A 95,742-nucleotide genomic window follows, 5' to 3' on the forward strand; every position below is an offset into this window, starting at 1 on the left:
GTGGGAGTCGAAGTACTCGAGGACTCCCCGCCACACCCCGTAGATGGACCGGTGGGCCTCGTCGACGATGACGAGGTCGAACGTCTCCGGGGGCAGGGCCGGGTTGTAGGCGACGGTGACGGGGGTGTCGGGGACGTAGTCGTCGAGGCCGGGATCGTCGACGGCCGTGACTTCCTCGTTCCTCAATGCCTTGAAGACGCGCTGGATGGTGGAGACGACGACGCTGGAGGAGCCGAGCATCCCGGCGGAGGAGAGCTTGTCGACGCCGTAGATCTCGGTGAAGCGGCGTCCGTCGCCGGGGGTGCGGTAGTTCTGGAACTCGGCGAGGGTCTGCTCGGCGAGGTTGTTCCGGTCGACCAGGAAGAGGATGCGCTGGAACCCGCCGTAGCGCAGGAGCCGGTAGGCGGCGGTGACGGCGGTGAAGGTCTTGCCGGCGCCGGTGGCCATTTGCACCAGCGACCGGTCGTACCGCTGGCCGGCGAGACTGCTCTCGATCCCGGAGATGGCCGTGATCTGGGCGGGACGCAGCAGCGTGGTGTCGAGTTCGGGCATGCGGCGGACCTTGGCACGCCAAGTGGCTTGGTCCGGCTCCGCGTTCGCGTCACGAAGGATCTTCGCCAGCGTGCTCGGCTTGGGGAAGTTGAAGAGCCGTCGAGCCCGAGCGTCCGGGTCATAGCCGTTCGTGAAGTGCGTCTCGGTGCCACTGGCCTCGAAGACAAACGGAAGCCGCCGCTCGGTGGTCACTGCGCGCAAGCGCACGTCGGCCGGCAGTCCCTCGGCGTACATGCCGGACTGCCACTCCACCCCCGAGAGGGCGGTGCCCTCGGACTTTGCCTCGATGACGCCGACCGCCTTCTTGTCGACGTACAAGACGTAGTCGGCGCGGCCGTGGCCGGCCTTCATGACGACCTCGCGGCAGGCGATGCCCTGGGCAGCGAAGAGGTTGAGGTTCTTCTTGTCCTGAACGGACCAGCCGGCGTCGGTCAGCTGACGGTCGATGATGACCCGTGCGCGCTGCTCTGCTGCGAGCCTCGCTTCGGCGTCGGGTTCCCCCATGGGCGTCACCTTAGCCACCGTGTCGCGGCCACATCGGACATTTCAGTTCCACATGGGCGGCGCGACCATCAAGGTCGGGTGGCCCACCTCATGAGCCTTCTGCAGGTGTCATGCGGACTCCATCAGGATGGACGCCAGACTTGCCCGAAGGCTGCGGCACCAGCTCGATCCGCCAGAGGGCGCGCATCACGGCGCGCCTAGTGTCAAGGTCGAGTCCGTCCCAGGCGACGTGGAGGTCGGGCACGCCCTGCATTACCGACAGCGCCCTTGCGTGTGTAGCGGCAACTGAGGCACGGTCCGCTTCCTCCAACCGCGCCCTCACCGTCCGGGTCCCTGCCAGGAACTGCTCGCGGGTGACCACCCCTTCGGCATAGTCCACCGCCAACGCCTCCAACCGGCCCCGCAACAGGTCCGTGTCTCGAGCGGGCGTCACTACCTGCTCCTGCGCCGACAGGGGGCGGACACCTTCACGCTCCAGGTACGCCAGTGTCACCTCGGTGACGTACTCCTCGAGCAGCGCCTTCGAGCGGATCACGTGACCTCGGGGGCATCGGTACACCAGCCGACGAGCCCGACCTGCCCCACCTGTGGTGGAGACGCGGCATGCTCGCCCGCAGTCGGCTCGGGCGCAGAACGTGATCCCAGACAGCAGGTGACGTGGCGCGTTCCCGGGGGTGGTCCTGCGTGCCGGGTCCGTCAGGATGGCTCGAACCGTCTCCCATGTCTCCCGGTCCACCACCCCGGGCCACTCAGACTCCCCCACGATCGCTCCCTTGTGGGTTGCCAGGCCGGCGAACCGCGGCGATAGGAGGACGGTCCTCAAGTGGGACGTCGTCCATGGCCTTCCTGTGCTCGACGTGGAGCCGGCTGCCGTCAACTGGCGCGTTACCTCGGCCAACGACAGCCCGGCGAGGAGGCGCTCGTAGGCGGCACGCAGATGACAAGCCTCAGCATCCCGGATAGTTCGTCCATCCGGCTCGTAGGCGTACGGTCGCATCCCGCCCGAGAACCTGCCCTCTCGAGCACGACGCTCTGCCGCCGCCGCCACGCGCTCTGACTTCACCTCCGACTCGTACATGGCCACTGAGCCGAGCAGGCGCGCATTGAGCCGGTCCGCGGCGGTGGACAGGTTGACCTTCGCCGCCTTCACCGTGACTACCTCGACGTTGTTCCGCTCCAACATGTCGACCAGGTCCTCGAGGTCCCGGAGCCGTCGATACAGCCTGTCGGGGTGCCACGCCAGCACGACGTCCACCTGGTTCTCCCGAATGGCGTCCAGAAGCGCCTCGTAGCCCGGCCGGGTCGTGTTCACGAACCTCAACTGGGACGTGGACCAGCGACGCTGCTTGGCCGAGATGTCGTTGTCCACAAACTCCTCGACCACCTCCCAGCCCCGATCGGCGGCCAACTTTCTGGTGTCTTCAAGTTGCCGCGTGACCCCCGCTTGAGCTCCCGACCTGTCTTGGGAGATGCGAGCGTAGATCGCCGCCCTGTTTCGCTGCCCGTCCACATCGCCATGATAGGTGTCTCAACCGACAGCCCGTCTTGCCGGCCTGGGTGCCACCGGCGACGAGGACGTTGAGCCCGCTCGCGACGGCGGCGTCGAGGAACGTGGCCGCCTGCCGGGTCAGGGTGCCGAGGCGGACGAGGTCGTCGAGGTGGTCGGCCTTGACGACGAACTTGCGGACGTTGACCTGCCAGTGCGTGCGCGTGATGTCGGGGATGACGACGTGCAGGCGCGAGCCGTCGGGCAGCGTGGCGTCGACGAAGGGGCTCGAGAGGTCGACGCGACGGCCGCTCGTCTTGAGCATCCGCTCGACGAGGTCGCGGACGTCCTCGGCGGTGAGGATCGTGGGGGTCAGCTCGGCGACGCCGCCTCGGGCGACGAACACCTTGCTCGGCTCGTTGATCCAGATCTCCTCGACCGTGGGGTCGTCGAAGTACTGCTGGAGCGGGCCGTAGCCGGCGACGACGGCGAGGATGGAGTGGACGGCCAGACGCTGGTCGCCCAGGGTCGGCAGGCCGCCGTGGAGCGAGCGCTGGTCGTAGTCCTGCACGGCGTCCTCGACGAGCCGCCGGACCGCCGCCGTGTCGCTGGCCGGGTCGAGGCCGGTGCGGCGGATGAGCTCGCGCACCTCGCCCTCGACATGGCGCACCGCCTCGTGTGTCGACATCGTTCCCCTGACTCGTCGTGGACCCGGCCATCCTGCCGGGCCACCGCCGTTGTGGCTCGTCCAACCTAGGCCAAACGCGCTCGAACCATCGCAAACGATCCACAGGGACGCAACCGACGACGTTCGACGGCACGCCGCGCGGACCCTACGGGTTCCGCCGACCCGGCGTCCGGCGTCGTCCACAGCTGTGGGCGCCCGCCGCCGCCGCCCGCGCGGAACGGGTCGAATGGCGGGGCCGCGTGCGCCCGCCCGGGCCGTCCGCGAGCTCACCCGTCACACGAGGAGAACCCCGTGCAGCTGCGCCTCACCGTCGTCGACCGCGACCGCCCCTCCCGCGGCCCGGTCGACGTCGTCGTCGAGGCACCCGCCGGGTCGACGCTCGCCGAGCTGCGTGGGCCACTGGCCACGGCGAGCGGCGCAGCGACGACGTGGGTCGAGGCGGGCGGCCGGACGCTCCCCGACGCCGCGGTGGTGGGCGAGCCGCCGCTGCTGCACGGAGCGGTCCTCGGGCTGTCTGACAAGGCCGTACTGCCGGCCGAGCCCGGTGCCGCCCCCTCGCCGGCCGCCGTCCGGCTCTGCGTCGTCGGGGGTGTCGACGCCGGGCGCACCGTCGCCGTCGGCCGCGGCGAGCACGTCGTCGGCCGCGCGGCGTCCTCGGGCGTGCGCCTCGACGACCGTGGCATCTCCCGCGCCCACGCCGTGCTCGACGTGCGCGGCGACGGCCTCACGGTGCGCGACCTCTCGCCGACCAACGGGTCGACGGTCAACGGCCGGACGGTGCCGCCCGAGGGCACGCGCCTCGGCCCCGGTGACCGGCTGCGCATCGGCTCCACCGTGCTGGCCCTCGCCGACAGCCCGGCCCGGCCCGGCCACCACACCGTCGCGGGCGGACGGGTCCGCTTCCACCGTTCGCCCCGGCTCGTGCCGGGCCACGCCGGGCGCACCGTGTCCTTCCCCGAACCACCGAGGCGCCCGGACCACGCACGGGCCCCGCTCGTCGCGGCCGGCGTGCCGCTCGTGGCGTCGGTCGTGCTGGCCTGGGCCCTGTCCTCGCCCACGCTCCTGCTCTTCGCCCTCCTGTCCCCCGTCCTGCTCCTCGCGCAGTGGTGGGGCGACCGGCGGTCCGGACGCTCGTCCTACCGTCGGCAGGTGCAGGACCACCGCGCGGCCACGGTGCTGGCCGAGCAACGGCTGCGCGACCTGGCTGCGGAGGACGAGGCCGAGCGCCGCGCGGCGCACCCCGGGCCGGCCCGGCTGCTCGACGTCGTCACCGCGCGGGCTGCCGACCTCTGGTGCCGGCGCCCGGGCGACCCCGACCACCTGGCGCTGCGGCTGGGCCTCGCCGACCAGCCCGCAGCCGTCACGTGCTCCGGCACGCCGCACGAACCTCCGGTGCTGGACCAGGTGCCGGCTGTCGTCGACCTCGACGCCACGCGGGTCGTCGGCCTGGCCGGCCCGGCGCCCGAGGTCCGCTCGGTGACCGGGTCGATGCTCGCCCAGGCGTGCACGTGGCACACGCCGCAGGATCTCGACGTCGTCGTCGTGACGGCCCCCGACGCGGCCGACGCGTGGTCGTGGTGCGGGCTGCTGCCGCACGTCGCACGGTATGCGGCTGCCGGCGCCGGGAGCGGCACCGACGCCGCCTCAGCCGCCGCGACCGTCGCGGCGCTCGTGGACGAGGTCGCCCGCCGGCACGAGACGGGTGAGGGGCCCGCGCGGGTCCGTCGAACCGGGACGGCCGGGTCGACGCGGACGCCCGGGACCGACGACCGGCGTCCGCGCGTCGACACCCTCGTCGTGCTCGACGGCGCGAGCGCCCTGCGCGAGCTGCCCGGGGTCGCCGACCTCCTCCGGGACGGCCCCGACGTCGGCCTCGCCTTCCTCGCCCTCGACCGCACGACCGAGGCGCTCCCGGCCGAGGCGGTCGCCCTGGTGACGCTGGACCGCACCGGCGCGGCCACCCTCCGCCGCGGTGGCACGCTGACCGGCGGCGTCGTCCCCGACCTGCCCTCCACCGGCTGGCTCGACGCCTTCGCCCGGTCCCTCGCCCCGCTCACCGACGCGACGCCCCGCACCGGCACGGCCGCGCTCCCCTCGCGCGTCTCCTTCCGCGACCTCCACCGCCTCGCCGGCCTCGACCCGACTTCGGCGACCGACGTCGCAGCGGCGTGGGGCACCTCCGACGGCCGCCCCGTCGCCCGCGTCGGGGCGACCGCGGACGGGCCGTGGCTGCTCGACCTGGCGGCCGCCGGCCCCCACGCCCTCGTCGGGGGCACCACGGGCTCAGGCAAGTCCGAGCTGCTCCAGTCGCTCGTGGCCGGGCTCGCCGTGGCCTCACGCCCCGACGACGTCTCGGTCCTGCTCGTCGACTACAAGGGCGGCGCCGCATTCGGGGAGTGCGCCCGGCTGCCGCACGTGCTGGGGGTCGTCACGGACCTCGACGAGGACCTGACCCGGCGTGCCCTGACGTCGTTGCGCGCCGAGCTGCGACGCCGGGAGAGGGTGCTGGCCGCCGTCGGCGCGAAGGACTGGGACGACCACCGCGCCCGGACCGCCAGCCTGGGGGGCGCCGGGTCCGCAGCCGCCGCCGAGGGGGCCGAGCGGCTCGCCTGCCTCGTCATCGTCGTGGACGAGTTCAAGGCGCTGGCCGACGACCTGCCCGAGTTCGTCGACGGACTGGTCCGGATCGCGGCCGTGGGGCGCTCGCTCGGGGTGCACGTCGTGCTGGCGACGCAGCGGCCCGGCGGCATCGTCAGCGCCGACATGCGGGCCAACGTCTCGCTCCGGCTCTGCCTGCGGGTGCGTGAGCGCTCGGACAGCGTCGACGTCATCGACGCGCCGGACGCCGCGACCGTCCCCGACTCCCTCCCCGGCCGCGGGTTCGTGCGCGGCGCGGACCAGCGGCTCCTCGCGCTGCAGACCGCCTGGGCCGGCGGTCCCGTGCTCCCCGATGAGGAGCCGGGCGGCATAGCCGTCCACCGCCTCGACGGCGGGACGTCCGCCGCGCCCGGCCACCCCGCCCCGGGAGCCGGAGCCGGTACACCCCGCCCGGCCACCACCGAGCTGGCCGCGGTCGTCACCGCGGTCCGGGCTGCGGCCGACGCGGAGGGCATCACCCCGCCGGCCTCCCCCTGGCTGCCCGAGCTGCCCACGACGCTGCCCTCCACCAGCTTGGCCGGGGCCGATGCGACCGACGTCGACGGCGGGGTGGTCGTGGGCCTGGCCGACGTCCCGGACGAGCAGTCGCGCCGCCCGTGGGTCTGGGACCCCGACGCCGACGGCACGCTCGGTGTCGCGGGCGGTCCTCGCTCGGGGCGCACGACGACGCTGCTGCGGCTCGTCGAGGCCCTCACGGCGGCCCGCGACCCCCGGCGTCTGCACGTGCACGCCGTCGAGGGGGTGGCCGGGCCCCTGACCTGCCTGGCCGCCCTGCCGCACGTCGGCTCGGTCACGTCCGCGGCCGACCCCCACCTCGTGCGGCGGGTGCTCGCCCGCCTTGCCGCCGAGCTCGACGCACCCGTGTCCGGACGCACGACGCTCCTGCTCGTCGACGGCCTCGAGGCGGTCGAGGACGCCCTCGCCGACGTCGACCACGGTGCCGGCCTCGACGACCTGCACCGCATCGTCCGCGACGGCTCGGCGCGCGGCATCGCGGTCGCCGTCACGGGGGGCCGTGGGGTGCTGTCGGGCCGGATCGCGGGACTGCTCGCCCGTCGGCTCGTGCTCCACGTGCCCGACCCCCTCGACCTGACGCTCGCCGGTGTCGACCCCGCTCGAGCAGGGCGACGCCGTCCCCCGGGACGGGCCGTCGACCCGGCGAGCGGGCTCGACGTGCAGGTGGCGCTGCCCGGTGACGTCGCGCCGGCGCGAACCGGCGTCGAGACGGGAGCGGCCCCGGACGACCACGGGGCGAACACGGTCGACCTGCCGTGGACCGTCCGGCCGCTGCCCGGCATCGTGAGGACCTGCGACCTCGGGTTCGGCGACCTCGGTCCCGGCACCGGGAACCCGATGCTCGTGGGCCTGGGCATCGGCGGTGACGCCGCACGCCCCGTCCACCTCGACCTGCGCAGCATGCCCCGACGCCTCCTCGTCGCCGGGCCGGCGCGCAGCGGGCGGTCGTCGGCGCTCGCCGTCGTCGCCCGTGGCCTGGTGGCCGCCGGCCGCCCCGTCGTCGTGCTCGCCACCCCGCGCTCCCCCGTGCCCGGCCAGCTCGACGACTCCGGCTGCGCCGTCCTCGGCCCGGGCGACCGCGACGCGTTCATCTCCGCACGGCGTGCCGACCCCGACCTCTGCGTCGTCGTCGACGACCTCGAGCGGTTCGACGGCACCCCGCTCGGCGACGCGCTGCTCGAGGCCTGCGGGCTGCTCGACGCGACCGACGGCGTCGTCGTCGGGTCGGCCGACCTCGCGCGGGCCGCCGCGGCCTTCCGCGGGCTCGTGCCCGAGCTGGCCCGCGACGGCCACGGTCTCCTGCTCGGCGCCGGCTCGCCGGTCGACGGCGACCTGCTCGGTGCCCGGCTCCAGGGCCCGTTCGAGCGACGCGCCGGGCGCGGCCACCTCGTCCGCGACGGGGAGGCGACCCCGCTCCAGGTCGTGCGCCCCGAGCCGTGCTCCGTCGCCCCCTGACGGCGCGCGGCGGACGCCGCCCACGCGACCGCCCCGGTTCTGCCACGCTCTGACCCACGCCCCGTCCGCCGACGAGATGACGCGAGGAGACGCCATGCCACGCGGTGCCCGAGAGATCACGCTGCGCTTCCTCGCCGCCCCGACCGACGCCGGGTACTCCGGCACCGTCGGCGGCGGCCGGGTGCTCGAGTGGATCGACAAGGCCGGCTACGCCGCGGCGGCCGGCTGGAGCGGCACCTACAGCGTCACCGCCTACGTCGGCAACGTCCGGTTCACCCGCCCCGTCGAGGTCGGCGACCTCGTCGAGGCCACCGCGCGCATCGTGCACACCGGCACCTCGAGCATGCACATCCACGTCGCCGTCTCGGCCGGCAACCCGCGCGAGGGCGACCTGCACCCCACCACCGAGTGCCTCATGATCTTCGTGGCCGTCGACGCCGACGGGAAGCCGACGCCGGTGCCCGTCTGGGAGCCGCAGACCGACGCCGAGCGCGACCAGCAGGCGGCCGCCGTCGCGCGGATCGGGCTGCGCGCCGACATCGCCGAGGCGATGAAGGCCCAGACCTACAGCGACGCCGGCACCGCGCCCCGCGCCGTGCTGCGCTTCCTCGCCGCGCCGACCGACGTCAACTGGGGCGGCAAGGTGCACGGCGGCATCGTCATGCGCTGGATCGACGAGGCCGCACACGTCCTCGCCACCCGGTGGACGGGTAGCGCGGCCAACGTCGCCGTCTACGCCGGCGGCGTCCGGTTCTACCGGCCGCTGCGCATCGGCCACCTCGTCGAGGTCGAGGCACGGCTGCTGCTCACCGGCACGTCGAGCATGCACATCAGCGTGCACGTGCGCTCCGGCGACCCGGCCACGGGCGACCTCGCCCTGACGACGCACTCCCTCATCGTCTTCGTCCCCCTCGACGCCGACGGGCGGGCCCTGCCGGCCCGGCCCTGGCACCCGGTCAGCGACGAGGACGCCGCGTTGCGCGACCACGCCCTCGAGTTGATGGAGCTGCGCAACCGGGTCGCGGAGGAGCGCCACATCCCCTGAGGCACAAGGCGGCCCACGCCTTTCACGCCTCGCCGGCTGCGACCTTCTCGACCGAGTCGACCACGACCGACACGTCCGGCAGGGCCGCGACCTCGGCGGCCAGCGCACGCGCCACTTCTCGGTAGCCGTCACCCGCGAGCACCTGCCCCACGGCCTCACCCAACCCGCCGAGCTCCGCGCCACCACCGAGCAGCCCGACCCCCGCACCCACCGCCTGGACGCGTTCGGCGTTGAGCCGCTGGTCGCTCGCGAAGAGCGGGACGACCACCTGGGGCACGCCGGCCACGAGCGCCGACATCGTCGTGCCGAACCCGCCGTGCCCGACGCAGACGGCCGCGTGCGGCATCACCTCGTCCTGCGGCCACCACTGCGCCACATGGGAGTTCGCCGGCCAAGGACGCAGTGCCTCGGGATCCATCCCGGTTCCCGTCGTCAGCAGCACCCGCACCGGCGCCTCGGCGAGGGCGGCGAGCGCCGCGCCGTACACGTGCCCGAGGTGCCCGAGGTTGCCGGCGACCGAGCCGAACGTCACGTAGACGAGCGGATCCCCGGGGTCGCCCCACGCCGCGGGCAGCGCACCGGCCCGTGCCGTCCCCGCGACCCGGTAGCGCACGACCGGCAGCCCCGCCGCGTCGTCGCCGTCGAGCCCGGGCGGCACCGACGTGTAGGTCGTCTCGGCGGCCGAGGCCGCACCGAGCGTCCCCTGGTCGAGCCCGGCGATGGCGTCGAGCTCGGCGAGCGGCTCGGCGAGCAGCGGCGCCGCCCAGCGCTGCATGCGCGCCACGCCGATGGACACCTGGGCGTGCGGCACGCCGGCCTCCTCGGCAGCCGCCAGGGAGCCGAGCTCGATCGGTTCGCGGACGACGACGTCGGGCCGCCACGTGGCCACGACCCTCCGCAGCCCCGGTAGCGCGTGCTGGGCGTCGAGTCGGCCGAAGACGTCGCGCACGACGCGCCGGTTCGCCTCCTCCTCGGGCAGCCCCGGCAGCTCGCGGAACACCGCCTCGAGGAGCGGCCCGGGCACGTCGTCGAACGGCTCGTGGGCCAGGCCCGCACGCGCCACGTCGGCGGCGAACGACGCGGGGGCCGCGACACGCACGTCGTGCCCGGCCGCCGCGCACGCCCGCGCCACCGGGACGAGCGGGCCGAAGTGGCCGGCACCCGCGGTCGTCGAGAAGAGGACGCGCACCCGACCAGCGTGGCACGCGCCCCGCGTCCCCGGCGCCGATCGGCCCCACCGGGCGGACACCGCGTGTTCACCCGATGGCCACGCCGACAGCACCCGGCCCCTCCCCCGGCCGCCCTAGCGTCGCTCCCGACCCGACCCGCGCGCGGTCCGAGCGACCGACGCGACGCGCGGGCGAGGACGACTCACACCCTTTCGCCGAAGGAGCACCTCGAGTGACGCCCCAGCTTCTCCCCCTCGTCTCGACGCCCCGGCACGGCTCGCGCAGCCGCATGACGTGCCACTTCCGCTGCAACGACGCCTGCGACGCCCCCGTGCCCAACGAGTCGGGCAACCCCGCGATGCGCGACCTCGTCGAGGGCGCCCTCGCCCGGCGCTCGGTCCTCAAGGGCAGCGCCCTCGGGGCCGGCGCGCTCGTGCTCGCCGGCCTCACCGCCGGGGCCGCCGCACCCGCCGCCGCGTCGGGCGGCCCCGCCCCCGCCGGCCACGGCCGCCCCACCGGGGACGTCGGCCGCGCCGCCTTCACCCCGGTCGCGCCGAACAACGCCGACGCCGTGACCAACGCCCCCGAGTACACGCAGAACGTCGTCATCCGCTGGGGCGACCCGGTCGAGTCCGACGCGCCGCGCTTCGACGTGCACGCCCAGACGCCCGAGGCCCAGGCCCGCCAGTTCGGCTACAACAACGACTACGTCGGCGTGCTGCCCCTCGACGGCCGGCGCGCCCTGCTCGTCACCAACCACGAGTACACCGACGAGAACCTCATGTTCCCGACCGGCGAGTACGACGACGCCACGGTCAAGAAGATCGCCATGGCCGCGCACGGCATGGCCGTCGTGACGATCGAGCGCGGCCGGGCCGAGGGATCGTGGGTGCGCGCGGACCACCGCCGCGCCAAGCACAACCGCCGCATCACCGTGCACACGGAGTTCGCCCTCCACGGCCCGGCCGCCGGGCACGAGCTGCTCCGCACCGCCGCCGACCCGACCGGCACCCGCGTGCACGGCACGTTCGGCAACTGCGCCGGCGGCACGACCCCGTGGGGCACCGTGCTGTCGGGCGAGGAGAACTTCAACGGCTACTTCGACGCGTCCGGCCCGGTCGACCCGGCCAACGCCACCTCGTTCAAGCGCTACGGCCTGGCCACCGCCGCGGTGACCAACCGCGGTTGGTCGAGCGTCGACGAGCGCTTCGACCTCGCCAAGCACCCGCACGAGGCCTACCGCTTCGGCTGGGTCGTCGAGGTCGACCCCTTCGAGCCCGACTCGACGCCGGTCAAGCAGACGATGCTCGGCCGGTTCAAGCACGAGGGCGCCAACGTCACGATCAGCGACTCGGGCCACGCCGTCGCGTACATGGGCGACGACGAGCGCGGCGACTACATCTACAAGTTCGTCTCGGCCGACCGGTTCCGCGAGGGCCCCTCGCGCGCCGCCCGACGCCACAACAAGACGCTGCTCACCCGCGGCACCCTCTACGTGGCCCGGTTCACCGGCGACGGCGCGGCCGACGGCGTCCACGACGGCACCGGCGAGTGGATCGCCCTCACCACGCACGAGCGCTCGTTCGTGCCGGGCATGAGCGTCGGCGACGTCCTCGTGCACACGCGCCTGGCCGCCGACACCGTCGGCCCGACGAAGATGGACCGCCCCGAGGACATCGAGCCCAACCCGGTCAACGGGAAGATCTACTGCGCGCTGACGAACAACAGCAACCGCGGCACGAGCTACCCGACCGACGAGGCCAACCCGCTCGCCTCGAGCATGGTGCGCGCCTCGCTCGGCGCACCCCTGACGAGCAAGTCGGGCAACCGCAACGGCTACGTCCTCGAGGTCACCGAGAACCGCGGCGACCACACGGGCACCGGCTTCACGTGGGACCTCTTCCTCGTCTGTGGCGACCCCGAGGCGCCCGAGACGTACTTCGCCGGCTACGACAAGAGCAAGGTCAGCCCGATCAGCTGCCCCGACAACGTCGCCTTCGACGGCGTCGGCAACCTGTGGATCTCCACCGACGGCAACGTGCTCGGCTCCCACGACGGCCTGTTCCGCGTGCCGGTCGCGGGCCCCGACCGCGGCCGCGTCGAGCAGTTCCTCACGGTCCCGGTCGGCGCCGAGACGTGCGGCCCGCTCGTCACGCAGGACCAGCGTTCGGTCTTCATCGCCGTGCAGCACCCCGGCGAGACCGACGGCGCGACGTTCGAGAAGCCCTCGAGCACGTGGCCGCACACCGACGGCTTCCCGCGTCCGGCGGTCGTCGTCTCCTACCGCAGGTGAGCGCCCGCTCCCGGCGCCGCACCTTCGGGTAGCACGCAGGCCCGGCACCCTGTGGGGTGCCGGGCCTGTCGGCGTGCCGCGAGCCTCAGGCGGTGAAGGTCAGCCCGTTCCAGCCGGTGCCGACGCGGTACACGTCGCCGGAGGAGAAGGCGCCGTCGCCGGTCATCTCGTAGCTGATCAGCGTGCCGTCCTTGAGCCGGGCGAAGAACATCGGCCGGCCGTAGGTGACCTCGGTGACGGCGAGGCCGGTGAACGAGCTCCACCCCGAACCGATCTGGCGTCGGGCGAGGAAGCCGCCGGTGCCGTTGCCCGGGTAGAGCCACAGGCGGCCCGAGCTGTCGCGGGCGACGAGGTCGGCGCGGTTGTCGAAGTCGACGTCGCCCGTGCCGAGCAGCGCGGTCATGCCGCCCCAGCCGGTGCCGAGGGAGACGCGGGCGCCGAGGGTGCCGCGGCCGGTGCCCGGGTAGAGCCACAGGCGGCCCGAGCCGTCACGGGCCACGAGGTCGGCCTTGTCGTCGCCGTTCCAGTCGCCCGGCGCGACGAGGGTGTAGCCGTTCCAGCCGGTGCCGAGCGCGGTGCGCGCGGCGAAGCCGCCGGCCGCCTTGCCCCGGTAGAGCCAGAGCGCGCCCTTGGCGTCGCGACCGACGAGGTCGGCCTGGTCGTCGCCGTTGAGGTCGCCCGCGGCGAGGATCGCCGTGAAGCCGCCCCAGCCGGCACCGATCTTGGTGCGCGTCGTCAGCGTGACGCCGACGTTGCGGTAGGCCCAGAGGTTGCCGCTCGCGTCGCGACCGATGACGTCGTGGTGGGCCTCGGAGACGAAGTCCGAGGTGCCCTTGCTCTGCGGCTGCCGGACGTCCCAGCCGGCGACGGTCGTCGACACGCGCGCCGCGCCGAACGAGGTGATGGTGTCGGTGCCACCGGCGACGGGCTGCGCGACGTAGATGCCGGCCGTGTACTGGCTCGGGTCGGCGGTGTCGGGGGTGTCGCGCTCGATGAAGAGGGTGCCGTCGGGGCTGAACCGGGGCTGGTAGAAGTAGTCGGTGGTCGACGTGCGGATGTCGGTGACGGCGCCGCTCGGGACCCGCTTGCGCAGGGCGTTGGTCGTGCCGTCGGACCACGCGAACCAGATCGAGCCGTCGGCGCCGATCTCCGGGGTGTAGCCGCCCGCGGTCCCGCTGATCGGGGTCACGGTCGAGCACGTCGTGCACACGAGGCCGAGGCCCTCGGTCGGGACGCCGTAGGTCGTGACGACGAGCGTCGTGCCGTCGGCCCGCCAGACCGGCTCGGCGATCCGCGTCGAGGTGGTCAGGGTGCGCACCGTGTGCGCGCCGAAGACGTCGACGAACCCGAGGCCCTGGGCCTTGCCGGCCGAGTCGTACCGGGCGAACGCGAGGGTCTGCCCGTCGGGCGAGAAGGCCGGGTCGGCCGGGAAGGCCGACGTGCCGAGGTCGACGGTGAAGACGACGGCACCCGTGGACGCCTTGCGGACCTCGAGGACCGCGCGACGCGTCGTGTCGTCGATGATGCGCGTGGCGGCGACGAGGCGACCGTCGGTCGAGAACGCCGGGGAGACGAACTCCGCGGAGGAGACGCGGTCCCCGAGGCTGTACCGGCTCTGCTGGAAGAGGCCACCGGCTCCGGCGACGACGCCGTCGGCGTCGCCCCAGCCGTCCTCGGTCCACGTGCCGAACCAGCTGGAGTCGACGCAGTCGAGCAGGGTCGTCGCGCCGTTCTTGGCGATGACCCGGTACTGGTAGCCGACCCGCTGGTTGACGCCGCGGTCGGTGACGACGCCGGAGGCGCCGCTCACCGTGGCCACGGTGCGCCACGTGCCGCCGTCGCGCTGGCGCATCAGCGTCATCGAGGTGGCGCCCGAGAAGGCGAGGTGGACGATCGAACGCTCGGCGAGGACGTTCGGGTCGACGACGCCGTCGGCGCAGTCGGTCGAGGTGGCGGTGCTCGTCGACCCGGCGGCGAGCCGGACGCCGGACGGACCGGACGTCGCGACGCGACCCTGGGACGTGCCGGACCCGTCGAGCGGGGCCTGCGTCTCGTCGGGCGAGGAGGTGGTGGCCCGGCGGGCGCGGGAGGAGACCTCACCGCTCGTGGCCGCCTGGCCGGAGACGACCTGGCCGGTGCGGGACCGGAGGGCGTCGAGGTCGGTGCGGGCGCCGGACGGCAGAGCCGTCGCGGGGGCCGCGAGCGCGAGGGGCGCGAGCGTGGCCGCTGCGATCCCGAGGGCGAGGGCACGGGCCCCCGACAGGTGACGAGCCAAGGTGGAGCTGCCTTTTCTTCCGTGCGTGACCGCCCTGCGGCGGCAGGGCTCGCGCGAACCCTAGCCCGTGGCGGTGTCCGGAATTCCGGGAATGACCGCCCGATTCGTTGCAGGTTCATGCAAGCGACGGCGGGACCCCGTCAGCGCCTGGTCGGCAGGTGCGTGCGGGGCGCCATCCGGGGGCCGCGGCGCGGCCGGTGGTGGCCGGCGAGCCCGAGCAGGTGCTGCACCCGGTACCGGTGACCCCGGTAGGGCTCGAGCAGCTCCTCGAGCCCGGCGTCGTCGACCGGGGTGCCGGTCAGCGCCCAACCGATGTCCTTGGCCACGTGGTAGTCGCCGAACGACACCGCGTCGGCATCCCCGAGCGCCCGCTGGGCCGTCTCGGCGTAGGTCCAGACACCGACGCCGGGCAGCGCGCGCAGCCGCCGGCGCGCCTCGTCGAGGGACAGGCGCGTCGCCTCCTCGAGCCGTCCGGCGTAGCCGGCCGCCCGCACCACGGTGCGCGACCGCGCGCCGTCGACCGACGCCTGGAGCCAGGCCCACGAGGGCACGGCCGCCCAGCCGGCGGCCGTCGGCGGCGCCTGCAGCCGCGGGAACGGCCCGGGAGCGGGCGAGCCGAACCGTCGCACCAGCATCCGGTAGCCGCTGAAGGCCTCCTGGCCGGTGACCTTCTGCTCGATGACCGCCGGGGCGAGCGCGTCGAACACGAGCCCGGAACGGGGTACCCGCCAGTGCCCGAACCGCCGCCACGCCTCGGCCACGGGCGGGTGGACCGGTTCGAAGCCGTCGGGGTCGTCGTCGGCCCCGAGCAGGGCGGGCACCGACGCCAGCAGCCACTCGGCCCCCTGGCCCCACGCGCTGGCGTGCACCTCCCCCGTGCCGGGGACGCACGCGAGGTGCAGCGTGCCGACCCCCTCCGGGGTCTGCGAGACGCGCGCCGTCGACCCGTCGGGCCCCCACCACGACGTCGGGTCGCCGGCACCCCGCCGGAAGACGCCGAGCTGCGCACGGAGGGCGATCTGCCGGTCCGTGCGCCAGAGGCGGGTGAGCGGTTCCGGCACGCACACCATCCTCGCCTACACTCGGCACCGTCGCCGAGGCGCCGCGACCGGCGCGTGCGACAGCAGCTCACACTGCCCTGCCGATGCCCCCGGCGGCTGCCCGTCCAGCCCCGGCCCACAGGAAGAGGACCGATGGCCCGCGAGACGAGCCGAGACCGCCGCGAACGCGTCGCCGCCATGCAGGCGGCCCAGAAGCGGGCCGAACGCCGCCGACTCCTGGTCCTCATCGGGGCCTGCGTCGCCGTCATCGCGATCATCGGCGCCGCCGTGGCGTGGGCCGTCGTCGGCGAGCAGAACAAGAAGAACGCCGCGCTCGACGCCATCTCCGGCGACGTCGCATCGGCCCAGTGCGACCCGGTCACCAACGACCCCGCGACCGGCTCGAGCGAGCACATCGGCCCCGGCACCAACCAGCCGACCCTGACCCACGTCGACTACACGACGATCCCGCCCTCGAGCGGCAAGCACCTCGCCGCCCCGGCCGTCGACAAGCGACGCGTGTACACCACCGCCGACGTGCCCGCCGTCGAGACGCTCGTGCACAACCTCGAGCACGGCTACACGATCCTCTGGTACGACCCCTCGATCGAGAAGACCCAGGCCGCCAGCTTCGAGGCGCTCGCGACGCGCATCAACGCGATGAAGGAGTCGGCGAACAAGTTCCTCGTCGTGCCGTGGGACACCAAGCGCGGCGCGTTCCCCGCCGGCAAGAAGTACGCCCTGTCGCACTGGTCGGCCGACGTCGACCAGTCCACCGGCCAGGTCAAGAGCCAGATGGGCCACCGCCAGCTGTGCGGCGGGCTCAACACCAGCGTCGTCGAGACGTTCGTCAAGCAGCACCCCTGGAGCTCGGCGCCCGAGCCCGGCGCCGCCTGACGCGTCCCGCGCGTCCCACACACCCCGACCCGGCCCGACGCGTCCCACGCGTCGGGCCGGGTTAGTGTGCGAGGCATGGCGATGAACGGCGAGTACGTCCCTAGCCCCAGCGACTGGGTGCGCAAGCAGGTCGAGGAGATCGAGCGCACCGGCACCACCGACTCCGTGCACATCATGAACCTGCCCGTCGTGCTGCTGACGATGCGCGGCGCCAAGAGCGGGAAGGTGCGCAAGGTGCCGCTCATGCGGGTCGAGCACGACGGCGTCTTCGCGGCCGTGGCGAGCAAGGGCGGCGCGCCGGAGCACCCCAAGTGGTACCGCAACCTGCAGAAGCACCCGGACATCGACCTGCAGGCCGGCACCGAGACGTGGCCGGTGCGGGCCCGCGAGCTCTCGGGCGAGGAGCGCGAGCAGTGGTGGGAGCGCTGCGTCGCCGCCTACCCGCCCTACGCCGAGTACCAGACGAAGACCGCCCGGCTCATCCCGGTCTTCGTCCTGGAGCCGCGCGCCGCCTGAGCCGTCACGCCGCGGCGGCGAGCCTGGCCGTGCGCCGGGCGGCCGCCGGCGTGCCCGGCGTCGGCCAGTACCGCGCGACGAGTCCCTGCTGGGCGAACGTCCACGCGTTCGTCAGCACCCAGTAGAGGAGCACGCCGGCGGGCACGAACGCCGCAGCCGCGAGCACCCCGACCGCGCCGAGCCACGGGAGGGCCTGCTGGACGCGTCCTACCGCTTCGGGCACGTCGGTGAGGTCGGCGTTCGGCAGGGTGAACCAGCGCTGCGTCGCGAGGCTGAGGCCGGCCGCGAGGACCGCGAGCCCGACGAGGACGAGCCCGGGGGCGCCGGCCCCGAGGGCCGGCCCGAGGCGCGTCGTCAGGTGCAGCCCGTAGACGGAGGCCGCCGACGCGGACGCGACGAGCCCGGCGTCGAGCGCCCCGACGGCGTGGCCGTTCGCGAGGTCGGCGACGACGCGGTAGAGGGCGTAGACGAGGGGCAGCTGCAGCAGGGCCGGGGCCAGCGACCACGACGAGACGCCGTGCTCGGCGTGGATCCGGCGGTGCTCCTCGCGCATGGCCCGGAGCCGCTCGAGGTCGCGGGTGCCCTCGTAGCGGCGGCGCAGCGCGCGCAGGGCCGGGGTGGCCCGGGCCCGCGCGTGCGCGGCCCGCACGCCGTGGACGGTGAGCGGTAGCAGGGCGGTGCGCACGGCGACGACGAGCAGGCCGACGGCCACGAGCCAGGCGCCGGGCGAGCCCGGGGCCAGGCCGAGCGCGGACGCGGCGGAGTGGGCCGATGTGAGGACGGCGGCGACGGCGGAGACGACGGGTGAGAGCAGGTCGGGCACGGCAGGGCTCCTTCCCGGTCCGGGACGGACCGGTGGACGGGGTGGGGTCGGCTGGGCCGACGCGTGCCGGTGGCGACGCGTCGGGTCAGCGACCGCCCGGGGCCCGGGGCCGGCGGGGCCGGCGGGAGACCTCGACCGTGCACCAGAACGGTGTCGGGGCCTCGACGCGCTCGGCCGGCGTGCCGCGTGGGGCCGCCCGCAGCGTGCGGGCGCCGACGGCGAGGCGGGTCGTGGCGAGGGTCAGGGCCAGCAGGGCCCCCGCGCTCGCGGTGGCGGCCACGCCGAGGGCGACCGCCTGGGCGGGGTGCAGCCCCGGACCGGCGAGGACGAGGAACCAGACGGCCAGCGTGACCGCCAGCGCGAGAGCCGCGAGGAACACGCCGCCGGCCGACGCGCGGGAGACGCGGGAGACGCGGGAGACGCTGGAGACGCGGGAGACGCACGAGACGCGGGTGGTCCGGTCGTGGCCGGGCATGTCCCTCCTCCGGTCGGGTCGTGGTCCTTCCCCCGGAAGACGCCCGGGCCGGCCGGAGAGTTCCCGCGCTCAGACGGTGAGGTCCTCCTCGTGCGACACGGCCTCGCGCCGCGCGCTGACGAGGTGGTGGGACTTGGCGTAGAGCCAGCCGCCGAGGGCGACGAGGACGTCGACGATCGTCACGATGAAGCGCGACATGATGGCGACGGCCGCGGCGGCCGGTGTCGGCATGGCCGTGGACAGGATGAGCGTCAGCAGGCCCTCGCGGGCGCCGAGCCCGGCCGGCAGCACGATGGTCAGCATGCCGAGCGACACCGACAGGGCGTAGCCGGTGACCGCGGCGACGGTGAGGTTGTCGTGCCCGGCGCCGTCGGCGACCGCTCGCGCCAGCAGCAGGGTGTGGACGCCGAAGAAGAGCCAGACGCCGATGAACGTCGCCACGGCGCGCAGCACGGCGCCGGTGGACAGGTCGTGCTCGAGCGGCGGCCGACGCAGCAGTCGCAGCCCCCACGCGATGAGCGCGTTGAGCAGCCGCGGCACGCAGAGGACGACGAGCAGGGGCAGTGCGAGCAGCAGCCACCAGTCGAAGCCCCCGGACGACCCGTTGAGCAGGAACGACGCCGCCGGCAGGCCGACGAGGAACCCGGTGAGCAGGGCGAAGCCGAGCGCGAGCAGGCCGGTGACGGCGGTGCGCCGCCGCGGCACCTTGAGGTTGGCCGCGATGTCGGCCTGCACGAGCACCGACCACAGCGAGCCGGGCAGGTACTTGCCGAGCTGGCCGACGAAGTAGACGCCCGAGGCCGGCGCGAGGTGCAGGTCGGAGCCGAGGTCGCGCAGGATGGTGCGCCAGCCGAGCATCGTCAGCCACGTGCCGATCGCGGCGGCCAGCGTGGACCACGCGAACGTCGGGAGCGAGATCTTGTCGAGGTGCACGGAGACGTCGGACCAGTTGCGGGCGACGGCGTAGACGACGGCGGCGAGCGTGACCACAGCGATGGCCACGCGCAGGACGGTGAGGAGCTTCTTCCGGGTCATGTCCGGGCCATCATCGCAGCGGAACCTGCGTGCCCGTGCACATCCGGCTCACGGGCACCTCACAGCCGGGCTCCCCGACCGGCGCTCACCGGCGCCTCAGCGTGAGCCGGACGAGCCCGTAGGCCGCGTCGGCCGACCGGGCCCGGGCCGCGGCCTCGCGCATCCGGGCCGTCACGTCGCCGTCGAGGTCACCGACGAGGACGAAGCCGAGGTCGTGGGCCCGCGCGATGACGCCGCGCACGTCGGCGGGGCCGACCGTGCCCTCGACGCCGGCCGGGCCGAGCGGCACCGTGACGACGAGCAGGCCGCCCGAGCGCAGCGCCCAGGAGGCCTGCTCGAGCACGTGGTCGACGTCGTCGGCGTCGCACCCTCGCGGGTGGATCCGCACGATGACGTCGAGCGAGCCGGTGTCGACGTCGAGCGCGGCGACGCTCGGGTGGCTGCCGGTGAAGTCGATCTCGACGGGCGCGAACCCGACGGCCCGGGCCCACCGCGACAGCAGCGAGCGGCTGCCGGTCTCGTCGACGACGACCGCGCTGCGGCGTCCGTCGTCGCGGACCCGCAGGACGGCGGCGAGGGTGCCGAGCGCGGCCCACGCCGACACGGCGTCGCGCGACCACGGCAGCCCGAGGTCGCGGGCCAGCCCCCGGGCGTCCTCGGCCTCGTCGGGGTCGCCGAGGACGTCGGTCGACAGCACCCACTCGGGCAGGTCGGTGGCGGCGAGGCGTACCGGGTCGCGCCGCCCGCCGAGCACCCGGCCGACCGACCGACCGACCGACCGGCGGGCCGCGTCGGCGAGGTCGGTGGCGTTGCGTACGCCAGCGGCCGCGAGCCCCGACGCGACGCGCGCGGCCCGCTCCCCCGGCCCCGACGCGTCCGGCCCGGGCGAGCCCACCGCCTGGCCCGACGCGTCGTCGTCCTCGTCGGAGTCGTCGTCGTCCGCCCAGGTGTCGTCGAACGCCCCTGCGGCAGAGACGGACTCGTCGACCGACAGCGCCTCGACGGTGCCGAGGTAGTGCGCCCACGGGGCCGAGAGGTCGGGCGTCTTGACGCCCTCGGCGAGCCGGCGCCGGACCTCCGGGTCGCCGAGCCGGCGCAGCGCACCGGCGAGCGCCCGCTCGTCCTCGGGTGGCACGAGCAGCCCGTTGACGCCGTCGTCGACCTGCTGGGAGAAGGGCGCGATGTCGGAGGCGAGCACCGGCAGCCCGTGCGCGTGGCCGAGGACGACGTTCTGCGACGCCGTCGCCGAGCGGTAGGGCAGCGCGAGCACGTCGTGGTCGGCGAGCAGCGAGGCGAGGGCGTCGGCCGGCACGTAGCCGTCGCGGATCTCGACGCGTCCGGCGAGGGCCGGGTCGGAGGCGAGCCGGCCGATGACACCGCGGTTGGCGCCCCAGATCTCGCCGGCGATCGTCAGGGTGACGTCGGGCACCGAGCGCATCGCCCGCAGGAGCACGTCGATGCCCTTGTACTCGCGGACCAGCCCGAGGGCGAGCAGCCGGGTGGGGCCGCCGCGCGCGCCGCGGCTGATCGGGTCGCCGCCCGGCAGGTGCGGCGGCAGCTCGGCCACCGAGACGCGTCGGGCACCGAGGTCGTGGGCGACGCGGGCCTGCTCGGTGCCGTGCACGAGCGTCGAGTCGACGCGGGAGAACAGCAGCGACATGAGCGCGGCGTCGCCGGGGTGCGACTCGTGCGGCAGGACGTTGTGGCACACGACGACCGACTGCGGGCGCGGACCGGGCAGCCCCGGCACCGCGCCGGCGGCCCGCAGCAGCGCCAGGTGCGCGGGCACGACGGGCGGCATGACGTGCACGACGAGGATCGCGTCGACGTCGCGCAGCCGGCGCCCGACGCGCACCCAGGTGTCGGGCCGGGCCCAGCTGAGCGCGCGCACGGTCCGCGGGAACGGCGGCACCTCGGGCACCCCGGCGGGGACCGTGCCCTCGGCGCGGCGCAGCCGGGAGGGGTAGAGGTGCGACCACGACACGAGCGTCACCTCGTGGCCGGCGTCGGTGAGGTGGTGCGCGAGCATCGTCGTGTGCGCGGCGACGCCACCCTTGTGCGGGTGCGTCGGCCCGACGACGGCGATCCGCAGCGCGGCCGACCCCGGCCCCGGTGCCTCGACCCGTGTGCTGTGCGAGAGCGCGTCGGTCATGGTGGTCAGACTCTCGCTCCGGGGGTGCGGGCGGCAACGCGCCGCGCGGGCGCCGGGGCCGCGCGTGTCGGAGCACCCGCCCACCCGCTCTACGCTGGGCCTGTGCAGAACGAGGACGTGTGGCTGGTGGTGCCGCTCTACGACGAGGCCACGGTCATCGGCGACGTCGTGCGCGAGGCCCGGCTCACCTTCCCCAAGGTCGTCTGCGTCGACGACGGCTCCCACGACCGCTCCGCCGACCTCGCCGAGCAGGCCGGGGCCGCCGTCGTGCGCCACCCGGTCAACCTCGGCCAGGGCGCGGCCCTGCAGACCGGCTTCGCCTACGCGCTCGCCGACCCGGCGATGCGCTACGTCGTCACCTACGACGCCGACGGCCAGCACCAGGTGCACGACGTCGAGGTGATGCTCGGCCGGGCCCGCGGCGGCGCCGACCGCGACCCGGTGCGCGTCGTGTTCGGCTCGCGCTTCCTCGACGAGCGCACCGAGGCCTCGGCCATGAAGCGCCTCGTCCTGCGCGCCGCCGTCGCATACACCAACCTCACCACCGGCACGCGCCTCACCGACGCCCACAACGGGCTGCGCGTCCTGCACCGCGACGTCGTGGAGCGCCTCGACATCACCCAGAACCGGATGGCCCACGCGAGCGAGCTCGTGGCCCAGATCGGGTCGATGCGCTTCGAGGGCCGTCAGGTCGAGTACGCGGAGGAGCCCGTGCACATCCTCTACACCGACTACAGCCGGGCCAAGGGCCAGTCGCTGTGGAACGCGGTCAACATCCTGGCGGAGCTGATCTGGCGATGAAGCAGCTGCTCTTCCAGGTCCTGCTCATCGTCGGCGTCGTCACGGTGGCCTGGCGCCTGCTCGCCGGTTCCGGACAACGCACCCAGGCGCTGCGCCGCATCGGGCTGCTCGCCTTCCTGCTGCTCGCCGTCGGCAGCATCCTGCGGCCGGGCACGCTGACCGAGGTCGCGAAGTTCTTCGGCATCGGCCGCGGCGCCGACCTCGTCTTCTACTGCCTCGTCATCGCCTTCCTCGGGTTCGTCGTCACGACCTTCAAGCGGTTCCGGGCCATGGAGACGCGCTACACGCGCCTGGCCCGCCGGATCGCACTCGACGAGGCGCGGCCGGCGGCCGCCCACGCCGAGCAGGTCACCCGGGGGCCCGTCGACGCGCGGGTCGACGCGTCGGCGGCCGCGCCCGTGGGGGCCCCTGTGGACGCGCGGCTGGACACCCCCGACGCGGCACCCGTGGCAGACGCCGCGGCCGCGTCCACCGCAAACCCTGCGACACTGTCGGTCACGCCCCCGTCCCCGAGCACGAGAGCAGCCGATGCCGACTGATCCCAGCCGTCGGCGTCCGCGCGACGACGACGCCTACGTCGTCGACACGCGACGCCGCGTCAAGCGACCCGACGGTGGCCCCCTGCCGGGCGCGTCCTCCGCCAACCCCGCCGACCCCGGCGACCACGGCGCACCGGCCGGCCACGCGGACGACGACTTCGTCGTCGACACCCGCGGGCGCCGCCCCTCGACCCCGGCGGCCCCGCGCGAGCGAGGCCCCCGCGAGCCCGGCCGCCGCGTCCGCAAGGGCCGTGCGGTCCTGCTCGTCGTCGGGCTGCTCGTGCTGGCCTGGGTCGCCTTCCTCGTCTGGGTGCCGGTGCAGGCGTGGAACAGCGTGGCCCGGGTCGACAACATCCCCTCGGGCGAGCGCCCCGTCGACACGTCGGGGTACAACTACCTGCTCGTCGGCTCCGACAGCCGCGCGGGGCTGACCAAGGCGCAGAAGAAGAAGTACGCCACCGGCAACGCCGAGGGCCAGCGCACCGACACGATCATGCTCGTGCACGTCTCCGACAGCGGCGGCAAGCCGGTCATGGTGTCGCTGCCCCGCGACTCCTACGTGCCGATCCCGGGCCACGGCTCGAACAAGATCAACGCCGCGTTCGCCATCGGCGGCCCCAAGCTGCTCACCGAGACCGTGGAGAACGTCACCGGCGTGCACGTCGACGGCTACCTCGAGATCGGGTTCGGCGGCTTCGCCAACCTCGTCGACGCCGTCGACGGCGTCACGCTCTGCGTGCCGCGCGACATGAAGGACAAGAAGGCCGGCATCGACCTCAAGAAGGGCTGCCAGAACCTCGACGGCGGCAACGCCCTCGGCTACGTGCGCTCGCGCTATGAGGACCCCATGGGCGACATCGGCCGTGCAGCCCGCCAGCGCCAGTTCCTCGGCGCCCTCATGAAGAAGGTCGCGACGCCCGCCACCGTCCTCATCCCGTGGCGGTACAAGCAGACGGCCGACGCCTCGGCCGCGGGCCTGGCCGTCGGCGAGCAGACCGGCCTCATGGACGCCTACCGCGTGCTCCAGGCGATGCGTGCCGTGAGCGCCGACCAGGGCCTGTCGCTCAGCGTCCCCACCGCCGACCTCGCCTACCGCACGCCGGGCGGCTCGCTCGCCGTCAAGTGGGACACCGAGAAGGCCAAGGCGCTCTTCAAGGCCCTCAAGGACGACGAGCCCCTGACCGAGCCCCCGCCGGGCACGACGGTCCAGGGCGCGACGAACAGCTGAGGACCCACCCGTGACGACCCACACCGCCGCCCCGGTGCTGCCCGCGGAGGTGCTCGCCCGCCTCTTCGCGGCCGACGCGACCCGACCGCGCCTCACCTGGTACGACGACGAGCCGGGACCCACCGCCGGCGAGCGGATCGAGCTGTCCGCCCGGGTGCTGACCAACTGGGTCGCCAAGGCCGCCAACCTCCTGCAGGACGACCTGTCCGCCGAGCCCGGCACCACGGTGGGGCTCGACCTGCCGACGCACTGGCGCGCCGTCTACTGGGCGCTCGCGGCGTGGTCGGTCGGGGCGGAGGTCGTCGTCGGCGAGGCCGCGACGGGCGCCGACGTGCTCGTGACGGCCGACCCGCACGCGGCGGCCGCCCACGGCGGCGACGCCGTGCTCGTGTCGCTGCCGGCGCTGGCTCGCAGCCACCCGCAGGCCGCCGAGGCCCCCTCGGCCGTCGACGAGGCGCGCGAGCTGGCCACGCACGGCGACGTCTTCGTGCCGCTCGCCGACCCCGAGCCCTCCGACGTCGCGCTCGCCACGGCGGCGGGCTCGCTCACCTACGGCGAGGTCGTCGTGCCCGACGACGCGTGGGGTGGGCAGCCGCGGGTGGCGCTGCGGGGCCCGCTCGACACCGTCCTGCGCGGCTGCCTCGCAGCATGGGTCGTCGACGGCTCGGTCGTGCTGGAGCGCGGACCCGCCGGGGCGGGCACCTCCGCGCGGCACGCGTCCGAGGGCGTCACGGTCGAGGCGACCGCCTGAGCCTCAGGCCGACAACCGGTCGAAGAGCGTCCACGTGCGGGAGGCGACGACACCGGTGCTGGCCAGGCCGGCCCGCGCCTGCACGGCCTTGACCGCCTCACGGGTGGCGAGGTCGAAGACCCCCGTGGCCGGCACGCCGAGGAGCCGCTGGACGGCGAGGACCTGGGCGCCCTGGTCACCGACGCGCAGCACGGTGGACCGGCTGCCGACGAACGGGAAGTCGCGGGCCTCGAGCACGTCCCACAGCTCGGGGGTGACGACGCCGGACTGCTCGAGGGCGTGCGAGCGCTGGAGCGCGGCGACGCGGTCGCGGGTCACCGTCCCGAAGACACCGTCGACCGGTACGCCGCCGAGGGCGCGCTGGAGCACCCGGACGACGGCACCCCGCGAGCCGAGCCCGAGGGTGAGGTCCTTGTAGGCCGTGTAGGCCGTCCCGACCTCGACGCGGGCGACACCGGCATGGGGGCGGGGCCCGGCGGCGTGGGTCGTCATGGTGGTCCTCCTCGGTCTCGTGAGCACCATTCATTCACTCGGGTCACACCCATCACAACCGGTTCCGCCGAATTACAGGTCTGGAATTCGTCGCGCACCCGGGCCGGCGGCGGCCGCGGCGAGCCCACGACGGCGCGCACGGCGCACGTGTGCCGGGACCACCCGGACGGCCCGTCGTGTGGGTCGACCCCACGGCCGCGCAGGCCTCCGCCGCGGATAGAGTCCGACCCATGGACAAAGTCGTCTCCACCCCACAGGAGGCCATCGCCGGGATCAGCGACGGAATGTCGCTCTCGGTCGGCGGTTTCGGCCTCTGCGGCATCCCCTCCGTGCTCATCGCAGCGATCCACGACGCCGGCCACACCGACCTCGAGGCCGTCTCGAACAACTGCGGCGTCGACGACTGGGGCCTCGGCATCCTGCTGCGCGACAAGCGCATCCGCCGGATGGTCAGCTCCTACGTCGGCGAGAACAAGGAGTTCGAGCGGCAGTACCTGTCCGGCGAGCTCGAGGTCGAGCTGACCCCGCAGGGCACCCTCGCCGAGCGCCTCCGCGCGGGCGGCTCCGGCATCGCGGCGTTCTTCACGATGACCGGCGTCGGCACGCAGATCGCCGAGGGCGGGCTGCCGTGGCGCTACGACGACGCCGGCAACGTGGCCCTCGCCTCGCCGCCGAAGCAGACCCAGGACTTCGAGTGGATGGGTGAGACGAAGACGTTCGTCCTCGAGCAGGCGATCACCACCGACTTCGGCCTCGTGCGCGCGGCCAAGGGCGACCGGCACGGCAACCTCGTCTTCCACGAGTCGGCCCGCAACTTCAACCCGTTGTGCGCCATGGCCGGCCGCGTCACCGTCGCCGAGGTCGAGGAGCTCGTCGAGCCGGGCGAGCTCGACCCCGACCAGGTCCACCTGCCGGGCATCTTCGTCCAGCGCGTCCTGCCGCTCACGGCCGAGCAGGCCGCCGCCAAGCGCATCGAGCGGCGCACCGTGCGCCAGCGCCCGCAGGACGCGTCGGCGGGAGCCGCCGCCGGCAGCGAGACGCCCGCGACCGAGAGCAAGGAGGCCTGAGATGGCCCTGACCCGTGAGCAGATGGCGGCCCGCGCCGCGGCCGAGCTGTCCGACGGCGCCTACGTCAACCTCGGCATCGGCCTGCCGACGCTCGTGCCGAACTACGTGCCCGACGACGTCGAGATCGTGCTCCAGTCGGAGAACGGCATCCTCGGCGTCGGCGCCTACCCGTTCGACGGCGAGGAGGACGCCGACCTCATCAACGCCGGCAAGGAGACCGTCACCCTGCGCAAGGGCGCGGCCTTCTTCGACTCGGCCACGAGCTTCGGGATGATCCGCGGCGGCAAGGTCGACGCGGCGATCCTCGGGGCGATGCAGGTCAGCGAGGGCGGCGACATCGCCAACTGGATGATCCCCGGGAAGATGGTCAAGGGCATGGGCGGGGCGATGGACCTCGTGCACGGCGCCAAGAAGGTCATCGTCCTCATGGAGCACAACGCCAAGGACGGCTCCTACAAGATCGTCCGGGACTGCTCGCTGCCCTACACCGGCCGCGGCGTCGTCCAGCGCATCATCACCGACCTCGCGGTCCTCGACGTCACCGCGTCGGGGCTCGTGCTGCGCGAGCTCGCCCCCGGCGTCAGCGAGGAGGAGGTCCGCGACCGCACCGAGCCCGAGCTCACGGTCGACCTCCAGCCCGCCCCGACGCGCGGCTGACCGACCCGCACCACAGACGCACCACAGACGCACCACGCCGACGGCGCGGCCCCCTCCCGGGGTGCCGCGCCGTCGGCGTCCCACCCCTCGGGCGGGCCCAACGGGCCTTTACCAAACCCGGACGAAGCAGCGGTCACGGGATGATAACGATCAACCCTCCCGGATGTGGTGAATGGGACAAATGGGACTGAATGGGAGTTGCTGCCCATCCTCCAGGAGCCCCGCGATGCGCCTTGTCCCCACCACCGTCGCCGTGACCGTGCTCACCGCCACCTTCGTCGTCGCACCGACGATGTCGTCCGGTGCCCGACCCCGGCCGGTCGCGCCCACCGTGCACGAGGTCGCGATCCCCGCGGTCGCGGCCTCGGGCCCCACCGCTCGCGCGCGCACGGCCGACGCGGCCCGCGGCGGCCCGGTCGTGGCGGCCACCCGCGTCGACGGCGTCGACTTCGACGTCGCGGGCGTCACCTTCGACCGCACCCCGCCGGCCGGCACCACGGTCGAGGTGCGCACCCACGACGCGTCGGGCTGGAGCAGCTGGGTCGCCCTCGACATGGAGGAGGACGACGCGCCCGACCCCGCCTCGGCCGACGCCCGGCACGCCCGGCCCGGCACCGCGCCGGTCGCGGCCGCCGGCTCCGACGCGGCCGACATCCGCGTCACGACCCCCGACGGGTCGGTGCCGCCCGGGATGCGCGCGAGCCTCGTCGACGGCGGCGACTCCCCCGCCGACGCCGCGATCGACCCGCCCGCCGGCTCGGCCGTCGCGGCCGTGACGCGGCCGACGATCATCAGCCGCGCCCAGTGGGGCGCCGACGAGAGCATCCGCACCTGCGACGGCGAGCGCCTCAGCGGCTTCAAGGCCGTGGTCGTGCACCACACCGTCAACTCGAACACGTACTCGGCCGACCAGGTGCCGGCCCTGCTGCGCTCGATGTACGCCTTCCACGTCAAGAGCCGCGGCTGGTGCGACCTCGGCTACCAGATCCTCGTCGACCGGTTCGGCCGCGCCTACGAGGGCCGTAAGGGCAGCACGGCCGCCTTCGTCATGGGCGCCCAGGCCGGCGGTTTCAACGCCGAGACCACCGGCATCTCGGTCATCGGCGACTTCACCTCGCAGCCGATGAGCTCGGCCGCCAAGTCGATGGTGACGCGCGTCGCGGCCTGGGAGGCCGACCGCTCGCTCTTCGACCCCTCGACCTCGGTCGTGCTCACCTCGGCCGGTGGCACCCGCTACAAGGCGGGCGTGCGCGTCACGAAGCCGCGGCTCGTCGGCCACCGCGACCTCAGCCTCACCAGCTGCCCCGGCGACCAGGCCTACCCGCAGGTGGCCTCGATCCGCAGCGGTGCCGGCTCGATCTGGCGCGCCGGGCAGTGGTCGGTGCAGAAGCCGAGGACGGTGGCGGAGACGTACACGCGCCCGGCCTCGGGCTCCTTCGTCCTGTCCGGGCGCGGCTACGGCCACGGCGTCGGGCTGTCGCAGTGGGGCGCCTACGGCGCGGCCACGCGCGGCCTGACCTGGCAGCAGACGCTCGGCTTCTACTACCCCGGCACCACCCGCACCGCGCAGGGCAACCCGTCGCTGCGCGTCCTGCTCCAGAGCGTCGGCACCGGCGCCACCGAGCTGGTGACCCAGAGCGGCACCCAGGTGTCCAACGGCAGCAAGACCTCGGGCCTGTCGACGGCCTACCGGTGGCGCGTCGTGCCCGAGGGAAGCGCCGTGTCGCTGCAGGCCTTCTACAACGGCCGGTGGAACGCGGTGAGCGGCTGGACGCGCTCCGCCGCCCCGCTGACGCTGAGCCGCCCGTCCACCGGCACCGTGCGCATCGTCCTGCCCGGTGGCACGCAACGTGAGTTCCGGGGCACCGTGCGTGTCGTCCCGGTGTCGGGCCGTGCCTACCCGGTCAACGTCGTGCCCACCGAGTCCTACCTGCGCGGGGTCGTGCCGAACGAGATGCCCGCCAGCTGGCCGGCCCAGGCCCTCGCAGCCCAGGCCGTCGCGGCCCGCACCTACGCCGCCTACGGACGCTCGACCGCGGGCACCCGGTCCTACGACACGTGCGACACGACGTGCCAGGCCTACCGCGGGGTCGCGGACTACTCCGCCCAGGGCGTCCGCAGCCGGACCAACGAGGACAGCCGCACCACCTCGGCCGTCGGCACGACCTCGGGCGTCGTCGTCGCCTACGGCGGCAAACCCGCTCTGGCCCAGTACTCCTCGTCCAACGGCGGGCGCACGGTCCGCGGCAGCGCGCCCTACCTCGTGGCCGAGTCCGACCCGTACGACGGAGCCGTCGCCTCGGCCTCCAACCCGAACTCGTGGGAGACGACGCTCACCGCCGCCGCCGTCGAGTCGCGCTACCCGAGCATCGGCACGCTGCGCAGCATCGCGGTCGGCACCCGCACCGGCGGGGGCGGCACGGGCACCTTCGGCGGACGCGTCGGCACCGTCACGCTCACCGGGTCGTCCGCGACGACCACGGTCAGCGGTGACGCGTTCCGCTCGGCCCTCGGTCTGCGCAGCACGTGGTGGGCGGTCTCCTCCCCCGCCCCGCGCTCGGCGGCCTACTCGCCGCGCGACGTCACCGGCGACGGCCTCGGCGACGTCATCATCCCGTCCGGCTCGGTCCTCAAGACCCTGTCCTACACCGGCTCGATGTCCTTCGCCGTCAGGCAGATCCTCGGCGGCGGCTTCTCCGGGATGCGCGGCGCCACCGCGGTCGGACCCTTCGACAACGACAGCCTCGGCGACGTCGTGGCCATCGATGCCTCCGGCACGGCGTGGCTCTACCGGGGCCTCGGCTCGAGCGGCCTCAACGCCGGTCGGGTCCTGCTGGCCCGGGGCTGGGGACACGTGACGATGGTCGTGCCCACCGGCGACTGGAACGGCGACGGCTACACCGACTTCGCCACCCGCATGAGCGACGGCCGGCTCATCCTGCGCACCGGCGACGGCACCGGCCGGATCACCTCGAGCCCGACGATCGGCACCGGCTGGAACGGCCTGAGCCAGGTGACGAGCGGCGAGTACGACGGCGACGGCAGGCGCGACCTCGTCGCCGTCCGGGCCGCCGACGGCGCGCTCGTGCTCTACGGCGGCAACGGCACCGGCGGGTTCAAGCCCGGTCGGGTCATCGGCTCCTCCGGCTGGACCGCGATGAGCGCGGTCCGCGGCATCGGCGACATCACCGGCGACGGCCGCGACGACCTGCTGACGCGGCGCAAGAGCGACGGCGCGCTGCTCGTCTACCGCGTCGTCGGGGCGGCCCGGCTCACGACGCCGCTGTCCGCGGGCTCGTCGTCCTCGACGCTCACCTGGGGGCAGTGAGGGCCGGCCCTGGGCCCGCCGCCGCTCGGGGGCGGCGGTGGGCTCAGAGGCTGGAGATGTGCTCGATGAGACCGGTCGTCGACACCGACGGCGTGCGCGGCAGGTAGACGACCTCGCAGACGTCGCCGACCCAGTCGAACTTGCCCGTCCAGTCGTCGCCCATGACGAGCACGTCGGCGCCGTGCTGGACGATGTAGTCGCGCTTGAGCTCGAGGGACTCCTCGACGAACACCTCGTCGACGACGCGCAGCGCCGAGACGATCTCGAGGCGCTCGTCCTGGGTGAAGACCGGCGGGCGGCCCTTCTTGGCGATGTTGAGCGCGTCGGCCGACACCCCGACGACGAGCCGGTCCCCGAGGGCAGCGGCCCGCTGCAGCACGCGGACGTGCCCGACGTGGAAGACGTCGAAGGTCCCGAAGGTGATGACGGTCCGGTTGCTCACGGTGCTCCTCTGGCGGTCCGACCCGCGGTGGGGCCCTGGCGGGTCAGGCTACTAGCCGGGCCCGGCCCCGCCGAAACGGCGGGAGGGCCGGCGGGCTACAGCGCGGCCCGCGACGCGTGCGCGGCCTGCGCGAGGGTGGTCTGCGCGAGCCCCGAGCCGTCGCTGACGGGGCCGCCCTCGACGACGGCTCCGGCCAGGCCGGCCGCGGTCAGGGGTGCGAGCACGACGCCTTCCGGGCGCGGCGCGGTGTCGCTCGCGACGACGCGCGCGCCCGCGGCGAGGGCCTCCCGGACGATGACGGAGTCGCCGTCCCAGCTCGTCGGCCGCAGGAAGGTGCCGACGCGCGAGAGCACGGCGCTGACCTCCGCGGGAGGGGTGTCGAACGCGACGGTGAGCCACGGCTCACCCGCCGCCCGGTCGCGCAGGGCCTGCACGGCCTCGGTGTCGTTGCCGTACGCGAGGACCGTCAGGGTCGCGTCGGGCCAGGTCCGGCGGACCTGCTCGACGGCCTCGACGCCCAGGTCGGCGTTGTAGTGCGCGAGCCCGGCGTTCGTGGCGAGCGCGAGCGCGTGGGGGTCGCGCGAGTTCGGGCTCGGCACCGGCGCCGCCGACGCGTCGAACGGCGTGACGACCGTGACGCGGGAGCGCAGCCGGTCGGGCAGGATCGCGCCGATCTCGTCGTTGACGGCCCAGATCTCGTCGTAGGCGTGCAGCGCGAGGACGAGCGCCCGGCGCCGCCACCAGGGCATGCGGGCCACCTGGCCGCTCGTCGAGCCGGAGTGGAGCACGAGGACCGTGCGCCCGCGCAGCAGCGCGAACGCCGGCGCGAGCACCATGGCCCGCCAGAGGCGCGTCAGGTGCAGCAGGTGCAGGCCGCGGCGCCGCAGCCCGGGCAGCGCCCAAAGCGCCCGCGCGGCCGAGCCGGTGTCGACGTAGACGACCTCGACGCCCTCGCCCCTCAGCGTCGCGCTCAGCTGGTGGTGGCTCGTGTGGACGCCGCCGACCTCGCCGTGCTCCTGGGCCCACTGGAAGACGGGTCGGTCGGTCCCCGGGTGCCGCGCCATCAGCCGTCCTCAGTCGAGCCGCGAGCTGGACAGGACGCCGAGCAGGTGGCCACCGGCCGTCACCACGACCAGCGGCACCATGACGACGACGAGCACCTGGGTGCCGAGGAGGTCACCGTGCACCGCGTCGACGACGGCGGCCACGAGCGCGAGGATCGAGGCCTCGACGGCGACGAACGCCCGGAAGATCGGCAGGTAGTCGAAGGCGCGACGCAGCGCGGCCATCCCCGACGCCTTGGGGCGGGCCGTCGTGGCGACGTCCTCGAGCGGCGGCCGGCCGGTCTTGGCGCGGGCCACGTGGACGAGGTCGGTGAAGGCCTTGTTGAGCAGGACGCCGATCGCGACGAGCAGGCCCAGGACGGTCCAGCCGCCGACGTCGCCGGGGGCCGAGAGGCTCCAACCGTCGGCGCGCAGGCCGATGGCCACCGGGATCGAGGCCTCGGTGACGTAGTGGCCGATCCGGTCGAGGTAGATGCCGGCCGGCGAGAAGCGCTGGCGCCACCGGGCGACCTCGCCGTCGGAGCAGTCGAGCAGGATCTGCAGCTGCATCGCGACGACCGCCACGACCGGGCCCCAGATGCCGCCGAACGGGATGGCGAACGCGCCGGCCACGCCGACGACGATCATGAGCCACGTGACGCCGTTCGGCGTGATGTGGGTCGGCAGCAGCCACCGCGTCGCGTAGATCGACAGGTGGCGGATGTAGAGGGCCCCGGCCCAGTGCTCGGCGTTGTACCGGGCGATGTGCTCGGGCGGCTGGGCGACGGCCTTGAGCTGCTCGATGCTCGGCCGGTCGTCGGTCGGGTCGTGGGCGAGGGTCATGACCGACCATCCTGCCGTGTGCCGCGGAGGTGCCGGCGCCAGGCCCGGGCGGACTCGCCGCCGAAGAGCACCGCGAGCACGACCGCGCCGGCCAGCAGGAGCGGGGCCGGGTGGGCGCTCAGGCCGCCGACGAGGCCGAGGAGCACGACCCGTCCCTCGACGCCGAGCGTGGCCCGCACGAGCGCCCGCGGGCTGCCCGAGCCGGTCTCGCGCAGCCGGTAGACGTTGTCGTAGAGGTGCCAGCACACGACGGCGAGCCAGGCGTACGCGGCGGCCCGGGCGGTGGGGTCCGCGCCGGCGGCGAGCAGCAGTGCGGCCGTCTCGACGGCGACGAGGAGGGCCGGCACCTGCCAGGCGAACCGGCCGCGGCCGGTGGGCCGGGGCAGCACCGCGAGGTCGGTGAGGTGCGCCAGCGTGCCGTCGGGCCGGTCGGGACGGAAGCCGTCGCGACGCGTCAGGGCCCGGAGCAGGCGCCCGGACTGCGTCCAGGCCAGGGCCACGACCGAGGCGATGCCGAGCACCCAGAGCAGCACGGCCGGGCGGTGCAGGAGCAGCCCGAGGGACATGAGCAGGTAGCGCTCGGCGATGGGCAGGTGCAGCACCTGCTTGGCGTCGCGGGCCACCCGGGCCCGGCCCGCCGGGGGCGCGGCGACGCTCGTGGGAGCGGTGTCCGGGCCGCCGTCGCGGTGGTCCTCGAAGGGGTGGGGCGCGCGCTCCACGGTGCCCGACGCCCGCTGGCGCGTCGAGTAGGCGAAGTCCTCGACGTGCCGGACCGCCAGCACGGCGAGCACGAGCACGGCCAGCCACCAGAGGTCCTCGCCCCGGCGGGCCGCGACCCACGCGACCGCGGCGACCATGGTGAACTCCTTGACGCGGTCGCTCACGGCATCGAGCCAGCCGCCGAGGGCGCTGTAGCGCCGGGTGAACCGGGCGAGCTCGCCGTCGACGCAGTCGACGACGAGCGAGGCCTGCAGCAGCACGGCCGCGAGCAGCCACGTCCACCAGGAGTCGACGGCGGTCAGGGCGCAGGCCGCGAGCCCCAGCGCGAGGCTGGCACCCGTGACGACGTTCGGGGACCAGCCGTGCCGCAGGCCCACGGCGGTGAGGCGCCGCGACAGCGGACGGATCGCGTGCGTCGAGAAGACGCCGTCGTTGCCGCGCGAGGCCGCCCGGAGCCGCTGCTGCCATGCGCTCCCCGGCGCTCCCCGGCGCAGCTCGTGCCCGCGCTCGACGGTGACGTGCGCGAGCGGCACGGCCACGACGTCCACCCGGGCCGCGCGCACGACGGCCACGACCGCGAGGTCGAAGGCCGAGGCCCCCGGCTCGGCGGCGGCCGGGCTCGCGGCGGCATCGGTGAGGGCCTCGGCGACGGCGGCACGGTCGGCGGCTGCGACCCGCAGGACGCCCGCCGCGAAGGCGGACGGTGCCGACACGGCGTGGACGGCGGACCCGGCCGACACGACGAGCCTCGTGTGACGGTCGACCCGGACCGGCCGGAACCCGCCCGCGGCCGGCACGGGCGCGGGCTCCGCCGGCTCCCCGACGCCCGCCTCCCCCGCACCCCGCAGGTCGGTCAGGGGCGCGTCGACGGTGGGCAGCAGGGTGGCGTCGCGGGGCGCGTCGAGGACGTCGAGCAGCGCGACCGGGCTGACGCGCACGTCGGAGGCCGCGAGCACCAGCGGCCGGCCGTCCGAGGCCGCGGCCACCGCGGCGACGGCGGCCAGGACCTCCGGCACGGCCTGCCTCGGGGCGTCGGGACGGGCCGGGGACAGGCCGAGCTGCCCGAGCGTCTCGAGCAGGTCGGAGGCGGGGTCGACCCCGAGGACGAGGGTGTCGGCACCGGCCGAGCGGCCGGCCACCGAGCGGGCACGAGCGTCGCCGACGAGGGGGCGCTCGTCGAGCCTCACGTGCCGGCGTCCGCGTCGGCGTTGTACTGCTCGAGGACCTCCTCGACGGGGCCGTCGCCGATGAGCTCGCCGTGCTGGAGGTAGAGGCCGCGCTCGGCGAACCGCTTGAGGTCGTGCTCGCTGTGGGAGACGAGGAAGAGCGTCTTGCCGCCGGAGAGCATGTTCTCCATGCGCTCGTAGCACTTCTCGCGGAAGGCCCGGTCGCCGACGGCGAGGACCTCGTCGACGAGGACGACCGGCTGGTCGAGCGTCGTGATGAGCGAGAAGGCGATGCGCACCTGCATGCCGGAGGAGAAGTGCCGGAAGGGCATGTCCATGCCCGCCTGCACCTGCGGCCCGGCGAAGTCGACGATCTCGTCGTAGCGCTCGTCGATCTGGCTCTTGGTCAGGCCGTGCAGGCCAGCCGCGAGGTAGACGTTCTCGCGGGCGGTCAGCTCGCCGAGGAACCCGCCGGTCAGCTCGATGAGCGGCGCGACGCGTCCCCGGACCTTGGCGTAGCCGGAGTCGGGCAGCATGACGCCGGCGATCATCCGCAGCAGCGTGCTCTTGCCCGAGCCGTTGCCACCGATGAGGCCGACCGCCTCGCCCTGGGCGACGTCGAAGGAGATGTTGCGCAGGGCCCAGAACGTCTCGTTCGTCGCGCCGGTCTGGCCCTTGAAGACGAGCTCGCGCAGCGACATGCGTCGCTTGCGGGAGCGGAAGAACTCGATGCCGAGGTCGCGGACCTCGATGACGGGCTTGGCCATCAGATCTCCTTCAGCACGGCCGGCTCCATGCGCCGGAAGACGACGGCGCCGACGAGCAGGAGCAGGACGGTCATGACGCACGCCGAGGCGACGGACAGCAGGTTCATCTCGCCCCGGAAGAACCCGGAGCGGAACAGCTCGAGGATGCCGCTCATCGGGTTGATCGCGAGGATGTCGCGCAGCGTCTTCGGGGCCATGTCGGCGCTGTAGAGCACCGGCGTCGCGTAGAACCCGAGGCGCAGCGCGATGCGCACCACGCGGGCCATGTCGCTGACGAGGACGGTGACCGGCGCGAGGATCATCCCGATGCCGACCGAGAGCAGGAAGGTCAGCACGAGCGACACCGGCGCGAAGACGATCGTCCAGTGCAGGTGCGTCTGCCCGGTGATGATGTAGAAGATCGTGAAGGCGACGATGACCGGCAGGCTGAGGACGAACTCCACCCCCTTGGCCATGACGACGCGCACGACCCACAGCTCGCGGGGCAGGTTGGCCGAGCGGACCAGCCGTGACTCCGCGAGCAGGGCCCGGGAGGTCTCCGACATGTTCTGGGCGAACCACTGCCAGAGGAACAGGCCCGTGATGAGGTGCAGGAAGAAGGGCTGGTTGCCGGTCTTGCGGGCCTGGAAGATCAGGGTGAAGACGACGAAGTACACGAGCGCCATGAGCAGCGGGTCGAGGATCGTCCACAGCCACCCGAGCCAGCTACCGGCGTAGCGGACGCGTAGGTCACGTTCGACGAGGGTGCGGAGCACCTGCCGGTTGGCCATGAGGCCGCGGAACTGGGACACGCCGATCATGCGCGCAGCTCACCTTCTCCTTCGTGCGTTCGGGTCGTTCGTCGCGGGGCGGTGGCCCCTTCCGGGTCGTCACGGCAGGCGCCGCGGCGGTGTCGACGACGGGGTCTCACCCGTCCGATCCTCGCCGCAGTCTAGGGGTGCGCGCCGTGGGGTGCTCTCAGGCGTGGGCCAGCCTCGACTCGATGAGCTCGGTCGAGGCCGCCACGAACCGCGCCGTGGCAGCGCCCGGAGCGGTGTCGCCGAAGTAGTGCTCCACGACCGCGGCACGGGCCTCGTCCGGTTGCCCGACGGCCGCGTCGAGCACCGCGACGATGCCCCCGGCGTCGGCGGCGGGGACGAGCGGGACGCTCGTGTTGAGGCGCGTCGGCTCCACCTCGGCGCTCGGCGAGCTCGGCCGCGTCAGCACGAGCGGCTTGCCGGTGGCGAGCCAGTCGAGGGCCACGGCCGACACGTCGGTGATGCACGCGTCGAGCGCGGTGAGGTGCCAGCCGAAGGCGGTGCGGGTGTCGACGAGGTGGTGCGCGGTCGGGTCGGCGGCGTTGGCCTGCTCGACGAGCGCCGCGAGCCGGGCGGACGCCGCGCCGTAGGAGCGCTGGAACGCGCCGGAGCGCGGGTGGGGCCGGTAGACGACGCGGAAACGCGGGTCGGCGAGCAGCGCGGTGAGCATGGCTTCGCCGTGGGTCGCGATCGACCCGTAGGCCATGCTCGGGCGGTCCCCCTCCCACGTCGGGGCGTAGAGCACGGTGGTGCGGCCGTCGGCCGGCAGGTGCGGCGCGGGGTAGGTCGTGTCGTTCTGGGGGCGGCCGATCTCGACGGCGCGCGCCGCGACGTCGAAGTCGACGAGGGCGCCGGTGAGCCGCTCGGCGGCCGCCCGGCCCGCGATGAAGACGCGGTCGTAGGCCTTGAGCTGGTTGCTCGCCATGTACGACTTGTCGCTCTCGCCGTGGCTGACGAAGACGTGCGCCGGCGTCGCGAAGCGCAGCATCTGGAAGTTGCGGACGTTCTGGTTGACGTAGAGGACGAGACCGATCTCGTGGTGGGCCATGAACGACTCGATCTCGGTGACCCGCGGCGCGTGCAGCACCGGCAGCGGGCACTCCTCGAGCAGCATGAGGGTCGTCTCGGGCATCCGCGAGATGACGACGACCGGCTGGGTCCTGGCCAGCTCCTGCAGCGGCGCGTACCACTGGCGGATCTGGTAGAGGTTGACCGGCTCGTCGGAGAAGTAGACGGCGACGCGGAACGGGGCGTCCGCGCCCGGCGCCAGGCCCTCGCGGGTCAGGCGGGTGGCGAGGCGGCGCTTGGCCACCTGTCGCTTGAGGGCGTCCCGGGCGAGGGCGGCCGCCTCCTTGGCGTTGTCCATCACGGTGTCGGTGTCCTTCGTGGCAGGGGCGGGCTCAGCGCGTCAGGCGTCGCGGGCTCGTCAGGAACCCTATGCCCCACGCCCAGTGCATCGTCGCGAGCACGACGGGCAGGGTGGCGCGGGTGCGGGCGGACTCGCCGCCGGAGATGGCCAGGCCCCCCGCCGTGACGCCGGCGACGTAGGCGGCGGGGACGACCCAGGCCGGGGCCCAGAAGAAGCCGAGGACGGTCGCCGCGGTGGTGACGCCGACCATCGTCGGCGGCGCGAGGTAGCGCGGGTTGATCGTGCCCTCGTGGTGGCGGGCGACGACGCGCCGCCAGCGTCCGTAGTGGAAGTACTGCTTGGCGAGCGCCGACACCGACGCGCGGGGCCGGTAGGTGACCTTGAGCTCGGGGGTGAACCACACGCGACCACCCGTCTCGCGGATCCGGTGGTTCATCTCCCAGTCCTGGGCGCGGGAGAAGTGCGGGTCGTAGCCCCCGACGCGCTCGAGGGCCGCCCGCCGGAAGACGCCGAGGTAGACGGTGTCGGCCTCGCCGGCCTCCCCGCCGGTGTGGAAGCGGGAGGCTCCGACGCCGAGCGGGCTGCGCATCGCGCACGCGACGGCGCGCTCGAAGTCGGTGGTGCCGCGGGCGTCCATGATGCCGCCGACGTTGTCGGCGTCGACCCGCTGCAGCTCGGCGACGGCGCGGGAGACGTAGTCGTCGGGGATCTCGGCGTGCCCGTCGACGCGCACGATGACCTCGCCGCTCGACGCCCCGATCGCGGCGTTGAGGCCGTCGGGGGTGCGTCCGCTCGGGTTGCGCACGAGGCGCACCCGGGGGTCCTCGGCGGCGAGCGCGTCGGCGACCTCGTCGGTGCGGTCGGTCGAGGGGCCGAGGGCGAGGACGACCTCGATCGGACCGGTGTAGTCCTGGGTCAGGATCATGGCGACCGCGTCGCGCAGGTGCCGCTCCTCGTTGAGCAGCGGCATGATGACGCTGACCGGCGGGGTCAGCTGCGTCGACGCGTCCACGCTGGCGGGTCCTGTCCTCTGGTCGTCCGGCCGGGAGGTCGTCCCGGCGCCCGTGCTGCGCCCGCGTCCCCCGTCGCGAGCGGCGACCAGACTACTGGAGGGTCACCGGGGCCCTCGACCGCGGTGACGGCGTGTGCGTCACCCATGCCCGAGGCGGGGCGCCGCCCTCGCGAGGTGAGGCGGCGCCCGCCACCTCGGGCCCCCGGTGACGTGCCGCAGCGCCGCGGACACGAAGCACGCTGCTCGACCTCGCGTCCAGGGGTGACGCGGGCCGCGGCCACGGCCCGGGGTGCCCCCGGCGCTGCACGACCCACGATAGAGCGTGGTCGCGAGATCATCAAGCAGTTCGACCATCACGTCACTTGCCGGTCCACCTGGTCGATGATCGAGCCGTCCCTCGCTAGGTTGGTCCCATGACGTCGACCCGAACGCGGGACCGCGCCGCGGCCACCGCCGCGGCCACCGCCGCGCTCCGCGAGCTGATCCTCGCCGGCGAGCACTACCGTCTCGCCGCCGCGGCCCACCTCGACCTCACCGTCAACGAGAGCCGCGCCGTCAGCTACCTGCTGGCCCGGGGCTCGCTCGGCCAGACCGAGCTGGCCCAGGCGCTGGGGCTTACGACGAGCTCGACGACGACCCTCGTCGACCGGCTCGAGCGACGCGGCCTCATCGAGCGGGTCCCGGACCAGGCCGACCGGCGGCGCAGCACCGTGCGCATCCCCGAGTCGGGCCTGCAGCAGGTCGGGCACGTACGCGACTGGATGCCGCACACCTTCGACGCCCTCGACCCCTCGACCCTCCCCGAGGTGACCGAGGTGCTCACGACCATCGCCGACGCGCTGCGCAGCGTCGCCGCCGAGATCCACGCCACCGAGCCGAGCACGCGGGGCACGCGCCGGCGGCACTGACGGCCGCGACGCGTCAGGCCGGCACACGCGTCAGGTCGGCTGACGCGTCCGGCTCAGCGGACGCGTCCGGCGACCCACCCGCTCGTCCAGATCCGGACCAGCTCGACGCGCTTTCCCGGCTTGGGGGCGTGCCACACCCTGCCCGAGCCGGCGTAGATGCCGACGTGGTAGGCCCGGCCCGAGCGCATGAAGAAGATGAGGTCCCCGGGGCGCACGCTCGAGCGCGCGACGCGGACCGTGTCGAGCCGCTGGGCGTTCGCGGTCCGGGGCAGGTCCTGGGCCAGGCGCGCGTCGTACACGTAGTGCACGAGCCCCGAGCAGTCGAAGGCCGAGGGTCCGGCGGCGCCCCAGCGGTAGGGCTTGCCCTTCTGCGCGGCGGCAACCCGCACGGCGCGGGTGCCGAGGGGGACGGCCACCGTCGAGGCCAGCTCGAGCCGGACGTCGACGCGGTCGCGGTCCTGGGCGGCGTCGGCGGCGCTGGCCCACGTGGCCGTGTCGGCAGCCCCGGACGTCGTCCCGGCGTGGCGCGCGGTCGAGGCCGACGGGCCGGCGACGGCGCCGACGGCAGCGACCGCGAGGAGCGGGGCGAGCAGCAGCCCGGCACCCGGGCGGAGGCCACGGAGACGGGGCCGACGGAGCCGACGGGGCCGATGGGGCCGGCGCGCAGGGACGTGCGTGATGGCAGGCATGGCGAGTTCCCTTCCCACGCCTGCGAGGTGAGCTGTCGGGTTCGGGCGGAAGATGCCCGGCCGCGCATGGCGGCTTCACCCCAAGTCCGGCCAAGGGGCCGGACGCGAGTGGGTCCCCCGTTCCTGTCCGGTGAGGTATGAAGGCGCGCCGCCGGCGGACAGGACTCGGCGAACCGGGGCGCCGCCCCGACGTCGTGCCGAGGCGTCATGTCACCCGGTCCGGGATCCTGGGCCCCGCGTCGTGGCGGGCCTGCCGGCCGGGTTCCGGACCAGCGTAGGTCGGGGTGTCCGCCCTGTCCGCGTTTCGGCGGAATGCGTCAGCGAGGCGGGGTGACGCGTCCGACGAGCCAGCGCAGCTCGCTGCGGTGCTGCAGGCCGAGCTTGGACAGCACCGAGGCCATGTGCGTCTTGACCGTGGCGGGCCCGATCCCGAGGGCCCGCGCGACCCCCGCGTTGCCCGGGTCGCCCTCCGGCGAGGTGACGAGCTCGACGACCGCCCGCTCGCGCGGCGACAGCCCCTCGAGGGGGTCGATCGCCTCGGCGGCGGAGCGGTCGCCGGCGTCGGGGTCGCTGCCGGCCTGGTGCCCGAGGCGGGTCACGAGGGAGGCCTGCACCTGGAAGCACCGGCGCGCCAGGGCGGCGAGGCGGTCCTGGACGGCCGGGTCGGAGGGGTCCTGCACGAGCAGGTGCCGGACCCCTTCGACCTCGGCGGCCATCTCGGTCAGGGCGGTCGCCGTCTGGTTGACGCTCATGAGGACGCCCGCACGGCCGGAGTCCTGGAGCTCGGGGTAGACGAGGGGCAGGTTGAGGCGGCGTCCCGGCCGAGCCGCGAGCACGCGGTCCAGGACGAGCCCGGCCAGCCACTCCAGAGCTGTGACGACCTCGTCGCCCAGCGACCCCGGCGTGTCCGAGAGCGCCCCCAGCACCCCGACGACGCCGTCCTCGCCGAGCATCGGCACCACGACGGCGTCGGCGGACAGCTCGTCGTCACCGAAGCGCATGCCGCGGTTGAGCAGGGCGCCGTCGTCGTCGCGGTACCGGTAGGGCCGCTGCGAGGCGAGGACCCAGGCCACCACCCCGCCGGGACCGTACGTCAGGGTCCCGGTCTCCTCGTAGGAGCCGTTGCTGAACATGTACGGGTAGGAGATGCGCCGGTCCCGCGGCTGCAGGAGCCCCACGTAGAAGTCGTCGACCGGCGCCAGCGAGCACGCCGCCACCCGGCACGCGTCGTAGACGGTGAACACGTCGCCGCGCCCGGCCTCGCGGATCATCTGGTCCGCGTGGCGCAGCGCGCGGACCGCGGCATCGGACAGCGCCATGACCGCTCCTCCCCCTGGGCCGGGCGACCCGCGGGCGGCCGGCGACCGATCGTCGTCGTGGGCCGCCACGCTAGCGGGCGGACGGGAGCGCCGTGACCGGTTCGGGTGCATATGGGTCCGCCCCGGGACGACCTCCGGCTCACCCGGCGGCGGATCCCGCTCGTCCGCGTCGGAGGGCATCCTGTCCGGGGCCGGTCGCGGACGGCCGGTCGACCGTACGGCTCCAGGGGTCCGTGCGGGCAACCGGCCGGTCCGCGCCGGTGGGGAGGGGACCCTGCGAGGTCAGGGCGCAGGTCGCCCGGTCCCCGGCTGACGTGGAGGGACGTCGGGGACCGGGCCGGCAGCGTCCGCGGGGCTGGACCCGGTGGGCGCTCAGCCCTTGAGCAGCTGGCGCGCCATGACGATGCGCTGGACCTGGTTGGTGCCCTCGTAGATCTGGGTGATCTTGGCGTCGCGCATCATCCGCTCGAGCGGGAAGTCGCGCGTGTAGCCGGCGCCGCCGAGCAGCTGGACGGCGTCCGTCGTCACCTTCATCGCGACGTCGGAGGCGTAGCACTTGGCGGCCGCGCCGAAGAAGGAGAGGTCCTTGTCGCCGCGCTCGCTCTTGGCGGCCGCGACGTAGACCATCTGGCGGGCGGCCTCGAGCTCCATCGCCATGTCGGCGAGCATGAACTGGATGCCCTGGAAGTCGGCGATGTGCTTGCCGAACTGCTTGCGCTCCTTGACGTAGGCCAGGGCCTGGTCGAGGGCGCCCTGGGCGATGCCGACGGCCTGCGCGCCGATGGTGACGCGCGTGTGGTCGAGGGTGCGCAGCGCGATCTTGAGGCCGTCGCCGACCTGCCCGACGACGCGGTCGCCGGGGATCCGGACGTTGTCGAAGTGCAGCTCGCGCGTCGGGCTGCCCTTGATGCCGAGCTTGCGCTCCTTCTCCCCGAAGGTGAAGCCCTCGTCGGACTTCTCGACGACGAACGCCGTGACGTTGCCGCCGCGCGGGCCGTCGGGGTCGGTGACGGCAAGCACCGTGTAGTACTCGGAGACACCGGCGTTGGTGATCCACGACTTCTGTCCGGACAGGACCCAGCCGTCGCCGTCCTGCCGCGCGCGGCACTTCATCGACGCGGTGTCGGAGCCGGCCTCGCGCTCGGACAGCCCGTAGGAGAAGGTCGTCCGGCCCTGTGCGAGCGGCGGGAGGTAGCGCTGCTTGACGTCGTCGCTGCCGTCGAGGATGAGCGGCAGGGAGCCGAGCTTGTTGACGGCCGGGATGAGCGAGGCCGACGCGTCGACGCGGGCGACCTCCTCGATGACGATGCACGTGGCGAGCGCGTCGGCGCCCATGCCGTCGTACTCCTCGGGCACGTGGGGGGCGAAGAAGTCGGACGCGACGAGGGCGTCGTGCGCCTCCTGCGGGTAGCGCGCCTCCTCGTCGACCGCGGCGGCGTACGGGGCGATCTTGTCCTCGGCGATCGCCCGGATCGCCTCCCGGAGGGCCTCGTGGTCCTCGCTGGTCCGGAACAGGTCGAAGTCGGCATTCGTGCTCACGGCGCAGATCCTACTCGCGGGTTCGGTTTAGTAGGACGTCCTAGTGATCGACGACACGGCGGCGCGGCGCCCGGTGCTCCGCCCCCGTCCCCGAGGCGTGCATCTGCGACATTCCACCCCACGCGCCGCGAGGCCGCCCTACGCTCGCGACTCGTGACACCGAACAGGGGAAGAAGGGTCGTCGCGTCGGCACTGACCGCTGCCGTCGCCGCAGCGTCGCTGGCCTCGTGCACGAGCGGGTCGCCGTCACCGGACGCTGCGCGCACAGCCGGACCGGTCATGACGCCGGTGCAGCCGAGCCCACGGGCCTCGGCGCCTGACACGGACGCCGCAGCGCCACCGACGTCAACCGGCACCACGGCCACCAGCGCCACCACGCCCACCACCGACGCGGTGGCTCGCTGGTCGCTGGCACAGGCCGGCCTCAAGGCTGCGCACGGCGCCCGGTACACCGTCGTCGGGAGCGTCGACGTCGGCGGCAACCGGGTCACCTACACCCGTCACTTCACCGTTGACGCCGATGCCCACCGGCTCGCGGTGCGGGCCACCCTGCGCGGCAACGCCCGCGCCGGGGACCTCGACCTCGTCGTCACCCCGCAGGGTGCCTTCGCCAGGATCTCCGGCGGCTCCGGCTCGTGGCGCCGCGCGTCGGACGTAGACCTGGCCCGCGCGGGCGTCGGCCGCGCTGCGGAGGAGATCAGTGCCCTGCCCGTGCCACTCACGACGTTCGTCGCCGCGAGCGACGTGGGCTTCGGCGAGATCTCGGGCAACGTCGACGCCAAGGAGGGACTGCGGGCCCTCGGCCTCGGGACCTTGGTGGCCGACGGGCAGGAGCTCAGCACGGAGCTGTCCGGGGAGCTCTACACGACCGTGAGCCTGGACGGCGCGGGCAACGTCGAGAAGGCACGGATCACCGGTCGGGACAGCACGGGGTGGGGGATGACGACGGTCTACGGCGGGTCGAAGGAGCTCCCGGAACAGCAGCTCCAGGCGCTGTTCTCCCTCATCGACGTCAGCATCACGATCCAGTCGGTGGACCGGCCCGTCGCCATCACGGTGCCGAGGCCGTCCGAGATCCGGGGCTAGCGCGCCGGGCACCGCCACAACTGCGCCACGGCGCACTTTCCGCGCCGGTACGACGTCGGAACACCGCCACAACTGCGCCACGGCGCACTTCTCGTCGGTCCGGGGCGCGTCCACGATGAGGACACGCGCTCCCGCCTCGCGGACACGCGTCCGTACACTCGCCGGCAGGTCATGAGTGTCAGCGTCAAGCCCCGGCTCGCTGACCGGCAACCCTCCCACCGCGGCGGGGTGCCCCGGGTGAGGACCTGGCCCGCCGCCACCCGGCGCGCGGGCAAGCGCGGAGAGATCCTCTCCCGCACCGACCCGTCGGTGCGCCGGACCCGTCCCCTCGGGCACCCCGGTCACCGACCGAGGACAACGAGGAGAACGACCCATGACCGAGCCGAAGTGGTCCTTCGAGACCCAGCAGATCCACGCCGGGCAGTCCGCCGACAGCGCCACCGGGGCACGCGCCCTGCCGATCTACCAGACGACCAGCTACGTCTTCAACGACACCGACCACGCGGCGAACCTGTTCGGGCTCAAGGAGTTCGGCAACATCTACACCCGCCTCATGAACCCGACGACCGACGTCGTCGAGCAGCGCATCGCCGCGCTCGAGGGCGGTGTCGGCGCGCTGCTCGTCGCGTCCGGCCAGGCCGCCGAGACCCTCGCCGTGCTCAACATCGCCGAGGCGGGCGACCACGTCGTCGTCTCCCCCAGCCTCTACGGTGGCACGTTCAACCTCTTCAAGCACACCCTGCCGAAGTTCGGCATCGAGGTCGGCTTCGTCGAGGACCCGACCTCGATCGACTCGTGGCGCGCGGCGATCCGCCCGAACACCAAGCTGCTCTTCGGCGAGACCATCGCCAACCCGAAGAGCGAGATCCTCGACATCGAGGCGGTCGCGGCCCTCGCCCACGAGCACGGCGTGCCGCTCGTCGTCGACAACACGGTCGCGACGCCCTACCTCATCCGGCCGATCGAGTGGGGCGCCGACGTCGTCGTCCACTCGGCGACGAAGTACCTCGGCGGCCACGGCACGTCGATCGCCGGCGTCATCGTCGACGCGGGCCGGTTCGACTTCGGCGCGGACCCGGAGAAGTTCCCCAACTACAACACGCCCGAGGAGAGCTACCACGGGCTCGTCTTCGCACGGGACCTCGGCGTCGGCAGCCCGCTCGGCGCCAACCTCGCCTTCATCCTCAAGGCGCGGGTGCAGCTGCTGCGCGACCTCGGCCCGGCGGCCTCGCCGTTCAACGCGTTCCTCATCGCCCAGGGCCTCGAGACCCTGTCGCTGCGCATCGAGCGCCACGTCGAGAACGCCCACAAGGTCGCCGCGTACCTCCAGGGCCACGACCAGGTCGAGCGCGTCGTGTGGGCGTCGTTGCCGGACAGCCCGTTCCACGCCCTCGCCGAGAAGTACACGCCCCGTGGCGCCGGAGCGGTGCTGTCGTTCGAGATCGTCGGCGGGCTCGAGGCGGGCAAGAAGTTCGTCGAGGCGCTCTCGCTGCACAGCCACGTCGCCAACATCGGCGACGTCCGCTCGCTCGTCATCCACCCGGCGTCGACGACGCACTCCCAGGGCCCCGACGCGGACCGCCTGGCCGCCGGCGTGACGCCGGGCCTCGTGCGCCTGTCCGTCGGCATCGAGCACGTCGACGACATCCTCGCCGACCTCGAGCAGGGGTTCGCGGCCGCCAAGGCCTGAGCCGGGCCAAAGCCCGGGGGTGGCGGGTCGGCGGGGCTGACACCATGTCGCCATGCCGATCCGCTACCCCGCTCCCCTCCGCCCCGGCGACCGGATCGGCGTCACGTCGCCGAGCTCGGGCGTCCCGGACGCCCTCTGGGGCCGGTTCTCCCACGCGGTGCAGTGCCTCCGGGACCGCGGCTTCGACGTCGTCGTGGGCGAGCTCAACCAGGCGCCGAGCCACGTGAGCGGACCGCGCGAGGCCCGCGCCGCCGAGCTCATGTCGATGCTGCTCGACCCGATGATCAGGGCGGTCGTCCCGCCGTGGGGCGGGGAGACCGGCATCGACCTGCTCGACCTGCTCGACCTCGAGGCCGTCGCGGCCGCCGAGCCGACGTGGTGCGTCGGCTTCTCCGACACCTCGACGTGGCTGACGCCGCTCACCCTCACGACGGGCCTGGCGACGATCCACGGCCAGAACCTCATGGACACCCCATACGTGCTGCCGGACGGCATCCGGCACTGGGTCGACGTCGCTGCGGCATCCGCCGGCGACGAGCTGGTGCAGCGCTCCCCCGGACGGTTCCGCTCCGGCGGCTGGGACGACTACGCCGGAAACCCGACCGTCTCGCGGATGACCCTCGAGGGCCGCGGCACGTGGACCCGCATCGACCCCGGGCACGAGGGCGATGCAGCGAGCTTCTCCGGGCGCCTCGTCGGCGGCTGCGTCGAGACGATCGGCTTCCTCGCCGGCGGCAGCCTCGGCGACGCCAACGCCTTCGCGGCACGGCACGCCCCGGACGGGCTCGTCGTGCTGCTCGACATCGCCGAGTGGGCCTCGTACGACATCTGCCGCGCGCTGCACGCGATGCGCCTGCGCGGCTTCTTCGACGCGGCCAACGGCGTCCTCGTGTCACGTACCAACGCGCCGGAGCCGAACGGGTTCACCCAGCACGACGCCGTCCGAGACGCCCTCGGCATGCTCGGCCTGCCGATCGTGGCCGACGTCGAGTGCGGCCACGTCGCCCCGTTCCTCGCCCTCGTGCAGGGCGCCACGACGAGCATCGTCCACGACCCGACGTCGGGGACGCACACGGTCACGCAGCGCCTGGAATGACGCCGCGCGGGTTTAGCACAGGTTGGTGCAATTAGCACCCTGAGCCGGGTCCACGGTGTTAGTTTCCTTCACGTTGCCTGACGGCCGGGGAGGGTCGTCGGACGCGTCACATGTCGCTGCGCGCACTCGAGCGACGCCACAGGGAGCTCACTTTCACATGCCACGCCTCGCCGACCACCTGCCACACAACCTCAAGGTCCGACTGCTGAGGCGGGTCCCCCGGGCGTGGTGGCTCCGCGTCCGCCCGCTCGTGCACGGCACGACCGACGTCCAGCGGCGGTACCGGGACCGACGGGCCACCCGCGCCCTCGCCTCCGTGCCGCACCGCCTGCGCGGCGGCGCTGTCACGGTGTCCAACGGCGAGGAGAACTGGCTCGCCCACCCGACCACGACCTTCTCGTCCGTGCGGGTCCTCGCCGACAACCTCGCGCTCGTCGCGGACGCCCTCGAGACCCACGGCGTCGAGCACGTCGTGCTCGAGTCGGAGACCAACCGCCGGCGCCTCGTCGTCGTACCGTCCGACGCCGCCCACGACGCCCGCGTCGCCCTCGAGAGCGAGCTGGCCCCGAGCGGCGCGTACGCGGCCCCGGTCTCGGGCGGCCGCGTCGTGCGCCCCCGGATCATCGGGCACCGGGCCATCCCCGGGGCCGCGTCGCACCTGCGGGTGTTCCGCGCGCTCTGCACGCCCGACCGCCAGTTCCTCAGCGGCAGCGACCTGGGCTGCGACGTGCAGTTCTGGGAGGAGACGAGCCAGGACGGCCCGCTCGCGCTCGGCAGCCAGCCCGTGCCGGCCGGCACGTGGGTCGCGCCCCGCCGCAACCACTGGATCGACGTCGTCGAGCCGGAGAACCAGGCGGTCGCGCTGCGCGAGGTGGACGGTCGCACCCGCCCGACGCTGGCCCGGGTCAGCCACCCGACCCTGGACTCCGTGCGCACGCCCATCGACGTCGTCTACACGTGGGTCGACGGCTCGGACCCCACCTGGGAGGAGCGGTACGCCCGGACCCTCCGGGAGGTCAAGGGAGCCGGCGCCGTCAACCGCCTCGCCACGAACTCCTCGCGCTTCCTGTCCCGGGACGAGCTGCGCTACTCGCTGCGGTCCCTCGAGATGTACGCCGGGTGGGTCAACCACGTCTACGTCGTGACCGACGCCCAGGTGCCGTCCTGGCTCGACGCGAGCCACCCCAAGATCACCGTGGTCGACCACCGCGACATCTTCACCGACCACGACAGCCTCCCGACCTTCAACTCCCACGCCATCGAGTCGCAGCTGCACCACATCGACGGGCTGTCCGAGCACTTCCTCTACCTCAACGACGACGTCTTCTTCGGGCGGTCGGTGGAGCCGAGCCGCTTCGTGCGCAGCAACGGCCTGACGAACTTCTTCCCGTCCACGGCCAAGATCAACCTCGGCGGCCCGGCCCCCGAGGACTGGCCGGTGATGGCCGCCGGCAAGCGCAACCGCGACCTCGTCCTGTCGGCCTTCGGGCACCAGGTCACGAACAAGATGAAGCACGTCCCCCACGCGATGCGCCGCTCCGTGCTCGAGGAGATCGAGCAGACCTTCGCGGAGGACCACGGCCGCACCTCGCGGGCGCAGTTCAGGAGCGACTCCGACATCGCCATCCCGTCGTCGCTGGCGCACTACTACGGCTACTTCACCGGCCGTGCGGTGCCGGGGTCGATCGCCTACTTCTACGCCGACATCGCCCGCCCGGACACGCCCGCCCGCCTCGAGGGCCTGCTGCGCAAGCGCAACTTCGACGTCTTCTGCCTCAACGACCACGACTCCACGGGGATCGACCCCGGCACCCAGGCACGGATGATCCGCACCTTCCTGCAGCAGTACTTCCCGCTGCCCTCCTCGTTCGAGCGCGCGCCGCACGGTGACGAGGCATGAGCGTCCCGGACGCCGCGAACGACCTCACCGTCATCGTCCCGATCTACGACGTCGAGAGCTACCTGCCCGAGTGCCTCGCCTCGATCGAGGCGCAGGAGGACTTCGCCGAGCTCGAGGTGGTCCTCGTCGACGACGGCAGCACGGACGCGTCGGGCGACATCGCGGAGCGGTTCGCGCAGCTGCACGGGAACGTGCGACTCATCCAGCAGCCGAACGCCGGCCTCGGCGCCGCGCGCAACGCGGGCCTCGACGCGTCGACGCGGACGTTCGTCGCCTTCTGCGACTCCGACGACGTCCTCCCGCCGGGCGCCACGGCGGCGCTGCGCGCCCTGGTCGCCGACGACGTCGACGTCGTCGTCGGCAACATGCAGACGTTCCCGCAGGCCACGACCTGGCCCTGGCAGGCGGAGCTGAGGGCGGAGCCCCGGCACGTCGACAGCTTGGCCGAGGCCCCGGCGCTGGTGCACAGCGCGAGCGCCTGCAACAAGGTCTTCCGTCGCAGCCACCTGCAGGCGCACGGGCTGCGGTTCGGCGAGGGGGTGCACTTCGAGGACGTCTACGTCACCCTCCCGGCGCTGCTGTGGTCCCGGGGTACCGTCCTGACGCGGACGGTGGTCTACCGCTACCGCAAGCGCGAGGTCAGCGGCTCGATCATGGACTCGCTCTTCTCGAACCCGCAGAACTTCGAGGACCACCTGCTCGTCGAGGAGATGCTGGCGCGCCTGCTGCCCGCCCTCGACGACGGCAGCGCGGCCGCGCTCCGGTCCTTCATGGTCCGCAGCTTCCAGGGCTTCCTCCTGCGGGCACCCGACATGCTCGAGGGGCCGGCGCTGCGCGACTTCTTCGACCGGGCGGTGTCGGTCTACCGCGACTTCCCGACCGACGCCGTCACCGGGGCGGCGCTCAACGCCCGGCACCGCATCCCGTACGGCGCCGTCATGAAGCAGGACTACGAGCTGTTCTCCCGGCGCGCGGCGCACGCCACGCAGGTGCGCGCCCAGGACGGGCGGCTCGTGCTGGACCGCTACGAGGACCTCGATGAGGTCATGGGTCTCGACACCGTCCACGCCTGGCTGGAGTCGGTGACCGTGCGCCACGGCAAGGAGCTCGTGGTGACCGGGCGGCTCAACGTGCCGGGCCTCGACCTCAGCGCCACCTCCACCCTCGAGCTCGGGCTGCGCGTCCGTGGCAGCGGCGTCACCGTCCCGGCACGCGTCGTCGAGCGCGCCGACGTCGCGGCGCGCGCCCCCGAGCTGCGCCACAGCGGGTTCGAGGCCGTCGTGCCACTCGCCCGTCTCAAGGAGGGCCAGCACCACGTCCGCCTCGTCTTCTACACGCCCACCGGCCAGGCCTCGACCCGCACCAAGCCGAGCCAGGGCTACCTGCGCTCGGCGCGCCACCACCGCCGGGCCGGGCTGAGCATCGTCCCGCGCGTCGACCGCTGGGACAACTGCCAGCTGTCCGTGCGCCGGGCCGGCACCCTCGCCGAGCGCCGCCGCCTGAGCCGGAGCCTGCTGCGCGAGGACCTCGCGGCCTTCCGCGCCCGGGCCCCGTTCGGCGCGGAGCGGCTGCGACGCGCCCTGTCGCGACCGTTCATGCGGCACAAGGAGATCTGGCTGCTCGGCGAGCGGCGCGACACGACCCAGGACAACTCCGTGGCGTTGTTCCGCTACGTCCGCCGGCACCACCCGCAGTTGCCGGTCTACTACGTGCTCGACCGCGACGCGCCGGGCTTCGCCGAGCTGTCGCGGCTCGGCAACGTCGTGGCGCACAGCAGCCGACGGCACCGCTGGCTCATGCTGCACGCGTCGGTCCTCGTCAACTCCTACGACATCGACGCCTACATGCTCCCGGACGGCTGGTCGCGCGAGCAGTACCAGCGCCACCTGGCCTGGCGCGTCGGCAGCCGGCGGGTCTTCCTTCAGCACGGCGTCATCTACAACGACGTGTCCCACGCCTTGCACCGGGGCATCACCGGGTTCGACCTCTTCTGCACCTCCTCCGAGGCCGAGGCCGACTTCGTCCGCGAGCGGATGGACTACACCCACCAGGTGGTGACCACGGGCTTGGCCCGGTTCGACACCCTGGTGCCGGCCGAGCGGGACCGGCCCCGGGTGCTGTTCATGCCGACGTGGCGCAGCTACCTCGTCAGCCCGTCCTACGCCCGGTCACGCGCGGCCCGAGAGGCCCTGGCCGACTCCGCCTACATCACGTTCCTCCGGGCCTTCCTCGCCTCGCCCGAGCTCCAGTCCGAGCTCGAGCGGCACGACGCGACGCTGGAGTTCCTGCCCCACTACGAGGTGGCCCCCCACGTCAGGGACCTCATCGAGGCCCAGCCGAGGTACGTGTTCGGCGATCCCCGTTCCCGGGACGTCCAGACGGCGATCCGCGAGTGCTCGGTGTTCGTGACCGACTGGTCCTCGACGTTCTTCGACGCCGCGTACCTCGGCACGCCCACGGTGCTGTGCCCGTTCGACCGCGACGACTTCTACGCCCGCCACTACCGCCCCGGCTACTTCGACCCGGCTGACCACGGATTCGGGCCCGCGGCCGTCGAGGCCGAGGATGCCGTGGCGGCGGTCGTCGGGTACCTGCGCTCGGGTGGGGCGGTGGAGCAGACCTACGCCGACCGGGCCGACGCCTTCTTCACCCACCGCGACCGCGGAAACGCCGAGCGGATCGTCGAGGCCATCACCGGCCTGCGCTGAGCCTGTGCTGAGCTGCGCTCAGCCGACGACCTCGTCGACGAAGCACCACCGCCACGTCTCCCCCGGCTCGATCGAGCGCATGACCGGGTGCTGCGTCTCGTGGAAGTGCGCCGTGGCGTGCTTGAACTCCGAGGAGTCGCAACAGCCGACGTGTCCGCACTGCAGGCACAGGCGCAGGTGCACCCACGTCGTGCCGTCGCGCAGGCACTCCTCGCAGCCCTCGGGCGTGCGTGGCTCGGCGCACGCGTCGGTGTCCTCCAGGTGCTCGCACGGGGCCTCGATGGTCTCCACGGGCAACATCTCGCTCTCTGCCAGTCGTTCCTGCTGGTCGTCGATCCGGTCGAGCATCGTCTCCTCGAGGTCGAGCGCGCCGAGCACGACGCGCAGGACCGCCTGGTCGGCGCGCCCCTCGTCGCGCAGGCGCAGCACCTCGTCGCGCTCGGCCTGCAGCATCGCCATCCGGGCGCGCACGTACCGCTCGCTCGGCGTCTCGTCCACGTCGACGCCGCGCGGGCCGAGGCGCTCCCACATCTGGTTGAGCCGGTCGTCGGCGCGGTCGCGCAGCGTCGAGCGGGTCGCCTCGTCGACGTCGGGCATGGCCTCGAGCGCGTCGAGCCCGGCCCGCGTGGCGGCCTGGAGCACCGTCGCGGCCTGGAGGGCGTCCTCGCGCGGGTCCGGGCCGCGCACCCCGAGCCGGCGCGCGAGCCCGGGCAGCGTCGTGCCCTGGATGAGCAGCGTCCCGACGGTGACGACGACCGCGACGAGGACGAGCACCTCCCGGTGCGGCGTCTGTGGAGGCAGCAGCAGGGCCGCCGCGAGCGTCACGACGCCGCGCATGCCCGCCCACGACAGCACCGCCGTGTGCGACCAGGGCGACGGCGCCTCGAGCCGGAGCAGGGTGGCCTTGGCCCACCGGAACGGGAAGATCCACATCGGGCGGGCGAGCAGGACGACGAGGAGCGTCCCGAACGCCGCCCACGCGATGGTCCCCCACGAGAGTGCCGAGTCGCGCACCTTCTCGACGACGTAGAACACCTGCAGGCCGATGAGCAGGAACACCGTGTTCTCGAGGAGGAACTGGATCGAGCCCCAGTTGATCCGCTCGGCCAGGCGGGAGGCGCCGGTCTGCGACCGGGGCGACCGGTGCCCGAGGACCAGCCCGGCGGTGACCACGGCGATGACGCCCGACGCGTGCAGCTCCTCCGCGGGCACGTAGGCGGCGAAGGGCACCATGAACGAGAGCACCGTGTCGAAGGCGGGCTCGGTCGAGAACCACCTGCGCAGCCACACGACGACGAGCGACACGGCGGACCCGATCGCGGCACCGCCCACCGACGCCCAGACGAACTGCCCGACGACACCGCCGAAGGTGACGGTGCGGGTGGCCCCACCCGTGGCGAGCCCGGCCGCGGCGAGCGCGGTGCTCAGCGCGACGAGGGCGGTGGCGTCGTTGACGAGGGACTCGCCCTCGAGGATCGTCACGAGGCGGCGGGGCAGCCCGATCTGCCGCCCCACCGCGGTGGCGGCCACCGCGTCGGGCGGCGCGACGACGGCACCGATCGCGAAGGCCACCGCGAACTCGAGGCCGAGCACCTGGTCGAGGAAGAGCGCCACGAGGAGCGCGGTGAACAGCACGAGCCCCACCGACAGCGACAGGATCGTGCCCTTGTACGTGCGCACGTCGATGAGGGAGGTCTGGATGGCGGCGGCGTAGAGCAGCGGCGGCAGGATGCCGAGGAGGACGACCTCAGGCGTCAGCGCGACCTCCGGCACGAAGGGCAGGAACGAGCCGACGATGCCGACGAGGATGAGGACGAGGGGGGCGGGCAGGCGCAGCCGGTCGGCCAGCCACGCCCCGCCGAGGACGGTCGCGGCGATCGCCAGCAACCCGGTCGCGATCTCCACCGGGCCATCCTGCCAACAACCCGGCCCCAGCGGGACTCCCGACCGACGCGTGGTCTCCGGGGCCCCGCCGCAGCCGCCTCAGGAGAAGAAGGAGCGGACCGCCTCGATGACCCGTTGCTGGTCGGCGTCGGTCAGCTCGGTCGCGCACGGCAGGGAGACGCCGCGGGCGAAGAGGCCGTCGCCGACACCGCCGCCGAGCACGGGTGCCGACGCGAAGGGCGGCTGCGCGTGCAGTGGACGCCAGAGCGCACGGGCCCCGACGCCGCGGGCGTGCAGGTGCTCGAGCAGCTCGTCGCGGCCGCGGCCGTCGCCCTCGGGCATCAGCACCGAGTAGAGCCAGTACGTCGCGTCCATGCCCTCGACCCGCGGCGGCAGGACGAGCGACAGGTCGGCGAAGGCGTCGTCGTACCGGGCCGCGATGCGGTGCTTGGCGGCGACGAAGTCGTCGAGTCGCTCGAGCTGGGCCAGGCCCAGGCCGGCGGCGAGGTTGGTGAGCCGGTAGTTGTAGCCGACCTCGTCGTGCAGGTAGCCGACGTCGGGCACCTTCGCCTGGGTCGTCAGGTGGCGGGCCCGCGCGGCGAGCTCGTCGTCGTCGGTGACGAGCATCCCTCCGCCGCCGGTGGTCGCGATCTTGTTGCCGTTGAAGGAGAAGCAGCCGACGCGGCCGACCGTCCCGGTGTGCCGACCGGCGTACCGGCCGCCCGACCACGTGGCACCGAGCGACTCGGCGGCGTCCTCGAGGATCGCCACGCCGTGCCGCTCGCAGGCGTCGACGAGCGGCTCCATGTCGGCGGGCTGGCCGAGCACGTGGACCACCTCGACGACCTTCGGCAGCGGGCGGCCCTCGGCCGCGCGGCGATCGAGCTCGCCGGCGAGCAGCGCGGGGTCGAGGTTCCAGGTGCGGGTCTCGGAGTCGACGAGGACCGGCCGGGCACCGAGGTAGGCGATGGGGTTGACCGACCCGACGAACGTGAAGTCGGAGCAGAACACCTCGTCGTCGCGCTCGACGCCGAGCAGGAGCAGCCCGATGTGGATCGCGGCCGTGCCCGTCGAGCACGCCACGGCGTGCCTGGCCCCGACGCGCTCGGCGAAGCGGCGCTCGAACTCCGAGACGAAGGGACCGACCGACGAGACGAAACCGGACTCGACGGCCTCGAGGACGTACCGACGCTCGAGCTCGCCGATGTTCGGCACGGCGAGCGGGATCGTGCCCTCGGGACCGCGGGCGCCGGGTGCGTGCGCCTCGCCCGCCGGCGGCGTCGGGGCGGCGCCGTTCACCGGTGGTACCGCGCGGCCGTCTCGAGGTCGACGCGCGGGCGCAGCCACTCGGCCGTGGCCGCGAGGCCCTCCTCGAGCGACACGGTCGGGGCCCAGCCGAGCACCGCGTTGGCGCGCGAGGGGTCGGACAGCAGGATCTGCACCTCGGAGTTCTCCGGGCGGATCCGGTCGCTCTCGGTGACGACCTCGGCGTCGTTGTCGGTGACCTTCTTGCACAGCTCGACGACCTCGCCGACCGACACGGTGCGCCCGGTGCCGAGCTGGATCGTGGCGCCCGGCTCGACGTCGGCCAGGGCCGCGCGCACGAACCCGTCGGCGGTGTCGCTGACAAAGGTGAAGTCGCGCTTGGGGCTCAGGTCGCCGAGGCGCAGCTCGGACGCGCCGGCGAGCAGCTGCGACAGGACGGTCGGGATGACGGCGCGCGTCGACTGCCGCGGGCCGAAGGTGTTGAAGGGGCGCAGCGTCATCACCGGCGTGCCGAACGACAGGGCGTAGGACTCGCACATCTTGTCGGCCGAGATCTTCGTGGCCGAGTACGGCGACTGACCGCGCAGCGGGTGCTCCTCGGTGATCGGCACCGACTCCGGCGTGCCGTACACCTCGGAGGTCGAGGTGTTGACCATCCGCGGCACGCCCTGGCGTCGGACCGCCTCGAGCACGTTGAGCGTGCCGATGACGTTGGTCTCGACGTACGAGCGGGGCGCCACGTAGGAGAACGGGATCGCGATGAGCGCGGCGAGGTGCAGCACGACGTCGACGCCCTCGGCGCTGGCCATGACGTGCTCGGGGTCGCGGATGTCGCCGAGCACGACCTCGGCCCGGCCGTCGCGGACGGCCTGCTTGAACGCGTCGGACTCCTCGAGCCAGCCGGTCGACCCGTTCGAGTTGTAGAGGCAGAAGGCGCGCACCTTCGCGCCGTCGGCGACGAGCCGCTCGACGACGTTGCTGCCGATGAAGCCGTCGGAGCCGGTCACGAGCACGGTCTTGCCGGCGATCGAGTCGCTCATCGGCTTCGGCGTGAGGTCCGTCGTCAGTTCCGTCGTCAGTTCCGGCGTCAGTTCCGTTGTCACAGTTGCCTTCTCGTCAGGTGTCATCGTTCTCGTACGGAGGTCGGGAGGGGCCGTCGGGTCACGCCTGGCCCTGCGCGCGGGCGAGGTCGCCGGGCGTGCCGACGTCGATCCACTCGGACTGGATCGGCCAGGCCGCCACCGGCTCGTCGCGCTCGAGGCAGGTCTCGACGAGCTCGGGCATGGTGCTCGCGCGGCCGACGGGCAGCCAGGCGAGCGCGCGCGGCTCGACGGCGTAGACGGCGGCGTTGATGTCGAAGCTGAGGGTCGGCTTCTCCGACAGCGCCGTGACTCGTCCGCCCTCGCTCTCGACGACGCCGAAGGGCACCTCGTGCTGGTAGGTGCGGGTCGCGACGGTGACCGCCGCGCCGCTGCGCTCGTGCGCCTCGAGCAGCTGGGCGGCGTCGTAGTCGACCATGAGGTCGCCGTTCATGACGACGACCGGGTGGTCGAGGTCGGGGCGCTGCTCGCGCAGCAGCGTCAGCGAGCCGGCCGTGCCGAGCGGCAGCTCGGGGTCCTCGCGCAGGTAGCGGACGGTGCAGCCGAGCCGCGAGCCGTCGCCGAGGTGCTCCTCGATCTGGTCGGCCAGGTAGTTGACGCTGACGTAGATGTCGCGGATGCCGTCGCCGACGAGGCCGAGCACGATCCACTCGATGATCGAGCGCCCGGCCACCGTCATGAGCGGCTTGGGGGTGTCGCGGGTCAGGTCGCCGAGGCGGGTGCCGCGGCCACCGGCCATGACGACGGCGACGTTCGGCAGCGGCGCCGACCCGACGACGTCGGAGAGGGTGTGCAGCCCGACAAGCGTGCCGTCCCGCTCGACCTCGGGCACGGCGGAGATCCGCAGGGCTTGCATGAGGTCGAGGACGAGCGCGCGTGGCGAGCCGGCCGCGACGGTGTGCGGGCTCGTCGTGGCGTGGGCGAGGGCCGGGTCCTCGAGGCTCGTGCCCGACAGGAAGGCGCGGCGCAGGTCGCCGTCGGTGAGCAGGCCCGCGAGGCGCCCGGCGTCGTCGACGAGGAGGCACACGAGCGTCGCGCTGCGGTCGACGACCTCGAGGGCGTCGCGGATCGTCGCCGTCGTCGGCGCGCTCGCGGCGCGCAGGTCACGGGCGGTCACCGGTCCTCCTCGCCCATCGGGCTCGCTGGTGCGGCTCCGCCGGTGACGGGCAGGTCGACGAAGCGCTTGACGCGCGGGCCGCTGCCCGCTCCCCGAACGATAGCGAGGACGCGGCCGCTGGCATCACCGGCTCCGTACGGGTTGGTCGTCGCGCGGGCCCGCTCGCGGGCCTCGGGGGTCAGCGCCGCCCGGACGGCGGCCTCGACCGGTGCGCGTCCCTCGTCGGCGTGAGCGACGTTGGCCCCGCGCAGGCGGCCGCGCTGGCGCTCCCCCACGTCGACGGCCGGCACGTGGACGCTCGCCGCCTCGATGACGCCCGAGCTGGAGTTGCCGACGACGACGTCGGCCGAGGCGAGGACGCGCGGGTAGTCGCGCCCGAGGGCCTCGACGACGCGCAGCCGCGGCTCGCGCGCCGCGACCTCCTCGAGCGCGGCGATGATCGCCTCGCGCCCCTCGTCCATGCCCGGGTGGGTGGCCACGACCGTGCCGGCGGCGGCGAGGGTCGCCTCGACCGCCTCCCTCGCCCAGTCGCCGACCGGCGCGCCGGGCTGGGCCGTCGGCGGGTGGTAGGTGAAGAGCGCGAACGGACGCTCGATGCGCTCGACCCCGACGACGCCGGCCAGGGCCGTGTCGTCGAGCGGTTCGGCGGCGGCGAGCCGGTCGAGCCCCGGCGCGCCCGTGACGTGCACCCGGTCGGCGGGCTCGCCCATCTGGCGCAGGCGCACCGCCGACTCCTCGGAGGCGACGCAGTGCTGGTCGGCGAGCTTGGTCACGGCGTGCCGGATGCGTTCGTCGACGGCTCCCTCGGTGACCTCGCCGCCGTGCAGGTGCACGACCGGCACGCCGAGCAGGAACGCCGGCGGCACGACGTAGAGCAGCTCCCAGCGGTCGCCGAGCGCGACGAGCGCCTCTGCTCCGACGCGTCGGAGCACCTCCCCGGCAGCCCGGGCGATGACGGCGCCCTGCTCGAGCTGGGTGGCCACGGTGACGGAGGTCATCGGCTGGGCGAGCGGCACGACGCGCTCGCCCCACGCCTCGCGCGACAGCGCCGGCGGCAGCGCTGCGGCGAGGTCGTCGGCGGCGTACATGACGCCGGTCAGCACCAGCAGGTCGACGTCGTCGGCCGTCGCCAGCGCCTCGAGCACCGGCGACAGCGGGCCGAGGTCGGCTCGCGTGCCGACGAACACGGCGACGGTCGTGCGGTGCCCGCCGTCGGCGTCCGGAGCCGTCACCTCAGGCCTCGAGGTCGGCGTCGGTGAGCGGGGCGCCGGCCGTGACGCCGCGGGCCAGGACGCGTCCGCGCACCTCGACCGCCGGGCTGACGCCGCCCTCGGGGCGCAGCAGCCGCAGGTCGGCGCCCGTCAGGACGTGCCCTGCGGGCAGGTCGGCGGCCACGTGCCAGGACCGGCGCACGAGCGTCGCGTTCTCCTCCTCCGACGGCTGGCGCACCTTGACGCCGTCGCCGAGGGCGCGGGCCAGGGCCTTGGTCTCGCGGACGTACTCGGTGAGGGCGTCCGGCTCGAGGCTCGCCAGGTGGTCGGGGCCGGGCAGCGTGCGGTCGGCCGTGAAGTGCTTCTCCAGGACCGGGGCGCCGAGCGCGACGGCGCCGAGGGCAGTCGTGAGCCCCGGCGTGTGGTCGGACCAGCCGACGGGCACGCCGTGCCGTGCGGCGAGGGCGGGGATGACGCGCAGGTTGCACTCGTCGACGGGCGCCGGGTAGGCCGAGACGCAGTGGAAGAGCACGAGGCCCGGCGCCTCGGCGCAGGCCTCGACGGCGTCGGCCACCTCGGCCTCGGTGCCCATGCCGGTCGACACGAGCAGCGTGACCCCGAGCCGCGAGAGCTCGCGCAGGTAGGGCAGGTTCGTCAGCTCGCCCGAGCTGACCTTGAGGGCGGTGAGCCCGAGGCCGACGAGCATCTCGGCGCTGTCGAGGTCGAACGGCGTCGAGAGGAAGGTCGTGCCGGCCTCGCGGGCGTGGTCGCGCAGCTCCGCCCACACCGACTCGGGCAGCGTCAGCGCCTCGAGGAGGCTGCGCTGGTCGGTGCTGCCGCCGCGGTCGCGCTGGTAGGGCGTCGTCGCCGCGGCGGAGGACACGAGCTTGTCGGGCGAGAAGGTCTGGAACTTCACCGCGTCGGCGCCGGAGGCCGCGGCGACGTCGACGAGGCGGTGCGCGAGCTCGGCGTCGCCGTTGTGGTTGACGCCCGCCTCGGCGATGACGTGCACCTGTCCGGGAGTGGGCACCGTCGTGCCGGCGAGGTCGACGGCACGGACGCGGGGCGGGGTCCCGGGCAGCTGGTCGGTGGCAGGGGTGGTCACAGGCGGCCTCCGGGGTCGGTGGTCGGACGGGGCTCGCGGGCGGGCGCGCCGACGACGGTGACGCCGTCGGGCACGTCGGTGGTCACGACCGCGCCGGCGCCCACGGTGGCCCCGGACCCGACGCGGACCCCCGGCAGGACGCGCGCGCCGCTGCCGACGAGCGTGCCGGCCCCGACCGTCGCGGCCCCGAGGAGCACGGCGCCGGGCGCGATGTGGGCGCCCTCCCCGACGCTGCAGTCGTGCTCCACGACGGCCGCGGTGTTGACGACGACGGCCGTGCCGAGAACGGCGGCGGGCCCGACGTGGGCGTGCTCGAGCACGACGACGCCGGCGCCCAGGTGGGCGTGCGGAGCGACGGTCGCGGTGGCCGCGACGACCGGCGGGGCGGCGAGGTCGCGCTCGGCGATCTCGCGCAGCAGCCGCAGCCGGGCCGGGTTGCTGCCGATCGCCACGGCGACCTCGAGGCCGTCGGCCTCGGCGCGGTCGAGCGCGTCGACGTCGGTCTCGAGCGCCTCGACGTGCCAGTCGCGCCCGCCGGCGTCGCCCGCGACGGCCACGACGCGGTGACCGGCGCGCTCGAGGACGTCGACGACCGAGCGGGCGTGGCCGCCGGCGCCGAGGACGACCCAGGCCGCCACGTCAGACCGCCTTCGGTGCGTGATCGGCGGGCACGTGGCCGAGCGCGGTGGCCGCCTCGGCCAGCGCGCCGCCGACCTTGCGGATGTTGTCGGGCTCGAGGACGGCCGGCACGCGCGGCGGGTCGAGCACGAGGCCCTCCCACGAGTTGCGGACGTACTCGTGGGCGAACCACGCGTCGATGTCCTTCTCGTCGGCGCGCAGCGACTCCCAGCCCCGGTCGGCGACGAACTGCGTCAGGTCGTCCGGGCTCGCGAGCGTCGCGACGTTGCCCAGGGCGCTCCACGGCATCCGGGCACCCGACACGACGGGTAGCCCGAGCAGGCCGGCCTCAAGGCCGACGGTGCCGGTGGCGGTCGTCGTGAAGACGGCCCGCTTCATGAGGTCGCGGGAGTCGGCGAACGGGTCGATCGTCGCGATGTTCGGGTGGGCGTCGAACTGCGGCCAGTAGTCGGGGTCGCGACGCCACATGAAGTGCGCGTGCTCCTTGACCGCGACGCCGATGCCGAGCGGCGCGAGGGCGTCGGCGAGGACGCGTGCCGTGTAGGCCTGGTCGCGCCACTCCTGGCCCATCACGTCGGCGCTCGACTCGGGCTGCACCTGCAGCGGCAGGAAGACGAACCGCTCGGGCACCGGGTCCCACTGCCGCGAGCGGTACTCGCGCAGGTTGAGCCGGGCCTTGACCGGGTTGAGCCACGGCAGCCGGGCGTAGTCGCTCGGGCGCGGCAGCTGGAGGTTGGCGCCGCGGTCGACGGCGAACTCCTTGACGCGGTCGGTGGCGAGGCGCCAGATCTCGCCGCCCGTCTCGACCTTGAGGTTGCGGGCGTAGCCCATCGGCCGGCCGTGCTCCGTGCGCCAGTCGGCGATGAACCGCTCGCCCGCCGCCACGGCCGAGGGGTCCTCGACCTGCCGCTCCCACAGGGTGATCCCCTTGGGCGCGCCGATGAGGCCGAACCGGTCGGAGGGCAGCCGGATGCCGCGCGGCCAGGTGGCCAGGCCCCCGTGGTGGGTGACGAGCCCGGCCGTGAGCAGCTCGGAGGTCACGGTGAACTCGACGAGCGCGAGCATCGGGCCGCGGTCGGCGATGACGGCCTCGAGCTCCTCGGCGGCGAGGTTGAGGAAGTTCATCGCGGTGTCGACGCGGTTGCGCCGCAGGGCCCGCTCGGACACGAGCAGGTCGAGCGGGTCGAGGCCGATGCCGGCGCAGGCGCGCTTGAGCGCGGCGTGCGGGGCCAGGCCGCTGACGACGTTGGCCTTGCGGGCCTGCGCGTACGGCAGGCGGACGGTCGTGGCGCGGGGCGCATGACGACGCACCCACGCGAGGTTGGCGTCGGTGCGCACGACGAGGACGAGGTCCTTGGTCTCGAAGCCGGCGTGGACGAGCGCCGGCACGAGGAGGTCGTCGTAGCCCAGTCCCATGTGGACGAGGGGTGTCACCACGAAAGCGTCTCTCCTGGAAGGTCGGGGTCGGGAGGAGGTCGGGGGCGCCTCCCGGCGGCGCCCCATCCTATCCGCGCAGGCTCCGCACGACGCCGGGCGCGAGGGCGAGGGCGGCGCCGGCGACCGCCACCGCGAGGCCGGCACGCAGCCACAGGCCCACGCCCTCGGCCGGCAGGAACGCCCCGACGAGCGCGAGCACCACCGAGACCACCGCCACGAGCACGAGCCGGCCCGGCCAGCGCAGCGGCGAGTGCCGCACCGCCGACCACGTCGTCGCCGCCATGAGGACGACGTAGGCCAGCGCCTTGGCCACCGCGACACCGACGAGCCCGAGTCCGGTCGCCGACGTCAGCAGCCAGGCCGTGCCGGCGAGGACGGCGAGCGCGACGAGCGCCGCCCAGGCCAGGTGCCCGGTGCGCTCGATGTCGAGGACCGCGAGCGAGGACCCCTGGTAGACCATGTACGACACCGCCACCGTCGACACGACGCCGAGCGCCGCGACGATGGCGGCGCGGTCGAACGAGGCGTCGGCCATGACCGCCACGAGCCACGGGCCGAGCAGCGCGACGCCGGCGGCCCCCGCCCCGACGACCGTCGTCAGCGCCGTGCCGGTTCGGGCCGTCCACGCCCACCGGTCGGCGAGCGGTCGTGACAGCACGAGCGGGCCCCACGCGTTGAAGAGCGCGACCGCGAGGACGAAGGGCATGTTCCCGAGCTGGAGCGCCACCTGGTACTCCCCGGCGGCCGCCGTGCCGACGAGCCACCCGGCGAGCAGGACGTCGCCGGACAGCAGCCCGAGCATCGCGACCGCCTGCGGCAGCAGCGGCGCCGCGAGCCGGATGCCCGACCGGACGCGCTCGCGCTCGGCCGTGGGCGGGAGCGGCCGGCCGAGGACCAGGGCGAGGACAGCCGCCAGGACGACGACCGACGCGTAGGCCGTGAGGTACGTGGCCGCGCTGCGGTCGGCGCGCGCGGCGAGGACGCCGGTGAGCTGCGCGCCGACGGTCGCGACGACCGCGAGCGCGAGAAAACCCCACGGCTGCAGGCGAGCCCGCATCAGCGTCTGTCCCGAGACGACGGTCGTGAGCGCCACGGAGGCGACGACGAGCGGCAGCCACTGGGACAGGTCGGCGTGCCCGGCGGCTGACAGGACGAGCGCGACCGCGAGGCCGAGGACCCCGAGCGCGACAGCGAGCAGCACCATCGTGCCGGCGAGGGCACGCGCCACCCGCGGGCCCTCGGCGCCCCGGTGGTGCTCGCGGAGGATCACCTGCGGCAGGCCGGCCGCGGCGATGGTGCCGACCATCTGCACGACGACGAGGCCGGTGGCGACGCGGCCGAACTGCGTCGCGCCGAGCACGCGCGTCGCGAAGGGCAGCACGAGCAGCACGCCGAGCCCCTGCAGCGCCGTGCCGACGAGGTAGACGACGGAGTGGGCCCCGAGGGAACCGGGCGAGCCGGACGCGCCCGGGCCACCGGGCGCCGGCGGCTCGGTGTCGGTCACCGGGGACTCGCGCTCGTCTGCCACGATGGTGAACCTACTAGGGGCGAAGGAGGACCGGGTGAGCGCGAGGTGAGCGCGGGCGTCGTCGTGCGCGGTGCCGGGTCGATCGGCCGCCGCCACGCCCGGGTCCTCTCGGCCCTCGGGTGCTCGGTGTCGCTGTGGCCGGTACGACCGCGCGGTTCCGACGCCTACCCCGACCTGCCCGGCGTCCGCGTCGTCGGCGACGCGTCGGCGCCGGCCCTGCTCGCCGCTGCCGACCTCGTCGTCGTCGCCACCGACACCGGCCGGCACGTGGCCGACACCGTGGCCGCGCTCGACGCCGGCGCCCGCCGGGTGCTGCTCGAGAAGCCGGTCGCCCCGACGCGTGTCGACGCGGAGGCACTCGCCGCCCACCCCCGCGCCGGTGAGGTCTGGGTCGCGGCGCCGCTGCGCGCCCACGAGGCGTTCCGGCACGTGCTCGGCTCGGTCGGCTCGGTCTTCGGCAGCACGCCCGGTGGCACCGTCTCGGCACACGCGTGGTCGCAGTCGTGGCTGCCCGACTGGCGCCCCGACCGCGACCACCGCGAGTCCTACTCGGCCCGCGCCGACGAGGGCGGGGTCCTGCGCGACCTCGTCCACGAGCTCGACTACCTCTCCGTGCTGCTCGGCCCTCCGACGCTCCTCGGCGCCCGGCTCGAGCACGACGGCCCCCTCGACATCGAGGCCGAGCAGGCCGCGACGCTGCTCTGGTCGGCCGGCCGGGCCACCGTCACGTGCCGCCTCGACTACGTGACGCGTCCGGCGACCCGCGGCCTCGTCCTGCGCGGGCCCGACGGGTGCCTCGAGTGGGACGTGCCGTCCGCGACGGTGCGGCACACCGGGGCCGACGGGTCGGTGACCACCCGCGTCTTCGACGCCGACCTCGACCGCGACGCGACGATGGCCACCCAGGCCCGCGCCGCGCTCGACCTCTCCCCCGCCACCGACGCCCCGACGCGTCACGCCGCCGGCGCCCCGGCCACCCTCGCCGAGGGGCTGGCCACCCTGGACCTCTGCGACCGAGCGAGGAAGCTGTCATGACGACCCAACCAACTAGCCCGCCTCGCATCCTCGCGGTCATCCCGGCCCGAGGTGGATCGAAGGGCCTGCCCGGCAAGAACATCCGCCCGCTGGCCGGCCTGCCGCTCGTCGCGCACTCGGTGCGGGCCGCGGCGATGACGCCCGAGGTCACCCGGTGCGTCGTCACCACCGACTCCGAGGAGATCGCCGACGTCGCGCGGGCCCACGGCGGCGAGGCACCTTTCCTGCGCCCGGCCCGCCTCGCGGGTGACGACGCGCCGATGGCCCCCGTCGTGCGGCACGCCCTCGAGTGGGTCGAGGCCGACGAGGGCCGGGCCTACGACGCCGTCCTGCTCCTCGACCCCACGAGCCCCTCCCGCGTCCCGGCCCAGTTGGCCGAGGCGGCCCGGCGCCTCGCCGACGACCCGGCGCTCGACGGCGTCATCGCCGTGTCCGAGCCGACCTTCAACCCGGTGTGGGTCGGCGTCCGGCCCGCCGACGCGTCGCGCCCCGACGGCCCGCTCACCCGGTTCATCGACGCCGGCACCGGGATCACCCGGCGCCAGGACGCCGCGCGGTTCCTGCGCATCAACGGCAACTTCTACCTGTGGCGGGCCGACTTCGTGCGCCGCCTCGAGGCGTCGTGGTTCGACGAGGGAACGCACGCGGGCCTGGAGATCCCCGAGGCCCAGGCCTTCTCGATCGACGACGAGTACGAGTTCCGGCTCATCGAGGCCCTCGTCGGCGCGGGCCTCATCACGCTGCCCTGGCTCGAGGGCCGCCCCACCGCACCGAAGGACACCCGATGACCGCCGGCCACCCGACGCACTCGACCGACCTCACCGGCCGCACCGCTGTCGTCACCGGCGGGGCCGGGCCGCTCGGCCGCGTGCTCTGCGACGCCCTGGCCACCGCAGGCGCACGGGTGGTCGTCGTCGACCTCGACGCGTCCGCCTGCGCCGCCGCGGCCGACGGGCTGGCCGGCGCGGACCACGTGCCGCTCGCGGCGAACCTCCTCGACCCGGAAGGCCTGTCCGCGGTCGTCGACGCCGTCACCGGGCTCGGCGCCTGCGACGTCCTCGTCAACAACGCCGCCTTCACCGGCACGTCCGGCGTGCCCGGCTACGCGGTCCCCTTCGAGGAGCAGACCGACGACGCGTTCACCATGGCCCTCGCCCTCAACCTCACGGCGCCGTTCTCGCTGACCCGGCGCCTCGCCCCGCTGCTGCGCGCCGGTGGCCACGGCAGCGTCGTCAACGTGTCGAGCATCTACGGCCTCGTCGGGCCGAACATGGGCCTCTACGCCGGCACCCGGATGGGCAACCCGGCGGCCTACGCCGCGAGCAAGGGGGGCCTCGCCCAGCTGACCCGCTACCTGTCGACCGTCCTCGCGCCGGACGTGCGCGTCAACGCCTTCGCCCCCGGCGGCATCGCCCGCGGACAGGACGACGCGTTCGTCGAGCGCTACGAGGCGCTGACGCCGCTGGCCCGGATGGGCACCGAGGACGACTTCCGCGGCGTCGTCACGTGGCTGGCCTCCGACGCGTCGGCCTACGTCACCGGCCAGGTCGTCGCCGTCGACGGCGGCTGGACGGCCTGGTAGGCCGCCCAGCCGGGGTCGTCGGTCCGGCCTGCCCTCAGCCCTTGAGCTCGGGGGCGACCTTCTCCTCGAACAGCTCGATGCCGGAACGGTCGTAGGCGGCCTCGCCGAAGTAGGTGATCGCGTACGTCATGCCGCGCGACTCCATGTCCTTGAGCATCTCCACGACCTGCTCGGGCGTGCCCACCGCCGGCTGGCGGCGCAGGCTCTCGACGTGCTCCTCGACCTTCTTCTCGGGCACGCCGCCGCGGCGGAGCAGCTCGCCGTTGAACTTGAGGCGGTCCTCGACGTCGGCCTCGGTCTCGCCGATGACGACGTTGTAGTTGGCCGAGCGGACGATCGAGCCGAAGTCGCGTCCGAGCGCGTCGCAGTGGCCCTTGAGGATCTCGCTCTTGTGGTCGAAGCCCTCCGCGGCGCCGTCGAAGTTCGTGTAGTCGGCGTACTGCGCGGCGATCTTGAGGGTCACCTTCTCGCCCCCGCCGGCGATCCACATCGGGATGCCGTTGTCGGGGCTGCCCAGGTGGCTCGTGCCCTGCAGCGGGCGCGGGGCGCAGAGCGCGCCGTCGACCTGGTAGTACTTTCCGTCGAGCGTGGCCGAGCCCTTGGTCCACATGTCGCGGAACACCTGCACGCCCTCGCGCAGGGCGCCGAGCCGGTCGCCGGCCTTGGGGAAGCCGTAGCCGAAGGCACGCCACTCGTGCTCGTACCAGCCGGCGCCGATGCCCATCTCCGTGCGGCCGCCCGAGACGACATCGACCGTCGCCGCGACCTTCGCGAGGTAGGCGGGGTTGCGGTAGGCCATGCACGTGCACATCTGGCCGAGCCGCACCCGGTCGGTGGCCGCCGCGAAGGCAGCCATCAGCGTCCACGCCTCGTGCGTCGCCTCGTCCGAGGGCTCCGGCACGGTGTGGAAGTGGTCGTAGACCCAGATGGACTCGAAGACGTCGCCGTCGTCGGCGTGCTTGGCGAGGTTGACCATGGCTTCCCACTGCTGGGCCGGCTCGATGCCGACGAGATCCATCCGCCAGCCCTGGGGAACGAACATTCCGAATCGCATCGGGCCATCCAACCACGGGTGGCTGGACGACCCCGGTCCCGTCCCGCACGCGCTCGCCCGCGTCCGGCCCCCTCGCGCGTGTGAGGATGGGGCGCATGGCCTCGCACCGCAACGACCCCGACGTCATCCGCGACCTGCTCCACACGCCGGCGACGTGGGCGGTCGTCGGACTCGGCGACAACCCCGACCGCACCGCCTACCGCGTCGCGCTCTGGCTCCAGCGCGAGCTCGGCATGCGGCTCGTCCCGGTGCACCCGTCGGCGGCGACGGTCCACGGCTCCACCGGGTACGCCTCGCTGTCGGACATCCCCGACGGCTCGGTCGTCAAGGTCGTCGACTTCTTCGTCAACAGCGACCACGTGGGGGCGGTGGTCGACGAGGCGATCGCCGAGCGCGAGCGGCTCGGGATCGAGGCCCTGTGGCTGCAGCTCGGCGTCGTCGACGAGGACGCCGCCGCCCGCGCCGAGGCGGCCGGGCTGGCCGTCGTCATGGACACCTGCCCGAAGATCGAGTTCCCGCGGGTCCAGCCCGGCGACGGCGCCGACGCCGTCACCGGCTGACGCGGGCAGCCGCCTCAGTCGAGGCCGCGGGCGACCTCGTCGCGGAGCTTGGCGCCCTTGGCGTGCGCCTGGTCGCGCAGGTCGTCCTGGAAGGCGAGCATCCGCTCGCGCACGTCGGCGGCCAGCTCGTCCGAGCCGGAGGCGACGATCCGGGCCGCCAGCAGCCCGGCGTTGCGGGCCCCGCCCACCGAGACCGTCGCGACCGGGACGCCGGCCGGCATCTGCACGATCGACAGCAGCGAGTCCATCCCGTCGAGGTACTTCAGCGGCACCGGCACCCCGACGACCGGCAGCGGCGTCACCGACGCGAGCATCCCGGGCAGGTGGGCCGCTCCGCCGGCGCCGGCGACGATGACGCGCAGGCCGCGGCCCGCGGCGTCGTGGCCGTAGGCGATCATCTCGTCGGGCATCCGGTGCGCCGACACGACGTCGGCCTCGAACGGGATGCCGAACTCCTGCAGGGCGCGGGCCGCCTCACGCATGACGGGCCAGTCGCTGTCGCTGCCCATGACGATGCCGACGACGGGGGCCGGGCCGGGGGCGCTGGTCTGCTGCTCGCTCACGATGTCCTCGCTCACTCGGGTTGTCTCACTCGGGTGGTCTTACTCGGTGACGGTGCCGCGCAGGTAGTCCGCGGCGTGCCCCGCCCGCTCCCGCGCGTCGTCGAGGTCGGGCGCGCTGACGTTGACGTGGCCGATCTTGCGGCCCGGGCGCACGCCCTTGCCGTAGAGGTGGACCTTGACGCCGGGGTCGCGGGCCATGATGTGGCGGTAGGCCGAGTACAGCTCCTCGTGCTCGGGGCGGTCGCCACCGAGGACGTTGGCCATGACGGTCCACGGGGCGCGCGGCCGCGGGTCGCCGAGCGGCAGGTCGAGCACGGCACGCAGGTGCTGCTCGAACTGGCCGGTGACCGCGCCGTCCATCGACCAGTGGCCGCTGTTGTGCGGTCGCATCGCCAGCTCGTTGACGACGTAGGCGGGGGCGCCGTCGCGCTCGACCTCGAACATCTCGACGGCGAGGACGCCGGTGACGCCGAGCTCGCCCGCGATCCGGAGGGCGGCCTCGGTGGCGCTCGAGGCGAGGTCGGGGCCAAGGTGCGGCGCCGGGGCGAGCACCTCGGTGCAGATGCCGTCGGTCTGGACCGTCTCGACGACGGGCCACGCCGCGGCCTGCCCCGAGGGGCTGCGGGCCACGAGGACGGCGATCTCGCGGGTGAAGTCGACCTTCTCCTCGAGGAGCAGGCCGTCCTCGAGCGCGCCGGGCTCACCGACGTGGGCGAGCCACTCGGCGACGTCGTCGACGGAGCGAGCGACGGTGACGCCCTTGCCGTCGTAGCCCCCGCGCGGCGTCTTGGCGATGACCGGCCAGCCGACCTCGGCGGCGAAGGCCTCGACGTCCTCGGCGGTGCGGGCGGCACGCCAGCGCGGGCACGCGACCCCGAGGGCCTCGAGCCGCTCACGCATCGCGAGCTTGTCCTGGGCGAAGCGCAGCGCCGCCGGCGTCGGGTGCAGCACGACGCCCTCGGCCTCCAGCTCGGCGAGCACCGCCTGCGGCACGTGCTCGTGGTCGAAGGTCACGACGTCGCACGAGGCGGCGAAGGCCCGGATCGCCTCGACGTCGGTGTGTTCGCCGACCGGGGCGCTCGGCACGACGAGGGCTGCGGCCGCGGTGTCGCTCTCGGCGAGGACCGACAGCTGGATGCCGAGCTCGACGGCCGGGCCCTGCATCATCCGGGCCAGCTGGCCTCCGCCGACGACGCCGACGACGGGGAATCCTCCGGGGGCGCGCTTGGGCTGGCTCACGGCGCCCAAGCGTAGCCGCGCCCGCTCAGGCGCGAGCGTCCGGTCCACCCGAGGCGACCGGGGCGACGCCGGCGGGCTCCCCCGGCCCGTCGCCGGGCTCGGCCAGGACTGCCTCGGCGTGGCTCGGGTCGGCGAGGTCGGGGTGGTGGGTGCGCACCGCGGCGAAGGTCCACAGCTTGTTGAGCACGAACGAGACCGGCGTCGTCACGGCGATGACGATGAGCTGGGCCCAGTAGAGGCGGGTGCGGAAGCCGGTCGAGTTGTCGAAGACCGACTCGGGCAGGTGCAGCGCGGAGTTCGGGTGCATGAGCAGCGTCAGCAGGACGAGCCCGACGACCTGGGCGAGGAGACCGACGGCGAGGAACGGCAGGTACTCGCGCATCCACCGGGCGTGCCGGCTCGTGCGGAACGTCCAGGTGCGGTTGAGCTGGAAGTTCCAGAGGTTGGCCACGAGGAAGGCGATCGTCGAGTACACGTGGTACCAGCGCACGTGGTACTCGGTGCCGCCGAGGGCGACGATCGCCGCGTGCTCGTCCGGGCCGAGCTTCTTGACGACGATGAGCGTCAGCATGTTGACGAGCACGCCGGACAGACCCACGACCCCGAACCGGAAGAGCAGCACCCAGTTGTGGCGGTGGCGCACGAAAAGGAAGTGGTGCAGGCGCCTCACGGGCGCACCCTACCCCGGCTTCCCGGACGCTCCCGCAGGTTCCGGCGAGTCGGGGCGCGCCGGAGGCCAGGCTCAGTCGGTCTCGGCCTCGGACAGGAACAGGGCGAACCGTGCCGGCTGGGCCTGCACGAGGTCGAGGCGCCCACCGTTGGACTCGGCGAGGTCGCGGGCCAGGGCCAGGCCCAGGCCCGTGCTGCCGCCCGCGCCGCTGCTGACCGAGCGCTCGAAGATGTGCGGCGCCATCGCGGCCGGCACGCCGTCGCCCTGGTCGCTGACCTCGACGATGACCGAGGGGCCCGAGCGCCGCGCGTGGATGTCGACGGTGCCACGACCGTGCACGAGGGAGTTCTCGAGCAGCGTCGAGAGGATCTGCGAGAGCGCGACCGGCGTCGACCGCACGAACAGCCCCCGCTCGCCGTGGACGCGCACCGAGCGTCGGGCCTGCTCGAAGGCCGGCTGCCACTCGCGCTGCAGCGCCGCGATGACCGAGTCGAGCGACACCGCCGGCGACGGGCCGCCGGACCCGCGGGCGCGGCCGAGGAGGTCGTCGACGACGCGCGTCAGGCGTTCGACCTGCGCGATGGCGATGTTCGCCTCCTCCTTGACCACGTCGCCGTCGTCGGTCTCGGAGATCTCCTCGAGGCGCATGAGCAGGGCGGTCAGGGGCGTGCGCAGCTGGTGGCTGGCGTCGGCGGCGAAGTCGCGCTCGGCGGCGAGCGACTTGGTCATGTCGTGGGCCCGACGCGTCATGACGCCGGACACCTCGTCGATCTCGGAGATGCCCGAGTGCACGGGCGTGAGGCGCGCCTCGCCGTTGGCGAAGCGCGAGGCGAGGTGCAGCAGCTGCTGGGAGGCGTCCTCGACGCGCTGGCGCCACGCCCGCGTCGCGACGAAGCCGGCACCGGCCGACACGACGACGACACCGACCATCGCGGCGGAGAACCAGCCGACGGCAACGAGCGGGTCGGGGTCGAGCCAGGAGACGACCGCGTCGGGCTGCTGCGTCACGAACCACCAGACGAGGCCCGTGGCCAGCACGAGGCACAGCGCGGCCGTGACCCCCACGACGACGAACGCCATCCGGTCGAGCAGCCGCCTCATCTCACTCCGCCTGGGGACGTTCGAAGCGGAAGCCGACGCCGCGGACCGTGGCGATGTACTGCGGCGAGGTGGCGTCGTCGCCGAGCTTTCGCCGCAGCACCGAGATGTGCATGTCGAGGGTCTTGGTCGAGCCGAACCACGCGGTGTCCCAGATCTCGCGCATCAGCTGCTCGCGGGAGACGACCTTGCCCTGCTCGCGGACGAGGACGCGCAGCAGGTCGAACTCCTTGGCGGTCAGCTGCAGCTCCTGGCCCTTGAACCAGGCGCGCCGGCCGTCGGAGTCGATGCGGACGAGCTCGCCGGAGGCCACGACCTCGGTGGGCGTGCGACGCAGCAGCGCCCGGACCCGCGCCAGCAGCTCGGCGAGGCGGAAGGGCTTGGTCACGTAGTCGTCGGCGCCGGCGTCGAGACCCACGACGGTGTCGACCTCGTCGGCCCGGGCCGTGAGGATGAGGACCGGGATGGTGCGGCCCTCGGCGCGGATCCGGCGGCACACCTCCAGCCCGTCGATCTTCGGCAGGCCGAGGTCGAGCAGGACGAGGTCGGGGTTCTCCTTGGCGCCGTCGAGGGCGGCCGAACCGTCCTCACGCACGTCGACGTCGTACCCCTCGCGCCGCAGCGCACGCGCCAGCGGTTCCGAGATGGCCGGGTCGTCCTCCGCCAGGAGCACTCTCGTCATGTCACCGTCCTCACATCGCTCGCGGCCGCGCCGGGGCTGTCCGGGGTGTCCGGATCGTCCCGCCGTCCGGGGGTGGTCCGGGTCGGCCGTGGGCAGCCTATCGACAAAGGGACGATTCGCACTCGCACGCACTCGCCGACGCTCCGCGTCGGGGCGCCGCCGGCACCGCGGGGGTCAGCGCCCGGGCCACTCCGGGCGTCGCTTCTCGGCGAACGCCGCCACACCCTCACGGCGGTCGCCGGAGAAGGCCGTGGCGCGCCAGCACGCGTCCTCGATCTCGAGGCCCGCCGCGAGGTCGACGTCGGCGCCGAGGCGCATGGCCCGCTTGGCGTTGCGCAGCCCGACGGGCGAGTTGGCGGCGATGACCGCCGCGAGCTCGAGCGCGCGGTCGCGGGCCGTCCCCGCCGCGACCATCTCGTCGACGGCACCGAGTGCGAGCGCCTCGCCCGCACCGAGCCGGGCCGCGGTGAAGATCGCCCGGGCGGCCCTGGACCACCCGACGCGGCGCACGAGCAGCTGGGTGCCCCCGCCGCCGGGGATGACGCCGACACCCACCTCGGGCAGCCCGACCGTCGCCGCGTCACCGGCCACGATGACGTCGCAGGACAGGGCCAGCTCGAACCCGCCGCCGAGCGCGAAGCCGTCGACGGCTGCGATCGCCGGCACCGGCAGCCCGAGGACGCCGCCGTACGCCCGTCGCGCCACCGGGCGCTGCTCCATGAGGTCGGCGTCGGTGAAGGCGTTGCGCTCCTTGAGGTCGGCACCGACGCAGAAGGCCTTCGGGTGGCTCGAGGTGAGCACGACGCAGCGCACCGACGCGTCGGACGCGACGGCGTCGGTCGCGGCGGCGATCGCCCGGGCCATGTCGGTCGAGACGGCGTTCATCGCCGCGGGACGGTCCAGGACGATCTCGGCGACGTGGGCCAGCGACGGCTCGTCGAACCGCTCGACCCGCACGAGGGGGGCGGTGGCGTCGGTGTGGTCTGGCTGGCTGGTCACAGCGGGGTCTCCTGGCGACGGTGCGAGGGCGGGTGGTGGACAGGTCAGGACGTGCGGCGTCCGGTGGCCGGGGCGCGGCGCAGCAGCGAGGGCGTCACGGGCCCGACGCCCCGCAGGATGCGGCGGCGCTGCCCGGTCAGCTCGAAGCCCGACATCGCCGCCAGCTCGCGCGCCAGCGTGGCGTCGACGAGGACGGTGCCGGCCTGGGCCACGGCGGTCAGGCGCGAGGCCCGGTTGACCGTGGTGCCGAAGACGTCGCCGAGGCGGGAGATGATCGGGCCGCGCGCCATGCCGCAGCGCACGTCGGGCAGGACGTCGTCCTCGGTCATCGTCTCGACGAGGTCGAGGGCGATGGCGGCGGCCGGGGCGACGCCGACGGTCGTGAAGAGCACCTCGTCGCCGACCGTCTTGATGAGGCGGCCGCCGTGGGCCGTGATGACGTCGGCCGACAGCGCCTCGAAGCGCGAGACGAGCCGGGCGAGGTCGCGCTCGGACATCCGCCGCACGAGGGCCGTGAAGTTGACGAGGTCGGCGAACCCGACAGAGCGCATCTTCGTGGAGCCGTAGGACTCCGGGTCGGCGTCGGCCAGCATGCGCGACACGGTCGCCGACAGGTGGCGTCGCCACGCGTAGACGAGCAGCGGTTCGAGCCGGTCGGTCAGGGCGGCGAGGCGGCGGGCGGTCTCCTCGGCGGTCTCGATGCCGGGCACGGCCCGCGACTCGCCGGCGTCGTGCTCGTCGCCCTCGTGGGCCCGCGACCACTCCGCCTCGACCGCCTCGGCGATGAGCTGTGACTGCCAGCCGGCGAGGCGGTCGGTGGACCGGGCGAACGCCCGGGTCATCGCGAGCGCCGTGGTCTCGTCGAGCAGGCCGTCGCGCACGATGCCGGCCACGGCCGTCAGGGCACGCTGGTCGGCCTCGGTGAACAGCTCGTCGTCGGTGTCGACGACGGGGAAGCCCAGCGCGTGCCAGAACCGGCGCGCGGACAGCAGCGACACCTCGGCGCCACGGCTGACGTCGCGGCGGCGCAGCTCGAGCGGCCGGCCGAGGAGCTGCTCGGTGTAGTCGCGGGTGGCCCGCTCGTCGGCGTCCCCGCCGCCCGGGCCCGGCTCCGTCATGGGGCCGATCATGCCAGCACCCCTGCGCTCAGCGCCGTCGCACGTGGACGACGTCGCCGGCGGCGAAGGCGCGCCGGCCCGACGGGGTGTCGACGACGAGGGCGCCGGTCTCGTCGACGGCCACAGCAGTGCCCTCGACGGGCTCCCCGACAGGCAGGTGGACGCGGACCACCTGTCCCAGCGTCGAGCACGCCGCGCGGTAGGCGTCGCGGGCGCCGTCGGCGCCGAGCCCGGCCCCGACGCCCGGGCCGACGAGGGCCGCGAGCTCGTGGAGGTAGGCGACGACGAGGTCCTCACGACGCACCCGCACCCCGGTGAGGGCGACCGACGTCGCGGTGTCGACGGGCAGCTCGTCGCGGTCCTGGTCGACGTTGACCCCGGTGCCGACGACCACGGCCCGCCGCGGCGCCGGTCCCGGGACGTCGACGAGCTCGCAGAGGATGCCGCTGACCTTGCGGTCGCCGTCCTCGGGCAGCAGGACGTCGTTGGGCCACTTGAGCCGGGGCGACAGGGCGTGCCCGGCCCGCTCCGTCGTCGAGGTGATCGCCCGGGCGAGGGCCAGGCCCGCGAGCAGCGGCAGCCAGCCGAGCCCGGTCGCGCCGGCCGGGTCGTCGGCCGGGCCGTCGACCGGCACGGCGGCCGAGACGGCGACCGACGCCCGGTCCGGCACCTCCCAGGCGCGCCCGAGGCGTCCGCGTCCGCCGGTCTGGTGGTCGGTGAGCACGACCCACCACAGCGCGCCGTCGGCCGAGGCGAGCCGCGACGCGTCGGGACCGATGCCCTCGGCGGCCCCCGTCAGCAGCTCGCGCAGGCGGCTGTTGGTCGAGCCGATGGCGGGGTGGAACTCGACCCCGCGCCACGGCTGCCCGGACGTGACCAAGGCCGCACCGACGATCTCCGGCTCCAGCGAGTTGCGCACGTATCCAAGGCTAGAGTGCGGCCATGGCAACGGATCACGCCCTCGCAGAGCCGGCCTCGGACACCGCTTCGAACACCGCGACCGGCCCCGACCTGACGACGACGGCCGGCAAGCTCGCCGACCTCAAGCGTCGGGTGGCCGAGGTCGCGCACGCCGGGTCGGACCGCGCCGTCGAGAAGCAGCACGCCCGCGGTAAGAAGACGGCCCGCGAGCGCATCGCGATGCTCCTCGACGAGGGCACGTTCATCGAGATGGACAAGTACGCCCGGCATCGCAGCAACAACTTCGGCCAGGAGAAGAACCGTCCCTACGGCGACGGCGTCGTCACCGGCTACGGCACCATCGACGGCCGGCAGGTGGCGGTCTTCGCCCAGGACTTCACCGTCTTCGGCGGGTCCCTCGGCGAGGTGTTCGGCGAGAAGATCGTCAAGGTCATGGACTTCGCCATGAAGATCGGCTGCCCGGTCATCGGCCTCAACGACTCCGGTGGCGCCCGCATCCAGGAGGGCGTCGTCTCCCTCGGCCTCTACGGCGAGATCTTCCACCGCAACGTCCGCGCGTCGGGCGTCGTCCCGCAGATCAGCCTCGTCATGGGCCCGTGCGCGGGCGGCGCGGTGTACTCCCCCGCCATCACCGACTTCACCGTCATGGTCGACCAGACCTCCCACATGTTCATCACCGGCCCCGACGTCATCAAGACCGTCACCGGCGAGGACGTCGGCTTCGAGGAGCTCGGCGGCGCCAAGACGCACAACAGCAAGTCGGGCGTCGCGCACTACATGGGCAGCGACGAGCAGGACGCCATCGACTACGTCAAGGCGCTGCTGTCCTACCTGCCGAGCAACAACATGGAGACCCCGCCCTCGTTCGGCGAGGGCGAGGCCGACCTCGCCGTCACCGACGAGGACCGCTGGCTCGACACCTGCATCCCCGACTCCCCGAACGTCCCCTACGACATGAAGCACGTCGTCGAGCACGTCGTCGACGACGGCGACTTCCTGGAGGTCCAGCCGCTCTTCGCGCCGAACATCATCACCGGCTTCGCCCGCATCGACGGCATGTCGGTCGGCATCGTGGCCAACCAGCCGCTGCAGTTCGCCGGTTGTCTCGACATCGACGCCTCCGAGAAGGCCGCCCGCTTCGTGCGCACCTGCGACTGCTTCAACGTGCCGGTGCTGACCTTCGTCGACGTGCCCGGCTTCCTGCCCGGCACGAGCCAGGAGTGGGACGGCATCATCCGCCGCGGCGCCAAGCTCATCTACGCCTACGCCGAGGCGACGGTCCCCAAGATCACCGTCATCACCCGCAAGGCCTACGGCGGCGCCTACGACGTCATGGGCTCCAAGCACCTCGGCGCCGACATCAACCTCGCCTGGCCCACCGGCCAGATCGCCGTCATGGGCGCCCAGGGCGCCGTCAACATCCTCTACCGCAAGGAGCTCGCGGCCACGGCGGCCGAGGGCGGCGACGTCGAGGCCCACCGCGCCGAGCTCGTCGCGCACTACGAGGAGACGCTCGCCAACCCGTACATCGCGGCCGAGCGCGGCTACATCGACACCGTCATCAGCCCCTCGAACACCCGGATGAACGTCACCCGCGCGCTGCGGGCGCTGCGGAACAAGCGCGAGACGCTGCCGCCGAAGAAGCACGGGAACATCCCGCTGTGAGCACCGACGCCATCGCCACCGACGCCATCGCCACCGAGGCCGTCGCCACCGACGCACCCACCGAGGCGCCGCCCGAGCCCGCGCTCCGCATCGTCCACGGGGACCCGACGCCGGAGGAGCTCGCGGCCCTCGTCGCCGTGCTCTCGGCGCTCGGCGGGGCCGAGGACGCCGAACCGCCGCGCCGACGCTCCCCGTGGAGCGACCCGCGCTGGCGTCTGGTCGGCGCCTCCGCCCGACGCGACGGGTGGCGCACGAGCGCTCTCCCGCGCTGACGCAAACCACCACAACACGCCCATCGCGCCCCCGAGGCGAGGTGGGCGTGTCGCGTACCGCCTTGTGCCAGTTGATGGTTCACGTCACAGCAGTCACACCTGTTTCGGTTGGCCGGGGCGGGGGCGACTCGCCTAGGCTGTCTCCTCGTGTCCGTCGACCCCGCCTCCGCCACCCGGCTCGCCGGGCGCTACCGCCTGAGTGAGCTCATCGCCGTCGGAGGCATGGGAGAGGTGCACCTCGCCGTCGACGAGCGCCTCGGCCGCCGCGTCGCCGTGAAGATCATGTCGCGGGCGGTGTCGGAGTACTCCGACTCGGTCGAGCGGTTCCGGCGCGAGGCCGTCGTCGTCGCCCGGCTCAACCACCCGAACATCGCCCAGGTCTACGACTACGGCGTCGAGGACGGCGCCCACTTCATCGTCATGGAGTACGCCGAGGGGTCCGACCTGTCCCGGGTGCTGCGCGAGCGTGGCCCGCTCGAGGCCGGCGAGGCGCTGTCGGTGACGACCCAGGTCTGCGCGGCCCTCGCCGCCGCCCACCGGGCCGGTGTCGTGCACCGCGACATCAAGCCCGGCAACGTCATCGTCGGTCCCGACGGCTCGGTCAAGGTCACCGACTTCGGCATCGCCCGGGCGCTCGGCCAGGCCGCCCTCACCGATGCCGGCACCGTCCTCGGCACGGCCCAGTACCTGCCGCCCGAGCAGGTCCGCGGCGAGCCGGCGACCCCGGCCTCGGACCTCTACGCGCTCGGCATCCTGCTCTTCCAGATGGTGACGGGCACGCCGCCGTTCACCGGCGACTCCCCCGTCGCCATCGCGATGCGCCACCTCGACGAGGCGGTCCCCGCCCCGAGCGCGGCCGTCCCCGGGCTGCCGGGTGTCGTCGACCGCGTCGTCGCGCGCGCCACGGCCAAGGCCCCGGGCGACCGCTACCGCGACGCCGACGCGATGGCGCGCGCCGTGCGGTCCACCGACACCACCGACGCCTTCCACCCGGCCGACGCGTCGGCCGCGTTCGCGGCCACCCGCGCCCTCCCGACGCAGCGCACCCCGGCGGCCGCTCCGCCGGCGCCGACGCGTGACCGGTCCGGCGACACCACCCGCGTCTCCCGGACCGACCTGCACGGGCCGGCCCGGCGCCGACCCGGCCTGCTCGTCTGGGGCGCCGTCGCGGCGGTGCTCGCCGTCGTCTTCGTCGGCGCCGTCGTCTACACCCTGACCTCCGGCACCGAGGCCCCGGCCACGGCGTCGTCCACGAAGCGCCCCGCGCCGACGCTCGCCACGACCAGCGCCCCCGAGCCGACCACGGCGCCACCGACCGAGACGGCCGCGCCCGTCACCACCGAACCGGCCCCGCAGGACACCGGCGAGGGCGACCAGGGCGACGGCGTCCGCATCCCGGGCGACCTCGTGGGCGGTGACCCCGGCTTCGCCCGGGCCGCGCTCGAGCAGCTCGGCCTGGACGTCGAGCAGGTCGAGGTGCGCTCGCGGGCCCCGGAGGGTGAGGTGCTCGCGACCTTCCCGCGGGCGAACCGGTCCGTCCCGCCGGGCAGCACCGTGGCGGTCGTCGTCAGCAAGGGCGGCGTCAAGGGCAAGGATGCCGAGCCCTGGACGGTGCCGAACGGCATCGTCGGCGCCCCCGCGGACGACGTGGAGTCCTGGGTCGACGGGCAGGGCATCAAGGTCGAACGCGTCGAGCTGCCCGCCGACGCCGACCAGGGCCTCGTCGTGGGCAGCTACCCCGGCGCGGGCGCCACGACCCGCAGCGGCCAGCTCGTCCTCTTCGTCTCCAAGGGCCGCTCCTCCGACTGAGCACCACCGGCGCCGACGGGTCCCGCGTGACCGCTCGACCGACCGGAAAATCGGCGGGATTCGCCCGACCGTCGTGGGATACGTTCGGCGGGTGACCGACACCACGACCAGCCAGGCGCCAACGACGCGCCCGCAGACCGACGTCGACCGCATCGCCGAGAGCTACTTCGAGGCCATGGTCGACCTCAGCCCGATCAGCGCCACCTACCTCGGTGTCCCGGGTCGCGAGAACGACCTCGACGATCTCTCCCCCGCGGGCCACGCCGCGCACTCGCAGCTGCGCCGCCGCACGCTCGAGGCCCTCGCCTCGGCCACCCCCGCCGACGACGTCGACCGCGTCACCGTCGCGGCCATGACCGAGCGCCTCGGCGTCGCCGAGGAGCGCTACGCGGCCGGCGTCGACGAGATGTCGCTCAACATCATCGGCTCACCGCTCCAGTCTGTCCGTGACGTCTTCGACCTCATGCCGACCGACACCCGCGAGCAGTGGCGCACGATCGCCGAGCGGCTCGGCCGCATCCCGGCCGCCCTCGAGCAGTACCGCGAGTCGCTCCTCGCGGCCCGCGAGCGGGGGCTCGTGACCCCCCGTCGCCAGGTCGTCGAGTGCGCCCAGCAGTCCCGCGACCTGCTCGACGACGAGGGCTACTTCACGACCGTCGTCGCCTCGGCGTCGGTGGGCGGGGAACCCCTCGACGGCGACGAGCACGAGCTGCTCGCGACCAACGCCCGCGCAGCCGGCGAGGCCTTCGGACGGTTCGCGGACTGGGTCGAGGCCGAGCTGCTCCCCCACGCGCCCGAGTCCGACGCGTGCGGCCGCGAACGCTACCAGCTCGAGTCGCGCTACTTCCTCGGCGCCACGGTCGACCTCGAGGAGACCTACCACTGGGGCCAGCAGCAGGTCGCCGACCTGCACGCCCAGATGCTCGAGATCGCCGAGGGGCTCGAGCCCGGCGCGAGCGTCGAGCGGGGCGTGGAGATCCTCGACGCCGACGAGCGGTACGTCCTGCACGGCACCGACGCGCTGAAGGCCTGGATGCAGGAACGCGCCGACGCCGTCATCGCCGACCTCAAGGACGTCCACTTCGACATCCCGGAGCCGGTGCAGCGCATCGAGTGCCTCATCGCCCCGACGCAGACCGGCGGCATCTACTACACCGGTCCGTCCGACGACTTCAGCCGTCCCGGACGCATGTGGTGGTCGGTCCCCAAGGGCAACACGGTGTTCCGCACGTGGACCGAGCTGACGACCGTCCACCACGAAGGCGTCCCCGGCCACCACCTGCAGGTCGCCCAGACGGTCTACCGCTCCGAGCTGCTCAACCGCTGGCGTCGCCTCGAGTCGTGGGTGTCGGGCCACGGCGAGGGCTGGGCCCTCTACGCCGAGCGCCTCATGGCCGACCTCGGCTACATGGACGACCCGGGCAACCGCATGGGCTGGCTCGCCGGTCAGTCGCTGCGGGCCGCCCGCGTCGTCATCGACGTCGGCGTCCACTGCGGCTTCGAGGCGCCCGAGGAGGTCGGCGGCGGCGAGTGGGACTGGGACAAGGCCTGGACCTACCTCACCCGCTACGGCTTCATGGACGAGAAGATCCTGCGGTACGAGCTCAACCGGTACCTCGGCTGGCCGGGGCAGGCCCCGAGCTACAAGATCGGTGAGCGCCTCTGGCTGCAGCTGCGCGACGAGGTCAAGGAGCGAGAGGGGGACGCCTTCGACCTCAAGGCGTTCCACCGTCGCGCCCTCGACGTCGGCGGCGTCGGCCTCGACACCCTGCGCGTGGCGGTCCTCGGCAACGACTGAGCCAGGCCCTCGGGGCGGGGAGTCCTCCCCGTCCCGAAGGAGCCGCGCGGCCCCTGCGAGGCTCTACGATGAGGCCGCGCCAGCCACAGGGGATGGCGCACCGACCTCGCAGGAGGAAACGTGCTCCGCCACCGCTACGCGGTGCGACGGGCTCAGGGGAACACGTCTCGCGGCGTCATGCGCCGCGCCCTGATCGTCGCCACCACCCTCGCCGCCGCCCTCGGCCTGCTGCCCGCGCTGGCAGCGCCCGCGCAGGCCGCCACGTACACCATCACCGGACGCGTCACGGGCCTCAGCTCCACGGGCGCCGTGGTCGGCGTGGGAGATGCCGGACTCTGGATCTACGACGCCGCCTATGACGACGCCGGAACCATCGCCTTCAACGCCGACGGCACCTACACCGCCACCTTCGCCGGACCCGGGCCCTACAAGATCGAGGCCGGCTGCTGGGGTGACATGACGTGCGCGTCCCAGTGGGGCATCGAGTGGTACGCCGACCAGGGAAGCTTCGACTCGGCCACGCCCGTCACCGCAGGCACCACGGCCACGGTCGCGAACATCCGCCTCGACCGACGCTCGACGATCACGGGCACCGTGAAGAACACGGCGGGACAGCCCCTGGCCGGCTTCAGCGTCGACGCGTCGAAGAGCACGGGCGGCATGTCGGTGCAGGCCACGACGGCCGCCGACGGCACCTTCACCCTGACCGGCGTCGAGTCCGGCCCGAGCACCGTCCAGGCCTCCGACCCGCAGGACCGCCACCTCTACACCTCCGCCACGTGGGACGGCACGAAGAGCACGAGCGACTACGCGTCGTGGACCATCCCCGCCGGTCAGTCGATCACCGGCGTGAACTTCGTCCTCGACCCGTGGACCGGTGTCCTCGTGAAGGTCACAGATTCCGCCGGAACGCCGTTGCAGAACATCAACTGGAACCTCTTCGAGTACCGCCCGGACCAGGGTGACTGGTTCGGGCGCCAGTACGGCCCGCTCCTCACCGCTGCCGACGGCACCTTCGCCGAGGAGACCGAGGTCGGCAAGACCTACCGGGTGTGCGTGTACGACACCTGGTACGACAACGGCTGGGCTCCGGCCACCCGCTACCAGGACCGGTGCTACGACGACGCCGCGACCCTCGAGACCGCCACGTCGTTCACGGTGACCCCCGACACCCGCAAGCGCGAGCTGACCGTGGTGCTGCCGGTCGCCGGCAAGGGCCTGACCGCCCGCGAGCCGTTCGTCAGCGGCTCGTCCACGGCGGGCAGCACGCTCACCGTCGACGCCGGTGCCTGGGGCCCCTCCGGCGTGGCTCTCGGCTACCAGTGGATGCGCCAGGGCACCGACGGGCTCGTGCCGATCGCCGGCGCGACCGGGCCGAGCTTCACCACCACGAGCGACCTCGTCGGCAGTTACGTCGTCGCCAAGGTCACCGGCACCCTTGCCGGGTACCGCTCCGCCGAGATGTACTCCAACGGCGTCGACGTCAAGACGACGGGCCCCGCCCTGTCGAGCCCGCTGACCGTCACCGGCACCGGCGTCGTCGGCAGCACGGTGACCGCGACCCACGGCACCATCTCCCCGGCCGGTGACTGGAGCCCGTCCTACACGTGGGTCGTCGGCGGGGTCCCACGTGACACGGACTGGGGCGCCGTCCAGCCGCTCACGCTGACGAGCGACATGATGGGCAAGCGGATCACGCTGCGCATGGCGGCCTACGGCCCGACGGGCGCCGGCACCCTCCAGCAGTCGGCGAGCGGTCCCGTCGTGGCCGGTGCGCTCACCGCGCCGACACCGACGGTCAACGGCACCAAGGCGGTCGGCTACACGCTGACGGCGGTGCCGGGCACGTGGGGCCCCGCACCGGTCACCCTGGCCTACCAGTGGTACCGCTCCGGGGCCGCCGTCAGCGGCGCCACGGCAGCCACGTACGCGCTGACGACCGCCGACCAGGGCAAGACCATGACCGTCCGGGTCACCGGCACCAAGTCCGGCTACGCGTCCACGGCGAAGACCTCGGCCGCCACCACCGCCGTCCTCGGGGCCCTCACCGCGCCGACGCCGACGGTCAGCGGCACCAAGGCGGTCGGCTACACGCTGACGGCGGTGCCGGGCACGTGGGGGCCGGCGCCGGTCACGCTGGCCTACCAGTGGTACCGCTCCGGCGCCGCGATCAGCGGGGCGACGGCAGCCACCTACCGGCTGACGACCGCCGACCAGGGCAGGACCATGACCGTCCGGGTCACCGGCACGAAGTCCGGCTACCTGACCGTGGCCCGCACCTCGGCCGCCACGTCCGCGGTCCTCGGAGCCTTCACCGCCCCGACGCCGACGATCTCCGGCACGCGCCGCGTGGCCTACACGCTGAGCGCCGTGCCGGGGACCTGGAGCCCGACGCCGACGACCTTCACCTACCAGTGGTACCGCTCCGGCGTGGCCATCAGCGGGGCCACGGCCCGCACCTACAAGCTGACGAGCCTCGACAAGGGCAAGTACGTCAAGGTGCGGGTCACCGGCGCGCGCTCCGGCTACCTGTCGCGGGCGGTCTACACGGCCCAGACCGCGGCCATCGCCTGACGCGCGGAACACCCGAAAAGTTGCCCGCGAGCCGGGTCGTTGCAGGTTCGTGCAACGACCCGGCTCGAAACGTGACCCGCCGCCCCGTGCCGGTTATTTTTGCCGAGCGCCGTCGCAGGGGGCGGCGCCGCGTGCCGCGGCCGCGGATGGACCAGTCACAGGGAAGGCCGGTCCACCCACGGGGGCTCCGCCGCATCGCAACCGGGCCGCTCCTTCGTCGCCGGAGGAGCGGCCCGACGTCCGTCGGGGGCCAGGTGACCGGCCCGTATGCTGCCCGCATGGCGACCGAACCCCTCGAACCCCTCGAGCCCAGCGAGTCCGTCGCGCCCGTCGCGCCGTTCACCGATCCCGCCCGCGTCACCGTCGTCCTCGCCTCGGCCTCACCGGCCCGGCTCGAGACGCTGCGCCGGGCCGGCATCGACCCGGTCGTCGTCGTCAGCGGCGTCGACGAGGACCTCGCAGTCGCCGAGGCCACCGAGCGCTACGGGCCCCTCGAGCCTGCCGACATCGCGCTCCTGCTCGCGCGGGCCAAGGCCGAGGACGTCGCCGCCCGGTCGGACCTGCCGGCCGTCGTCATCGGCTGCGACTCGGTGCTCGAGCTCGACGGCGAGATGCACGGCAAGCCGGCCGACGCCGCCGAGGCCATCGCGCGCTGGCGCCGGATGCGGGGTCGCTCCGGCGTCCTGCACACCGGGCACTGGCTCGTCGACGACCACGAGGACGGTGGCGCGACGCTCGGGGCGACGGCCTCGACGACCGTGCACTTCGCGCGGCTCTCGGACGAGGAGATCGAGGCCTACGTCGCGACGGGCGAGCCGCTGACCGTCGCGGGCGCCTTCACCATCGACGGGCTCGGAGGCGCCTTCGTCACCGCGGTCGAGGGCGACCACCACAACGTCGTCGGCCTGTCCCTGCCGCTGCTGCGCGAGCTGCTGGCCGACGCCGGCATCGACTGGTTCGACGTCGTCGGCGCGCCGCGCCCCTGACCGTCGGCTCAGGGGTAGAGGTCGTCGGTGAGGTTCTCGATGACGAGGTAGTTCTCGGTCCACCACCACATCTGCGCGAGACCGGCGACGACGATGAGCCCGAGGATCCAGTACCGGTAGCGGGCGATGCGGGGCAGCTTGAGGAACCACGCGATGACAAGCGTCATCGGGAAGGCGAGCATCGCGTAGCGGATCCGGCTCGGTGTCGTGCTCGTGACGAGGAGGATGTAGGCCGGGTAGGCGCCCGCCCAGCCCCAGATCTCCGGCCCCCAGCGCCACGAGTGCCGCGAGAGCATGAACCACGCGAAGGCCGCGACCCCGGCGACACCGAGCACCTGGCCGAACACGCCCCAGTAGTCGTAGAGCAGGTTCCACCAGAGGTAGAGCTTGACCTTGGTCTGGATGTTCCAGGCCAGCATCGTCTGGTTGTAGGCGTCGGGGGTCTCGGTCGCGATCGACACGATGGTCGGCCACAGCCACGTCAGGGCGGCCGCGTAGCCGGCGAGCGCCACCATGAGCCACCGGAAGCGCACCGGGTTGCTGCCCTCGTCCTTCTTCCACCACCGGACGGCTGCGTGGGCCAGGATGACCGGCACCATGGCGATGACGACGTTGCGGCTCAACGAGAGCACGAGCAGCGACAGGACGACCCAGGCGTACTGGCGGCGACGCAGCAGCCACAGGGTCGTCGTGACGCCGAGCAGCGCCGTCGACTCGGTGTACGACGCGGAGAACGCGGGCGAGGCGATGTAGAAGCACGTCGCGACGACGGCGACGATGGCCTCCCAGCGACCGACGACCTCGTCGACCAGCTTGAAGAGCATGTGCATCGCGACGAAACCGATGAGCGTCGAGAGCAGCGGCGCGACGAGGACGAACGGCAGGCCCGTCACCTTCATGAGGAGCCCGGCGGTCATCGGGAACACCGGGAAGAAGGCCCACGGGTTCATGTCGATGCCGCCCCAGCCGGCCCGCGGGAGCACGGCCGGGTAGCCGTGCTCGGCGATGACGCGGTACCACTGCCCGTCCCAGTTCGTCATCGCGACGAGGTAGCCGGGGTCGGCCGGGGACGGGTAGAAGATGCGGATGTTCTGGGTGCCGATGGGCAGCGGGATCTGGTAGCGGGCCAGGTAGGTGCCCGCGACGAGCACGAAGACGCGCGACAGCGCGTAGACGGCGAACGGGAACCAGACCGGGAAGCGTCGCCAGAACGGCTGGCGCGCCTCGCTCACCCGGTCCGGGTTCTCGAGGCGGTGACCGAGGCGCGACTCAGACCGGCGGGACGGAGCGTCGGCGGTCGCTGAAGTGACGGTCACGCCGGGAAGCATAGGCCAGACGGTGGCTCAGCTCCGAGCGCAGTTCAGCGGCCTCGATGACGGCGTCGACGACGAGGTCGGCGGCGAGCCGTTCGATGTCGACGTCCTCCTCGTACTCGCGGCGGCGCTCGGCGACGAAGGCGTCCCGTGCCTCCTGGCCCTGCTGCTGCTCGATCTCGGCGATCTTGTTCGCGTAGACGGCGTTGACGGCGGCCTCCGGGCCCATGACGGCGATGCGGGCGGTCGGCAGGGCGATCGTCGCGTCGGGCCCGAACCCGGGTCCGCCCATGGCGTAGAGGCCGGCGCCGTAGGCCTTGCGGACGACGACGCAGAACTGCGGCACGGTGGCGGAGGACACGGCGCTGACCATCTTGGCGCCGTGGCGGATGATGCCGCCGCGCTCGACCTCGGAGCCGATCATGAAGCCGGGCACGTCGGCGAGGTAGACCAGCGGGATGTTGAAGGCGTCGCAGAGCCAGATGAAGCGGGCGGCCTTGTCGGCGCTGTCGGTGAACAGGACGCCGCCCTTGACGAGCGAGTTGTTCGCCACGATGCCGACGGTCTCGCCGCCGATACGGCCGAAGCCGATGACGAGCTCGCCCGCCCAGAGCGGCTTCAGCTCGAAGAAGGAGTCGTCGTCGACGAGGCCGTCGATGACGTCGTGGATGTCGAAGGGCACCGACTCGCGCTCGGGCACCGTGTGCACGGTGAGCGGCTCGGCGGGCTCCTCCGGGTGGTAGGTGGGCGGGTTGTCGCGCCAGGTGCCCGGCACGTAGGAGAAGTAGAGCTTGGCCAGCTCGATGGCCTCGACGTCGTCGTGGGCGAGCAGGTCACCGACGCCGGAGACGCTGCAGTGCATCCGCGCGCCGCCCATCTCCTCGAGGCTGACCTTCTCCCCCACGACCATCTCGGCCATGCGGGGGCTGCCGAGGTACATCGAGGCGTTGCCCTCGACCATGATGATGAGGTCGCAGAAGCTGGGGATGTAGGCCCCGCCGGCCGCGCTCGGTCCGAAGAGGCAGCAGATCTGGGGCACCTTGCCCGACAGGGCCACCTGGTTGTGGAAGATCCGACCCGCCCCGCGGCGCCCCGGGAACATCTCGACCTGGTCGGTGATGCGCGCACCGGCCGAGTCGACGAACCAGAAGACGGGCAGCTCCTCGCGCAGGGCCATCTCGGTGGCGCGGACGATCTTCTCGACGGTGCGAGCACCCCAGGAGCCGGCCTTGACGGTCGGGTCGTTGGCGATGACGATCGCGGGCCGGCCATCGACGGTGCCGCGGCCGGTGACGACGCCGTCGGCCGGCAGGCCCGGCTGGAGGGCGTTGGCGTAGCGGCCGTCCTCGACGAAGCTGCCCTCGTCGAAGAGCAGGGCGATGCGGTCGCGGACGTAGATCTTGCCCTGGCTGTCGAGCTTGGCCTTGGCCTTCTCCGGCGGCAGCTCGGAGGCCGCGTGCGCGGCCGCGAGGCGACGGCGGACGTCGCCGACGCGCGGGTCGGGGGCGTGGTGGCCGCTCATGCGGGCAGGCCCAGGCCTCGGGCGATGAGCATCCGCTGGACCTCTGAGGTGCCCTCGCCGATCTCGAGGATCTTCGCGTCGCGGTAGAAGCGGGCCACGGGGAACTCCTCCATGAAGCCGTTGCCGCCGAACACCTGGGTCGCGATCCGGGTTGCGGTCACCGCGGCCTCCGTGGCGTAGAGCTTCGCGATGGCCGCGGCGTGCTTGACCTCCTTGACCGAGCGGCGCCCCTCGTGCAGCTCGTCCTTGAGCCAGGCGGCCTTGTAGGTCAGGGTCCGGGCGGCCTCGACGCTGACGGCGAGGTCGGCGATCTGGAAGGAGACGCCCTGGTTGACGGCGATCGGCCTGCCGAACGCGGTGCGGGTCCTGGCGTAGTCGGTGGCGAGCTCGAGGCAGGCCTGGGCGCAGCCGACGGCGAGCGAGGCGATGGCGATGCGGCCGTCGTCGAGGGTCTTGAGGAACTGCTTGAAGCCCTCCCCCTCGGCGCCGAGCAGGTTCGAGGCCGGTACCCGGCAGTCCTCGAAGGTGAGGCCGTGGGTGTCGGAGACGTGCCAGCCGAGCTTGTGGTATGCCGGTTCGACGACGAAGCCGGGCGTGCCGGCGGGCACCATGATCGCCGAGATCTGGGGCGAACCGTCCTCGTTCGTGCCGGTGCGGGCGGTCACGGTGACGACCGAGGTGATCTCGGTGCCGGAGTTCGTGATGAAGGCCTTGGCGCCGTTGACGACCCACTCGTCACCGTCGCGGGCGGCCCGGGTGCGGGTCGCGCCGGCGTCGGAGCCCGCCTCGGGCTCGGTGAGGCCGAAGCCGGCGAGCGCCCGGCCCGCGACGAGGTCGGGCAGGAAGCGCTGCTTCTGCTCGTCGTCGCCGTAGGTGAGGATCGGGTTGATGCCGAGCCCGACGCCGGCCGAGAGCGTGATGCCGATGGACTGGTCGACGCGGCCGAGCTCCTCGATGGCGACGCAGAGGCTCGTGAAGTCGCCCTGGCCGGGGGCGGCGCTGCCGCCGTACTCCTCGGGCACGACGAGGCCGAAGAGCCCGAGGTCGCCCATCTTCGGCACGAGGTCGGTCGGGAAGTGCGACGCCGCGTCCCACTTGGCGATGTTCGGGGCGACCTCCTTCTCGGCGAAGTCGCGAACGACCTGTCGGAAGTCCTCGTGCTCCGGGCTCAGCTCGAACATCGGTGTTCTCCTTGTGAGATGTGCTTGACGCTTACGTAAACGTAAAGCACGATCGGGGGCATGACAAGTGCGCCGACGTGGACCATCGCGCAGGTCGCCGAGGAGTTCGGCGTCACCCATCGCACCGTGCGCCACTACGAGGACCTCGGGCTCATCTCCCCCGAGCGCCGCGGCACCCAGCGCGTCTACCACCGACGCGACCGCACCCGCCTCAACCTCATCCTCCGCGGCAAGCGGCTCGGGTTCCCGCTCGAGCAGATCCGCACGATCATCGACCTCTTCGACGCCCCGCGCGGCCGGCGCACCCAGCTGGAGTACGTCCTGGGCCAGATCGACGAGCGGCGAACCGACCTCGAGCAGCGGCTGCGTGACGTCCAGGACGCCATCGCCGAGCTCGGCGAGTTCGAACGCCGGTGCCGTGAGGACCTCGACAAGCTCGCGTGACACGATGGAGTGCATGAGCGCTGCAGACACGAAGATCTCCGCGTACGCGCATCCCGAGCGCCTCGTCACGACCGACTGGCTCGCCGAGCAGATCGCTGCCGGCGCGGTCGGGGCGCCCGGCGGGATCGCCCTGCTCGAGTCCGACGAGGACGTCCTGCTCTACGACACCGGGCACATCCCCGGCGCGCTGAAGATCGACTGGCACCTCGACCTCAACGACCCCGTCACCCGCGACTACGTCGACGGTGCCCGCTTCGCCGAGGTCCTCGGCGCCCGCGGCATCGGTCGCGACACGACGGTCGTCATCTACGGGGACAAGAGCAACTGGTGGGCCGCCTACGCCCTGTGGGTCTTCAGCCTCTTCGGGCACGAGGACGTCAGGCTGCTCGACGGCGGCCGCGCGACGTGGATCGCCGAGGGCCGCGAGCTGACCCGCGAGGTCGCGACGCCCGCCCCGGTCGACTACCCCGTGGCCGAACGCGACGACGCCCCGATCCGCGCCTTCAAGGACGACGTGCTCGCCCACCTCGGCAAGCCCCTCGTCGACGTCCGGTCCCCCGGCGAGTACTCGGGCGAGCTGCTCCACATGCCCGACTACCCGCAGGAGGGCGCGATGCGCGGCGGCCACATCCCCGGCGCGCGGTCGGTGCCGTGGGCCCGGGCCGCGAACGAGGACGGCACGTTCAAGACGCGTGAGGACCTCGAGGCCATCTACCTGACCGAGCAGGGCCTCGCGCCGGGCGACGACGTGGTGGCCTACTGCCGTATCGGCGAACGCTCGTCGCACACGTGGTTCGTCCTGACGCACCTGCTCGGCTTCGAGGCCGTGCGCAACTACGACGGGTCGTGGACCGAGTGGGGCAACGCCGTCCGCGTCCCCATCGAGAAGTGACATCGAGAAGTGACGCGATGACCGACGCTCCCCTGCCCACGTCGCTGGCCGAGATCGCCCAAGACTTCCGCGAGGCGTCCAACGACCTCAAGCTCCAGCTGCTCCTCGAGTTCAGCGACGAGCTCCCGGGCCTGCCCGAGCGCTACGTCGGCCACCTCGACCAGCTCGAACGCGTCGACGAGTGCCAGTCGCCGCTGTTCCTGACCGTCGAGGTCGCCGACGGTGCCTCGCTGCAGGACCGCACGGTGCACCTGTTCTTCGACGCCCCCGCCGAGGCACCGACGACCCGCGGTTTCGCCGGCATCCTCCACGAGGGCCTCGACGGCCTCTCCGCCGCGGAGGTCCTCGCCGTCCCGGACGACGCCCCGATGCGCTTCGGCCTCGCCGAGGCGGTCTCACCCCTGCGGATGCGCGGCATGGTCGCCATGCTCGGCCGCATCAAGCGCCAGGTCCGCGCCAAGACCACCGCCTGACCGAGCACGCCGAGCCCCTCACCCACGCGCCCCACGTCAGTGCTCACTCTCACTGAGCACTGACGTAGCGCGCACCCCCACCCCGCCCCGGCGACACCCCGACCGCTCCTACGTCAGTGCTCACTCTCACTGAGCACTGACGTAGCGCGCGGCCCCACCCCGCCCCGGCGACACCCCGGCCGCTCCTACGTCAGTGCTCACTCTCACCGAGCACTGACGTAGGAGCTGGGGCCAGGAACCGCGCACGGAATGGTGCTGTCGGCGCCTTGTGTCAGCGTCTGCGCATGGATGCCCCTCTCACACCGCTGGCCGATCCGACCAACGTCGGACGCCTCACGGCCCGCGTGCGGCGCTTGGCCGATCTCAGCCAACGAGAGCTTGCCGCACGCCTGGGTCTCGCCCCGGCATCGGTGGCCCGCGTCGAGTCGGGTGCCGGGCTGCCGAGCCTGACGACGCTGTGCCGCATCGTCGAGGTCGCGGGACTGCGGCTCGCGGTCCTCGATGCCGATGGCCGCGAGGTCATGCCGGTCTCCGACGACGTCGTTCGCGACAACCAGGGTCGTCGGTTCCCGGCGCACCTCGACGTCGCGCCTCCGGACGAGGTGCCGTACGAGCGGTGGGCCTACCCCCGGTACGACCGACCGGCCGCTCGCGGGTGGTACCAGCTGCGTCCGGCGCGCGACCGGGACGCCGCCCTCAGGGCCATCGGCCGCCCCGACGACCACCCCACCGAGGGCGAGCTCGAGACCCGGACCCGGCTCATGGCGGGCCCCCAGCCGACGGTGGCACCCGTCCCGGTGCCCTTGGCGGAGTGCGGGTGCCTCGACGAGTGCTTCGAGACGTGGTGCGTCGCGGCGTGCGCCTGCCGGTGTGAGCCCCCGCCGGCATCGCCATGGGACCGCCGCCGGTTGCTCAGCGGATGAGCCCAGCCTCGCGCGGGTCGGTGCGTCGAGGTGCCCGGACCACGCTCACCCGCCGGCAGGCGCCCGCAGCACCGCGCGCCACAGCTCGGGCCGGGGCGACTCGAGGCCCTTGACCTCGAGACGGTCGCCGGCCAGGGAGCGCATCGTGGCCGCGCTCAGCGCGAAGGGCGGCCCGGTGGTCTCATCGACGTCGGAGTCGGTGCGGAACGCCACGGCGAAGAGGGTCCCGCCGGGCGCCACGAACCCCGCGATGTTCGGGATCGCCTGCGACCGTGGCGGATCCGGCATGGCCTGGATCGTGAAGATCTCCACGACGAGGTCGAACGCGCCTGCCCACTCCGCCGGCGGCGCGAGCAGGTCGGCGACGCGGTAGTCGACCTCGGACTCGGGGTGCCGGGAGCGCGCGGTCGCCACCGCGTTGGGCGACAGGTCGAAGGCGGTCGTGGCGAAGCCGAGCGAGGACAGGTACTCCGCGTCCGCGCCGAGGCCGCACCCGACGACGAGCGCGCGGCGACCTTCGCCGGGCCTCGCCCCGTCCGCCAGCCCGGCGGCCCGCGCCGCCGCCCAGTCGCTGAGCAGCGGGTGCGGGGCGCCGCGGTCCCACGGCATGGAGATGCTGCCGGCGACGCCCTCGCCGTAGAGCCGGTCGAACCACGCGTTGGGATCACCCGATGCGTACGCCTCGGCGGCGAGAACGCCGGCGCGCTCGTCCCAGTCCCGTCCCATCGTCAGCCTCCGATCCTGGTCCTCACCTCGTACAGCTCCGGGAAGAAGGTCAGGTCGAGCGCCCTGCGCAGGAAGTCGACACCGCTCGAGCCGCCGGTACCGACCTTCTGCCCGATGGTGCGCTGGACGACCTGCAGGTGCCGGAAGCGCCACTGCTGGAAGTTGTCCTCGAGGTCGACCAGCTCCTCGCACGTCTCGTACACGCCCCAGTGGTCGTGCGGGGCGGCATACACCTCCGCGAACACGTCGACGAGGCCCTGGTCGTGCCGGTAGGGCTGGCTCCAGTCGCGGTCCAGCAGCGTGCCGGGCACGGCGTACCCGCGCCGGGACAGGTAGGCGAGGAACGTGTCGTAGAGGCTCGGCTCGTGCAGGAGCGCGTCGAGGGCCGTCCGCGCCGACTCGTCGTGCGAGAACACCGCCACCATGTCGGCGTTCTTGTTGCCGAGCAGGAACTCGACCTCCCGGTACTGCGCCGACTGGAAGCCCGAGCTCGTCGCGAGGAAGGGGCGGATCTGCGCGTACTCGCTGGGGGTCAGGGTCGCGAGCACCGACCACTGGTCGGTGAGGGTGTGCTGGATGTGCTTGACCCGGGCCAGGCGCTTGAGCGCCGGCGCGAGCTCGTCAGAGGCGAGCAGGCCACGGGCAGAGCGCAGCTCGTGGATCATCAGCTTGAGCCACAGCTCGGACGTCTGGTGCTGGATGATGAACAGCAGCTCGTCGTGCTGAGGCGGGTCGCTCAGCGGCTGCTGGGCGCTGAGCAGCGTGTCGAGGCGGAGGTAGTCGCCGTAGGACATCCGTCGCGCGAAGTCCCGCTCGATCCCCTGCTCCAGCTCGCGCCGGCTGCGCGGGTCCACTGCACCGGTTCCACCGACGGCGTCGTCCATGCCCGCGATCCTAGGGGGCCGGTCAGGATGCTCTCGGACGCAGCCGCACCAGGTGCGAGACGACGCCCGGGATCCACCCCGTCTCGCCCCGCATCCACCGGGCGCCCACGAGGTTGTGCGGCACGACGACGGTGTCGGCGCGGGCCGCCACGAGGCCGAGGTCGGTGCCGAACACGTCGGTGACCACCGCCCAGTCGCGGGCGCTGTGCCGGGTCAGGTGCTCCCCGATCGCGATGGCGAACGTGTCGACGACGACGTCCGACCCGCCGGCTGCCGAGGGGTCGGCCTGCACGGCCCGGAACTGCTCGTCGAAGTGCGAGCCGATGGAGGCGAGGTCGTCGACGTCGACGCCGAGCGCGGCCGCCCGCTCGAGGCCCGACGCGATGCGCCCGCGCTCCGCCTCGTCGAGGGGGCGGCTCTCGGGGCGACCCGAGACGGTCGGCACGGGACCGTCGTCGACATCCGGGGCCTCGTCGAGCACCTCGGGCTCGTCGACGGACTCGGAGCTCTTGCGGCGCGAGAACAGACCCATGCCGCCAACGTACTGCGGCGCCCGTGAGCAGCCCAGCCCCGCTCAGCGCGAGAGACGGGCCCGGATCTCCTGCGCCTGCGACCCCGTGCGGCGAGGCTCGGCCGGCCCCCACGACGCCTGGCGCACCGCGGCGCCCAGTCCCCAGGCCACGCCGACGACCGTCACGCCGAGCCGCAGCGTCCGCGCCCGCAGGCCCGCCGCGTCGCCGACGCCGCGCACCTCTGCCGCCACCCACCGCCGCACGTCCGCCGAGCCGAGGCCCCGATGGCGGGCCAGCAGCACCACGTGGTTGCGGCGGCCGTACAGCTTGTAGCGCGTGTCGAAGCGGGCGCCCTTGACGTGCGGTGCGGGCAGGTGGTCGACGACCGCGTCCGGGGCGAACAACACCCGACCGCCGACGCGTCGGACCCGGAGGAACACGTCGGTGTCCTCGCGCAGGGCGGTCCCCGGGTAGTCGTCCCGGAAACCACCGAGGTCGGCGAGCACGGACCGCCGGAACGACATGTTCGCCCCGATCCCGTGGTCGACCTCGAACGGCTCCGCTGCCGAAACGGCGAAACCCTCGGTGAGCCGGCCCGTCGGCAGGTACCGGCCGACCGGCTGGTCGTAGTGCTCCTCCCCCGCGATGCCGTTGCGGGTGCGCCCGGCGACCGCGGCCACCGACGCGTCGCCGAAGGCCTCGCGCAGGGCGCGGGACCACGCGCTGCCGACGACGACGTCGTCGTCGAGGAACGCCACGACGTCACCGCTCACCCAGCGCAAAGCCTCGTTGCGCGACCGCGTCATCCACCCGGCCAGGTACGGAGCCCACACGAAGCGCAGCGGCAGGCCGTGCGCGTCGACCTCGCCTCTCCGGTCTACCGCCGAGGCGTCGACGACGACGACCTCCTCGACCGGGTCCTCGAGGGCGGCGAGCCCTGCCAGGCACCGGTCGAGGAAGGCGGCACGTTCGTAGGTGACGACACAGACGCTGAGCGTCGGCGCCGCGGCGTCCGCACCGTCCCGAGCCTCCATGCCCGCACCCTAGTGACGGGCAACGGGCCCCGTCAGCCGAACGTGTCCGGGTCCGGCCCGGTGCGCGCTCCGCGGTCGAGGCCGGCCAGCGCGTCGAGGTCGTCACCGTCGAGGGCGAAGTCGAAGACGCGCGCGTTCTCCTCGATGCGCGCCGGCGTGACCGACCGGGTCAGCACGACGTTGCCGAGCTCGACGTGCCACCGCAGCACCACGCGCGCCGGCGACACGTCGTGACGCTGGGCGATGCCGACGACGACCGGGTCCTCGAGCAGGCCGGCGCGCACGGCGAGCGGGCTCCACGCCTCCGTCACGATGCCGTGCTCGTCGTGGAAGGCGCGCAGCTCGCGCTGCTGCAGGTACGGGCTCAGCTCGACCTGGTTGATCGAGGGCAGCACGCCCGTCTCGTCGAGAAGACGCTGCAGGTGCGGCACCTGGAAGTTGCAGACGCCGACCGAACGGACGCGTCCTTCCTGCTGGAGCTCGAGCAGGCCCCGCCAGGCGTCGACGTACCGGTCCTGCTTCGGGGCCGGCCAGTGGATGAGGTAGAGGTCGAGCACGTCGATCCCGAGGCGCCCCATCGAGGCGTCGAAGGCGGCCCGGACGTCGCCGTGGTCGTCGTTCCAGACCTTCGTCGTGACGAAGACGTCGTCGCGCGAGAGATCCGAGGCGGCGAGGACGCGGCCGATCCCCTGCTCGTTGCCGTAGATGCGCGCCGTGTCGAGGTGGCGGTAGCCGACCTCCAGGGCCCGGCCCGCAGCGGCGTCGACCTCGGCGTCGGGCACCTCCCAGACGCCGAAGCCGAGCTGGGGCACGGCGAGGCCGGGAGTGCTGGCGTGGCCGAGGGGCAGGGTGGGGACGTCGTGGTGTGTCGTCATGGCTCCCACGCTAGGTCGAGGACCGCGGTGGCGATGTGCTGGACCTCACGGCGAGACGGCCGGGAATAACGCCGGTGGGCCCGAAGTTGCGCCACGCCGAGCCGCTAGAGTCCCGACCATGGCTCCCATCAGCAAGGTCCTCATCGCCAACCGGGGTGAGATCGCCGTCCGAATCGCCCGCGCCTGCAAGGACTCCGGCATCGCGTCGGTCGCCGTGTACGCCGACCCGGACCGCGACGCGCTGCACGTCAAGGTGGCCGACGAGGCGTTCGCGCTCGGCGGCTCGACGCCCGGCGAGAGCTACCTGCTGCAGGACAAGCTGCTCGAGGTCGCCCACCAGGCCGGAGCCGACGCCGTCCACCCCGGCTACGGGTTCCTCGCCGAGAACGCCGACTTCGCCAAGAAGGTCATCGACGCCGGGCTGACCTGGATCGGCCCCGGCCCGGAGGCCATCGACGCCCTCGGCGACAAGGTCAAGGCGCGCCACATCGCCACCAAGGCCGGCGCACCGCTCGTGCCGGGCACCAAGGACCCGGTCGCCGACGCCGACGAGGTCGTCGCCTTCGCGCAGGAGCACGGCCTCCCCGTCGCGATCAAGGCCGCCTACGGTGGCGGCGGCCGCGGCCTCAAGGTCGCCCGCACCATCGAGGAGATCCCGCACCTGTTCGAGTCGGCCGTGCGCGAGGCCGTCACGGCCTTCGGTCGCGGCGAGTGCTTCGTCGAGCGGTTCCTCGACCACCCGCGCCACGTCGAGACCCAGTGCCTGGCCGACCAGCACGGCAACGTCGTCATCGTGTCGACGCGCGACTGCTCGCTCCAGCGTCGCAACCAGAAGCTCGTCGAGGAGGCCCCGGCGCCGTTCCTCACCGAGGAGCAGCACACCGAGCTGCTCCGGGCGTCCAAGGCCATCCTCAAGGAGGCCGGCTACGTCGGCGCCGGCACCTGCGAGTTCCTCGTCGGGCCGCAGGGCGACATCAGCTTCCTCGAGGTCAACACCCGCCTGCAGGTCGAGCACCCGGTCTCCGAGGAGGTCACCGGCATCGACCTGGTCCGCGAGCAGTTCCGCATCGCGAACGGCGAGCGCCTCGACTACGACGACCCCGAGCCGCACGCCCACTCCATCGAGTTCCGGATCAACGGCGAGGACGCCGGCCGCGGCTTCCTGCCCGCACCCGGCACCGTGACGCGCATGGTCGTGCCGCACGGCCCCGGCGTGCGCTGGGACGCCGGCATCGTCGAGGGCGACACCGTCGCGGGCGCCTTCGACTCGATGATCGCCAAGCTCATCGTCACCGGGCGCGACCGCACCCAGGCCCTCGAGCGGGCCCGTCGCGCACTCGGCGAGCTCGAGATCGACGGCATGCCGACGGTGACGCCGTTCCACCGCGCCGTCGTGGCCGACCCGGCGTTCGCGCCGGCCGACCCGGCCGAGAAGTTCACGATCCACACGCGATGGATCGAGACCGAGTTCGACAACCAGATCCCGGCCTACGCCGGCGCCGGCGCCGGCGCCG

Annotated in this window: 80 protein-coding genes, 1 pseudogene and 2 riboswitches (1 of these 83 only partly in view); of the genes and pseudogenes, 33 read left to right on the plus strand and 48 right to left on the minus strand. The window is 73.6% G+C overall.

What is annotated here, in order from left to right:
- The 3 genes and pseudogenes from BIV28_RS03515 to BIV28_RS03525 form a co-directional block, all read right to left on the minus strand.
- Positions 1–1,056: the 5' end (the start) of a type I restriction endonuclease subunit R gene (locus BIV28_RS03515; RefSeq protein ID WP_207555733.1), read on the minus strand. Its footprint begins 1,707 nt before the window's first position; the window shows 1,056 of its 2,763 coding nt (coding positions 1–1,056); its start codon is at positions 1,054–1,056; its stop codon lies off the left edge, out of view.
- 88 nt (positions 1,057–1,144) lie between these two features.
- Positions 1,145–2,566, minus strand: a complete 1,422-nt coding sequence (locus BIV28_RS03520) for a recombinase family protein (RefSeq protein WP_076259278.1) — start codon at positions 2,564–2,566, stop codon at positions 1,145–1,147.
- 31 nt (positions 2,567–2,597) lie between these two features.
- Positions 2,598–3,230: pseudogene (locus tag BIV28_RS03525) on the minus strand (ATPase, T2SS/T4P/T4SS family); the annotation flags it as partial.
- A gap of 291 nt (positions 3,231–3,521) precedes the next feature.
- Between BIV28_RS03525 and BIV28_RS03530 the strand changes: the two are divergent.
- Together BIV28_RS03530 and BIV28_RS03535 are read left to right on the plus strand one after the other, a co-directional pair.
- Positions 3,522–7,859, plus strand: a complete 4,338-nt coding sequence (locus tag BIV28_RS03530; protein ID WP_076259280.1) for an FtsK/SpoIIIE domain-containing protein — start codon at positions 3,522–3,524, stop codon at positions 7,857–7,859.
- A gap of 94 nt (positions 7,860–7,953) precedes the next feature.
- Entirely contained in the window at positions 7,954–8,904 is a 951-nt protein-coding gene (locus BIV28_RS03535; protein ID WP_076259281.1) for an acyl-CoA thioesterase, read from the plus strand.
- Positions 8,905–8,926: 22 nt separating this feature from the next.
- Here the strand turns inward: BIV28_RS03535 and BIV28_RS03540 are convergent, their stop codons facing one another.
- Positions 8,927–10,093, minus strand: a complete 1,167-nt coding sequence (locus tag BIV28_RS03540) for a glycosyltransferase (protein ID WP_076259283.1) — start codon at positions 10,091–10,093, stop codon at positions 8,927–8,929.
- Positions 10,094–10,305: 212 nt separating this feature from the next.
- Here BIV28_RS03540 and BIV28_RS03545 point away from each other — a divergent pair, with 212 nt between their 5' ends.
- Positions 10,306–12,366 (plus strand): PhoX family protein, encoded by a 2,061-nt coding sequence (locus BIV28_RS03545; RefSeq protein WP_076259284.1) that lies wholly within the window; start codon positions 10,306–10,308, stop codon positions 12,364–12,366.
- An 85-nt stretch (positions 12,367–12,451) separates the two neighbouring features.
- On the opposite strand, the gene BIV28_RS03550 is transcribed toward BIV28_RS03545, so the two are convergent.
- Together BIV28_RS03550 and BIV28_RS03555 are read right to left on the minus strand one after the other, a co-directional pair.
- On the minus strand, positions 12,452–14,641 hold the full coding sequence (locus BIV28_RS03550; protein ID WP_076259286.1) for a VCBS repeat-containing protein: 2,190 nt from the start codon (positions 14,639–14,641) through the stop codon (positions 12,452–12,454).
- Positions 14,642–14,781: 140 nt separating this feature from the next.
- Positions 14,782–15,702 carry a DNA-3-methyladenine glycosylase family protein gene (locus tag BIV28_RS03555; RefSeq protein ID WP_242652743.1) on the minus strand — a complete coding sequence of 307 codons (921 nt, stop codon included), beginning with the start codon at positions 15,700–15,702 and terminating at the stop codon, positions 14,782–14,784.
- A gap of 132 nt (positions 15,703–15,834) precedes the next feature.
- Here BIV28_RS03555 and BIV28_RS03560 point away from each other — a divergent pair, with 132 nt between their 5' ends.
- Positions 15,835–16,578: a DUF3105 domain-containing protein gene (locus BIV28_RS03560; protein ID WP_076259289.1), complete on the plus strand. Its 744-nt coding sequence runs from the start codon at positions 15,835–15,837 to the stop codon at positions 16,576–16,578.
- A 75-nt stretch (positions 16,579–16,653) separates the two neighbouring features.
- Positions 16,654–17,094: a nitroreductase family deazaflavin-dependent oxidoreductase gene (locus tag BIV28_RS03565; protein ID WP_207555734.1), complete on the plus strand. Its 441-nt coding sequence runs from the start codon at positions 16,654–16,656 to the stop codon at positions 17,092–17,094.
- A gap of 4 nt (positions 17,095–17,098) precedes the next feature.
- On the opposite strand, the gene yidC is transcribed toward BIV28_RS03565, so the two are convergent.
- From yidC to BIV28_RS03585, 4 genes are all read right to left on the minus strand, one after another.
- Positions 17,099–17,917: a membrane protein insertase YidC gene (gene yidC / locus BIV28_RS03570; protein ID WP_076259290.1), complete on the minus strand. Its 819-nt coding sequence runs from the start codon at positions 17,915–17,917 to the stop codon at positions 17,099–17,101.
- Between the two features lie 85 nt (positions 17,918–18,002).
- Entirely contained in the window at positions 18,003–18,392 is a 390-nt protein-coding gene (locus BIV28_RS03575) for a hypothetical protein (protein WP_076259292.1), read from the minus strand.
- 69 nt (positions 18,393–18,461) lie between these two features.
- Positions 18,462–19,427, minus strand: coding sequence for a lysylphosphatidylglycerol synthase domain-containing protein (locus tag BIV28_RS03580; RefSeq protein WP_076259293.1), 966 nt, complete (start codon positions 19,425–19,427; stop codon positions 18,462–18,464).
- A gap of 85 nt (positions 19,428–19,512) precedes the next feature.
- On the minus strand, positions 19,513–21,579 hold the full coding sequence (locus BIV28_RS03585; RefSeq protein WP_076259295.1) for a glycosyltransferase family 4 protein: 2,067 nt from the start codon (positions 21,577–21,579) through the stop codon (positions 19,513–19,515).
- Between the two features lie 102 nt (positions 21,580–21,681).
- Here BIV28_RS03585 and BIV28_RS03590 point away from each other — a divergent pair, with 102 nt between their 5' ends.
- From BIV28_RS03590 to BIV28_RS03605, 4 genes are read left to right on the plus strand one after another with little or no spacing between them, the layout of a single operon-like run.
- Positions 21,682–22,380, plus strand: a complete 699-nt coding sequence (locus tag BIV28_RS03590; protein WP_076259296.1) for a glycosyltransferase family 2 protein — start codon at positions 21,682–21,684, stop codon at positions 22,378–22,380.
- The gene (locus BIV28_RS03595; protein ID WP_076259298.1) at positions 22,377–22,919 is read left to right on the plus strand and encodes a DUF2304 domain-containing protein; all 543 of its coding nucleotides are present in this window, start codon (positions 22,377–22,379) and stop codon (positions 22,917–22,919) included. The genes BIV28_RS03590 and BIV28_RS03595 overlap by 4 nt, the downstream gene beginning before the upstream one ends.
- Entirely contained in the window at positions 22,909–24,147 is a 1,239-nt protein-coding gene (locus BIV28_RS03600) for an LCP family protein (protein ID WP_076259299.1), read from the plus strand. Before BIV28_RS03595 ends, BIV28_RS03600 begins: the two co-directional genes overlap by 11 nt.
- A 10-nt stretch (positions 24,148–24,157) precedes the next feature.
- Complete coding sequence (locus BIV28_RS03605) at positions 24,158–24,898, plus strand: TIGR03089 family protein (RefSeq protein ID WP_076259301.1); 741 nt, start codon at positions 24,158–24,160, stop codon at positions 24,896–24,898.
- 3 nt (positions 24,899–24,901) lie between these two features.
- On the opposite strand, the gene BIV28_RS03610 is transcribed toward BIV28_RS03605, so the two are convergent.
- Positions 24,902–25,390, minus strand: coding sequence for a peptidoglycan-binding domain-containing protein (locus BIV28_RS03610; protein ID WP_242652744.1), 489 nt, complete (start codon positions 25,388–25,390; stop codon positions 24,902–24,904).
- Between the two features lie 230 nt (positions 25,391–25,620).
- On the opposite strand from BIV28_RS03610, the gene BIV28_RS03615 reads away from it, so the two are divergent.
- The 3 genes from BIV28_RS03615 (at position 25,621) to BIV28_RS03625 (ending at position 30,443) form a co-directional block, all read left to right on the plus strand.
- A complete protein-coding gene (locus BIV28_RS03615) occupies positions 25,621–26,457 on the plus strand; it encodes a CoA transferase subunit A (RefSeq protein ID WP_076259302.1) in 837 nt (278 codons plus the stop codon).
- A gap of 1 nt (position 26,458) precedes the next feature.
- Positions 26,459–27,115 (plus strand): CoA transferase subunit B, encoded by a 657-nt coding sequence (locus tag BIV28_RS03620; RefSeq protein ID WP_076259304.1) that lies wholly within the window; start codon positions 26,459–26,461, stop codon positions 27,113–27,115.
- Between the two features lie 226 nt (positions 27,116–27,341).
- Positions 27,342–30,443: a SpoIID/LytB domain-containing protein gene (locus BIV28_RS03625; RefSeq protein WP_076259305.1), complete on the plus strand. Its 3,102-nt coding sequence runs from the start codon at positions 27,342–27,344 to the stop codon at positions 30,441–30,443.
- Between the two features lie 43 nt (positions 30,444–30,486).
- Here BIV28_RS03625 and BIV28_RS03630 read toward each other — a convergent pair whose 3' ends face one another.
- The 8 genes from BIV28_RS03630 to BIV28_RS03665 form a co-directional block, all read right to left on the minus strand.
- Complete coding sequence (locus tag BIV28_RS03630; RefSeq protein WP_076259307.1) at positions 30,487–30,885, minus strand: FAD synthase family protein; 399 nt, start codon at positions 30,883–30,885, stop codon at positions 30,487–30,489.
- Between the two features lie 95 nt (positions 30,886–30,980).
- Positions 30,981–31,949 (minus strand): glycosyltransferase family protein, encoded by a 969-nt coding sequence (locus BIV28_RS03635; RefSeq protein WP_076259308.1) that lies wholly within the window; start codon positions 31,947–31,949, stop codon positions 30,981–30,983.
- A 9-nt stretch (positions 31,950–31,958) separates the two neighbouring features.
- On the minus strand, positions 31,959–32,771 hold the full coding sequence (locus tag BIV28_RS03640; RefSeq protein ID WP_076259310.1) for a CDP-alcohol phosphatidyltransferase family protein: 813 nt from the start codon (positions 32,769–32,771) through the stop codon (positions 31,959–31,961).
- Complete coding sequence (locus BIV28_RS03645) at positions 32,768–34,678, minus strand: DUF5941 domain-containing protein (RefSeq protein WP_076259311.1); 1,911 nt, start codon at positions 34,676–34,678, stop codon at positions 32,768–32,770. Before BIV28_RS03645 ends, BIV28_RS03640 begins: the two co-directional genes overlap by 4 nt.
- Positions 34,675–35,424, minus strand: a complete 750-nt coding sequence (locus BIV28_RS03650; RefSeq protein ID WP_076259313.1) for an ABC transporter ATP-binding protein — start codon at positions 35,422–35,424, stop codon at positions 34,675–34,677. Before BIV28_RS03650 ends, BIV28_RS03645 begins: the two co-directional genes overlap by 4 nt.
- Positions 35,424–36,224, minus strand: coding sequence for an ABC transporter permease (locus BIV28_RS03655; RefSeq protein WP_076259314.1), 801 nt, complete (start codon positions 36,222–36,224; stop codon positions 35,424–35,426). The genes BIV28_RS03650 and BIV28_RS03655 overlap by 1 nt, the downstream gene beginning before the upstream one ends.
- Positions 36,225–36,381: 157 nt before the next feature.
- A complete protein-coding gene (locus tag BIV28_RS03660) occupies positions 36,382–37,587 on the minus strand; it encodes a CDP-glycerol glycerophosphotransferase family protein (protein ID WP_076259316.1) in 1,206 nt (401 codons plus the stop codon).
- Positions 37,588–37,621: 34 nt separating this feature from the next.
- The gene (locus BIV28_RS03665) at positions 37,622–38,602 is read right to left on the minus strand and encodes a glycosyltransferase family 2 protein (RefSeq protein ID WP_076259317.1); all 981 of its coding nucleotides are present in this window, start codon (positions 38,600–38,602) and stop codon (positions 37,622–37,624) included.
- A 413-nt stretch (positions 38,603–39,015) separates the two neighbouring features.
- Here BIV28_RS03665 and BIV28_RS03670 point away from each other — a divergent pair, with 413 nt between their 5' ends.
- Positions 39,016–39,510: a MarR family winged helix-turn-helix transcriptional regulator gene (locus BIV28_RS03670; protein ID WP_076259319.1), complete on the plus strand. Its 495-nt coding sequence runs from the start codon at positions 39,016–39,018 to the stop codon at positions 39,508–39,510.
- Positions 39,511–39,563: 53 nt separating this feature from the next.
- Here BIV28_RS03670 and BIV28_RS03675 read toward each other — a convergent pair whose 3' ends face one another.
- From BIV28_RS03675 to BIV28_RS03685, 3 genes are all read right to left on the minus strand, one after another.
- The gene (locus BIV28_RS03675; RefSeq protein WP_083706996.1) at positions 39,564–40,199 is read right to left on the minus strand and encodes a C40 family peptidase; all 636 of its coding nucleotides are present in this window, start codon (positions 40,197–40,199) and stop codon (positions 39,564–39,566) included.
- A gap of 3 nt (positions 40,200–40,202) precedes the next feature.
- Positions 40,203–40,342: riboswitch (cyclic di-AMP (ydaO/yuaA leader) on the minus strand.
- A 174-nt stretch (positions 40,343–40,516) separates the two neighbouring features.
- Positions 40,517–41,518 carry a LuxR C-terminal-related transcriptional regulator gene (locus tag BIV28_RS03680; RefSeq protein WP_076259321.1) on the minus strand — a complete coding sequence of 334 codons (1,002 nt, stop codon included), beginning with the start codon at positions 41,516–41,518 and terminating at the stop codon, positions 40,517–40,519.
- 372 nt (positions 41,519–41,890) lie between these two features.
- Positions 41,891–43,057, minus strand: a complete 1,167-nt coding sequence (locus BIV28_RS03685) for an acyl-CoA dehydrogenase family protein (RefSeq protein WP_076259322.1) — start codon at positions 43,055–43,057, stop codon at positions 41,891–41,893.
- Between the two features lie 393 nt (positions 43,058–43,450).
- On the opposite strand from BIV28_RS03685, the gene BIV28_RS03690 reads away from it, so the two are divergent.
- The 5 genes from BIV28_RS03690 (at position 43,451) to BIV28_RS03710 (ending at position 51,537) form a co-directional block, all read left to right on the plus strand.
- Entirely contained in the window at positions 43,451–44,143 is a 693-nt protein-coding gene (locus BIV28_RS03690) for a hypothetical protein (RefSeq protein WP_207555735.1), read from the plus strand.
- A gap of 167 nt (positions 44,144–44,310) precedes the next feature.
- Positions 44,311–44,427: riboswitch (SAM riboswitch) on the plus strand.
- An 89-nt stretch (positions 44,428–44,516) separates the two neighbouring features.
- The gene (locus BIV28_RS03695) at positions 44,517–45,833 is read left to right on the plus strand and encodes a bifunctional o-acetylhomoserine/o-acetylserine sulfhydrylase (RefSeq protein ID WP_076259325.1); all 1,317 of its coding nucleotides are present in this window, start codon (positions 44,517–44,519) and stop codon (positions 45,831–45,833) included.
- A gap of 52 nt (positions 45,834–45,885) precedes the next feature.
- Positions 45,886–46,929 carry an LD-carboxypeptidase gene (locus tag BIV28_RS03700; RefSeq protein ID WP_076259327.1) on the plus strand — a complete coding sequence of 348 codons (1,044 nt, stop codon included), beginning with the start codon at positions 45,886–45,888 and terminating at the stop codon, positions 46,927–46,929.
- A gap of 157 nt (positions 46,930–47,086) precedes the next feature.
- Positions 47,087–48,829, plus strand: a complete 1,743-nt coding sequence (locus BIV28_RS03705; protein WP_076259329.1) for a stealth family protein — start codon at positions 47,087–47,089, stop codon at positions 48,827–48,829.
- Positions 48,826–51,537, plus strand: a complete 2,712-nt coding sequence (locus tag BIV28_RS03710) for a bifunctional glycosyltransferase/CDP-glycerol:glycerophosphate glycerophosphotransferase (RefSeq protein ID WP_076259330.1) — start codon at positions 48,826–48,828, stop codon at positions 51,535–51,537. The genes BIV28_RS03705 and BIV28_RS03710 overlap by 4 nt, the downstream gene beginning before the upstream one ends.
- Positions 51,538–51,555: 18 nt before the next feature.
- On the opposite strand, the gene BIV28_RS03715 is transcribed toward BIV28_RS03710, so the two are convergent.
- The 9 genes from BIV28_RS03715 to BIV28_RS03755 form a co-directional block, all read right to left on the minus strand.
- The gene (locus BIV28_RS03715; RefSeq protein WP_076259332.1) at positions 51,556–53,442 is read right to left on the minus strand and encodes a Na+/H+ antiporter; all 1,887 of its coding nucleotides are present in this window, start codon (positions 53,440–53,442) and stop codon (positions 51,556–51,558) included.
- Positions 53,443–53,520: 78 nt separating this feature from the next.
- Complete coding sequence (locus BIV28_RS03720; protein WP_083706997.1) at positions 53,521–54,720, minus strand: DegT/DnrJ/EryC1/StrS family aminotransferase; 1,200 nt, start codon at positions 54,718–54,720, stop codon at positions 53,521–53,523.
- Complete coding sequence (locus BIV28_RS03725) at positions 54,717–55,727, minus strand: SDR family NAD(P)-dependent oxidoreductase (protein ID WP_076259333.1); 1,011 nt, start codon at positions 55,725–55,727, stop codon at positions 54,717–54,719. Before BIV28_RS03725 ends, BIV28_RS03720 begins: the two co-directional genes overlap by 4 nt.
- 121 nt (positions 55,728–55,848) lie before the next feature.
- A complete protein-coding gene (locus BIV28_RS03730; RefSeq protein ID WP_076259335.1) occupies positions 55,849–56,904 on the minus strand; it encodes a nucleotidyltransferase family protein in 1,056 nt (351 codons plus the stop codon).
- Positions 56,901–58,136 (minus strand): UDP-N-acetylglucosamine 2-epimerase, encoded by a 1,236-nt coding sequence (gene neuC, locus BIV28_RS03735; protein WP_076259337.1) that lies wholly within the window; start codon positions 58,134–58,136, stop codon positions 56,901–56,903. Before neuC ends, BIV28_RS03730 begins: the two co-directional genes overlap by 4 nt.
- Position 58,137: 1 nt before the next feature.
- Positions 58,138–59,220 (minus strand): N-acetylneuraminate synthase family protein, encoded by a 1,083-nt coding sequence (locus BIV28_RS03740; RefSeq protein ID WP_242652745.1) that lies wholly within the window; start codon positions 59,218–59,220, stop codon positions 58,138–58,140.
- Positions 59,217–59,858: a NeuD/PglB/VioB family sugar acetyltransferase gene (locus BIV28_RS03745; RefSeq protein ID WP_076259338.1), complete on the minus strand. Its 642-nt coding sequence runs from the start codon at positions 59,856–59,858 to the stop codon at positions 59,217–59,219. Before BIV28_RS03745 ends, BIV28_RS03740 begins: the two co-directional genes overlap by 4 nt.
- A gap of 1 nt (position 59,859) precedes the next feature.
- Positions 59,860–61,293, minus strand: a complete 1,434-nt coding sequence (locus BIV28_RS03750; protein WP_242652746.1) for a hypothetical protein — start codon at positions 61,291–61,293, stop codon at positions 59,860–59,862.
- A gap of 70 nt (positions 61,294–61,363) precedes the next feature.
- The gene (locus BIV28_RS03755) at positions 61,364–62,824 is read right to left on the minus strand and encodes a lipopolysaccharide biosynthesis protein (protein WP_242652747.1); all 1,461 of its coding nucleotides are present in this window, start codon (positions 62,822–62,824) and stop codon (positions 61,364–61,366) included.
- Between the two features lie 45 nt (positions 62,825–62,869).
- Here BIV28_RS03755 and BIV28_RS03760 point away from each other — a divergent pair, with 45 nt between their 5' ends.
- The 3 genes from BIV28_RS03760 to BIV28_RS03770 are packed head-to-tail and all read left to right on the plus strand — an operon-like array spanning position 62,870 to position 65,441.
- Positions 62,870–63,859: a Gfo/Idh/MocA family oxidoreductase gene (locus tag BIV28_RS03760; RefSeq protein WP_076259341.1), complete on the plus strand. Its 990-nt coding sequence runs from the start codon at positions 62,870–62,872 to the stop codon at positions 63,857–63,859.
- Positions 63,856–64,647, plus strand: a complete 792-nt coding sequence (locus BIV28_RS03765; protein ID WP_076259342.1) for an acylneuraminate cytidylyltransferase family protein — start codon at positions 63,856–63,858, stop codon at positions 64,645–64,647. Before BIV28_RS03760 ends, BIV28_RS03765 begins: the two co-directional genes overlap by 4 nt.
- Entirely contained in the window at positions 64,644–65,441 is a 798-nt protein-coding gene (locus tag BIV28_RS03770) for an SDR family oxidoreductase (protein WP_076259343.1), read from the plus strand. Before BIV28_RS03765 ends, BIV28_RS03770 begins: the two co-directional genes overlap by 4 nt.
- Before the next feature lie 34 nt (positions 65,442–65,475).
- On the opposite strand, the gene BIV28_RS03775 is transcribed toward BIV28_RS03770, so the two are convergent.
- Complete coding sequence (locus BIV28_RS03775; RefSeq protein WP_076259345.1) at positions 65,476–66,495, minus strand: LLM class F420-dependent oxidoreductase; 1,020 nt, start codon at positions 66,493–66,495, stop codon at positions 65,476–65,478.
- A 95-nt stretch (positions 66,496–66,590) separates the two neighbouring features.
- On the opposite strand from BIV28_RS03775, the gene BIV28_RS03780 reads away from it, so the two are divergent.
- Positions 66,591–67,055 carry a CoA-binding protein gene (locus BIV28_RS03780; protein ID WP_076259347.1) on the plus strand — a complete coding sequence of 155 codons (465 nt, stop codon included), beginning with the start codon at positions 66,591–66,593 and terminating at the stop codon, positions 67,053–67,055.
- Between the two features lie 14 nt (positions 67,056–67,069).
- On the opposite strand, the gene purE is transcribed toward BIV28_RS03780, so the two are convergent.
- From purE to BIV28_RS03820, 8 genes are all read right to left on the minus strand, one after another.
- The gene (purE, locus tag BIV28_RS03785; RefSeq protein WP_076259489.1) at positions 67,070–67,564 is read right to left on the minus strand and encodes a 5-(carboxyamino)imidazole ribonucleotide mutase; all 495 of its coding nucleotides are present in this window, start codon (positions 67,562–67,564) and stop codon (positions 67,070–67,072) included.
- Between the two features lie 93 nt (positions 67,565–67,657).
- Positions 67,658–68,857 carry a 5-(carboxyamino)imidazole ribonucleotide synthase gene (locus BIV28_RS03790; protein WP_076259491.1) on the minus strand — a complete coding sequence of 400 codons (1,200 nt, stop codon included), beginning with the start codon at positions 68,855–68,857 and terminating at the stop codon, positions 67,658–67,660.
- A gap of 25 nt (positions 68,858–68,882) precedes the next feature.
- Complete coding sequence (locus tag BIV28_RS03795) at positions 68,883–69,527, minus strand: GtrA family protein (protein ID WP_083706999.1); 645 nt, start codon at positions 69,525–69,527, stop codon at positions 68,883–68,885.
- Positions 69,528–69,599: 72 nt separating this feature from the next.
- Positions 69,600–70,628 (minus strand): sensor histidine kinase, encoded by a 1,029-nt coding sequence (locus BIV28_RS03800; RefSeq protein ID WP_076259349.1) that lies wholly within the window; start codon positions 70,626–70,628, stop codon positions 69,600–69,602.
- A 1-nt stretch (position 70,629) separates the two neighbouring features.
- Positions 70,630–71,307, minus strand: a complete 678-nt coding sequence (locus BIV28_RS03805) for a response regulator transcription factor (protein ID WP_076259350.1) — start codon at positions 71,305–71,307, stop codon at positions 70,630–70,632.
- Between the two features lie 174 nt (positions 71,308–71,481).
- Positions 71,482–72,306: an enoyl-CoA hydratase-related protein gene (locus BIV28_RS03810; RefSeq protein ID WP_207555736.1), complete on the minus strand. Its 825-nt coding sequence runs from the start codon at positions 72,304–72,306 to the stop codon at positions 71,482–71,484.
- Between the two features lie 44 nt (positions 72,307–72,350).
- Positions 72,351–73,424, minus strand: a complete 1,074-nt coding sequence (locus BIV28_RS03815) for an adenylate/guanylate cyclase domain-containing protein (protein ID WP_242652748.1) — start codon at positions 73,422–73,424, stop codon at positions 72,351–72,353.
- A 28-nt stretch (positions 73,425–73,452) separates the two neighbouring features.
- The gene (locus BIV28_RS03820) at positions 73,453–74,343 is read right to left on the minus strand and encodes a biotin--[acetyl-CoA-carboxylase] ligase (RefSeq protein WP_242652749.1); all 891 of its coding nucleotides are present in this window, start codon (positions 74,341–74,343) and stop codon (positions 73,453–73,455) included.
- A 23-nt stretch (positions 74,344–74,366) separates the two neighbouring features.
- On the opposite strand from BIV28_RS03820, the gene BIV28_RS03825 reads away from it, so the two are divergent.
- From BIV28_RS03825 to BIV28_RS03850, 6 genes are all read left to right on the plus strand, one after another.
- Positions 74,367–76,010 carry an acyl-CoA carboxylase subunit beta gene (locus BIV28_RS03825; RefSeq protein WP_076259353.1) on the plus strand — a complete coding sequence of 548 codons (1,644 nt, stop codon included), beginning with the start codon at positions 74,367–74,369 and terminating at the stop codon, positions 76,008–76,010.
- Positions 76,007–76,282, plus strand: coding sequence for an acyl-CoA carboxylase subunit epsilon (locus BIV28_RS03830; protein WP_076259355.1), 276 nt, complete (start codon positions 76,007–76,009; stop codon positions 76,280–76,282). Before BIV28_RS03825 ends, BIV28_RS03830 begins: the two co-directional genes overlap by 4 nt.
- A gap of 147 nt (positions 76,283–76,429) precedes the next feature.
- On the plus strand, positions 76,430–78,091 hold the full coding sequence (locus BIV28_RS03835; protein ID WP_076259356.1) for a protein kinase domain-containing protein: 1,662 nt from the start codon (positions 76,430–76,432) through the stop codon (positions 78,089–78,091).
- Between the two features lie 91 nt (positions 78,092–78,182).
- A complete protein-coding gene (locus BIV28_RS03840; protein ID WP_076259358.1) occupies positions 78,183–79,889 on the plus strand; it encodes a DUF885 domain-containing protein in 1,707 nt (568 codons plus the stop codon).
- A 177-nt stretch (positions 79,890–80,066) separates the two neighbouring features.
- Positions 80,067–82,463, plus strand: coding sequence for a carboxypeptidase regulatory-like domain-containing protein (locus BIV28_RS03845; protein WP_207555737.1), 2,397 nt, complete (start codon positions 80,067–80,069; stop codon positions 82,461–82,463).
- Positions 82,464–82,741: 278 nt separating this feature from the next.
- Positions 82,742–83,449 (plus strand): Maf family protein, encoded by a 708-nt coding sequence (locus BIV28_RS03850; protein ID WP_076259362.1) that lies wholly within the window; start codon positions 82,742–82,744, stop codon positions 83,447–83,449.
- An 8-nt stretch (positions 83,450–83,457) separates the two neighbouring features.
- On the opposite strand, the gene BIV28_RS03855 is transcribed toward BIV28_RS03850, so the two are convergent.
- Genes BIV28_RS03855 through BIV28_RS03865 form a run of 3 tightly spaced genes read right to left on the minus strand, consistent with a single transcriptional unit; the run spans position 83,458 to position 87,465 of the window.
- A complete protein-coding gene (locus tag BIV28_RS03855) occupies positions 83,458–84,765 on the minus strand; it encodes a hypothetical protein (protein WP_242652750.1) in 1,308 nt (435 codons plus the stop codon).
- Positions 84,719–86,284, minus strand: coding sequence for an acyl-CoA carboxylase subunit beta (locus BIV28_RS03860; protein ID WP_076259366.1), 1,566 nt, complete (start codon positions 86,282–86,284; stop codon positions 84,719–84,721). The genes BIV28_RS03855 and BIV28_RS03860 overlap by 47 nt, the downstream gene beginning before the upstream one ends.
- Entirely contained in the window at positions 86,281–87,465 is a 1,185-nt protein-coding gene (locus tag BIV28_RS03865; RefSeq protein WP_076259367.1) for an acyl-CoA dehydrogenase family protein, read from the minus strand. Before BIV28_RS03865 ends, BIV28_RS03860 begins: the two co-directional genes overlap by 4 nt.
- Positions 87,466–87,525: 60 nt before the next feature.
- Here BIV28_RS03865 and BIV28_RS03870 point away from each other — a divergent pair, with 60 nt between their 5' ends.
- From BIV28_RS03870 to BIV28_RS03885, 4 genes are all read left to right on the plus strand, one after another.
- A complete protein-coding gene (locus tag BIV28_RS03870; protein ID WP_076259369.1) occupies positions 87,526–87,909 on the plus strand; it encodes a MerR family transcriptional regulator in 384 nt (127 codons plus the stop codon).
- A 13-nt stretch (positions 87,910–87,922) separates the two neighbouring features.
- Complete coding sequence (locus BIV28_RS03875; protein WP_076259497.1) at positions 87,923–88,801, plus strand: sulfurtransferase; 879 nt, start codon at positions 87,923–87,925, stop codon at positions 88,799–88,801.
- A 17-nt stretch (positions 88,802–88,818) separates the two neighbouring features.
- On the plus strand, positions 88,819–89,274 hold the full coding sequence (locus BIV28_RS03880; RefSeq protein WP_076259370.1) for a SufE family protein: 456 nt from the start codon (positions 88,819–88,821) through the stop codon (positions 89,272–89,274).
- Positions 89,275–89,558: 284 nt separating this feature from the next.
- Positions 89,559–90,197, plus strand: a complete 639-nt coding sequence (locus tag BIV28_RS03885; RefSeq protein ID WP_076259372.1) for a helix-turn-helix domain-containing protein — start codon at positions 89,559–89,561, stop codon at positions 90,195–90,197.
- 45 nt (positions 90,198–90,242) lie between these two features.
- On the opposite strand, the gene BIV28_RS03890 is transcribed toward BIV28_RS03885, so the two are convergent.
- From BIV28_RS03890 to BIV28_RS03910, 5 genes are read right to left on the minus strand one after another with little or no spacing between them, the layout of a single operon-like run.
- Complete coding sequence (locus tag BIV28_RS03890) at positions 90,243–90,923, minus strand: class I SAM-dependent methyltransferase (RefSeq protein ID WP_076259374.1); 681 nt, start codon at positions 90,921–90,923, stop codon at positions 90,243–90,245.
- A gap of 2 nt (positions 90,924–90,925) precedes the next feature.
- Positions 90,926–91,807, minus strand: a complete 882-nt coding sequence (locus BIV28_RS03895; RefSeq protein WP_076259375.1) for a tryptophan 2,3-dioxygenase — start codon at positions 91,805–91,807, stop codon at positions 90,926–90,928.
- 22 nt (positions 91,808–91,829) lie between these two features.
- Complete coding sequence (locus BIV28_RS03900) at positions 91,830–92,339, minus strand: DUF3806 domain-containing protein (RefSeq protein ID WP_076259377.1); 510 nt, start codon at positions 92,337–92,339, stop codon at positions 91,830–91,832.
- Between the two features lie 42 nt (positions 92,340–92,381).
- Positions 92,382–93,353, minus strand: coding sequence for a glycosyltransferase family 2 protein (locus BIV28_RS03905; RefSeq protein ID WP_076259378.1), 972 nt, complete (start codon positions 93,351–93,353; stop codon positions 92,382–92,384).
- Between the two features lie 32 nt (positions 93,354–93,385).
- Positions 93,386–94,228, minus strand: coding sequence for an aldo/keto reductase (locus BIV28_RS03910; protein WP_076259380.1), 843 nt, complete (start codon positions 94,226–94,228; stop codon positions 93,386–93,388).
- A gap of 118 nt (positions 94,229–94,346) precedes the next feature.
- Between BIV28_RS03910 and BIV28_RS03915 the strand changes: the two genes are divergently transcribed.
- Positions 94,347–95,742 (plus strand): acetyl-CoA carboxylase biotin carboxylase subunit (locus tag BIV28_RS03915; RefSeq protein WP_076259381.1); only part of this gene is annotated, 1,396 nt, incomplete at its 3' end.

Source organism: Intrasporangium flavum (assembly GCF_001956915.1).
GTDB lineage: Bacteria > Actinomycetota > Actinomycetes > Actinomycetales > Dermatophilaceae > Monashia > Monashia flava.

Bases quoted from the DNA above. Each gene is read 5' to 3' on its own strand.
- BIV28_RS03580 (WP_076259293.1), bottom strand. From the start codon at position 19,427: ATGACCCGGAAGAAGCTCCTCACCGTCCTGCGCGTGGCCATCGCTGTG.
- BIV28_RS03700 (WP_076259327.1), top strand. From the start codon at position 45,886: ATGCCGATCCGCTACCCCGCTCCCCTCCGCCCCGGCGACCGGATCGGC.
- BIV28_RS03870 (WP_076259369.1), top strand. From the start codon at position 87,526: ATGACAAGTGCGCCGACGTGGACCATCGCGCAGGTCGCCGAGGAGTTC.
- BIV28_RS03625 (WP_076259305.1), top strand. From the start codon at position 27,342: ATGCGCCTTGTCCCCACCACCGTCGCCGTGACCGTGCTCACCGCCACC.
- BIV28_RS03890 (WP_076259374.1), bottom strand. From the start codon at position 90,923: ATGGGACGGGACTGGGACGAGCGCGCCGGCGTTCTCGCCGCCGAGGCG.
- BIV28_RS03880 (WP_076259370.1), top strand. From the start codon at position 88,819: ATGACCGACGCTCCCCTGCCCACGTCGCTGGCCGAGATCGCCCAAGAC.
- BIV28_RS03600 (WP_076259299.1), top strand. From the start codon at position 22,909: ATGCCGACTGATCCCAGCCGTCGGCGTCCGCGCGACGACGACGCCTAC.
- purE (WP_076259489.1), bottom strand. From the start codon at position 67,564: ATGGGCAGCGACAGCGACTGGCCCGTCATGCGTGAGGCGGCCCGCGCC.
- BIV28_RS03620 (WP_076259304.1), top strand. From the start codon at position 26,459: ATGGCCCTGACCCGTGAGCAGATGGCGGCCCGCGCCGCGGCCGAGCTG.
- BIV28_RS03825 (WP_076259353.1), top strand. From the start codon at position 74,367: ATGGCAACGGATCACGCCCTCGCAGAGCCGGCCTCGGACACCGCTTCG.
- BIV28_RS03535 (WP_076259281.1), top strand. From the start codon at position 7,954: ATGCCACGCGGTGCCCGAGAGATCACGCTGCGCTTCCTCGCCGCCCCG.
- BIV28_RS03805 (WP_076259350.1), bottom strand. From the start codon at position 71,307: ATGACGAGAGTGCTCCTGGCGGAGGACGACCCGGCCATCTCGGAACCG.
- BIV28_RS03800 (WP_076259349.1), bottom strand. From the start codon at position 70,628: ATGAGGCGGCTGCTCGACCGGATGGCGTTCGTCGTCGTGGGGGTCACG.
- BIV28_RS03765 (WP_076259342.1), top strand. From the start codon at position 63,856: ATGACGACCCAACCAACTAGCCCGCCTCGCATCCTCGCGGTCATCCCG.
- BIV28_RS03845 (WP_207555737.1), top strand. From the start codon at position 80,067: ATGCGCCGCGCCCTGATCGTCGCCACCACCCTCGCCGCCGCCCTCGGC.
- BIV28_RS03680 (WP_076259321.1), bottom strand. From the start codon at position 41,518: ATGGCGCTGTCCGATGCCGCGGTCCGCGCGCTGCGCCACGCGGACCAG.
- BIV28_RS03660 (WP_076259316.1), bottom strand. From the start codon at position 37,587: ATGGACAACGCCAAGGAGGCGGCCGCCCTCGCCCGGGACGCCCTCAAG.
- BIV28_RS03895 (WP_076259375.1), bottom strand. From the start codon at position 91,807: ATGGACGACGCCGTCGGTGGAACCGGTGCAGTGGACCCGCGCAGCCGG.
- BIV28_RS03705 (WP_076259329.1), top strand. From the start codon at position 47,087: ATGCCACGCCTCGCCGACCACCTGCCACACAACCTCAAGGTCCGACTG.
- BIV28_RS03770 (WP_076259343.1), top strand. From the start codon at position 64,644: ATGACCGCCGGCCACCCGACGCACTCGACCGACCTCACCGGCCGCACC.
- BIV28_RS03595 (WP_076259298.1), top strand. From the start codon at position 22,377: ATGAAGCAGCTGCTCTTCCAGGTCCTGCTCATCGTCGGCGTCGTCACG.
- BIV28_RS03585 (WP_076259295.1), bottom strand. From the start codon at position 21,579: ATGACCGACGCGCTCTCGCACAGCACACGGGTCGAGGCACCGGGGCCG.
- BIV28_RS03650 (WP_076259313.1), bottom strand. From the start codon at position 35,424: ATGGCCAAGCCCGTCATCGAGGTCCGCGACCTCGGCATCGAGTTCTTC.
- BIV28_RS03885 (WP_076259372.1), top strand. From the start codon at position 89,559: ATGGATGCCCCTCTCACACCGCTGGCCGATCCGACCAACGTCGGACGC.
- BIV28_RS03610 (WP_242652744.1), bottom strand. From the start codon at position 25,390: ATGACGACCCACGCCGCCGGGCCCCGCCCCCATGCCGGTGTCGCCCGC.
- BIV28_RS03710 (WP_076259330.1), top strand. From the start codon at position 48,826: ATGAGCGTCCCGGACGCCGCGAACGACCTCACCGTCATCGTCCCGATC.
- BIV28_RS03675 (WP_083706996.1), bottom strand. From the start codon at position 40,199: ATGCCTGCCATCACGCACGTCCCTGCGCGCCGGCCCCATCGGCCCCGT.
- BIV28_RS03860 (WP_076259366.1), bottom strand. From the start codon at position 86,284: ATGAGCGGCCACCACGCCCCCGACCCGCGCGTCGGCGACGTCCGCCGT.
- BIV28_RS03865 (WP_076259367.1), bottom strand. From the start codon at position 87,465: ATGTTCGAGCTGAGCCCGGAGCACGAGGACTTCCGACAGGTCGTTCGC.
- BIV28_RS03850 (WP_076259362.1), top strand. From the start codon at position 82,742: ATGGCGACCGAACCCCTCGAACCCCTCGAGCCCAGCGAGTCCGTCGCG.
- BIV28_RS03655 (WP_076259314.1), bottom strand. From the start codon at position 36,224: ATGATCGGCGTGTCCCAGTTCCGCGGCCTCATGGCCAACCGGCAGGTG.
- BIV28_RS03780 (WP_076259347.1), top strand. From the start codon at position 66,591: ATGGCCTCGCACCGCAACGACCCCGACGTCATCCGCGACCTGCTCCAC.
- BIV28_RS03635 (WP_076259308.1), bottom strand. From the start codon at position 31,949: ATGGCGCGGCACCCGGGGACCGACCGACCCGTCTTCCAGTGGGCCCAG.
- BIV28_RS03875 (WP_076259497.1), top strand. From the start codon at position 87,923: ATGAGCGCTGCAGACACGAAGATCTCCGCGTACGCGCATCCCGAGCGC.
- BIV28_RS03615 (WP_076259302.1), top strand. From the start codon at position 25,621: ATGGACAAAGTCGTCTCCACCCCACAGGAGGCCATCGCCGGGATCAGC.
- BIV28_RS03575 (WP_076259292.1), bottom strand. From the start codon at position 18,392: ATGCCCGGCCACGACCGGACCACCCGCGTCTCGTGCGTCTCCCGCGTC.
- BIV28_RS03670 (WP_076259319.1), top strand. From the start codon at position 39,016: ATGACGTCGACCCGAACGCGGGACCGCGCCGCGGCCACCGCCGCGGCC.
- BIV28_RS03900 (WP_076259377.1), bottom strand. From the start codon at position 92,339: ATGGGTCTGTTCTCGCGCCGCAAGAGCTCCGAGTCCGTCGACGAGCCC.
- BIV28_RS03905 (WP_076259378.1), bottom strand. From the start codon at position 93,353: ATGGAGGCTCGGGACGGTGCGGACGCCGCGGCGCCGACGCTCAGCGTC.
- BIV28_RS03695 (WP_076259325.1), top strand. From the start codon at position 44,517: ATGACCGAGCCGAAGTGGTCCTTCGAGACCCAGCAGATCCACGCCGGG.
- BIV28_RS03565 (WP_207555734.1), top strand. From the start codon at position 16,654: ATGGCGATGAACGGCGAGTACGTCCCTAGCCCCAGCGACTGGGTGCGC.
- BIV28_RS03815 (WP_242652748.1), bottom strand. From the start codon at position 73,424: ATGACGGAGCCGGGCCCGGGCGGCGGGGACGCCGACGAGCGGGCCACC.
- BIV28_RS03725 (WP_076259333.1), bottom strand. From the start codon at position 55,727: ATGAGCGACTCGATCGCCGGCAAGACCGTGCTCGTGACCGGCTCCGAC.
- BIV28_RS03910 (WP_076259380.1), bottom strand. From the start codon at position 94,228: ATGACGACACACCACGACGTCCCCACCCTGCCCCTCGGCCACGCCAGC.
- BIV28_RS03775 (WP_076259345.1), bottom strand. From the start codon at position 66,495: ATGCGATTCGGAATGTTCGTTCCCCAGGGCTGGCGGATGGATCTCGTC.
- BIV28_RS03640 (WP_076259310.1), bottom strand. From the start codon at position 32,771: ATGACCCTCGCCCACGACCCGACCGACGACCGGCCGAGCATCGAGCAG.
- BIV28_RS03560 (WP_076259289.1), top strand. From the start codon at position 15,835: ATGGCCCGCGAGACGAGCCGAGACCGCCGCGAACGCGTCGCCGCCATG.